Annotated in this window: 81 protein-coding genes and 3 pseudogenes (2 of these 84 cut by a window edge); 29 read left to right on the top strand and 55 right to left on the bottom strand. The window is 44.3% G+C overall.

All coding sequences use genetic code 11. The annotated features are described in order from the left end of the window. Positions 1-543, top strand: the 3' portion of a protein-coding gene (gene mfd / locus BSCG_RS23430; protein ID WP_008774907.1) for a transcription-repair coupling factor. 2,832 nt of this gene lie to the left of the window's left edge; 543 of the gene's 3,375 nt are visible here — the last part of the coding sequence; its start codon lies off the left edge, out of view; its stop codon occupies positions 541-543. A 264-nt stretch (positions 544-807) separates the two neighbouring features. Here mfd and BSCG_RS23435 read toward each other — a convergent pair whose 3' ends face one another. The 8 genes from BSCG_RS23435 to BSCG_RS23470 form a co-directional block, all read right to left on the bottom strand. Further along, positions 808-2,694 (bottom strand): YgiQ family radical SAM protein, encoded by a 1,887-nt coding sequence (locus tag BSCG_RS23435; RefSeq protein ID WP_004312022.1) that lies wholly within the window; start codon positions 2,692-2,694, stop codon positions 808-810. A gap of 106 nt (positions 2,695-2,800) precedes the next feature. Next, positions 2,801-3,025 carry a sulfurtransferase TusA family protein gene (locus tag BSCG_RS23440; protein ID WP_004306023.1) on the bottom strand — a complete coding sequence of 75 codons (225 nt, stop codon included), beginning with the start codon at positions 3,023-3,025 and terminating at the stop codon, positions 2,801-2,803. Further along, on the bottom strand, positions 3,025-3,342 hold the full coding sequence (locus BSCG_RS23445) for a hypothetical protein (RefSeq protein ID WP_004297365.1): 318 nt from the start codon (positions 3,340-3,342) through the stop codon (positions 3,025-3,027). Before BSCG_RS23445 ends, BSCG_RS23440 begins: the two co-directional genes overlap by 1 nt. Positions 3,343-3,420: 78 nt before the next feature. Next, complete coding sequence (locus BSCG_RS23450; RefSeq protein ID WP_008774906.1) at positions 3,421-6,330, bottom strand: xanthan lyase; 2,910 nt, start codon at positions 6,328-6,330, stop codon at positions 3,421-3,423. A gap of 194 nt (positions 6,331-6,524) precedes the next feature. Next, positions 6,525-8,516 (bottom strand): glucosamine-6-phosphate deaminase, encoded by a 1,992-nt coding sequence (locus BSCG_RS23455; RefSeq protein WP_008774904.1) that lies wholly within the window; start codon positions 8,514-8,516, stop codon positions 6,525-6,527. 148 nt (positions 8,517-8,664) lie between these two features. Further along, the gene (locus BSCG_RS23460; protein ID WP_004297370.1) at positions 8,665-9,441 is read right to left on the bottom strand and encodes an amidohydrolase; all 777 of its coding nucleotides are present in this window, start codon (positions 9,439-9,441) and stop codon (positions 8,665-8,667) included. 94 nt (positions 9,442-9,535) lie between these two features. Beyond that, positions 9,536-10,090 (bottom strand): 1-acyl-sn-glycerol-3-phosphate acyltransferase, encoded by a 555-nt coding sequence (locus BSCG_RS23465; protein WP_004312020.1) that lies wholly within the window; start codon positions 10,088-10,090, stop codon positions 9,536-9,538. Between the two features lie 7 nt (positions 10,091-10,097). Next, positions 10,098-10,367, bottom strand: a complete 270-nt coding sequence (locus tag BSCG_RS23470; protein ID WP_004306027.1) for a hypothetical protein — start codon at positions 10,365-10,367, stop codon at positions 10,098-10,100. Positions 10,368-11,227: 860 nt separating this feature from the next. On the opposite strand from BSCG_RS23470, the gene BSCG_RS23475 reads away from it, so the two are divergent. The 4 genes from BSCG_RS23475 to BSCG_RS23490 all read left to right on the top strand — a co-directional run bounded on the left by BSCG_RS23475 (position 11,228) and on the right by BSCG_RS23490 (position 16,079). Then, on the top strand, positions 11,228-12,181 hold the full coding sequence (locus BSCG_RS23475; RefSeq protein ID WP_004312018.1) for a tyrosine-type DNA invertase cluster 3b: 954 nt from the start codon (positions 11,228-11,230) through the stop codon (positions 12,179-12,181). A gap of 414 nt (positions 12,182-12,595) precedes the next feature. Continuing rightward, positions 12,596-13,345: a YjbH domain-containing protein gene (locus BSCG_RS23480; protein WP_004297375.1), complete on the top strand. Its 750-nt coding sequence runs from the start codon at positions 12,596-12,598 to the stop codon at positions 13,343-13,345. Between the two features lie 6 nt (positions 13,346-13,351). Beyond that, complete coding sequence (locus tag BSCG_RS23485) at positions 13,352-14,569, top strand: hypothetical protein (RefSeq protein ID WP_004312016.1); 1,218 nt, start codon at positions 13,352-13,354, stop codon at positions 14,567-14,569. Between the two features lie 46 nt (positions 14,570-14,615). Beyond that, positions 14,616-16,079 carry a carboxypeptidase-like regulatory domain-containing protein gene (locus BSCG_RS23490; protein WP_004297377.1) on the top strand — a complete coding sequence of 488 codons (1,464 nt, stop codon included), beginning with the start codon at positions 14,616-14,618 and terminating at the stop codon, positions 16,077-16,079. A 354-nt stretch (positions 16,080-16,433) separates the two neighbouring features. On the opposite strand, the gene BSCG_RS23495 is transcribed toward BSCG_RS23490, so the two are convergent. Further along, positions 16,434-18,650, bottom strand: a complete 2,217-nt coding sequence (locus BSCG_RS23495) for a patatin-like phospholipase family protein (RefSeq protein ID WP_004297378.1) — start codon at positions 18,648-18,650, stop codon at positions 16,434-16,436. 272 nt (positions 18,651-18,922) lie between these two features. Here BSCG_RS23495 and BSCG_RS23500 point away from each other — a divergent pair, with 272 nt between their 5' ends. The 10 genes and pseudogenes from BSCG_RS23500 (at position 18,923) to BSCG_RS23545 (ending at position 33,865) form a co-directional block, all read left to right on the top strand. Then, positions 18,923-20,179: an efflux RND transporter periplasmic adaptor subunit gene (locus BSCG_RS23500; protein ID WP_004297379.1), complete on the top strand. Its 1,257-nt coding sequence runs from the start codon at positions 18,923-18,925 to the stop codon at positions 20,177-20,179. 3 nt (positions 20,180-20,182) lie between these two features. Then, on the top strand, positions 20,183-23,287 hold the full coding sequence (locus BSCG_RS23505) for an efflux RND transporter permease subunit (protein WP_008774903.1): 3,105 nt from the start codon (positions 20,183-20,185) through the stop codon (positions 23,285-23,287). Further along, on the top strand, positions 23,287-24,666 hold the full coding sequence (locus BSCG_RS23510; RefSeq protein WP_008774902.1) for an efflux transporter outer membrane subunit: 1,380 nt from the start codon (positions 23,287-23,289) through the stop codon (positions 24,664-24,666). Before BSCG_RS23505 ends, BSCG_RS23510 begins: the two co-directional genes overlap by 1 nt. A 206-nt stretch (positions 24,667-24,872) precedes the next feature. Continuing rightward, positions 24,873-26,519, top strand: a complete 1,647-nt coding sequence (locus tag BSCG_RS23515; RefSeq protein ID WP_004307609.1) for a diphosphate--fructose-6-phosphate 1-phosphotransferase — start codon at positions 24,873-24,875, stop codon at positions 26,517-26,519. A gap of 154 nt (positions 26,520-26,673) precedes the next feature. Then, a pseudogene (locus tag BSCG_RS23520) lies at positions 26,674-27,566 on the top strand (glycoside hydrolase family 25 protein). A 75-nt stretch (positions 27,567-27,641) separates the two neighbouring features. Continuing rightward, entirely contained in the window at positions 27,642-28,985 is a 1,344-nt protein-coding gene (lpdA, locus tag BSCG_RS23525; protein WP_008774900.1) for a dihydrolipoyl dehydrogenase, read from the top strand. Positions 28,986-29,004: 19 nt separating this feature from the next. Continuing rightward, positions 29,005-29,727, top strand: a complete 723-nt coding sequence (locus BSCG_RS23530) for a biotin/lipoate A/B protein ligase family protein (protein WP_008774899.1) — start codon at positions 29,005-29,007, stop codon at positions 29,725-29,727. A gap of 108 nt (positions 29,728-29,835) precedes the next feature. Continuing rightward, positions 29,836-31,272 carry a dihydrolipoamide acetyltransferase family protein gene (locus BSCG_RS23535; protein ID WP_008774898.1) on the top strand — a complete coding sequence of 479 codons (1,437 nt, stop codon included), beginning with the start codon at positions 29,836-29,838 and terminating at the stop codon, positions 31,270-31,272. Positions 31,273-31,309: 37 nt separating this feature from the next. Then, positions 31,310-33,346, top strand: coding sequence for a thiamine pyrophosphate-dependent enzyme (locus BSCG_RS23540; RefSeq protein WP_008774897.1), 2,037 nt, complete (start codon positions 31,310-31,312; stop codon positions 33,344-33,346). A gap of 12 nt (positions 33,347-33,358) precedes the next feature. Further along, the gene (locus BSCG_RS23545) at positions 33,359-33,865 is read left to right on the top strand and encodes a flavodoxin (RefSeq protein WP_004314967.1); all 507 of its coding nucleotides are present in this window, start codon (positions 33,359-33,361) and stop codon (positions 33,863-33,865) included. Between the two features lie 226 nt (positions 33,866-34,091). Here BSCG_RS23545 and prmA read toward each other — a convergent pair whose 3' ends face one another. After that, on the bottom strand, positions 34,092-34,940 hold the full coding sequence (gene prmA, locus BSCG_RS23550; RefSeq protein ID WP_004314966.1) for a 50S ribosomal protein L11 methyltransferase: 849 nt from the start codon (positions 34,938-34,940) through the stop codon (positions 34,092-34,094). A gap of 225 nt (positions 34,941-35,165) precedes the next feature. On the opposite strand from prmA, the gene BSCG_RS23560 reads away from it, so the two are divergent. Both BSCG_RS23560 and BSCG_RS23565 read left to right on the top strand, forming a co-directional pair. Next, the gene (locus BSCG_RS23560) at positions 35,166-36,500 is read left to right on the top strand and encodes a hypothetical protein (protein ID WP_004314964.1); all 1,335 of its coding nucleotides are present in this window, start codon (positions 35,166-35,168) and stop codon (positions 36,498-36,500) included. A 25-nt stretch (positions 36,501-36,525) separates the two neighbouring features. Then, positions 36,526-38,121 (top strand): hypothetical protein, encoded by a 1,596-nt coding sequence (locus BSCG_RS23565; protein ID WP_004314963.1) that lies wholly within the window; start codon positions 36,526-36,528, stop codon positions 38,119-38,121. A 119-nt stretch (positions 38,122-38,240) separates the two neighbouring features. Here BSCG_RS23565 and BSCG_RS23570 read toward each other — a convergent pair whose 3' ends face one another. From BSCG_RS23570 to BSCG_RS23615, 11 genes are all read right to left on the bottom strand, one after another. Further along, on the bottom strand, positions 38,241-39,050 hold the full coding sequence (locus BSCG_RS23570; protein WP_008770902.1) for a fimbrillin family protein: 810 nt from the start codon (positions 39,048-39,050) through the stop codon (positions 38,241-38,243). A gap of 39 nt (positions 39,051-39,089) precedes the next feature. Further along, a complete protein-coding gene (locus BSCG_RS23575; protein ID WP_004314961.1) occupies positions 39,090-39,560 on the bottom strand; it encodes a nucleoside deaminase in 471 nt (156 codons plus the stop codon). Positions 39,561-39,715: 155 nt separating this feature from the next. Continuing rightward, on the bottom strand, positions 39,716-40,702 hold the full coding sequence (locus BSCG_RS23580) for a Gfo/Idh/MocA family protein (RefSeq protein WP_004314960.1): 987 nt from the start codon (positions 40,700-40,702) through the stop codon (positions 39,716-39,718). Between the two features lie 512 nt (positions 40,703-41,214). Further along, a complete protein-coding gene (locus tag BSCG_RS23585; RefSeq protein WP_008774894.1) occupies positions 41,215-42,054 on the bottom strand; it encodes a transporter substrate-binding domain-containing protein in 840 nt (279 codons plus the stop codon). Between the two features lie 17 nt (positions 42,055-42,071). Next, the gene (locus tag BSCG_RS23590) at positions 42,072-44,123 is read right to left on the bottom strand and encodes a putative porin (protein WP_008774893.1); all 2,052 of its coding nucleotides are present in this window, start codon (positions 44,121-44,123) and stop codon (positions 42,072-42,074) included. A gap of 121 nt (positions 44,124-44,244) precedes the next feature. Next, the gene (locus BSCG_RS23595) at positions 44,245-44,787 is read right to left on the bottom strand and encodes a 2-oxoacid:acceptor oxidoreductase family protein (protein WP_004297415.1); all 543 of its coding nucleotides are present in this window, start codon (positions 44,785-44,787) and stop codon (positions 44,245-44,247) included. A 20-nt stretch (positions 44,788-44,807) separates the two neighbouring features. Then, a complete protein-coding gene (locus BSCG_RS23600) occupies positions 44,808-45,572 on the bottom strand; it encodes a thiamine pyrophosphate-dependent enzyme (RefSeq protein WP_004297416.1) in 765 nt (254 codons plus the stop codon). Between the two features lie 12 nt (positions 45,573-45,584). Beyond that, positions 45,585-45,758, bottom strand: a complete 174-nt coding sequence (locus BSCG_RS29375) for a hypothetical protein (protein ID WP_004297417.1) — start codon at positions 45,756-45,758, stop codon at positions 45,585-45,587. 7 nt (positions 45,759-45,765) lie between these two features. Further along, positions 45,766-46,848 (bottom strand): 3-methyl-2-oxobutanoate dehydrogenase subunit VorB, encoded by a 1,083-nt coding sequence (locus BSCG_RS23605; protein ID WP_004297418.1) that lies wholly within the window; start codon positions 46,846-46,848, stop codon positions 45,766-45,768. An 11-nt stretch (positions 46,849-46,859) separates the two neighbouring features. Continuing rightward, positions 46,860-47,087, bottom strand: a complete 228-nt coding sequence (locus BSCG_RS23610; protein WP_004297419.1) for a ferredoxin family protein — start codon at positions 47,085-47,087, stop codon at positions 46,860-46,862. A gap of 54 nt (positions 47,088-47,141) precedes the next feature. Further along, on the bottom strand, positions 47,142-47,423 hold the full coding sequence (locus BSCG_RS23615; RefSeq protein ID WP_004307591.1) for a tetratricopeptide repeat protein: 282 nt from the start codon (positions 47,421-47,423) through the stop codon (positions 47,142-47,144). A gap of 384 nt (positions 47,424-47,807) precedes the next feature. Here BSCG_RS23615 and BSCG_RS23620 point away from each other — a divergent pair, with 384 nt between their 5' ends. From BSCG_RS23620 to BSCG_RS23630, 3 genes and pseudogenes are all read left to right on the top strand, one after another. Beyond that, complete coding sequence (locus BSCG_RS23620) at positions 47,808-48,653, top strand: helix-turn-helix domain-containing protein (protein WP_004314956.1); 846 nt, start codon at positions 47,808-47,810, stop codon at positions 48,651-48,653. Positions 48,654-48,805: 152 nt separating this feature from the next. Then, positions 48,806-49,869, top strand: a pseudogene (locus BSCG_RS23625) (alpha/beta hydrolase). Between the two features lie 53 nt (positions 49,870-49,922). After that, entirely contained in the window at positions 49,923-50,492 is a 570-nt protein-coding gene (locus BSCG_RS23630; RefSeq protein ID WP_008018064.1) for a DapH/DapD/GlmU-related protein, read from the top strand. A gap of 248 nt (positions 50,493-50,740) precedes the next feature. On the opposite strand, the gene BSCG_RS23635 is transcribed toward BSCG_RS23630, so the two are convergent. From BSCG_RS23635 to BSCG_RS23700, 14 genes and pseudogenes are all read right to left on the bottom strand, one after another. Beyond that, complete coding sequence (locus BSCG_RS23635; RefSeq protein WP_008774892.1) at positions 50,741-52,300, bottom strand: fimbrillin family protein; 1,560 nt, start codon at positions 52,298-52,300, stop codon at positions 50,741-50,743. A gap of 42 nt (positions 52,301-52,342) precedes the next feature. Further along, a complete protein-coding gene (locus BSCG_RS23640) occupies positions 52,343-53,908 on the bottom strand; it encodes a fimbrillin family protein (RefSeq protein WP_008774891.1) in 1,566 nt (521 codons plus the stop codon). Positions 53,909-54,101: 193 nt separating this feature from the next. Next, positions 54,102-54,398, bottom strand: a complete 297-nt coding sequence (locus BSCG_RS23645; protein ID WP_004314950.1) for a DUF86 domain-containing protein — start codon at positions 54,396-54,398, stop codon at positions 54,102-54,104. Between the two features lie 24 nt (positions 54,399-54,422). Continuing rightward, a pseudogene (locus tag BSCG_RS30340) lies at positions 54,423-54,716 on the bottom strand (nucleotidyltransferase family protein). A gap of 150 nt (positions 54,717-54,866) precedes the next feature. Further along, positions 54,867-56,450, bottom strand: a complete 1,584-nt coding sequence (locus tag BSCG_RS23655; protein ID WP_229097262.1) for a fimbrillin family protein — start codon at positions 56,448-56,450, stop codon at positions 54,867-54,869. 242 nt (positions 56,451-56,692) lie between these two features. Then, entirely contained in the window at positions 56,693-58,459 is a 1,767-nt protein-coding gene (locus BSCG_RS23660) for a fimbrillin family protein (RefSeq protein ID WP_004314947.1), read from the bottom strand. Between the two features lie 35 nt (positions 58,460-58,494). Next, positions 58,495-59,700 (bottom strand): fimbrillin family protein, encoded by a 1,206-nt coding sequence (locus BSCG_RS23665; RefSeq protein WP_004314946.1) that lies wholly within the window; start codon positions 59,698-59,700, stop codon positions 58,495-58,497. Between the two features lie 96 nt (positions 59,701-59,796). Continuing rightward, positions 59,797-61,080 (bottom strand): fimbrillin family protein, encoded by a 1,284-nt coding sequence (locus BSCG_RS23670; RefSeq protein WP_032849313.1) that lies wholly within the window; start codon positions 61,078-61,080, stop codon positions 59,797-59,799. 68 nt (positions 61,081-61,148) lie between these two features. Then, positions 61,149-62,201: a DUF5119 domain-containing protein gene (locus BSCG_RS23675; protein ID WP_004314684.1), complete on the bottom strand. Its 1,053-nt coding sequence runs from the start codon at positions 62,199-62,201 to the stop codon at positions 61,149-61,151. After that, on the bottom strand, positions 62,198-63,496 hold the full coding sequence (locus BSCG_RS23680; RefSeq protein WP_004314686.1) for a DUF3575 domain-containing protein: 1,299 nt from the start codon (positions 63,494-63,496) through the stop codon (positions 62,198-62,200). The genes BSCG_RS23675 and BSCG_RS23680 overlap by 4 nt, the downstream gene beginning before the upstream one ends. A gap of 36 nt (positions 63,497-63,532) precedes the next feature. Further along, positions 63,533-63,904 carry a hypothetical protein gene (locus BSCG_RS23685; RefSeq protein WP_004314687.1) on the bottom strand — a complete coding sequence of 124 codons (372 nt, stop codon included), beginning with the start codon at positions 63,902-63,904 and terminating at the stop codon, positions 63,533-63,535. A gap of 407 nt (positions 63,905-64,311) precedes the next feature. Then, positions 64,312-65,313, bottom strand: a complete 1,002-nt coding sequence (locus tag BSCG_RS23690) for a tyrosine-type recombinase/integrase (protein ID WP_004314689.1) — start codon at positions 65,311-65,313, stop codon at positions 64,312-64,314. A gap of 254 nt (positions 65,314-65,567) precedes the next feature. After that, positions 65,568-66,005 (bottom strand): DUF6078 family protein, encoded by a 438-nt coding sequence (locus BSCG_RS23695; RefSeq protein ID WP_004319314.1) that lies wholly within the window; start codon positions 66,003-66,005, stop codon positions 65,568-65,570. A gap of 171 nt (positions 66,006-66,176) precedes the next feature. Then, positions 66,177-67,934 carry an AAA family ATPase gene (locus tag BSCG_RS23700; protein ID WP_008774885.1) on the bottom strand — a complete coding sequence of 586 codons (1,758 nt, stop codon included), beginning with the start codon at positions 67,932-67,934 and terminating at the stop codon, positions 66,177-66,179. Positions 67,935-68,188: 254 nt separating this feature from the next. Between BSCG_RS23700 and BSCG_RS23705 the strand changes: the two genes are divergently transcribed. The 5 genes from BSCG_RS23705 to BSCG_RS23725 all read left to right on the top strand — a co-directional run bounded on the left by BSCG_RS23705 (position 68,189) and on the right by BSCG_RS23725 (position 76,693). Next, positions 68,189-68,668: a DUF456 domain-containing protein gene (locus BSCG_RS23705; RefSeq protein ID WP_008021882.1), complete on the top strand. Its 480-nt coding sequence runs from the start codon at positions 68,189-68,191 to the stop codon at positions 68,666-68,668. 111 nt (positions 68,669-68,779) lie between these two features. Further along, entirely contained in the window at positions 68,780-70,639 is a 1,860-nt protein-coding gene (locus BSCG_RS23710) for a right-handed parallel beta-helix repeat-containing protein (RefSeq protein WP_008774884.1), read from the top strand. A 152-nt stretch (positions 70,640-70,791) separates the two neighbouring features. Then, on the top strand, positions 70,792-73,038 hold the full coding sequence (locus BSCG_RS23715; RefSeq protein WP_008018084.1) for an alpha-xylosidase: 2,247 nt from the start codon (positions 70,792-70,794) through the stop codon (positions 73,036-73,038). 144 nt (positions 73,039-73,182) lie between these two features. After that, positions 73,183-74,994, top strand: a complete 1,812-nt coding sequence (locus BSCG_RS23720; RefSeq protein ID WP_008644033.1) for a corrinoid protein — start codon at positions 73,183-73,185, stop codon at positions 74,992-74,994. 127 nt (positions 74,995-75,121) lie between these two features. Then, positions 75,122-76,693, top strand: a complete 1,572-nt coding sequence (locus tag BSCG_RS23725) for a sodium:solute symporter (protein WP_004307311.1) — start codon at positions 75,122-75,124, stop codon at positions 76,691-76,693. A gap of 80 nt (positions 76,694-76,773) precedes the next feature. Here the strand turns inward: BSCG_RS23725 and BSCG_RS23730 are convergent, their stop codons facing one another. The 17 genes from BSCG_RS23730 to BSCG_RS23810 all read right to left on the bottom strand — a co-directional run bounded on the left by BSCG_RS23730 (position 76,774) and on the right by BSCG_RS23810 (position 106,556). Then, positions 76,774-77,451 carry a vitamin B12 dependent-methionine synthase activation domain-containing protein gene (locus tag BSCG_RS23730; protein WP_032842165.1) on the bottom strand — a complete coding sequence of 226 codons (678 nt, stop codon included), beginning with the start codon at positions 77,449-77,451 and terminating at the stop codon, positions 76,774-76,776. Positions 77,452-77,501: 50 nt separating this feature from the next. Beyond that, positions 77,502-78,518 carry a methylcobamide--CoM methyltransferase gene (locus BSCG_RS23735; RefSeq protein ID WP_008644036.1) on the bottom strand — a complete coding sequence of 339 codons (1,017 nt, stop codon included), beginning with the start codon at positions 78,516-78,518 and terminating at the stop codon, positions 77,502-77,504. 150 nt (positions 78,519-78,668) lie between these two features. Then, on the bottom strand, positions 78,669-79,103 hold the full coding sequence (gene rpiB / locus BSCG_RS23740) for a ribose 5-phosphate isomerase B (RefSeq protein WP_004297448.1): 435 nt from the start codon (positions 79,101-79,103) through the stop codon (positions 78,669-78,671). Next, positions 79,103-81,112 (bottom strand): transketolase family protein, encoded by a 2,010-nt coding sequence (locus BSCG_RS23745; RefSeq protein ID WP_008774882.1) that lies wholly within the window; start codon positions 81,110-81,112, stop codon positions 79,103-79,105. Before BSCG_RS23745 ends, rpiB begins: the two co-directional genes overlap by 1 nt. Before the next feature lie 142 nt (positions 81,113-81,254). After that, positions 81,255-82,799 (bottom strand): alpha-N-arabinofuranosidase, encoded by a 1,545-nt coding sequence (locus BSCG_RS23750; RefSeq protein WP_008644038.1) that lies wholly within the window; start codon positions 82,797-82,799, stop codon positions 81,255-81,257. Between the two features lie 120 nt (positions 82,800-82,919). Next, the gene (locus BSCG_RS23755) at positions 82,920-85,322 is read right to left on the bottom strand and encodes a glycoside hydrolase family 127 protein (protein ID WP_008774881.1); all 2,403 of its coding nucleotides are present in this window, start codon (positions 85,320-85,322) and stop codon (positions 82,920-82,922) included. 141 nt (positions 85,323-85,463) lie between these two features. Continuing rightward, positions 85,464-87,059: a xylulokinase gene (locus BSCG_RS23760; RefSeq protein WP_008774880.1), complete on the bottom strand. Its 1,596-nt coding sequence runs from the start codon at positions 87,057-87,059 to the stop codon at positions 85,464-85,466. 106 nt (positions 87,060-87,165) lie between these two features. Beyond that, positions 87,166-88,695, bottom strand: a complete 1,530-nt coding sequence (gene araA, locus BSCG_RS23765; protein ID WP_008774879.1) for an L-arabinose isomerase — start codon at positions 88,693-88,695, stop codon at positions 87,166-87,168. 41 nt (positions 88,696-88,736) lie between these two features. Beyond that, positions 88,737-89,420: an L-ribulose-5-phosphate 4-epimerase gene (locus tag BSCG_RS23770; RefSeq protein WP_008774878.1), complete on the bottom strand. Its 684-nt coding sequence runs from the start codon at positions 89,418-89,420 to the stop codon at positions 88,737-88,739. A gap of 5 nt (positions 89,421-89,425) precedes the next feature. Beyond that, positions 89,426-90,142, bottom strand: a complete 717-nt coding sequence (locus BSCG_RS23775; RefSeq protein WP_008770909.1) for an NUDIX hydrolase — start codon at positions 90,140-90,142, stop codon at positions 89,426-89,428. A gap of 133 nt (positions 90,143-90,275) precedes the next feature. Next, entirely contained in the window at positions 90,276-91,970 is a 1,695-nt protein-coding gene (locus BSCG_RS23780) for a sodium:solute symporter (protein ID WP_004314122.1), read from the bottom strand. A gap of 25 nt (positions 91,971-91,995) precedes the next feature. Continuing rightward, a complete protein-coding gene (locus BSCG_RS23785; RefSeq protein ID WP_008774877.1) occupies positions 91,996-93,135 on the bottom strand; it encodes an aldose epimerase family protein in 1,140 nt (379 codons plus the stop codon). A 170-nt stretch (positions 93,136-93,305) separates the two neighbouring features. Next, positions 93,306-95,234 carry an arabinan endo-1,5-alpha-L-arabinosidase gene (locus BSCG_RS23790; RefSeq protein WP_032849312.1) on the bottom strand — a complete coding sequence of 643 codons (1,929 nt, stop codon included), beginning with the start codon at positions 95,232-95,234 and terminating at the stop codon, positions 93,306-93,308. 45 nt (positions 95,235-95,279) lie between these two features. Further along, entirely contained in the window at positions 95,280-97,052 is a 1,773-nt protein-coding gene (locus BSCG_RS23795; RefSeq protein ID WP_008774875.1) for a bacterial Ig-like domain-containing protein, read from the bottom strand. A 32-nt stretch (positions 97,053-97,084) separates the two neighbouring features. Then, on the bottom strand, positions 97,085-98,836 hold the full coding sequence (locus BSCG_RS23800) for a RagB/SusD family nutrient uptake outer membrane protein (RefSeq protein WP_032849311.1): 1,752 nt from the start codon (positions 98,834-98,836) through the stop codon (positions 97,085-97,087). 39 nt (positions 98,837-98,875) lie between these two features. Continuing rightward, complete coding sequence (locus tag BSCG_RS23805) at positions 98,876-102,082, bottom strand: SusC/RagA family TonB-linked outer membrane protein (RefSeq protein WP_032849341.1); 3,207 nt, start codon at positions 102,080-102,082, stop codon at positions 98,876-98,878. A gap of 202 nt (positions 102,083-102,284) precedes the next feature. Beyond that, positions 102,285-106,556: a two-component regulator propeller domain-containing protein gene (locus BSCG_RS23810; RefSeq protein ID WP_032849310.1), complete on the bottom strand. Its 4,272-nt coding sequence runs from the start codon at positions 106,554-106,556 to the stop codon at positions 102,285-102,287. A gap of 149 nt (positions 106,557-106,705) precedes the next feature. On the opposite strand from BSCG_RS23810, the gene BSCG_RS23815 reads away from it, so the two are divergent. The 3 genes from BSCG_RS23815 to BSCG_RS23825 are packed head-to-tail and all read left to right on the top strand — an operon-like array spanning position 106,706 to position 111,228. Next, on the top strand, positions 106,706-108,253 hold the full coding sequence (locus tag BSCG_RS23815) for an arabinan endo-1,5-alpha-L-arabinosidase (RefSeq protein WP_008774871.1): 1,548 nt from the start codon (positions 106,706-106,708) through the stop codon (positions 108,251-108,253). Positions 108,254-108,280: 27 nt separating this feature from the next. Then, positions 108,281-110,263: an alpha-L-arabinofuranosidase C-terminal domain-containing protein gene (locus BSCG_RS23820; protein ID WP_008774870.1), complete on the top strand. Its 1,983-nt coding sequence runs from the start codon at positions 108,281-108,283 to the stop codon at positions 110,261-110,263. Then, positions 110,260-111,228: a glycoside hydrolase family 43 protein gene (locus tag BSCG_RS23825; protein WP_008774869.1), complete on the top strand. Its 969-nt coding sequence runs from the start codon at positions 110,260-110,262 to the stop codon at positions 111,226-111,228. Before BSCG_RS23820 ends, BSCG_RS23825 begins: the two co-directional genes overlap by 4 nt. A 127-nt stretch (positions 111,229-111,355) precedes the next feature. Here BSCG_RS23825 and galK read toward each other — a convergent pair whose 3' ends face one another. Genes galK through BSCG_RS23840 form a run of 3 tightly spaced genes read right to left on the bottom strand, consistent with a single transcriptional unit; the run spans position 111,356 to position 115,047 of the window. Next, complete coding sequence (gene galK, locus BSCG_RS23830) at positions 111,356-112,510, bottom strand: galactokinase (RefSeq protein ID WP_008774868.1); 1,155 nt, start codon at positions 112,508-112,510, stop codon at positions 111,356-111,358. Between the two features lie 47 nt (positions 112,511-112,557). Then, the gene (locus tag BSCG_RS23835; RefSeq protein ID WP_008644046.1) at positions 112,558-113,898 is read right to left on the bottom strand and encodes an MFS transporter; all 1,341 of its coding nucleotides are present in this window, start codon (positions 113,896-113,898) and stop codon (positions 112,558-112,560) included. Positions 113,899-113,949: 51 nt separating this feature from the next. Next, the gene (locus tag BSCG_RS23840) at positions 113,950-115,047 is read right to left on the bottom strand and encodes an aldose epimerase family protein (protein ID WP_004307294.1); all 1,098 of its coding nucleotides are present in this window, start codon (positions 115,045-115,047) and stop codon (positions 113,950-113,952) included. Positions 115,048-115,306: 259 nt separating this feature from the next. Between BSCG_RS23840 and BSCG_RS23845 the strand changes: the two genes are divergently transcribed. Beyond that, positions 115,307-115,343: the start of a type I phosphomannose isomerase catalytic subunit gene (locus BSCG_RS23845; RefSeq protein ID WP_004313588.1), read on the top strand. The gene runs 935 nt beyond the window's last position; 37 of the gene's 972 nt are visible here — the first part of the coding sequence; the start codon lies at positions 115,307-115,309; the stop codon falls past the right edge of the window.

The raw sequence follows: 115,343 nt of genomic DNA, 5'->3' as shown, positions 1-115,343 counted from the left end.
AAGACAGACGAGTTTGCAGAACTGTATGCGGATGAAATCAAGGGCGAAGGACAAATTAGTGGAGAAGAGTTTGTAGACGAGTGTCAGGTAGAAAGCGACCTCGAACTATTGTTGCCTGCCAACTACGTAACAGGCAGCAGCGAACGTATGTTGCTCTATCGCGAACTGGATGGACTGACATTGGACAAAGATGTGGAAGCTTTCCGTGCTCGTCTGGAAGACCGCTTCGGACCGGTTCCCCGGGAAACGGAAGAACTACTCCGTATTGTGCCTCTACGCCGTCTTGCAGCCCGTTTGGGTGCAGAGAAAATCTTCCTGAAAGGTGGGCGGATGACCTTGTTTTTTGTTTCCAATCCGGATAGTCCGTTCTATCAAAGTAAGGCTTTTGGTAAAGTGATAGACTATATGATGAAATATACTCGTCGTTGTGATTTGCGTGAACAGAACGGCAGACGGAGTATGCTGATTAAGGATGTTACTAATGTGGAAACGGCGGTCAGTGTGTTGCAGGAGATTGTGGCTTTGCCGGTAAAGGAAGCATAAATGAGTTGAAGATGCTATCATTGGCAACAACTCATTACTATGTAGCTTTTATTTCTTTCTCTTACCTATATTATTTTTTCGATTGACTAATGAGTTTTCGTTTGACAGTTGTTGAACTATCGTTTGACTATTGTCAAACGAAAACTTACTAGGTAATCAAATACATATCAATTGGAGAGCGCTAACTTAAAAGTAGCCAATAAGATCACAAGTTATAATTGATTCATAATCATGCCTTATGCTTGATTTATAATTTATTTCATTCTATCTTTTTCCTTTCCCTCTTTCCATGTCCTTTCTTTTTCCGTATAACTTGTCTATCAAATCTGAACGTCCGATACGTCTCAACTCATTGATGATGTTTTTTCGTTCTTCCGGTTTGTACCAGAAAAAGAATTGGCGTTGTGCAAGTTTCTCCCGTTGGGTTTTGGCACTGAATATCGGTTCTAGCGTGTATGGATGGAATCCGCTATACCAGGCTTCGGTAGCCACTGTCATCGGAGTAGGAGTGAAGTCCTGCACTTGTTCCAGGTGGAAGTCCAGACGTTTGGTGATAACGGCAAGTTCCGCCATGTCTTCTTCATTGCATCCGGGATGCGAAGAGATAAAATACGGAATCAGTTGTTGACGCAGATTTTCTTCCCGGTTAATGCGGTCGAATATCTTTTTGAATGTTTCAAATTGCTCAAAAGAAGGTTTGCGCATTATAGATAATACCCGGTCACTGGTATGCTCCGGAGCCACTTTTAACCGGCCACTCACATGATTGACTATCAATTCACGGGTATATTCGGCAGTGCTACGGTTGGTAGTTTCATCTTTGCTTTGATGAAGTAACAGGTCATAGCGTACACCGCTACCGATAAACGATTTTTTGATTCCGGACAAGGCATCTACTGCACGGTAAATATCCAGTAGGGGACGATGATCTGTATTTAGATTCGGGCAAACTTTCGGGTGAATACATGACGGTCGTTTGCACTTCTTGCAAATAGCTTCATCTTTCCCTTTCATCTGATACATATTAGCGGAAGGACCGCCCAAATCACTTAAATATCCTTTGAAATCGGGTAATTGAATAACCTCTTTTACCTCTTTCAGTATAGACTCTTTGCTTCGACTGACAATAAACTTTCCCTGATGGGCGGAAATGGTACAGAATGCACAACCACCAAAACATCCCCGATGAATGTTGATGGAAAATTTAATCATATCGTATGCCGGAATCCGTTTTCCTTTATATTTGGGGTGAGGCAGACGGGTATATGGTAAATCAAACGAATGATCGAGGTCTTTCTGGCTCATCGGAGGATAGGGAGGATTGACTACGACTATCTTATTCCCTACTGCTTGTGTGATTCGTGAAGCCGAATATTTGTTGGATTCTTCTTCGATATGTCGGAAGTTACTAGCCTGTTTCTTTTTATCTGCCAAACATTCTTCGTGTGAATAAAGTTGAAGGTCATCTTCGGCAGATGTCCATTCTGTTGCACGACAAAGATAGGCTGTCTGGGGCACAGATCCGATAATTGTTCTAAATTTGCTACTTGTCAGTACAGGTTCTTCAGTGGTGAGCAGGCTTTTCATATTTTTCACCAGGTCTGCAAGAGGCTTTTCTCCCATTCCGTAGATGAGCAGATCTGCTCCGCTGTCGCACAAAATACTCTTTTGTACTTTGTCCTGCCAATAATCGTAATGACTCAATCGCCTTAAACTAGCTTCGATTCCTCCAATGACTACCGGAACATCCGGAAAAAGTTTCTTTAGTATCTGGCTGTAAACTGTAGAAGGATAGTCCGGGCGCATATCCGGTCGGCCGTCCGGAGTATAAGCATCTTCACTGCGTAGGCGTTTGTTGGCGGTATATTTATTAACCATTGAGTCCATGCATCCGCCGGAGATACCGAAGAATAGCCGTGGACGTCCCAACTTCTTGAAGTCGCGCAGGTCGTCACGCCAGTTAGGTTGGGGAACGATGGCTATTTTCAAACCTTCCGCTTCGAGAATGCGTCCGATAACGGCAGCACCAAAAGAAGGATGATCCACATAAGCATCAGCACTGAATAGAACGACATCCAATTCATTCCATCCGCGAAGTTCAACTTCTTTTTTGGTAGTGGGTAACCAGTCGGTCAATCGATATTCTTTCATGCTGCAAAGATACGGATAATAAAAAACATCCCAATGATTTTTTTATTCATTGAGATGTTTAACTTCAATCATCAGGATGTTTTCTTCCAATCATTGGAGTGTTTTCTTAAAACTTCCCGTTGATTGTGAACTGTAATGTCATTTGTTCTCCGTCATAGATTTCACGGAAGCCGATACCTTGCTCGGACAGATATTCCTTTAGATCCTGAAACGCATCAGCATGGTTCATGATAATCTCTATTGTTTCACCCGGAGAGGCAGTGCACATCGCTTTTATTGCAGGAATCAGCGGACTGTATGCTGTTATTCCGCAGGTATCTACCGTAATCATTATTCCTCCTCTTCTTCCGCTTCCGGACTGGAGAGCCAGGTAAGATAAAGCTTGATGAGCTGTTGCAAGCCGAATGCCTTCATATTATTGTGATAAATCACGTCAATACAAAGGTCCAGCAAGTCTTTACTGTCTTCCTCCTGACTGGCGATAAGGGAGCGGATATTAAGTTTCAACTTATCCAGAACTGCTTCATCTACAATACCGGTACTGTCGATAAGATGACGGAACAGAGCATATTTCTCAATTGTTCTCAAGTTTTCATTAGATACTTCTATGCTGCGTGTACCGCTGGGATTTGCTTGTATAGTATACATTGTTTTTTAGTTTTAAAGGTTATTATAGTAGCAAAGATAGAATTTAAAATGAGAAACGGATTAAAAAAAGGATATTTTTTATTTTTGAGTAAAGAATCCCAGAATGCCTGCCATAATGGTTGCCCGGTCTGCTTCGGACTGGATACTTTCAAAAGGAAAGCCCAATACAAAAGTACGGTAGTTTCCTTTGTAGGCAATACCTGCACTCTGATTGCCGGGTGCATACGTAAATACGGGGAAAGCAGTATCTACGGGAACAATACAATCGGCAGTAGGTACAGCATAACTGCTTTCATTAGGCAGACGTGGGATTGTAATAGTACGGCCCAATCCTTTAATCTGATTCGAACTCTTATCCGTCAGGCTACCTTGATAACCATATTTCAGTATTTTCTCCGTAAACTCCCGGTTTCCTTGTGTTCCACTCATATCACTTCCTACATAAGCACCACTGACAAACAGGTTACCTCCCGCTTGGCAATAACTGGTCATAATCCGTTGCATAGCCGAAGAGAATGTCTTGTAATATGCTTTACTTGCAGGATCTTCTTTTTCCAGTCCCAAAATATAATCTACCACCGGATAATCTTCTAATGTAACCAATCCGTTCTCTACTGCTTCGTCGCTGCATGATACGAAACTATATTTTCCGGCTGCCTGAATTGCTTTTCCGTGAATAAAAGGATAGTCGAACGTGTTTCCTGCAATTTTCATTCCTTCTAATTCGTTTCCGCTATGTCCCAGACTTCCTTTTCCTTCTTTACCGGCTTGTGTACGGTCGAAGCCGGTTTGTGCTCCGCAAAATGAAATATTCGATATATACGGAACGCCGGGATCTTGCATTAGATCGAATCCAGCTTTATCAGAAGTGTTAACGACCGCCGGACCGCTGATTCTGTCAAAGCCATTGATGATGATTACTTTTCCCTGTTCACGTTTGGCTTTATAGGCAGAAAGGATTTCAGAAGGAAAACTTTCCCCACCCCGGTTTACAGCAGTTACTTTGAATGAATAAACAAGTCCCGGTTCTATTTTAACGGTGTGGGACGTTTTGCTGACTAAAGTGCCATTGTCAAAACCTCCATAACCGATGCGGGTATATACAATGTATTCCCGTGGTCGTGCAGTCGGTTCTTGCGGATCGTCTTCGCCTTTCCATGAAAGTTCTAATGTATTCTTTTTCTTTCCAAATTGAATGGCGAAATTGCTCACAGGCAGAGGCTGAACAATGTATTCTTTATCGTGCTGGTTGGTAATGAACTGCAAAATTCCTTTGTAGATGGCACGTCCCACTGTAAATTTAAAGTTCGGATCATGTCCTAACTGCATATCTGCGAAGTTCTGGTGGGAGAGTAGTTCAATAATCGTAGAAGGCGTAGCCGGAAGACGTGTTTCGCTATAATTCCGGTTCCACATGCTGCGGCGTGTCCACGGCAAGCTGTAGCTTGAATAAATATCTTTCTGAATCTGTGTCAGCAGAATGTCTGCCAGATCACGTGAGGCATACCGGTCTGTTCCTGCATTCAGTTTGCCATTATTGAAATCGGTGGTGTAAATGCCGAGTGATCCGATCAGTTCGTCTGTTTTGCTGCATCCGGCGTCACTGTGCAATGCCATCGTCATTTCCAAAGGTACGCCCAGACCCGACTGTTGTGGGTTATAGACGGAACTGCCCGATAAATAATTGATAACGTTAGAGCGTGTGTTGATATCGTCTGTATAGTCGTTTTCACCTTTTCGTCCGGCATATACTTCGTATGGCATTCCCGCCCATTGAGCAGAGTAGCGTGCTCCTTCCAAGTAACGCGGTAGCCCGCTGATTTTTCCTCCACGGGCAATGTTTCCCATTCCCCCTCCAAAACGTACTGCATCGGCGCATACAACCCCATGTTCGCTGCTCTCGTTACTAAGTACCACCATGCCGTAGTCGTTGCTCCCTTTATCGAATTCAAAAGTTCCGAGGTAAACCCATGTGCCTCCACCTATTTTCTGATTAACTTTAAATTCGGTTACTCCTCCGTTATGGAATACCAGATATTTGGCGTCGCTTACACTGTTGGGCAATGTTTGGTAGGAAACATAAACTGCATACTTGCCTGTTGCCGGTAGAGTAGGCACCCATTCGGCAAATACCTGGTCTTTATTCTTCTTTTTCTTTCTCTCTGTCGGAATAAAACGACAGGTTCCGTCAGTGAAAGGATTTTCTCCATCTTTATAGATTGTTTTCTTCTGAGCAAATCCTCTTACCGGAGCATTTGCCCAATTAATCTTTTTACCCCCCATTTCCAAATAAAGGGAAGCATTGGGGGTATCATTATCTACAATGATTTCATTCTTTTGTGTATCTCGTTCGCGGGGAGTATAGACAATCGCTCCTGCATTTTCCAGCATTGGAATTACATAAGGAAGGACAAAAGATTGAGTGAACATGTCTTCTGTGGTGCAGAATAATCGGGGACGTTGCCATCCCCATTCGTTTTTATCATTTTTGAAATAGTTGCCGTGGCTTTGCCAGATTGCAATGTGGCGGTCTTGTAGTCCGCGTGAGATTTCATTAGGACGTGAAGTGTTTTTCACCCAGGGAGCTCCTTTATAATCTACATTTAAGGATAACCGCTCCTTATCCTTTTTCTTATTCCGGTAGAAATTAGGTACCAAATCTTCAATGGGTTTCCCATCCGCATAAATGGTGAGTTGGTAATAATGAACGGGACCCGGAAGCAATTCTTTAACTTGATTATAAATGTTTTCTACAGTTTCCGGACGGAAAGGCTGGTAGGCGAAACTCTCCGATGCATAGATTGCAATCGTCTTACGGTCGTAATTAATATCGAAGCTATTCAGTTTAGGAGTGCTGATTTTGGCTGTTGCGGTATATTGGTTGAAGTAATCCGTCAGCCGCTCTTTTACATTTCTTTCAATATCCTGCGCAAAAAGAAAAGTTGCACAGAATGTAAGGCCTAGAAAAAATACTATTATTTTCTTCATACTTGTTGCTTTTTTGCTAAACGCAGATTATCACGGATTATCGCAGATTATTTTATTCTATTTTTCTTTGCGAAAATCTACGTTAATCCGCGTTTAATTCTCCCCGCAAAAATAAACAAAAAAGAGCGAGAAGTATCGAAACTTCCCACTCTTCTTTCATTGTTTTATATTCTCTTAATTAAGAATGATTACTCTTATAATGGAACATATTCTACAAATGCTTCCATTGCTTCGTAAGAAGCCAATCCCAATTGATCGTACAAAGTAGCTGTACCACGGTTACGATCCTCGCTACGTTGCCAGAACAAACGTTCGTCGTTACCCAGGAACGGAGCACTTTCCATTTGCGACTGATGTTTCAGGATAGAGTTACGTTTTGCACGAAGTTCTTCCGGACTGATCGGCACTGCCATTTCAATATTTTCGATTTCCCATTCAGCCCACGCACCACGGTACATCCAGATACGGCAGTCTTTCAGCCATTTGGCACCTTCTTCTTTTTCAAGATCGACAGCAGCAAATACAGCGTCTGTACATACACGGTGAGTTCCGTGCGGGTCGGCCAAGTCACCTGCAACGAAAATCTGATGAGGTTTCACTTCACGAAGCAAGTTACGTACGATTTCCACGTCTGCTTCACTGATCGGGTTTTTCTGAATCTTACCTGTTTCATAGAACGGCAAGTCTAGGAAGTGGCATCGTTCCAATGGTATATTGTTATAAGTACAGGCCGTACGGGCTTCACCACGACGAATCAGACCTTTGATAGTCAGAATATCACGACTGTCCATATCACCGTCTTTCTTCTCCTTCAGGAAATTGCGTATTTCTATATATTTTTCATTGATAACCAAATCTTCGCTATTATTGAAGAGCTGATTGAATCCATTGATAAAATGCATGAAACGAACTACTTCTTCGTCACCTACGGCGATATTACCGGAAGTTTCGTAAGCTACGTGTACTTCGTGCTTTTGTTCTACCAAACGGCGAAGCGTACCACCCATTGAAATAACATCATCATCCGGATGCGGAGAGAAGATGACCACACGTTTCGGATACGGTTTTGCGCGTTCCGGACGATAGGTATCATCAGCATTAGGCTTACCGCCCGGCCATCCGGTAATGGTGTGCTGCAAATCATTGAAGATTTTGATATTTACATTGTACGCAGAACCGTAAAGTGCTAGAAGTTCACTCAAACCGTTTTCGTTATAGTCTTTATTTGTCAACTTCAAAATCGGTTTGCCGGTCAACTGACACAACCAAACGATTGCACTGCGGATTAATTTATCATTCCATTCGCAAGAAGTGACTAACCATGGACGTTGGATACGTGTCAGGTTCATAGCGGCTGAAAGATCAAGAGCTACATGTGCATTATTGTGAGTTTGCAGATAAGAAGCAGGAATTGTGTCAGTGATCGGACCTTCCACACACTCTTTAATCATAGCTGCTTTGTTTTCACCCCATGCAAGCAGATAAACTTTCTTTGCGCCAAGAATAGTAGCTACTCCCATTGTAATGGAGCTGATCGGCGTATTATCCAGCGTTCCGAAAATCTTGGATGCCTCGTTTCGTGATGCATTATCTAACAAAATCAGACGAGTGGTAGAATTCAGTCGGGAACCCGGTTCGTTGAACGCAATGTTACCTACACGACCAATCCCTAACAAAGCAATATCAATACCTCCGAAGCTTTCAATGCGTTGTTCATACAGACGGCAATATTCGAAGATGGTATCTTTGGCAATGCTTCCATCGGGAGTGAATATATTCTGCTTGTCAATGTCGATGTGATCCAGCAGCATACTCTTCAAAGCATTGAAGTTACTGTTGATTGCATCGGGAGACAACGGATAATACTCATACATATTAAATACGATCACATTGCGGAAGCTAAGTCCCTCTTCCTTATGCATACGGATAAGCTCGGTATATACGTGGCTGGGTGAATCTCCTCCGGGAAGAGCCAATACACAGAAACGTCCTGCCTTTTGTTTCTCGCGGATGGTTTGTGCTATTTCGCGCGCAATATAGTTAGCACCTTCTTCTACGGATTCGTAGATGTCCGTAGGGATTTTTTCGAGTCTTGTCAAGACTGATTTTTCAAATGCATTCTCCGGTCTGTAGTATCTGGGGGAGACCCGGTGGAGACTGATTTGAGAACTAAGATTTGTTTTCATAAAGTTGTTAATTAAGTTATGTAAGATTAGCGTCCTTACGACTGTATTTTCACGACAAAGATACAAAAGAAGTCTATATAATTAACTACCGAGTTCTAGGTATTGTTGCTGCAAGAATCTGTTTTTAACATTTGTTATTTTGCCAATGTTACAGATGGAATTCGTCTGCATCTTTCCATACCGGGAACTTCTCTCTGAATTGGTTGAGAGTGTTCAGATTAAGACTCACAGTAGCTATTCCTTCCTTTTCATCTGGAAATGAGCCGATTTCTTCTCCGAAAGCAGAATAAACTCTACTTCCTCCATTATATGTAAGCTGATATCCGTCTATACCCACCCTGTTGACACCGCATACATAGCATTGATTTTCCAAAGCACGCGCCCGGAGCAGAGTGTCCCAAACCAGACGGCGGGGGATAGGCCAGTTGGCTACATATATTAAAAGGTCGTACTCGTTGTTTACGTTCCGGCTCCATACAGGAAAACGGAGATCATAGCAAACCAACAGGCAGATATTCCATCCACGATAGGGGATGATAAGTCGTTTGTCACCGACCGAAAAATGTTCGGCTTCCCTTCCCATACGAAACAGGTGACGTTTGTCATAATAGAATTCTTCTCCTTCCGGTGTCAGGAAGAAGGCCCGATTATAGAACTGGTCGTTTTCAGTTGCTATATAACTTCCACAAATGGCTAGCTGAAATTGGGCAGCCCATTGTTTGAGTATTGTAATGGTTGCTCCGGAGTTCGGCTCTGCCAGCATTTTACTCTGCATGCTGAATCCGGTGGAAAACATCTCCGGTAAAACAACAATCTCCGTTATTCCACGAAGACTTTGCAGCTTTTCGTGGAGCAAACGGAGATTTTCTTGTTTATTTTCCCAAACAATATCGGTTTGTATGATAGAAATACGGATAGACTCCATGATAACTAAGTATTAAGTAATAAGTATTAAGTATTAAGCCGTGCGGATAAGTATATCAAAAGCTACGATTAATACTTAATACCTAATACTTAAATCATATTTCTCCAAGAGCAAAATTCTCCGGATGTTTTCCTTTGAAATCCTTGAAATAAAGTTTGATTTCTCTCATGTCCTTATTAATATCTCCTGACGGCATGATAGCTTTCGTTGCCGAAATCGTTTTCTTGCTGTAATCAATACCAATCAGGACGATAGGAACCTGTGCTTTCAAAGCTATAAAATAAAAACCTTTTTTCCAGTTTGGATTCGCTTTGCGGGTTCCTTCGGGAGTGATAGCCAAATTAAACTTTTTATATTTAGCAAAATTATGAACCATCTGATCTACTAGCGAAGTTTTTCGGCTACGGTCGACGGGAATTCCGCCAACTGCTTTGAAAAAAACTCCAAGTGGAAAGAAAAACCATTCTTTTTTCATCATGAAACTTGTCTTACGGCCTATAGCACCATAAAATAGTTTTCCAATAAATAAATCAAGGTTTGTTGTGTGTGGAGCGGCACATATCACGCATTTATCATAATTAGGCACCGTAACGTTTGTCTTCCATCCTAACAGGCGGTAATAGATAAAGCTATAAATTGCTTTTTTCATTCTGTTGTTAGTTCAATTTCCCTATAGCTTCAATAATCTCGTTTACCTTTGCATTAAAATCAGCACGGAATTTCTTATAAAAACCTTTCACGTTGCCCGGTTCTGTGTGGCTGATGCGAGTGACAAACTCATCCTGCATCTTCAGTACCTCTGCCATCAGTTCATCTGCTTTTACCTTGTCTGTGCCAGGGATAAACATACTGTTGATTAAACACTCGGTGAATAATTCTCCTGCGATATAGTTTACGTTCTTTTTGAGTTCTCTTCTACTTGCCATAATCTTTACATTTAATGGTGAATAATAAAAATACTTGCGGTAAAGATAGGCACTTTCTTTGATTCTAGCGAATAATATAGGGAAAAACATTATTCAGGCCTTCATCTTCTTAACTCTATCTCTTCATTTAAATAATTTCACAGGCTATTATTGATGGAATAACGGTTTGATTGTGATCCTGAATAGTATTTATATGATTTACTTGTTAATCTGCGTTTCAATAAATTCCTATTTAGTTCATTTCGGATCACTAATGAGTAATTTATTTAGTTCAACAGTTGATAGGGTAAGTCACTTACTTAACCAATGTTGGTTATGTATGAGCCAAATGTTATTTTTAGTGAAGCGGTAGCCCGAGAAATAATATAGAATTTACCTAACGGACAAACGTACGTTATCTACCGTGTGAATATCCGTTACTCACCGGACGAGCATCAACAACCTGCCGGACGAGAGTCGGTCATCTGCCGGACGAACAACTCATGAGGGACACGGGAATAGAAACGGCACCGACAAAGTGATCCGGACCGACAGCGGTAGCAACCAAAGCCATTTTCTCTGCCCTATATTATTGCTATTATTTATAACAGAAATAATACTTTTCTCTTCTCTACTTTACTCTACTGGTTTTCGTTGGCTTTTCCCCCTTTACTGGCAGGCGTTTCAGCGCTTTGTACAGCCCTCTTTGGATACCCTCGTTTTTGTATCGGTTTCACTTGTTTTCTCACCGAAGTACAAGAATAACTTTCACGTGAATGACGGTGTTTCTCTTATTTTTCTTTTTTATAATAGCTGCAATCATAAAGTAGGTTATTTTTGTTCTTTCTCTTAATTTATTGTATAATCTAAAATAACTAATGATGCAAAAAATTAATAAAAATGGATTTAGCCAATGTGCCGGAGCGTACATTGAGCGTTTGCGGAAAGAAGGGCGATATTCTACCGCTCATGTTTATAAGAATGCTCTTTTTTCTTTTAGTAAGTTTTGTGGAACATTGAACATATCGTTCAGGCAAGTCACGCGAGAATGTTTACGTTGCTATGGACAGCATCTTTACGAGTCCGGATTAAAGCTCAATACGATTTCTACTTATATGCGTATGCTTCGTAGTATCTACAATCGGGGAGTAGAAGCGGGAAGTGCCCCTTATGTTCCCCGGTTGTTTCATGATGTTTATACAGGCGTGGATATCCGGCAAAAGAAAGCATTGTCTGTGACCGAGTTACACAAACTTCTATATGAGGATCCGAAATCCGAACGTTTGCGTCGTACGCAGACGATTGCCGCTTTAATGTTTCAGTTTTGTGGAATGTCATTCGCAGATTTGGCGCATTTAGAGAAGTCGGCTTTAGACCGGAATGTGCTTCAATATAATCGTATCAAGACTAAAACACCAATGAGCCTGGAAATTCTCGAAAGTGCAAAGGAGATGATGAATCAGCTTCGAAGCAATAAACCTGCTCTTCCTGATTGTCCCGACTATTTATTCGATATTTTACATAGTGATAAGAAGCGAAAAGATGAAAAAGCATATAAGGAATATCAGTCTGCTCTTCGTAGATTTAATAATTGTTTGAAGGATTTGGCGAGAGCGTTGCGCTTAAATTCGCCTGTCACTTCATATACTTTCCGACATTCTTGGGCCACTACTGCCAAATACCGCGGAGTTTCTATTGAAATGATAAGTGAATCGTTGGGGCACAAATCTATTAAAACCACACAAATATATCTGAAAGGCTTTGGATTAAGAGAACGTACAGAAGTAAATAGAAAGAATTTATCTTACGTTAGAGATTGCAATGCAGGCAGGTGATATATAGACAAAACTTTAATAATCAGCATTTAAATGTATCTGTTACTTCTTAGGTAACGGAATCAAATATGACGCAAAGATAGACAAAAATATAAATAGCAAACAAATATTCTCCCATTTTTTTTCGTTTTATCTGATGCATACGGCAAAAAAAAATCCGAACATGAAATAATTATATCTTCATGCCCAATGATTTATATGTCCTGTTTTAAAAAGAATTTTCCCCTTCGCTAAAGGCAAAAGCTCTTCTCTCACTGTAATTGTCGATGTTTTTCTCTGTTCTCATTCCGGTTGGTCTCGATTGTGTGTTTACTGTTACCTAAGAAGTAACAGAATTATATAAGGTAAAAATAGTGGATTAATCAAAAAAGTTTTGAGAATATCTCTATTTAAAAGTATAACATACAAATAAAGATGAAACAAACTAAAGCGGCTTTTAGGAATAAGCCATTTATTTCGTTAAAAGGTAGTATTCTATTTCTGATACTCATTCCGATGAGCGGTCTGATTCATGCGCAATATTCCATGGGAACAACGGGGCAGTTGATGATACCTACCGCTGAAATGCAAGAGACCGGTACATTTACGGGAGGAGTCAATTTCTTACCAGAACAGGTTACTCCATCGGTTTTCAGTTTCCCTACCATGAACTATTTTGTAGATATGACTCTTTTCTCTTTTATCGAATTCACTTATCGGATGACATTACTCAAAATGACAACCGGCACAGGCAGAACGGGTTATCATAATCAGGACCGTTCTAATACGATTCGCATTCGTCCAATAAAAGAAAGCCGCTATTTTCCGGCTGTTGTGATTGGTGGAGATGATCTTTTGACTGAGAAGAAGACTCCATATTGGGGAGCTTATTATGGTGTGTTGACAAAGACTATCGGATTTCGTTCAGGAGATCAATTGGCTGTCACAGCCGGATGGTATATTCATCAAGGCGATTGCCGGGTATTTAATAAAGGACCTTTCGGAGGTGTCCGTTACACGCCTTCTTTTTGCAAAGAATTGAAATTGATGGTGGAATATGATACGCATGGATGGAATATGGGGGCTGCCATGCGCTTTTGGAAGCATTTGTCCGTCAATGTGTTTACTCGTGAATTTACGTGTGTTTCCGCTGGTCTGCGGTATGAATGTACATTAATACATTAAAAGAAGATGAAAAGGATTGTTAGTGTGACTGCTGTTTTTCTCTGTGGTATTTCTTTGTTACAGGCACAGCCAGTTCGTGTGAGTGAGACACTGAAAGAATTGGAAATGGAGAATATTTCAGTTGTGGAGAAAAGGGACACGATAACTGCGGCTTTTGAGACCTCTGCCTATAGAGGTATTTATAATGGAATCGGTATTGCTATACGCCATTTGGTTGCTATACCGGAAATACCGACTTTGCAGCTACTTATATTAGATAATGCCCTACCACAATTATGTATAACTATCCCTGCAGATTTGATTCAAAAATGTCAGTCCGGTGAATGTACGTTGGATGAAGTGTATCGTAAGATGGGGATGACTACTTCTACCGGAACTGCTGTGCGTCAGCTGAAAGGTGTAAAACGAAAAGAAAGTTCTTTCGGTAAGGTAGATTTTGTGATATATCCCAACGTGATGTTAGTCAATAATGTAACTTATAAGTTGTATAAGGCGGCACTCGAGTTGCAACCTGCCCTGGAAATGCAATTATGGAAAGGAGCTTCGCTACGGATGCAGGTTTCTTTGCCTATTGTAAGTAATGAAGATGGTAAGTGGAACTGCGTTCGCTTGGGATTCATGGCTTTGCGTCAGGATTTTCGCTTGGCTAACCATTGGAAAGGATACCTCACTGGCGGTAGTTTCTCTAATGACCGTCAGGGACTTGCTGCAGGAATCGGCTATTTTTCAGCAAACGGCAGGTGGACGGTAGAAGGTGGAGGAGGAATTACCGGTTCTTCCCATTTCTATGGCAGTGACTGGAAAATGAGTAAGTGGAAAAGAGTCAATGGACAGATTAGCGTAGGATATTATGTGCCGGAAGTGAATACCTTGGTGAAAGTAGAAGGGGCCCGCTTTATTTATGGAGATTATGGAGTACGCGGAACTCTTTCACGCTATTTCGGCGAATATATTGTAGGTATATATGGTATGTACACAGATGGAGCAACGAATGCAGGGTTTAATTTCTCTATTCCATTACCGGGAAAGAAACGCAGGCGACATCTGCTACGGGTGATGCTTCCCGAATATTTTGCTTTTCAGTATGATATGCGTAGCGGGAATGAATACGCTCATCGTTCATTGGGCGAAAGTTATAGTGTTGAACCTAAGTCGGCAGAGAATTCACACTTCTGGCAGCCGGATTATATTCGATATTATTTGATTAGAACGAGTGAGAAGTGAAACATGATTGATATTTAAACTAGTATTTTTAACAAATTTGAACATTATGAAAAGTGTAAAATGGTTTTATGTGGGTGCCATGGCGATAGCCTTGGGTATGTTAACTTTTGCGACAGTAGCCTGTCACGATGATGATGACGATCCGAAACCGGCAGAAGGGGAAGTTGTTGAAACTCCGAAACCGGTTGTAGAGTATTACATTATGGGGACGGTGACTTCCGGAGGAGCAGCAATGGATGGGGCAAAGGTAAAAGTGGGTAGTAAAAATTACACAACCGACTCGAATGGTAAGTTCTCTGTTACAGAAAGTGCTACAGGTACTTATAGTATTGAAGCGTCTTCTAATGGATATCTTTCACAGAAAACGTCAGTTGTCATTGCAAATAATGCAGAGAATCGTAGTGTGGTAACGGTAGCTCTGGCTTTGACAAAGGAGAGTCCGAAAACTGCTGTGTCAATAGAGGCTACAGGAGAAACTAAAGTAGAGGATAATAGTGAATCGAATCAGGCAATTGAAAAGCCGGGAGAAGTTGCTCCGGAAGAAGTGGTAGAGGATAAACCGCTCGTGAAAGTCGAACTGACAATACCGGAAGATGCAATTGAGGCATCTCAACAACAAGCAGGAATTGTTGAAGATGGTAAAGTCAACATTAGTGTGACAACCTTTGTTCCTGCTCCTGAAGAAGTAACTACTGAAGTAAAGGCAGAGGACGTGAATAGAGATGTACCTAAAAGCATACCTTTAGCTGCTGCTAAATTTGAACCGTCTGGTTTGAAATTTAAGAAGTCTGTTACGATTTCTATTCCTAATCCTATCCCTGGAATAACATTCGCTGATGCTGATATGATACTTACTTATCAGAATCCAAATACAGGAGAATGGGGGGATGCAAAAGATAATAATGGAAATGTAATTAAAAATATATCTTCTACTACAGAAAGTGGAGCTGTCACTGCATATACAGCCGAAGTCGATCACTTCTCTGCTTATGCTATAGAGAATAAAGTATATAGCAAGATTAGTAATGAAACTGTGACAACTAATATTCTAGGACAAGCTAGTCGTGATAATAGCGAGAATGCTAAAGCGGTGGCTGGCATTGAACTGAAATATAAGGAAAAGTCTGGTTGGGACTATGATAAGAATGATGCTGGTCTTGTTGCTGAAGTTAAATCGCAATTAGGAGCTGGTGCTAGTGCTGAAGATACAAAAACGGTGAATGCAATGGTTGCTTTTATGAAAACTCGTATGTTCTCATTAATGGGATCGGTATCTGGCATTACGGAAACTGAACGTGTTTATAACACTGTAAATGTAAACGGATATACTACCATGAGTTATACTTGCTATGCAAAAGTCCGTACTACCACGTTGACGGCTAATGTAAAGTTTAAGGGTACTGCAAAGTCTGTTTCGATTACAGCAACTCGTTATACCGGTACGGACCATCAATATAAAACGGTTACTTATAATCCGACACATAGCGGTGGTAAGGGTGGTAGTATCTAAGATGTTTTATAGTAAGGGGCTTAGATTCATTTGTAGCATTGAATCCCTGCCTTAGTCGATTAGAAAAAAGTACAGAGGTACTTCTTTACCTAATTGGCCCCATGCATCAGATTTTATTTTGATGCACATTTCCCCAAATATCAACTGTCTGTGAAGATCGTTGATATGACTTTGATACCGTTTGTCAAGTTGATGGCAGTATAATAAGTTTTTAATTATTCATTTTAAGATAAAACCCTTTTGAATATGCTCCTTTTCCAATAAACCCTTTGGGGCATGTTCATATAGAGTATAGAAGGAGGAGGTCACTGTGAAGCGGTCTCCTCTTTTGCTTTTCGAAAATACTGTATTACATTAGAAGTAATACCCTAAATTCACAAAGCAACTTCCTTTGTCCGTCTGATTGGAATATCCCAATGATATTTCCAATGGCCCGAAGATACTGTCCATTCCATAGCCTGCACTGATACCGAATAATTGCTTGCCTTTCAATATATCGAAGAAATTACTATCTGTTAGTCCGTAGTTACCCGTCAGTGTAAGATAATGAATGGCTCCCATGCGTTGTCTGAACTTAATAGATGCAATCATAATGGTGTTATCCATCAATTCCAGATTGGTAACCCCGGCAAATGGTAATTGCTGTGGAATATAGAAACCAGGTACGTCACCGCCAATGGCATTTTGCAGCGGGTAGGGAAAATCTCTTCCGATCAGGATACGTCCATAAATGGAAGGAATGATAGAGAAACGGCGGGTTACAGGAATGACGCTTGCCCACGAAGCATTCAGTGCTGAAAATGGAGCGTGTTCGTTGTATTGTGCCATATTATCCGTATAGAGTGAATAGGCGGCTCTGAAGTCACTTCCTTTAGAAGGGAAACGTCCTTTATCATAGGTATTATATTGCACTTGGGCAAAATAACTTAGAAAGTGTTCGGATTCTACTTTCAGGTCGGAAATTTCAGGTTTCTTGAACAAGAAATCTTTGTATTTGTAATATTCAAAACGAAGACCGAGTCCGAAACGGAAATTCTTGTACCATACATCAGAGAAGCCGAATTCGGCCAGATGATATTTGTAAGTTGTATTATAGGCACGGTCGCCTTCCTCGTAAATATTGATATCATTGTATTGGAACATATACGAGAAGTTGAAATTACGCTGTTGCATTGGTTCCAGCGTATAGTCTATGCGGGCAGCATATCGTTTACCCAACCGACCGGTAAGAGCCAGGCGGGAAGGAATACGAGTTTTGAGGTCTGCTGTTGCATTGACCAACAAAGATGCGATCTCTTCCGAATCGAAACGGATGCCCAGGTTGATTCTTCTTTCATATTTTTCCTGTAACAGGAAGTTGAGGTGATAACCTTCAGGTGTCTCTTTCAACGTATAACTGGCACTGGAGTAGGACTGACTGCCACGTAACTGATACAGGGCCTGTTCTATTTGTTGAGTGGAAATATCGCTGTTTTCTTTCAGATTACATTTCTTCATCAACCATTTTTTATCATCCACCTCTACACCGGAAAATGAGATGTCCGTCACATAAACCGTACGCGCATTAGAAAGAGAAGAATAAGGACCATGTTGTTTCGGGGTATAATCTTCGGCTATTCCTATTTTCTTTTTCAAAGCAAGCAATGAACCCCATTGGGCTTTTGCTGCTTCTTCGCCTCTACGCATCAGGGTATCAATGGCGGCTGGAGTAAAACTGGCGGATGAATATCCATCTACATTGACACGGATATAGGTATCTGTGAGATCTACATTTTTTTCATGGTTAGACTGACAGGTGATATCTACAATTTGTCCCAGAATGTCGGGGACGCTATTGAGCTTGTCAGCCTTCTTCAGAGCATTCTGTACGTCTACTCCGATAATAATATCGGCCCCCATGGCTTTCACAACATCTGCCGGATAGTTGTTTACAATGCCACCGTCCACTAATACCATACTGTCTTGCCGTACCGGAGTAAATACACCGGGGATAGCCATACTGGCACGCATGGCAGTAGAGAGTATTCCGTCATGGAATACAATTTGTTCTCCATTAACAACATTGGCTGCTACACAGGCAAAAGGAATGGGAAGTTTATTAAAGTCGATAGAGTCATGATACCCTACGGTAAGGTCTGAAAATAGATTAGCCAGATTCTGTCCTTTCATGATTCCTCCGGTAGCGGCATCTTTGGGAGTTTTGGTGAAAGGAATAGAGACTGTATATTTTTCAGATCGCTCACGATCTGTTAATGACATGGCACTTCTTTTGATACGGTCACTCAATAGGAATGTCCAATCTTGTTTTCGTACCATGCTATCCAATTGTTCCGGAGTATAACCGATGGCATAAAGACCGCCTACGATAGCTCCCATGCTGGTGCCGGCTATATAATCAATAGGAATTCCGGCTTCTTCGATCACTTGCAGTGCTTTGATGTGTGCCATTCCTTTAGCACCGCCGCCGCTTAGAACGACACCTACCTTTTTTCTTTGTTCCTGAGAATGCAAAGAAAAAGGCAATAAGATGCCAATTGATAAAACTAATGTTGAAAAGATTTGTTTTTTCATTAGGACATGGTCTAGTATTGATGTTTAATATAATACAAATGTAGAGCATAATTTGTTTAGTTGTTGAAATGGGAATTAAAAAAAATGTTCCAAAAGTCGGAAATGTGGATAATTCCTACATTTTATCTGGTGGATTCTACATTTCTACATTTCTTAAGGCAAAATATAATAGACTGAATACCAGTAAATAATAGGTGTAATGAATTTTGGCATACTAATTGCAAGAAAGAGTATAGAACAAACATAAGTTAAATTAAATAATAAGATTCGATATGAGATTATTCTTTTCGAAACATGAGTTGAAACTGAGGAGAAAGAGAACCATTGCTGCTATTATATGTGTGGTACTTGTGTTGGGTGTGTATTGGATACTGACCCGACCTCAGAAGGCTGCGCCGGAAATGCCGACAGTCATTGTAGAACCGGTAGTGAAAGATGATGTAGAGATATACGGGGAGTATGTAGGGCGTATTCGTGCCCAACAGTTCGTCGAAGTCCGTGCCCGGGTGGAAGGCTATCTGGAAAATATGCTTTTTGCCGAAGGTACATATGTCAATAAGAATCAGGTTTTGTTTGTCATTAATCAGGACCAGTATCGTGCCAAAGCTGATAAGGCCAGAGCGCAGTTGAAAAAAGACGAAGCGCAGGCTTTGAAGGCGGAGCGTGATTTAAAACGTATCCGTCCGTTGTTTGAGCAGAATGCTGCAAGCCAGTTGGATTTGGATAATGCGGAAGCTGCTTATGAAAGTGCTGAGGCAACGGTAGCCATGAGTGAGGCGGATTTGGCACAGGCTGAATTGGAGCTGGGCTACACCATTGTCCGTTCGCCTTTGTCGGGACACATTAGTGAAAGAAATGTGGATTTGGGTACGTTAGTGGGACCCGGGGGAAAATCATTGCTTGCTACTATTGTGAAGAGTGATACGGTGTTGGTTGATTTTAGTATGACGGCACTCGATTATCTGAAGAGTAAAGAAAGAAATATTAATTTGGGACAGCAGGATTCTACCCGTTCCTGGCAGCCCAATATTACCATAACATTGGCAGATAACACAGTCTATCCATTCAAAGGATACGTGGATTTTGCCGAACCCCAGGTGGATCCTCAAACCGGCACTTTCTCTGTACGTGCAGAAATGCCTAATCCGAAACAAGTATTGTTGCCGGGACAGTTTACAAAGGTGAAATTGTTGCTGGATGTTCGTGAAGGAGCACTCGTTGTTCCAATGAAAGCCGTTACCATCGAAAAGGGTGGAGCATATATTTATACCATGCGCAGGGATAATGCAGTAGAGAAACGTTTTATCGAATTAGGACCGGAAGTCGGGAATAATGTGGTGGTAGAAAGAGGATTGGCAGAAGGAGAAATGGTAGTTGTAGAAGGGTTCCATAAGTTGACTCCGGGTATGAAAGTACGGGTGAGCCAACCGGATGCAGAAGCCCAGGATAGTATAACTGCGACAAAAAATGAAGTGGCCGGGGCGAAAGAAAATGTTACCGGAACGAAGGATAACGCGAAAGGAGAATAAACGATGAAAGTTACTTTTTTTATAGATAGGCCGGTCTTTTCGGCTGTAATCTCCATCGTGATTGTGATTGTCGGTATTATTGGTCTGACGATGCTTCCGGTGGATCAATACCCGCAGATTACTCCTCCGGTGGTGAAGATTAGTGCTTCTTATCCGGGTGCGAGTGCACTTACTGTATCACAGGCAGTAGCTACCCCGATTGAGCAGGAAATCAATGGTACTCCGGGGATGCTTTATATGGAATCAAATAGTTCTAACTCCGGAGGTTTTTCGGCAACAGTTACTTTTGATGTATCTGCTGATCCGGATTTGGCAGCTGTTGAGATTCAGAATCGTGTGAAACTGGCAGAATCCCGTTTGCCGGCGGAAGTGATTCAGAATGGTATTTCGGTAGAAAAACAGGCTCCCAGTCAGTTGATGACGCTTTGTTTGACTTCTACCGACCCAAAGTTCGATGAGATTTACTTGAGTAACTTTGCTACCATCAATGTGCTCGATGTGATTCGCCGTATTCCCGGAGTGGGACGTGTATCCAATATCGGTAGCCGTTATTATGCCATGCAGATATGGGCGCAGCCGGATAAGCTGGCAAACTTCGGACTGACCGTACAGGATTTGCAGAATGCATTGAAAGATCAGAATCGTGAATCAGCAGCGGGTGTGCTGGGACAACAGCCTGTACAAGGATTGGATATCACGATTCCTATCACGACACAGGGACGTCTTTCCACTGTAGGACAATTTGAAGATATCGTAGTACGTGCCAATGCGAATGGTTCTATCATTCGATTGAAAGATGTGGCACGTGTATCGCTGGAAGCTTCTTCGTATAATACAGAGAGTGGTATCAACGGTGAAAATGCTGCCGTGCTTGGTATTTATATGTTACCGGGTGCCAATGCGATGGAAGTGGCCGAGAGGGTAAAAGAGGCAATGGATGAGATTAGTAAGAACTTTCCGGAGGGATTGAGCTATGAGATTCCGTTCGATATGACGACTTATATTTCCGAATCTATCCATGAAGTATATAAGACGTTGTTTGAAGCGTTGGTATTGGTGGTTCTGGTAGTTTATTTATCCTTGCAGAGCTGGCGTGCAACGTTGATTCCGGTAGTGGCGGTGCCTATTTCATTGATCGGTACTTTCGGATTCATGTTGATTTTCGGTTTCTCATTGAATATCCTGACATTGCTCGGATTGATCCTTGCGATCGGTATTGTGGTGGATGATGCGATTGTGGTGGTGGAAGGTGTGGAACATATCATGGAAACGGAGCACCTAAGTCCTTATGAAGCTACGAAAAAAGCGATGAACGGACTTGCCAGTGCTTTGATTGCCACTTCGCTGGTATTGGCGGCTGTGTTCGTCCCGGTTAGCTTTTTAAGTGGGATTACAGGACAGTTGTATCGCCAGTTTACGGTGACAATTGTAGTATCCGTGCTTATTTCTACGGTCGTGGCTCTGACATTGAGTCCGGTGATGTGTTCGCTGATTCTGAAACCGGATAGCGGGAAGAAAAAGAATATCGTTTTCCGGAAGATTAATGAATGGCTGGGTATCGGTAGTAATAAGTATGTAGCTGCCGTAACTCGTACAATTAAGCATCCTCGTCGAGTTTTGAGTGCTTTTGGTATGGTGTTGATTGCTATCATGTTGATTCATCGCATTATTCCGACCAGTTTCTTACCTGTGGAAGATCAGGGATATTTCAAGATTGAATTGGAACTGCCGGAAGGGGCTACTCTGGAACGTACCCGTATCGTGACAGAGCGTGCCATTGCTTATCTGGAAAAGAACCCGTACATTGAGTATATACAGAATGTAACGGGAAGTAGTCCGCGTGTCGGAAGTAACCAGGGACGTGCAGAACTGACAGTGATCCTGAAACCTTGGGAGGAACGGAAGAGTACCACTATTGAAAAGATCATGCATACGGTAGAGAAACATCTTGAAGAATATCCGGAATGTAAAGTCTATCTGTCCACTCCTCCGGTTATTCCGGGGCTCGGTAGTTCGGGAGGTTTTGAGATGCAGCTGGAAGCTCGTGGAGAAGCCACTTTTGATAATTTGGTAGACGCGACAGATACATTAATGTACTACGCATCCAAACGCAAAGAGTTGGCGGGCTTGTCATCTTCTTTGCAGTCGGAAATCCCACAACTCTATTTTGATGTGGATCGAGACAAAGTGAAGATGCTGGGTGTACCTTTGGCTGATGTGTTTTCTACCATGAAGGCTTATACCGGTTCGGTTTATGTGAACGACTTTAATATGTTCAACCGTATATATAAGGTTTATATTCAGGCAGAAGCTCCTTATCGCGAACACAAAGACAATATTAATTTGTTTTTTGTGAAAGCCTCCAATGGAGCGATGGTACCATTGACTTCTCTGGGAAATGCATCATATACCACAGGACCGGGAAGTATCAAACGTTTCAATATGTTTACTACGGCCGTTATTCGTGGAGCAGCTGCGCAAGGATATAGTTCCGGACAGGCGATGGAGATCATGGAACAGATTGCCCGCGATCATCTTCCCGATAATATCGGACTGGAATGGAGCGGCCTTTCCTATCAGGAGAAGCAGGCGGGAGGTCAGACAGGTATGGTGATGGCACTGGTATTCTTGTTCGTTTTTCTTTTCCTTGCCGCACAATATGAAAGTTGGACAGTGCCTATTGCCGTGTTGCTTTCTTTACCTGTGGCAGCTTTGGGAGCCTATTTGGGAGTCTGGGGTTGCGGATTGGAAAACGATGTCTATTTCCAGATTGGCTTAGTTATGTTGGTCGGACTTGCCGCTAAGAATGCAATTTTGATTGTAGAGTTCGCAAAGGTGCAGGTAGATAAAGGTGAAGACTTGGTGCAATCGGCCATATACGCAGCCAAATTGCGTTTCCGTCCGATTCTGATGACCTCTCTTGCCTTTGTGCTCGGTATGCTTCCGATGGTACTGGCAAGTGGTCCGGGTTCGGCAAGCCGGCAGGCAATCGGTACAGGTGTATTTTTCGGAATGATATTTGCCATCGTATTTGGTATCATTCTTGTGCCGTTCTTCTTTGTGATGGTGTATAAAACAAAGTCGAAAATCTTAAAACATAAGAAATAATGAAACGAAAGAAACTATATATTGCTATCCTGTTACTTGCCGGAGTACTGACTTCCTGCAAGGTAGGGAAAAGCTATGTCCGTCCTGATCTTCATTTACCCGACAGCTTGGAAAGATCACAGGATTCGGTCAGCTTCGGTGACCAGGACTGGAGGGATATTTATGCGGATGCTACATTGAGAAGTCTGATAGAGCGTGCGCTGGATCATAATAAAGATATGCTGATTGCTGCTGCCCGTGTGAAAGAAATGGCTGCACAGAAACGAATTTCTACGGCTGCATTGCTTCCGGATATTAAAGGAAAAGTGACAGGGGAACGCGAACTCGAGAATCATGGAGGAGATGCTTTCAAGAGATCGGATACCTTTGAAGCACAATTCCTCGTTTCGTGGGAAGTCGATCTTTGGGGAAATCTGCGTTGGGCGCGTTCGGCCAGCATTGCCGAGTATCTGCAATCTATTGAAGCACAACGTGCATTGCAGATGACGATTGTGGCTGAAGTGGCACAGGCTTACTATGAACTGGTAGCTTTGGATACAGAACTTGATATTGTCAAACAGACATTGAAAGCCCGTGAAGAAGGAGTGCGCCTGGCACGTATCCGGTTTGCCGGCGGATTGACTTCCGAGACTTCCTATCGACAGGCACAAGTGGAGTTGGCACGTACGGCCACTCTGGTTCCTGACTTGGAACGTAAAATCTCCCTGAAAGAGAACGATATTGCTTATCTTGCGGGTGAATATCCTAATAAGATAGCCCGTTCCCGTTTGCTTCAGGAGTTTAACTCTCCGGAAACACTTCCTGTAGGGTTGCCGTCTACTTTGTTGGAACGCCGTCCCGACATTCGTCAGGCAGAGCAGAAATTGATTGCTGCCAATGCAAAAGTAGGAGTGGCCTATACAAATATGTTCCCACGTCTTGCCCTGACAGGCGGTTTCGGTAGTGAAAGTACTTCTTTGTCGGAACTTCTAAAATCTCCCTATGCAGTGATGGAAGGAGCTTTATTAACTCCTATCTTTGGTTGGGGAAAGAACCGTGCGGCATTGAAAGCGAAAAAGGCTGCTTATGAGGCTGAAGTACATAGTTATGAGAAATCCGTACTGGAAGCTTTCAAGGAAACACGTAATGCGATTGTCAACTTCAACAAGATTAAGGAAGTGTACGAACTTCGTGCCAATCTGGAACGTTCAGCCAAGAGCTACATGGACCTGGCACAATTACAGTACATCAATGGAGTCATCAACTATCTGGATGTGTTGGATGCCCAACGTGGATACTTTGATGCCCAAATCGGATTGAGTAATGCCATTCGTGACGAGTTGATTGCGGTGGTTCAACTTTATAAGGCTCTTGGCGGAGGCTGGGAGCAGAATCCCTAGAATTATATTATAAATTAGCTCGCTGAAGAAAACGTAAAGGCTATCTCCTACGTCGGGAGATAGCCTTAATTTTTCTTTCTTCTTTCTTTTGTCTTAAAAACAACAGAAGAAGAATTTTTATAATTCGGAAAAAAATGCGAAATTTGCAACGCTTTTCAAGTTTGACAAGAAACTTACTAACACCTTTAAATAAAAAATTAAAGAAAATGACTAAAAGTGCATTGCAAATCGCAAGGGCTGCTTACCAGCCCAAACTTCCGAAAGCATTGGCATCAGGAGCTGTTAAGGCTGTAGCAGGTGCTGCTACTCAATCTGTAGCCGATCAGGAAGCTATCAAAGCATTATTCCCGAACACGTATGGAATGCCGTTGATTACATTCGAAGCTGGTGAAGCTGTTGCTCTTCCCGCTATGAATGTAGGTGTAATTCTTTCCGGTGGTCAGGCTCCGGGCGGACACAATGTAATCTCCGGTTTGTTCGATGGTATCAAGAAATTGAACCCGGAAAACAAATTATATGGTTTTATTCTGGGTCCTGGTGGTCTGGTAGATCACAACTATATGGAACTGACTGCTGATATCATCGACGAATACCGTAATACAGGTGGTTTCGATATCATCGGTTCCGGACGTACGAAGCTGGAAGCTGAAAGCCAGTTTGAAAAAGGACTTGAAATCATCAAACAACTTGGCATCAAGGCACTGGTTATCATTGGTGGTGACGACTCTAACACAAATGCTTGTGTATTGGCTGAGTACTATGCTGCTAAGAAGTATGGTGTACAGGTAATCGGTTGCCCGAAAACAATTGACGGTGACTTGAAGAACGATATGATTGAAACTTCTTTCGGTTTCGATACAGCTTGTAAGACTTATGCTGAAGTAATCGGTAACATCCAACGTGACTGTAACTCTGCACGTAAATACTGGCACTTCATCAAATTGATGGGTCGTTCGGCTTCTCACATCGCACTGGAATGTGCTTTGCAAGTACAGCCTAACGTATGTATCATTTCAGAAGAAGTGGAAGCAAAAGATATGTCTTTGGACGATGTAGTAACATCTATCGCTAAAGTGGTAGCAGACCGTGCAGCACAAGGACACAACTTCGGTACAGTTTTGATTCCGGAAGGATTGGTAGAGTTCATTCCTGCCATGAAACGTCTGATTGCTGAATTGAATGACTTCCTGGCTGCTAATGCTGAAGAATTCGGTCAGATTAAGAAATCTCACCAACGTGATTATATTATCCGCAAACTTTCTCCGGAAAACTCTGCTATTTATGCTAGTCTGCCGGAAGGTGTTGCCCGTCAGTTGACTTTGGATCGTGACCCGCACGGAAACGTTCAGGTTTCATTGATCGAAACTGAAAAACTGTTGTCTGAAATGGTAGCTACTAAGTTGGCTGCATGGAAAGAAGAAGGCAAGTATGTTGGTAAATTTGCTGCTCAACACCACTTCTTCGGTTATGAAGGACGTTGTGCTGCTCCGTCAAACTTTGACGCTGACTATTGCTACTCTTTGGGTTACACAGCTTCTATGTTGATTGCTAACGGTAAGACTGGTTATATGTCTTCTGTACGTAACACAACAGCTCCTGCTGCTGAATGGATTGCTGGTGGTGTGCCTATTACTATGATGATGAACATGGAACGTCGTCACGGTGAAATGAAGCCGGTTATCCAGAAAGCATTGGTAAAACTGGATGGTGCTCCTTTCAAAGCATTTGCTTCACAACGCGAACGTTGGGCTATCGAAACGGATTATGTATATCCGGGTCCGATCCAATACTTCGGTCCTACAGAAGTTTGCGACCAGGCAACTAAGACTTTGCAACTGGAACAAGCTAAATAAATACACTTCAAAGTAGTTGTTAATACAACAGCTGCAATGAAGGGTTCTTTCAGGCACGGATTACGCGGATTAATACGGTTTTTAGTTATTTCTTATAACCCTGTATTCCGTGTAATCCGTGCCTATCTCTAAAAACATTGATCGTTTAAAGTAAATGCCGCAACGCAACAACCCGATGTCTGCCGTACAGAAGAAAAGAACTGTTTCCACTACCAAAAGAAAGGGAACGACTTCTTCTTCCAAGACTTCCCGTACCTCAAAAAAGGAACAGGTGAAGCATCGAACTGTGATGCCTACCTGGCTTCGTAATATTCTGGCAGTGATAATTGTCGGTTGTTTCTCCGTCGCTTTCTATTATTTTTTTATCCGCCCTTATGCTTATCGATGGAAACCTTGCCATGGCTTAAGGGAATATGGTGTCTGCATCCCTGACGGATATGATATTCATGGTATTGACATTTCTCACTATCAGGGAAAGATTGACTGGAAGAAGCTGTTGCAGAATAAAGAGACGGCTACTCCTTTGCATTTTGTCTTTATGAAGGCAACAGAAGGAGGAGATCATAACGATACCACATTTGAGGCAAATTTTGCCAATGCCCGTAATCATGGATTTATCCGTGGCGCTTATCATTTTTATATTCCAAGCACGGATGCTTTGAAACAGGCGGACTTCTTTATTCGCACGGTAAAACTTGTTTCCGGTGATTTGCCTCCCGTACTTGATGTAGAAGTGACCGGGCGGAAGGAAAAAAGGAATTACAGCAAGGCATCAAACGCTGGCTCGACCGGGTGGAATCTCATTATGGAGTGAAGCCTATTCTTTATACCTCTTATAAATTTAAAACCCGTTATCTGGACGACTCTATCTTCAATGCATACCCTTACTGGATTGCCCATTATTATGTGGACTCTGTGCGGTATCAGGGAAAATGGCACTTTTGGCAACATACGGATGTAGGAAGTGTCCCCGGCATTAAAGAAGACGTAGATTTGAATGTGTTCAATGGCTCGTTAGAGGAACTTAAAAAGCTGACAATTAAGTAACGGGTATTTCTTTTCCCTACAACTTATCTCTTCTCATATTTGTTATAATCGTATTATTACTAAAAAAATACGATTATGAACTTTGATATAGCTATTATTGGTGGTGGTCCGGCCGGGTACACAGCTGCCGAACGGGCAGGGGCCAACGGATTAAAGGCCGTTCTTTTTGAGAAAAAGGCAATGGGTGGAGTATGTCTCAATGAGGGGTGTATTCCTACTAAAACTTTGTTATATTCTGCTAAAATACTGGATAGCATCAAGAGTGCTTCCAAATACGGCGTTTCTGCCGAATCTCCTTCGTTCGATTTATCCAAGATTATGAGCCGTAAAGATAAAACAGTAAAAATGTTGACGGGCGGTGTGAAGATGACTGTGAGTTCTTACGGAGTGACTATTATAGAAAAGGAAGCTCTGATAGAAGGAGAAAAAGATGGGAAAATACAAATCACTTGTGACGGAGAAACCTATTCCATGAAATATTTGCTGGTATGTACCGGCTCTGATACAGTGATTCCTCCTATACCGGGACTGTCAGAAATCAGTTATTGGACTTCCAAGGAGGCCTTGGAGATAAAGGAACTCCCTAAGACACTGGTCATTATTGGTGGCGGGGTGATCGGGATGGAGTTTGCTTCTTTCTTCAACAGTATGGGCGTGAAAGTACATGTGGTAGAAATGATGCCGGAGATTCTGGGAGCGATGGATAAGGAAACCAGTGGTATGCTTCGTGCCGAATATGCCAAACGGGGAGTCACTTTCTATTTGAATACGAAAGTGGTGGAAGTAAATCCTCATGGAGTTGTGATAGAAAAAGAAGGCAAGACGTCTACTATTGAAGCGGAGAAGATCTTGCTTAGTGTAGGACGTAAGGCAAATCTATCCAAGGTAGGACTGGACAAGCTGAATATAGAACTGCATCGGAATGGAGTGAAAGTAGACGAACATCTGTTGACTTCACATCCTCGTGTATATGCGTGTGGTGATATTACAGGCTACTCTTTATTGGCGCATACTGCTATCCGTGAAGCGGAAGTCGCCATCAATCATATTTTAGGAGTGGAAGACCGGATGAATTACGATTGTGTTCCGGGAGTCGTTTATACCAACCCTGAAGTGGCGGGAGTGGGAAAGACGGAAGAAGAACTGGTAAAATCAGGAGTTCCTTACCGTGTTTCAAAATTACCGATGGCTTATTCCGGACGGTTCGTTGCGGAGAATGAACAGGGAAACGGACTCTGTAAGCTGATTCAGGATGAAGATGGGAAGATTATCGGTTGTCACATGTTGGGAAATCCGGCATCAGAACTTATTGTGATAGCAGGTATTGCTATTCAGAGAGGGTACACGGTGGAGGAATTCCAGAAGACTGTGTTTCCACATCCTACGGTTGGAGAGATTTATCACGAAATTATGTTTTAACTCTTATTCCGCTTGATCTATGATTCGATGTATCTATAGTCCGTTTACTGATATTTACTTTCACTTGGCAGCAGAAGAGTATCTGTTGAAGCAGGGAAATGAAAATATTTTCATGCTTTGGCAGGATACTCCTTCTGTGGTAATAGGTAAGCATCAGCGGTTGCGGTCGGAAGTCGATAAGAAATGGGCGGAACAGGAACGAGTACATATTGCCCGTCGTTTTTCGGGTGGGGGAGCGGTGTACCATGATTTGGGCAATATCAATCTGACTTTTATAGAAACGGCTCCCCGATTGCCGGAATTTGTTACGTACTTGCAACGGACATTGGATTTCCTGAACTCTATAGGCCTGATGGCAAAAGGAGGCGAACGACTGGGGATTTATCTGAATGGATTGAAAATATCAGGGAGTGCGCAATGCGTACATAAGAATCGGGTGTTGTATCATTGCACTTTATTGTATGATACGGATCTGACAGCATTGCATAAAGCTTTGAATCCGGAACCGATGGTTGATGATGAAACTTTATCGTCAGTATATGCCGTTCCTTCCGTTCGGAGTGAGGTAACCAATATTCGGAGTTATTTACCGGAGGGAACTGTAACTGATTTTAAAGAGAAGGCTTTTCAGTATTTCAGTAAGTCCCAATCTGTCAGTGCTTTTACCGGGAAGGAAATAGAGGCTGTTAATCAGCTCCGGGAAGGGAAATATATTCAGAAAGAGTGGATATATAGTCGTTGATGTCCGGGCTGGCTTTGTCAGCATCCGGTTAAAATTTACTTAACTTAAAACTTTCTATTTCAGCCCGTTGTTGTAATATATCAAGGTTGAATAATAAATTTACTGTCTATGTCAAAATTCGAAATAAAAATGCCTAAGTTAGGCGAGAGTATAACCGAAGGGACCATTGTCTCTTGGTCTGTAAAGGTGGGTGACATGATTCAGGAAGACGATGTGCTTTTTGAAGTGAATACTGCTAAAGTAAGTGCAGAAATCCCTTCTCCCGTAGCGGGAAAAGTGGTAGAGATTTTATATAAGGAAGGTGACACGGTTGCTGTAGGAATAGTAGTTGCTATTATTGATTTGGATGGCGAAGAATCATCCGGTACGGAGCCGGCAAGCGAAGGTGCCACAAACGAAGGAGCTGATGCCAGTCAGGTTGCCGCTGATGTTTCCGGAATATCACAATCAGCAGCAGACATTGCTAAGAGTCAATCAGTGAATACTGCATCAACCCCCGTTGATACATCCAAACCCGTTGCTGTTGAGGAAGAACGTTGGTATTCTCCTGTTGTGATTCAGTTGGCGCGGGAGGCTAAGATTCCGAAAGAAGAGTTGGATACTATACAAGGTACGGGTTATGAAGGGCGATTGAGTAAGAAAGATATAAAAGACTATATTGAAAAGAAGAAAAGAGGCGATATGGCTGAACCGAAGCCGACCTCTGCTGTTGCTGCTCCGGCTGCAAACAAACCGTCGGTGGTTGTTGCTCCCGAACCGATAACTCCGAAAACGTCTCCGGCTGCATCTGCCCCTGCTGCACAGTCGGCTGCTACTTCATCCAAATCGTCTGCTCCTGTTGCCATGCCTGGAGTTGAAGTGAAAGAGATGGATCGTGTCCGCCGGATTATTGCCGATCACATGGTTATGTCTAAGAAAGTATCTCCTCATGTAACTAATGTGGTAGAAGTAGACGTCACTAAGCTGGTGCGTTGGCGCGAAAAGAACAAAGATGCTTTCTTCCGTCGCGAAGGAGTGAAGTTGACTTATATGCCTGTGATAACCGAGACCGTAGCGAAAGCATTGGCAGCCTATCCTCAAGTGAATGTGTCAGTAGACGGATATAATATCCTCTTTAAGAAACATATCAATGTAGGTATTGCCGTCTCTCTGAATGATGGAAATCTGATTGTGCCTGTGGTGCATGACGCCGACCATTTGAATCTGAATGGCCTGGCAGTTGCCATTGACTCTTTAGCCCTGAAAGCAAGGGATAATAAATTAATGCCGGAAGATATTGATGGCGGTACATTTACCATTACCAATTTCGGAACGTTCAAGAGCCTATTCGGTACACCGATAATTAATCAGCCGCAGGTTGCTATTTTGGGAGTAGGATATATTGAAAAGAAACCTGCTGTGATAGAAACACCGGAAGGCGATACGATTGCCATCCGCCATAAAATGTATCTGTCTTTGTCTTACGACCATCGGGTAGTAGACGGAATGTTGGGAGGTAACTTCCTCCACTTTATAGCCGACTACCTCGAAAACTGGCAAGGCTGATAACTGATTGTTTCACTCATTAAGAACTTCATTCACTATGAAAAAGAAATATGATATAAAAACGACAGATGTAGAAACCCTGAAAAAGTGGTATCATCTGATGACATTGGGGCGTGCTTTGGATGAAAAAGCACCGTCATACCTGCTACAATCCTTGGGTTGGTCTTATCATGCTCCTTACGCGGGGCATGATGGTATTCAGCTTGCCATCGGTCAGGTATTCACTTTGGGCGAAGACTTCCTGTTTCCTTACTACCGCGATATGCTGACTGTACTTTCTGCCGGAATGACTCCGGAAGAAATCATCCTGAACGGTATCTCGAAAGCGACAGACCCGGGCAGCGGCGGACGTCACATGTCGAACCATTTCGCCAAACCGGAATGGCACATCGAAAACATTTCTTCTGCAACGGGTACACACGACCTTCATGCGGCAGGTGTGGCACGGGCAATGGTATATTATGGACATAAAGGAGTCGCCATCACTTCTCACGGAGAATCTGCCACTTCCGAAGGCTTTGTCTATGAGGCTATCAATGGCGCCAGCCTTGAACGTCTTCCTGTTATTTTTGTGATTCAGGACAACGGATATGGAATCTCTGTCCCTAAATCGGAACAGACAGCCAACCGCAAAGTTGCCGAGAACTTCTCCGGCTTCAAGAATCTGAAAATCATCTATTGCAATGGAAAAGATGTGTTCGACTCGATGAATGCCATGACCGAAGCCCACGAATATGCAAGGGAAACCCGTAACCCGGTGATTGTGCAGGCCAACTGTGTTCGTATCGGTTCCCATTCCAACTCGGATAAACATACCCTGTACCGGGATGAGAACGAACTGGAATACGTAAAAGATGCCGATCCGCTAATGAAATTCCGCCGGATGTTGTTGCGTTACAAACGCCTGACGGAGGAAGAATTGCAACAGATCGAAGCTGACGCAAAGAAAGAACTGTCGGCTGCCAACCGAAAAGCGTTGGCTGCTCCCGATCCTGATCCTAAGAGTATCTACGATTTTGTGATGCCCGAACCTTATCAACCCCAGAAGTACAAAGAAGGTACTCATGAAGCAGAGGGCGAAAAGACCTTCCTGGTAAATGCCATTAACGAGACATTGAAAGCCGAATTCCGTTACAATCCCGATACGTTTATCTGGGGACAGGACGTAGCAAACAGAGAGAAAGGCGGTGTGTTTAATGTCACCAAAGGTATGCAACAGGAATTCGGCGAAGCCCGTGTGTTCAGTGCGCCGATTGCCGAAGATTATATTGTAGGCACCGCCAACGGAATGAGCCGCTTTGATCCTAAAATCCATGTCGTGATAGAGGGAGCGGAGTTTGCCGATTACTTCTGGCCTGCCGTAGAACAATATGTAGAATGTACGCATGAGTATTGGCGCAGCAATGGTAAGTTTGCCCCGAATATAACGCTGCGGTTGGCTTCCGGAGGTTATATCGGTGGAGGGTTGTATCACTCTCAAAATATAGAAGGAGCTTTGACTACATTGCCGGGAGCACGAATTGTCTGCCCTTCTTTTGCAGATGATGCAGCCGGATTGTTACGTACTAGTATGCGCTCTAAGGGATTTACTTTGTTCCTCGAACCGAAAGCATTGTATAATTCGGTAGAAGCCGCCACTGTGGTGCCGGAAGACTTTGAAGTACCTTTCGGAAAAGCACGTATCCGCCGTGAGGGTACGGATTTGAGTATTATCACCTATGGAAATACGACCCATTTCTGTCTACATGCCGCCGAACGATTGGAGAAAGAGGGTGGTTGGAAAGTAGAAGTGATCGATATTCGTTCTCTGATTCCGCTGGATAAAGAGGCAATCTTTGAATCGGTCAAGAAGACCAGCAAAGCATTGGTTGTACATGAAGATAAAGTATTCTCCGGTTTCGGTGCGGAGCTTGCAGCAATGATTGGTGAGGAAATGTTCCGTTATCTTGACGGACCGGTGCAGCGTGTCGGTTCTACGTTTACTCCCGTCGGTTTCAATCCGATACTGGAAAAAGAAATTTTGCCGGACGAAGCTAAGATATACGAAGCTGCACGGAAATTATTGGAATATTAAAAGAGAAGAATTATGAAAAAGATAGGTTTGTTTTATGCTACCAAAGCCGAAAGAACGAGTTGGGTGGCAGAGAAAATACAGAAAGAGTTTGGTGAAGACAAGATAGAAGTAGTGCCTATCGAGCAGGCCTGGCAGAATGATTTTGCTGCTTATGACTGCTTCATTGTGGGTGCTTCCACCTGGTTTGACGGAGAACTTCCTACTTATTGGGACGAACTGTTGCCGGAACTCCGGACAATGAAATTGAAAGGTAAGAAGGTTGCTATCTTCGGTTTGGGAGATCAGATACGTTATCCGGAAAATTTTGCAGATGGAATTGGTCTGCTGGCAGAAGTCTTTGAAGGGGATGAGGCTACCTTGGTCGGTTTTACTTCTTCCGAAGGTTACACTTTCGAACGTTCCAAGGCTTTACGTGGCGAGCAGTGGTGCGGGTTGGTTGTCGATTTGGATAATCAGTCCGAACAGGCGGAAAAGAAAATCAAAGCATGGTGCCAACAGGTCAAAAAAGAGTTCGCGTAACGACTTTATTTCTCTTTATAAGATAGTGACGCTATCCGATGCAAATAGTGACGGTATATGCTATGGATAGCGTCACTATCCCACGCGTATACCGTCACTATTTTTTTTCTGCATTAATCTGGAGTCTTACGCTTGTTTATAGCGTATATCGACTGCGATTTTTGCTTGCTTTCTTATATCTTTTAATGATAAGGGAGCTTTCTCTTTTAAAGATATTTGTTGGCTCTTATCCTTTATAAATAAATTTCACTTCTGCCCAACGATTCTTCTCTTTATAATGAACGAAAGTCAGTCCGTTCTTCTCCGCTTCTTCGCGGATGGCGGCAATGTCGTCTATATAAAATCCACTCATATAGAGTTCGGAATTCGTATGCATACAGGCAACATATTGCTTCATATCATTCAGTAATATATTCCGGTTGATGTTGGCGATGATAACGTCGAAAGGTCCTTTTCCTACAAGCGACGAGGCATCTCCTTGTGATACGGCAATATCGTCTACGTGGTTCAACTCGATGTTTTCGATGGAGTTTCGTACGCACCATTCATCAATGTCGATGGCCGTACAGGGACGTGCGCCCCGCATACGTGCGAGGATGGCAAGAATCGAAGTTCCGCAGCCCATATCGAGCAGGGATTTATCTTTCAGTTCGCTGTCCAATAATTCTTCAATGATGAGGCTGGTAGTTTCGTGGTGTCCTGTTCCGAAGGCCATTTGAGGATTGATGACGATGTCATATTCCGCTTTGGGGACATCTTGGTGGAAAGTGCTGTGGATCACACATCGGTTTCCGATAATGATGGGTTGGAAGAAATTCTTTTCCCATTCCTCGTTCCAGTCCTTGTCTTCCGCTTCGGTATATGTATAAGTAATATCCGTATCGGGTAGGGGGAACTCGTTGATGGCAATCTTGATGGCGTTTTCATCACACAATGTCTGTTGGATATATGCGGTCAGTCCGCCTTCACACTCAACAAAACTTTCAAATCCGACTTCACCCAATATGGCAGCCAGTACGTCATTGACGGTTTCGGTACAAGGCTGGGTGCGGAATGTGAACTCAAAATACTTCATAGTTGTTTTTAATGCTGGTGAATAATGTGCAAAGATACAGCAATCCGGGTATAGAAAGTCAAGTTTGCCTGAACTTTATGCCGGTGAGCGTTGTATCTTCTACAAAGATAGTTAGAAATAGGGATTTCCCTATTATCCTTTGGGGAAAATCTCCCCCGGACGAAAAATCTCTTCCTTATCTTTGTAACGTGAATAAGTTTAAGTAATTACATAAACCGAGATGATATGAAAAAGATTGTTTATTTCTTGCTATTTGCCTTGTGCCTTCCGATAGGTATCTTTGCACAAAGCGTTGATGACGACCTTTACTTCGTACCTTCCAAAGACAAACAGGAGAAGAAAGAAACTCCAGTTAAGAAGGAACCGAAGAAACAGGTGACGACTAACATCTATACTTCACCGGGTACTACAGTGGTTGTTCAGGACCGTAAGGGAAGAACACGGGATGTGGATGAATATAACCGCCGTTACGATGCACGTGAAAATGAATTCGTAATGGATAATGATACCTTATATATAAAAGAAAAATCTAATCCGGATTTGGACGGAGAATGGGTGACGGGCGAATTCAATGGTACAACAGACGACTATGAATACGCTGAACGTATCATCCGTTTCCGCAATCCGCGTTTTGCTATCAGTATCAGCAGCCCGTTGTACTGGGATGTAGTTTACGGTCCGAACTCATGGGATTGGAACGTATATACCGATGGTATGTATGCTTATGCATTCCCGACGTTCAGTAACCCGCTTTGGTGGGATTGGCGTTATGGCTCTTACGGCTGGGGATGGAACTATGGCTGGGGATGGAATCGTCCTTATTACTCTTGGGGATATTACCCCGGTTATTGGGGAGGCGGCTACTGGGGTGGCTGGTATGGCGGCGGATATTGGGGACATCATCACCACTGGCACGGTGGTCCTAGCTGGGGCTGGGGCGGAGGTGGAAGACCTTATTATGCCGGACGTAGTGTGATTAATGGTAATAATCGTTCCTATTATTCTGGTTCGAGAAATTATAATTCTACTTCTTACAGAAGAGGTGTCGGTTCATCAACTACCAGACCAGCTAATTCTTCTGTTGGACAAAGTGTTCGCCGTTCAGGTAGTACAGGTACAAATAGTAGAGTTGTAGGTACTCGCGATTATACTCGTAGCGGTAGCAATAGCTCTGTTCGTTCAGGAAGTTCATACTCTCGTAGAAATACAGAAACGTATACACGTCCAAGCAGTACACGTACTTCTGGTACTAGTACACGCAATTCTGGTTCCTCTTATAATAGAAGTAATAGTTCGACACGAAGTTCCGGAACAAATAGTAGCCGTAGCAGTAGTAGCTATTCACGTGGAAGTTCCACTTCTCCATCAAGAAGTTATACGCCTGACAGATCATCATCCCGCTCTTCTAATTCAGGTAGTTATTCAAGAAGTAGTGGAAGTAGCTATTCATCAGGTAGTAGCGGTAGTTATTCTCGTAGTTCTGGCAGCAGTGGCAGTTCTTCACGTAGTAGCGGCGGTGGTGGTTCTTCACGTAGTTCTGGTGGTAGCTATAGAAGATAGTTTATAATTTCAAAAGAGATTGATTATGAAAAGTAATAGAATATTAGCGATTTGTATTCTTTTGATAAGTGTAGGATTTCTAAATGCTCAAACAACTATCTATGATGCAAATCGATGGATGGGAAGTGATTTAAATGGAACTGCCCGCTTTGTAGGTATGGGCGGTGCCATGGGAGCTTTAGGCGGAGATATAACCACTATAGGAACTAATCCTGCCGGTATCGGAATTTATCGTAGCAATGATGTTATGGTTTCATTTGGCTTTGATAATACAGGAGTGAAAGCGAATGGGGCAAGTCTTGATAAGTTTCATGGCTCATTTGATAATGCCGGATTTGTATTCTCTACAAAAATAGGAAATACAACTGCTTTGAGATTTGCCAACTTTGGTTTCAATTATCGCAAAATGAAGTCCTTCAATAGAAGTATGCTGGTGAGTGGAGTATTCAATACTTCTCAAACAGTTCAGATGGCTAATATGGTGAACTTTGATTCATACAGAGACTTTGATCCGTTCACAGAAGCTGCTTTGAGGAGCGATGATGCTTTTCAGAATCCTGAATTGCCTTGGTTGGGTATTATGGGATATAATGCACATTTAGTGAATCCTGTTTATGGGAAAGTAGATCCAGAGAATCCAGATGCAGTTCCTCCTTTTGAGGGATATGAACCCTATTTTCAGGCAGGAGATGCTGTGAGCCAGTCTTATCGTTCGAAAGAAAGTGGAGGTATCCATTCTTTTGATTTGAATGGTGCGCTGAATTTTTATGATCGTTTTTATGTTGGAGCAACATTAGGACTTTATAGTGTAAACTATGACAGGACTAGTGAATATAATGAAGACTTTACTGATAAGGACGGAAATGGTCATGGAGGATATACGTTGGGAAATGACTTTTGGGTAGATGGTAGTGGAGTTGATTTTAAACTAGGTTTTATTCTTCGTCCTTTTGAGTCATCCTCATTCCGTATTGGTGCTGCTGTACATACTCCGACTTTCTTTAGTTTGAAGGAACGGAATACTGCTTATATTAATTTTGATTTGAATGAGACTACACGTGGCATTACCAAACCTTATGATGCCCGTGGAAATGATACTGAAGGAGAATATGAATATAAGTTAATTACTCCGTGGAAGTTTAATGCAAGTATGGGATATACCATCGGTTCTTCTGTAGCATTGGGAGTTGAGTATGAATATTCAGACCGTACTTCAGCTAAAATGAAAGATCCGGACGGATATGAATTAGGTCAGACAGAAGACATTAAAGCAATGATGAAAGCAGTTCATACACTTCGTGTTGGAGCTGAATTTAAGTTAGCACCGGAATTTGCATTCCGTTTAGGATATAATCATATTACTGCTCCTTTGAAATCAGATGCTTTTAAGTATCTTCCTGTAAATTCAATGCGTACTGATACGGAATTTTCTAATCCGGGTGCTACTAATAATTATACATTGGGTTGTGGCTATCGTGGTGAAAGTTTCTATGTAGACATGGCATATATGTATAATACTTATAAAGAAACATTCTATGCTTTTGATAGTTTAGATTTACCTGGAACGAAAGTGACGAACAACAACCATAAAGTGGTTCTTACTTTAGGTATGCGTTTCTAACCTAAAAAAGACAGTTTTCAATTTCAATAATAACTTTTGTGTGTAAAAAATCCCTGGAATGCTGAGTGTCTACAGCGGTTCCGGGGATTTTTATTAGTATCACTTTTTATTCTTCAGTCTTATCTGAATAGTGGAGTTCGTTCGTCAATGATTCCGCGTCTTGCGTACATTTTTACCGCTACAGGAGTTCCGGCTTCTATGGTAATGTCCTCCTCTGCGATGATAGGTTCTTCTTTACCGTCCTCCAGAATAACCGTTCCTATTTTCTCGCCGGCTTTGATGATCTGTGGAATCAAGTTAGTCAAGATACCTTCAGATACTTTCCGGATATCAATGTATTCCGGTTTTGCATTGGGGTCAGCTTCGATTTTACCGCTGAACAGGTCCTGTACACCTTTGTTCTTCAAGAACAGTTTAACGATTGCTCTACCTTCGTAAGGCTGGTTGTTCTCGTCGAGCAGAACGACGGGTGTTGTCATTCTCTTGAATGTAAGAGCAACATTCTTAGAACCTTTGTTGGCTTGGGCTGTACCGAACAAATATTCTAAGCCACCCTTGATTTCACGATAGCGGCTGCTCAATGATCTGGTAGTAGCAGCTTCGTTGGTCAATTCAGGGTAATGAGCATAGAAAGTAACCGTTTCCGAATCGGTGCCTGCTTCGTTCCAGGTTTGGCTATCCATGCCTATGGCAAACGGATGATAATCTTGCTCGGCAACGGACATGGAGATAACATCTCCGGCAGCGAAATTGCTTTTTAACGGAAGTGTCAGACTACTGCTGTTACGAGTAAGAGCATTGTTGATACTTTGGTCAATAGAAGTAGAAAAGTCGATCACTCCTTTACTGGGATCTTGCAGTTCTTCTTGCTGTTGACAACTGAACAGGCATACTGATGCCATAACAAATAAAAGGCTTTTTCTTTTCATTTGAGGGTAATTAATAGGTTAATAATAGTGAGAGGTTTTCTAATATTCTACTCTGTCTTCTTTGGCCACCCAGGCTTTGAAGGCAGTAAGGGCTTCATTATGTAGTAGGATTTCGGAAGGCAGCTTTCTGTCTTCAGGTTTCAGTTGCAGTTCGTCATAGATAAAAGAGTCGTCGAAGCCGATGTTTTTGGCATCAGTCTTGTTGTTTCCATAGTACATCTTATCCAGGCGTGCCCAATAAATAGCACCCAGGCACATGGGGCAAGGTTCGCAGGAAGTATAGATTTCGTATCCGCTAAGATCAAATGTTCCGAGTTTGGCAGCTGCGGCACGTATGGCGCTTACCTCGGCGTGAGCCGTAGGATCACAAGATGCAGTGACACGATTAACTCCTGTTGCAACAATTTCTCCGTCTTTCGTGGCAATCACAGCACCGAAAGGACCTCCACCATTTTCAACATTTTCTTTTGAAAGCTCGATCGCTTTTCTCATTAAAGCTTCTTTAGTCATGGCACAAAAAATATATTGTTAGTTTCATTTTTTCTTTGCTTCTTCCTACAAAGATAGAAAAAACTAACAATATACAATGGAATGTCCCTATTAATTTTTTAACAATACCGGCAGAATCCGGAAAAAGAAGGAACTTTTTTTTGCTTTTTTTAGGGTTATAGCTTACCTAAGATCTTGTCCATTACCCAGTTAGTCAACGTTGCACTTTCGCCGTCGCAAGAGCAAACCGACTTACCCAATAAGTGGTCTACTACTGCTTGGATAAGAGGCTGTTGCACGTGTTCCGGGTTGCCGATACAGATTTCTTCCCGTCCTTTCTCGGTATGCAGTCCGATAGGTTCGTAAGTAAAGACAGAGAAGCAAATCATTCCTTTGTCGCCGATAATCTCTATGCGGTCTTCGCGGGCAGAATCATGGGCTACGAAGCACCAGGAACCACTACCCACCAGTCCGTTGTCAAATTGGAAACAGGCGCTTAATGTATCTTCTGCAGGATAAAGCCCGCCGCGATTACTCTTGTAACCGCTTGCTTCGAGGATACAACCGAACATATCCTGCAACAAATCAATCTGATGCGGAGCAAGGTCGTAGAAGTAGCCGCCTCCGGCAATATCAGCCTGCACACGCCAGGGAAGATTATCACGATTGTAATCCAGATCGCGTGGCGGCTGGGCAAAACGAATCTGTACATTGATAACGTTGCCGATCGTTCCGTTCTCTACTAATTCCTTTACTTTCTGGAAATAGGGAAGATAACGTCGGTAGTATGCTACGAAACAGGGAACCCCCGTTTCATTGGATATGCGGTTGATTCGGGTACATTCTTCATACGTCACCGCCATTGGCTTCTCAATATAGGCCGGTTTACCCGCTTTCATGGACATAATGGCATACGTAGCGTGTGAAGAAGGAGGAGTGGCTATATAGACAGCGTTTACTTCCGGATCATCTATCAGCTCCTGTGCATCGTCATACCATTTCTTGATTCCTCTCTCTTTGGCATACGCTTTCGCTTTCGCGCCGTCACGACTCATCACGGCTACGACTTCCGAATGTTCTACTTTCTGGAAAGCGGGACCGCTTTTCGTCTTGGTTACTTCTCCGCAACCAATGAAGCCCCATTTGATCATCTTTTCACTCATAATATAATATACCTATTGTGTCTGTTCTAACAAACCCCAAAGATAAAGCTATTTTTTGTCAAGAGCAACTTTATTGATTATTAACTTAGCGGGGACAGTTGGAAAACAGACATTGTGTTTTGTTTCAACAGAAGCTCTATTTTATCGGAACAAAGGCTCTGTTTCAGGCAAACAGAACGTCTGTTTGAGGCGGATATATACTTCATTTCGGTAAGAAGCAAGGTGAACACTGCTGATCCTCCGGCTGAAGAACCATAACCACCGGGCAAAGCGCAAGGAAAAGCCGGGGCGGGGAGAGGTTTTTCCCGGCTGGATAAAAAGAAAGGAGAGAATCGCGATTCCCTCCTTTGCATGTAGTTTAATTGAAACTACTTTATCATTAACTCTGTAAAGATACGACATTCGAAAGCGAAAGTCAAGTCTTTGGGAGTTTATTTCTCGTAATAGACATGAATATATCTATCTTACATTCTGTTTTTGATTGTTTTCTTCTGATCTGTACTATGATAAGGTTATTCTTTATCATAGTACTTTTTATAAATCTTCTGGTATTCTTTCTCCTTTTGGAATTTATCCAGCCATGCATTCAAACTATCGAGTAAAGCGGGTGATTGTTTGCTGACTGCCCATGAGTAAAATTGTGTAAAGCTGATGGCTGTATTTATATCTATCTGTGGGATGGAATCGGCAGCCGCGCGTGCGATGCTTTCGTCACAAACGGCATAGTCGATATCCCCATGAGCTACCATTGAGATTAATTGTTCGGAACCGTATTTCTCTATTTCTTTGATATAAATGGTATCGCCGATTTCATTACCTAGATTCTGAATACGCAGAATAGAAGGAGACCCTTTTACTACGTGAAGTGTCCGCCCGGCCAAGTCCAGCTGGCTACGGATATAGAGTGAGTCGTTTTCTCCGTTTTCTTTCCGTTGCACGAGCACTTGCTTGTTGAGCGTGATGGGAGAGGTGAGGAGCAGAGAGTCTTTCAGTTCGCTGGTAGCTAATATGCCGCAGGCAATTACATCGTAACGTCCCTCGCTTAATCCTTCCAGCCGTTCTTCAAAACTCATCAGGGGTGTTATTTCGGTCTTTAATCCCTTGTCATGGGCAAAAGCCTGTATCAGTTCGTAATGGAAACCGGAAACGGTATCGCCGTCCACGTAGAAACTGATCGAGTTATATTCAGTCGCTACACGCAATATACCTTCTTTGGCAATGGCTGCATAATCACGTGGGTGTCCTGACGGCTTTTCCTGATTACCGCATTGGCGGATAGAAAAGATGATTGCCAATACAATGATTACGGGCACTAAATATCTGGCCAGTCTCAATTTGGGGCGTGTTACCATAAGCCATATAGATTTTGTTAATCATAGAAATTCCATGAAAGACCGAATTTCAGTACACGCGGGTTGATAGGATAGTGAGGAGCCAGGAAGTAATTCGGGCTGCTCATACCTTGATTCACGTGATACATCATTACATAGAAACGTGTACGCTTTAGATGTAAGTTTGCGTATACATTCACGATCGGATAACCTCCTATCTCTACCTGGTCATTTTCCGGTTGCAAATAGAAGTTTTGGATAGCCGGCATATAAGCGGGTGCATTGTATTTACTGAAATAACGCACATCGGCACCCAATTGTACACTAAGCACTTTCTTTGCCAGCTTGAACTGCATATAGAAATTGTGATACAGCGAAAGATCAGGCAAAGGTAATACGGTCTGGTCGCTGGACTTTTGCCAGGTTACTTCATTGTCTAAATGGAAGATTCCCAGCTTGAAGTCCTGATTAAGACTTGCTGACAACACCTGTATACTTCCGCTTTTCTGTTCCGGCATTGCTTGTTGGTTGAAATAAGTGTAGTTCTTTATGTTTTCAACTCCTGCTTTCAAGCGTGTTCTCCAACGTGCAATGCTTAATTCTCCTTCAATACGGGTACGAAATTCTTTGTCCATATCATTGTCCCACATGAAATGTTTGGAATGATAATGACGCATATAGAAAGGCGCAAGCTTATTGCTGACTTCACCACGGGCTATAAGGCTCACAGTGTCTTTCCATAACGGAAAGTTAAGGTCGATATCTCCTTTCACATTGAATTGTCCGATTGCTTTTCCGGCGAGTCCCACTTCACCAATGGCATGGTAATGAAGTACATTTCCTTCACGTTTGGATAATTCGCCTCCAACAAATATTTCATTTTCATTGTATTTGTCGGGCAATGGATTCCCCTCCATATTCATAAGAGTATATTTGCTGATTTTATAGGAAGCAAATGCCGTGAGTCCGGCTTTGGCATATTTATTGAATCCTTCGAGTAGAGCTATACCTATGGTATTCTTGATACCCATATAAGTAGTACTGTCTCTGGCAATCGGATTATCCGGTTCCAAATAGGTGTTTTGATAATAGTTCTTTTCACGCATGTCATCATCAGAGTTGAAGCTATGACGTGCACGCTCTACCTGAATGGTATGTATAAAACTAGTGACCGGCACAAACTCTTGTTTGGCTGGAGTAGTGTCATTTTCGGCCTGCGGTATGTCGCGGCTGAATCCCAGATTGTAACGTTGGGTCAGGAATATATAAAAGTCATGATTACGGTTGGTTGTGGCGCTTAGTACAGTCGGGATATTGGTTGATTCATATTCCCTTTGGCCTTGTGCCATCTCTTCAGGAGCAGTGATGTATCGGTCGTCCTCAATACCTCCGTTTTCATTTGTTTTGAGATAATTGTTGCTGTAGATAGCTTGCATCTGGTATCGGTCGCCGATATAACTACCGAAAATTGCCGCATTGAAATAAGCCGTATTTTGGTTATTATAATATCCTCGTCCGTACAAGTAATCTATGTTAAAACCGAAAGCCAGCTTCTTGTTTACATTGACAGAGAAATAAGACTTAAAGCGTTCTTCTCCGTTTATTTTATTACCGGCTTTATGATACGTCAGATTGGTATAAGGTACGTTACTATTGGTGAAATTGAACTCCGTAGGACGAATAAAGAAACTGGAGAAAGGCTCCATAAAGATAGTCGGTTCCGGATCACGACGTTCAAAGAAGATGCGTGACATACGGGGAGAACCCATATTGGCCAGATAATTATAATGTCCGGTAAGTCCTTCGGTAAGATTTGAATTCTGGAAGTGGTGATAAACAGTATCCGCCGGGATGATAGTCCGGTCGCCCAACTGATTATTAATACGCCACATATATAATTTCGGAGGTAACCCCTGTACTTCTACATTTGCACTATCCAGTCTGTCCGGAATCATGGCAGGGTCCACCTGGTTACCGTATTGGTCGTATCCGTTCTCGTCCACTCTCTGGCGACCATTATCGAACTGTGCATGGACAGTTGTCAAACCTATAACGGAAAAGATTATATATAATAGTAAGATTCGTCTCATAATTGGAGGCAAAGATACTTACTTTAATTGATTTAATGATAATGGATAATTGAAAATTATGTTGCATACGTACTATACGTAGCTAATAATTATCAATTATCCATTGTACATTATCTGTTAATTAAACCTCACGGATTAACTCCATACCTTTCTTGATAGCTTCCTCGTTCATAGGAATCAAGTGATGGTGGCGTTCCGGCAGGGTTTTCTTAAGTCCTTTGATAACATTCTCCAACGTTACGATGGGGCGAAGCTTCAATAATCCGCCAAGTACGATCATATTGAATGCTTTGGCATTGTTCATCTCGTTAGCTGCATCCATTGCGTCGATACGATATACCTTAATATCCTTACGGGTAGGAGGGTTGATAATTCCGTAACCGTCATAAATCAGGATACCGCCGGGTTTCACTTTGCTTTCAAACTTTTCGAGTGAAGGCTGATTCAGAATGATGGCAGCGTCGTATTTACTAAGAATCGGTGAGGATATTTTGTCATCGCTTACAATAACTGTAACGTTGGCTGTTCCACCTCGTTGTTCGGGACCGTATGCCGGCATCCAGGTCACTTCTTTGCCTTCCATCAAACCGGAATATGCCAGAATCTTACCCATAGACAATACGCCTTGTCCACCGAATCCTGCTATAATTATTTCTTCTTTCATTGTTCTGTTGACTTTTAGCGTTATTCTTTATCTTTTAAATCACCCAGCGGATAGAATGGGAACATGTGTTCTTCCATCCATTTGTTCGCCTTCTCCGGAGTCATCTTCCAGCCTGAACTACAAGTGGAAACGATTTCTACCAGGTTGGAACCTTTACCGTTCATGGAGTTCTCAAAAGCCTTGCGGATTGCCTTCTTAGCCTTACGGATAGCCGGTACGGATTGTACGGACTGACGGGTTACATAAGCAGTTCCTTCCAGTTGGGCTGCGATTTCAGTAATCTTCAATGGATAGCCGTGAAGTTCAACGTCACGTCCGTAAGGACAAGTCGAGCTCTTCATGCCTACCAGTGTAGTCGGAGCCATCTGGCCGCCTGTCATACCGTAGATCGCATTATTGATAAAGATAATCGTGATATTTTCACCACGGTTCAAAGCGTGGATTGTTTCGGCTGTACCGATGCAAGCCAAGTCACCGTCGCCCTGATAAGTGAAAACAAGACGGTCCGGCCACAGGCGTTTCACAGCAGTCGCCACAGCAGGAGCACGTCCGTGTGCTGCTTCCTGCCAGTCAATATCAAGATAGTTGTAGGCAAACACTGCACATCCCACCGGAGAGATTCCCACAGTTTTATCTTCCATACCCATTTCCTCAATGACTTCGGCAATGAGTTTGTGTACCACACCGTGACTGCAACCCGGGCAGTAGTGCATGGCGTTATCGTTCATCAGAGTCGGTTTTTTGTAAACCAGATTCTCGGGTTTGATTATTTCTTCTTTAGTCATAACTTCATCTCCTTATCTGTTGGTGAACCGTATAAAAAACTCCATCAGCTTGACAAAGATTGCCGCGCCGCATACGTAGATAAACATTTTGAAATCATCTTTTGCTACAAAGTAGGTGATGATGGCTGCAACAGCCAATATCATAAATAGGATGTTCAGTACGTTTCTTATTTTATCGGGATTCATTGTTTCGTTATTTGATTATTTTTTCTTTCAAGGCAGTTACAATTTCATCCGGATCGGGAACGATGCCACCTAGACGTCCGAAATGTTCTACCTTTACTTTACCGTTAACAGCGAGACGGACATCTTCAATCATCTGTCCGGCATTTAGTTCCGTAACGAGCATACCTTTTACTTTATCAGCGTATGCAGCAATCGCTTTGGTTGGGAACGGCCACAGTGTAATCGGGCGAAGGATACCTACTTTAATTCCTTTTTCACGGGCTAGTTCCATTGCTTTCTGGCCAATACGTGCCATTGAACCGAAAGCGATAATCAAATACTCTGCATCTTCGCAGTTGATCTCTTCGAAGCGTACTTCATTTTCTTCAATTTCACGATATTTAGCTTGAAAACGGAGGTTGTTGATTTCCATGGCTTCCGGTTTCAATTCGAGGGAAGTGATAATATTCGGTTTGCGGTCTTTTGCTTTTCCGGTAGCAGCCCATGGACATTGTTCAATTACTTCTGCTTCCGTGCGGCGTGGCTTTTGTGCAGGAAGAACAACCTTTTCCATCATCTGACCGATCACACCGTCGGCAAGGATAATAGCCGGATTACGGTATTTGAAGGCCAGTTCGAATCCTAATGCTACGAAATCCGCCATTTCCTGTACGGATGCCGGAGCGAGGGCAATCAGTTTGTAGTCTCCATGACCACCACCTTTCACTGTCTGGAAGTAGTCAGCCTGGCTGGGTTGGATAGTTCCCAATCCGGGACCGCCACGCATTACATTCACAATCAGACAAGGAAGTTCGGCACCGGCCAAATAAGAGATTCCTTCTTGTTTCAAGCTCACACCCGGACTTGAAGATGAGGTCATAACCTTCTTTCCGCTACCTGCACCTCCATATACCATATTGATAGCTGCCACTTCACTTTCCGCCTGGAGTACTACCATGCCGGTTGTTTCCCACGGTTTCAGTTCGGCAAGCGTTTCCAACACTTCCGATTGGGGAGTAATAGGATAACCGAAGTAACCGTCGGCACCGCAACGGATAGCTGCGTGGGCGATGGCTTCGTTTCCTTTCATTAATACAACTTCTTCTGCCATATTCTTTTCTTTTATTCTACTTTTACTTTATACACTGAAATACATCCGTCCGGACAAACCGTTGCACACGAGCTGCATCCGTTACAGGTATCTTCCTTCACTTGCCAGGCATAGTTATAGCCTTTCATGTTTACCTCTTTATTGAGGGCGATTACATCGAGCGGACACGCCACTACACACAGGTTGCATCCTTTGCAACGCTCCGTGTCGACTACGATTGCTCCTTTGATTTTTGCCATAATCTTTATTTTATTACGTTATCTTTGAGTACGGTTATTGATTATACATCTCTTTTATTGATTGAACATATCCTTGTGGTAGAAGTTGAGGATATCTATTGCCATCTTCCTGGCCTGAACGGCAGGACTGTCCGGATTGATCTCGATGGCATACTGGTAGTTGTCCAGTGCCTGCTTCCAATCTCCTTTCTTTCGGTAGGCATTTCCCCGTAAATAGTAAAGAGTATCTTTCTCTTTTTCGACAGAACTGTCCTGGAGAAGCTGGTCCAATTGCTTAATCGCTGTGTCCACATCCCCCTGATTGATAAGCTCTTTTAGGTTGTCTATTTGCTCCATTTCTTTTCGTCTTTCGGGATTCTGAAACGCAAAGATAGTTTTTATTTATGTAAACAGGGCAAATGAGGACGGAAATTTGCAACGTTTTGAGTTTATTGCATATTCTATGAATATATAGTCAGGGGAAAGAGAACTCATTTGAATTTTGCGTTTTTTGTCACATTATGTACACTGATGCTTGGTTATCCTATGCTTTTATTTATAGCTTTCCCTGATTGTTACTTAAGGAATATTTTTCAGCGAAAACTCCTGTACATCCCACAAAAGATTCAATTCGGTTAGATAGTTCAAATACCCTCACACAAATAAAAGGATAATGAGCCGTTAAGAAACAGAATTCTTTTGTTACATTTGCGATTGGAAATTAAAAAAACACTCAATGTTATGACTAAGGGCGATGCGGAACAAGTAGAACCAATGAAGCTTATATTCAATTATAACAATGTATTTTACAGCTTCTATTATGATGACCTTGGCGGTTGTATACACCGTTCTCGTGAATATGCTATCAACTATGTGTATTCAGGTGAGATGATTCTCGATAATGGAAAAGAACAAATTCATGTCAGAAAAGGCGAATGTGTCTTTATCCCCCGCGATCATCATATAACAATGTATAAGAGAACGTACAACGGTGAGCGGTATTGTGGTATTTTCCTGATGTTTACACGTCGTTTTTTACGTGAGATGTATAGCAAATTGGGACAGCGGAGAGTACCCGTCAATACTCCAAAACTTGATTCGGGTGTGATAAAACTGCCCCAAACGGTGGAACTCGCAAGCCTTTTCGCTTCAATGACACCTTATTTCAATCCTGAAGTAAAACCGAAAGATGATTTTATGAATCTGAAGATACAGGAAGGTCTGCTCGCTTTGTTGGATATAGATGAACGGTTTGCCCCGACGCTTTTCGATTTCAACGAGCCGTGGAAAATAGATATCCTGGAATTTATGAGCGAGAACTACATGTATGAGTTCACAATGGAGGAAATGGCTCATTATACCGGGCGCAGCCTTGCCACGTTCAAGCGGGACTTCAAGAAGATAAGTGACCTGACACCTGAAAAGTGGCTTATTCGCAAGCGTCTTGAGGTGGCTTACAACAAGATGAAGGAAGGCGGTAAAAAGGTTGTGGACGTCTACGCAGAAGTAGGGTTTAAGAATCCTTCCCATTTTTCAACCGCATTCAAGAAACAATATGGTATATCACCGACCGCCATATTTGCATAGAATTCTTATTTGTGTAAATCGGGATAGTTTTATATTGAGCTTTTGAGCAATACTATTTGAGCCTCACAGCAATGCCGCTGTGTGGCTTTTGCTTTACCTTTGCGCTGTAAAATAAGAAAGAATAATTCAACAACCATTTAAGTAATAGCAGAATGAAAACAACGAATCTTACATCCGTGGCAATCGCAGTCTTGTTAGGAACCGTCATGCTTGCGGGCGCAGGCTGCACAAATAGTAAAACAAATCAAGAAACAAGTGATAATATGGAAACATTGAATCTTACTCAAGAATGGGACAAGAAGTTCCCGCAAAGCGACAAGGTAAACCACCGTAAGGTGACGTTTAAGAACCGTTACGGCATCACACTTGCTGCCGACCTCTACGAACCAAAGAATGTTGAAGGCAAACTCGCTGCCATAGCTGTGAGCGGTCCTTTCGGAGCTGTAAAGGAACAGACATCCGGTCTTTATGCACAGACAATGGCGGAACGTGGGTTCCTTACTCTTGCATTTGACCCCTCATATACCGGTGAGAGTGGCGGTGAACCTCGTAATGTAGCTTCACCGGACATCAATACCGAAGATTTCAGCGCAGCAGTCGATTTTCTCACAGCATTGTCTGATGTGGATGCAGAGCGCATCGGGATTATTGGTATCTGTGGTTTCGGTGGGATGGGACTAAATGCTGCTGCTATGGATACACGTATCAAGGCTACAGTGGCTTCGACGATGTACGATATGAGCCGTGTGAATGCCAATGGTTATTTTGACGCAGAGGATAGTGCCGACGACCGCAACAAAAAAAGGGAGATGATGAATGTTATCCGTACCCGTGACGCGCAGAGTGGTACAATCACTCCCGGTGTCCCTGGGTTGCCTGACAGCATCACCGGTGAAGAGCCACAATTCGTCAAGGATTATTTCGATTATTACAAGACTAACCGTGGTTTCCATGTTCGCTCTATCAATTCCAATGGTGCATGGAGTCCTACGATGACGCTGTCTTTTATCAATATGCCGCTATTAGCTTATATTCATGAGATTTCCCGCCCCGTACTTCTTATTCATGGTGAAAATGCCCATTCGCGTTATTTCAAAAGTTGACAGGTGATAATAAAGAACTGATGATTATCCCTGGAGCGAACCATACTGATCTCTACGACCGTACGATTCCTTTCGACAAATTGGAGGACTTCTTCAGAAAGAACCTGAAATAATAAATTATGAGTAAACAGTAGTAATAGCTATATACAATTAAAACAATTAAATGATGAACGATATTTTTGCAAAAGACTTGAGCGGTGAGATGGTCTCACCTGATGAACCGGGTTATGATGAACTGATTGCGGATATTTTCGCTACCATAAAGACTGCAACCGAGATGAACACGGGGTATCGTACGCCTGAAGAGGTGCATGAATATATGGAACGTATTCTTGACAAAGAACTGGATGCAACCACCACCGTCCTGCCGCCACTCTACATTGATTATGGTAAACCTGTCAATATTGGTAAGCGATGTTTCATCCAGCAATGCTGTACGTTTTTCGGACGAGGTGGTATTACGATTGGTAATGATGTGTTTATCGGGCCGAAAGTCAACTTGATAACTATCAATCATGATCCGGATCCGGATAACCGCAGTGCCACATACGGACGTCCGATTGTGATTGAAGATAAGGTTTGGATTGGCATAAATTCGACTATACTTCCAGGTGTAAGGATTGGCTATGGAGCGATAGTGGGAGCCGGTAGCGTGGTAACTAAAGATGTTCCGGCGATGACAATCGTAGCCGGCAATCCGGCACGAATCATCAAAAAGATAGAAACAAGCGAATAATATAATGGCTGCTCCCTTATGAAATAGGAATTATACCTGAAGAAACTGTAATTAATAAAGGTGCGTTCTAACTCTAATGAAGGTAAGGTAGTTGAAATAAATATCTTACCTTCTGCAGATTGTTTAGAACCCATATAATCAGTTACGCCTGTTTTCCTTATTGATACGTTATAAGCCGTTTCTACATTATATTCATATTAGATAAGAGTGTTTTATTTTTCAATGGCATAGTGTTATCTTATTCTATATTAAAAAGCAGCAATAGGACGTACGTAGTAAGCCGTCGATATATAGGACTGAGTAGTGTTACCATTTGTCAAACCTACACTCCACGAATCTCCACTTCCATTTTGGACGGATTGCCAATATCTGCCCGAATTATAATTAGTGAAAACAGTTTTTTTGATTAACTCTCCTCTTGTATTTCTCAACTCCAGCATCTGTCCTCCGGCTGGGAAAAACCATCCGCTGGTTTTAGCATCTGCGGCAGGCGAGTAGCTGATACATGCATTAGCAGCCGGATAATTACCTATACCATCGGCTTTGAGTAATTGTGTTATCTTAAAGCCATTAAAATATCCGTACGGACTACTTCCGTTACGATTGGAATCCAAAGCGAACTTCTTGTTCCCCCACTTGATGGCTGCTCCATTATTTGCATCTTTCAGTGCCACTGTATATCCATTAATGTTAGTCATCGGCTCTCCGTTACCATTGACATATTCACTATCATCCGCTGTAAATCGCCCCACCTTGAAGACAAGCCCGATGTAAGTTCTTTTGATAATGGATGTTTCGCCCGGAATAATCTTACCATCGCTACAAAAATAGTCGCCCACCTGTAGCGCCCGGGTTATGCTTCCGTCGGTATAGACCGCTGTTTCCACCTGCTGAGTGTAGTATTTCCCGGCAGCGAGCTTTCCGGCTGTTAGTGAGGTCCCCGTATATAGAATCGTTTTGTCACCTTTCGTTAGATAACTCCCGGCAGGCACAAAGTCGCCTGCCGGGGAAGGTACGATGGCACGAAACGTTCCGTCGTCCATACGCAGGGCTTTGATGCCGTTTATAGTAGCGTCTTTGGCAGTAACGTCCAGCCTCAGTACCCCACCGGCATACTCAAAGCTTGCTCCTGCCGGGGGAACGCAATTAACTAATCCCATCGGTTTGAGTACCAACAACGCATGCAGATGTTCAAACTTCAGCGTAAGCATCTTCTTATTCGCATTTGCCGGGTCTACCGTGGGGCTGGCAACGGCTGCCATCAGGTCGCTGCCGGTATAGGCGGCGGAGGTGGACTGGTCAGCGGCCGGTTGCAGCTTAGCGTTGTTTGCCAGGTCTTTGAGGATTTCCGCTTTATTGTCTTGTTTGATTGTAATACCGTTCCGATAAGGATAGTATGCCACATAGGCGAGATTATCGTCGTAGCTGTACAATGCGTGTGTATCACCGGTGGCAGGTGCCCAACTGCCCGTTCCGTCCGCTGCTTTTGTATAAACCAGTTTGAGGTTGTACACACCATCGATAGTGGCTACATTGGGCGTTTCAAAATTCCTGAGGGCGAAGATGCCGATGGCATCACCATCGGAAAATTCTGTGGTATAATCGTTCTCGATTGGCGTGCGGGTGACGGAGGTATTTTTTTTATCAATGGCGGTGTAACGACTCACCGTTGCACTGATGGTAAGAGGGATGCGGCGATCTGTATTTCCGATGTTCTCCATACCTGCCTCGTCCGTACAACCACCTCCAAGGATAAGGAAGGTATAGAGACAAATATTAGACAAGAATGTTTTGTTTTTTAACGGCATAGTGTTCTCTTATTTTATTATAAAATAATTTTTATAGATGGATTAAAATGCTAAGGCGGTACGTACCATAGATCCTGAGCTTTTGTTTTTTTGACTGTATGTTCCTGAGTCCCAATTAATGTTATATGAATTTGCCGCAGTCGCTTCCGTACTGCTCCAGTAGTGGTGCTGCCATCCGCGTCCCATGGCGCCGCCACACTTATCAAAACTTTTAGATATTACCTCTGCATACTTCTTCTTTATATAAATCAGTTGTCCTATTGAAGGCAGAAACCATCCGCTCGTAGTTTGGGGTGAATTGGTCTGCTTTCTTACATAAGTCATCATATCATTATAACCGGCAGAGATTGCTTGTAATTTATCTGTATTGAAATAACCATTAAAGTCGGTGGTGCTTTTATAAGTGCCAAAGTCAGTACCACCGCCATTGTGCCATTGGTCTGTCCCTTCTGACCGATTAATCACATATCCGTGTACTTCCATCGGGTTTCCATTTTTATCGACATATACACCGTTATCTTCCGGATGCCGTCCTACATAAAAAACAACTCCGATAACGGGACTGCTGAAAGAGTTTGCCTCATAAGGTGAAATCTTGCCATTGCTACAGAAGAAGTCACCCTCTTGAAGCGGGCGAATAACACTTTCATCGGGAGATTCCAGCATATTCACCTGTTGGGTGTAGTATTTACCGGCAGTGAACGTAGCTGCTGCCAGTGAAGCACCTGTATAGAGAACTGTTTTATCTCCTGTAGTCTTGTAATTTCCGGTAGGTACAATATCTGCCGAAGCAGTTTTCACAATGGCACGGAACGTACCGTCACCCATAGGTAATGCTTTGATGCCATTTATGACAGCGTCTTTGGCTGTAGCGTCTGCCCCCAGCATTGGATCGCTATATTCAAAGCCTGCCCCGGCAGGGGGCGTGCAATTGAACAACTTATTTGTTTTCAGCACCAGCAACGCATGCAGATGTTCGAACGCTAGCGTCAGCACCTTCTTGTTGGCATCCGTAGGGTCGGTCGCAGGCCGGGCAAAGGCTGCCATTAGGTCGCTGCCGGTATAGGCGGCGGGGGTGGACTGATCGGCGGCGGGTTGCAGCTTGGCGTTGGCTGCCAGGTCTTTGAAAATTTCCGTCTCGATGTCTTGTTTGATAGTGATTCCTTCCCGGTAAGGATAGTAGGCTACGTAAACCAGGTCGTCGTAACTGTACAGCACGTGCGTGTCGCCAGAGGCGGGCGCCCAGCTTCCCGAGCCGTCCGCGGCTTTGGTGTAGACCAGCTTGAGGTTGTACACCCCGTCAACGGGAGTTACATCGGGCGTTGCATACTCTTTAAGGGCGAAGATGCCGATGGCGTCGCCGTCGTTGAACTCCGTGGTGTAGCCGTTCTCAGTGGGTGTGCGTGTGGCGGGGGTGTCTTCCTGCACGCAGGAAACGAAGCCGCTTGCAGTGGCGCGGATGGTGAGGGGCGTGCCGTTGCCTGCATCGTCGATGCCCTGCGGCTCATCTGCTATTTCCGTGCAGCCTCCCAAAGCGCAACTGCTCGCGATGAGGAGGGCGGCGCCAAGGAAGCCACTGATGAAGGAATGTTTGTTTTTAAACGTCATAACTATCTTGTCTTTTTTATCATATTCCTAATCATGTTTATTTTTCCCGTCACACGAGGATAGCACCTATCTGGTACGACGGACCTTCAACCTGTTGGAAACGGAACGTCCCGCTCGCTTCTCACGAGGGAGAGGCGGGCGGGACGGAAATTATTCTACTACAAAGTTTATAAACTGCTACTAACTTCTTTTATCATGCGGTGCACAATGGGGGCATCATCGGAATGTCTTCTTTTAAGGTCTTGAATACAACTTCAGCATCCATTTCAAAATAATGATGAGCTATCTTATTACGCATTTTCATTACTCCACTCCAATATATCTCAGGATATCCGGGGAGCAATTCACCTCTTGTTATTTTATCCAAACCTTTCACAGCTTCGTCCAATGCGATTAGGTTTATACAAATAGCATCCAAACGCAACATACCATCCGGCGATAATAAAAAATCATCCGGGGTAGCAGCTACAGCTGCCCGTTGGGTAATCATCAACTGTTGAGCGCCAATTCTTTATCATACATAAATACTTTCTTTTAAGATTCTTTGTTTCAAGCGCGCGTTCATTCGCTCACGTATTCTTATTAAATCTACCGGGGAACCCAGTAGCTCTTCAAGCTCGCTCTGTATATGTTCCTAGGTGAGAAGTGATGGCGGCTCGCCTTCATAACAAACATCAACGTCGCTTTGCTCCGTTTGCTCTCCTCGCGCTACGGAACCGAATACACCGAGACGCTTGAAACCGTATTTACTCGCAAACTGTGTTTTATATATGCGGAGAAGTTCTAATATTTCAGCAGTTGATTTCATAACTCTATAATTTTTACTTTGCTATGCTTGCAAAGATAATCATAATTTCCGTTTCCAGCATGTCAAAGAGCGATATTTCAAGCAACAGGTCTGCATAAGCGAACGAAAGTTGCAAAGGATATTTTGATGTACTACGCTCCCGGTCTCCGGTTAAAAGGCGAAGAAGGGACGGGCGACGGCAACAGGCACGTCATAGTTTTCTAAATTTCCATACGTAGATTCTATCGCAAACACACCGCTTCTATCGGTACCATAGAACGCCCATATACCTTGATTAGCGAAATGGGAAGTTAGCCAAAAACCGATCTCATGTTCTTCAGGAGAAGATGGCATAAGAAATGTGGTGCCAATTTTAGCCAAGTAATTATTTGCTTTACCCAGCATTTCAATTCTTTGGCTGTTGTCCGACTGCCAGATACCCCATTCTCCAACTGAAACAAAATCATACGGTGATTTCCCGCAAAGGGTTATCATTACATCAAACCATTGACCTATACTCGGGATGAACCACGGGCTGCGATTTATGCCGGCAGGCACGGCGTTATCATTCCGGTATTGTTGTAATGCCGCAAATATAGGGTAGTCACTGAGAGGCGTTTTTCCCAACATCGTTTCTGTTTCAGCATATCCGTTCATGTAAGTTTCCGCTGTATTCATATCCGCAACCGGTGGGTAAGGGTAAGGAGTCGATAATGAGTGACCGTTTTTCATCCACAAGGTCTTCTGCCCGGAGGAAATGTTAGCCAATCCCATTACGTACGCATGATTCCAACCCTTTGCGTTGCATCCCGCATCCGTCATCCTTGTGGGATCGCACGTCATCACTATCCCTACGGCGTTGGCATAGTCCGGTATTTTTCCACCGGCATCCACCGCTCCGTCGACAGGATAAATCTCGATTTTGCCGTTATGCTGATATACAAAGTCACCCGGTTGTAGCGCGCGTTCTACAGCAGTACTTCCTGTACGACTTGTGCAGTGCACTTCCAATGTGTAGCACGTATTGGCCTGAAAGCCGCCGGAAATGGCGGAACCGGTGGCGGTGACCGGACACAGCCCTAAGTCATCATCATACGTAGTGTACTCGCATCCAATGGAAGAACCGGTGTTTGTGGCTTGCGTCAGTATGCGGTAGGTTCCGTCGCTCATTTCGCTGGCTTTCCTGTTGTTTATCTTCATCTTGAAGTCATCTCCGCCACCTTGTACTACATTCCTGTCTATTCCCCATTTCCGGGCTTCGGCATGATAGCCGTAAGCCGTTACCCCTGTGGGAGGAATACATGGGCTCATTAACATGGGCTTTATCACTAATAATGCATATTCGTGCTTGAAGTTCAGCACCAGTGCTCCGCGGTCGGCATCGGCCAGCGAAGGCAGGGCGGTGGCGGTCATCAGGTCGTTGGCTGTGAATACCTCCTTCGTAAGCATATCGGTTGCCAAGGGTTTATTGGTCTTGAGCCAGTTGCGGATGTCCTGCTCGTTGTTCACGGAGGCAGTGGTCAGTGCGTCCGTATAAGGATAGTAGGCAAAGTAGGCCACCGCATCGGTATAGAGCAGTGGGGCGGAGACCGCTGTAGGAGCTTCCCAGGTGCCGGTTCCGTCCGCTGCTGCGGTGTAGGTCATCTTGAGGTTGTAGATGTCCGTTGATATGTATTCAGTGCCAGATGCGTTTTTGCGCACGCAGAAGAGCCCGATGGCGTCGCCCGTCTGGAACTTGGTGCTCGTGGCCTCCATCACCGGGGTGCGGGTGGCGGGGCTGCTTCCGGGCTGTGCCGGGGCTTGGAAGCCGCTTGCCGTGGCGCGGACGGTGAGGGGCGTGCCGTCGGCGGGAAGATTGCTGTTTCCGGCGATATCTGGTTCCATTTCATTCGTACAGCCTGAAAAGGCAAACAGTGCCACGAAGAAGATGAGGTTGATAAAAGGATGTTTGATTATATTTCTCATTATTATCTAACTTTATTTTTGTAAATTGATAATCAGAAAGCGAAAAAACAACGGACCGTTCTCTGCCATTCCGCCAAATTCTTGTTTGCACCGTTCACAACAACATGGATATTATATTCTTCAAATCCGGCTATCCAAGATTTGCCGGCATCTTGTTCCGAACTGCACAAGTAATGAGCAGAGTTCCATGCAATGTAAGTCAATGGTTTGTTGATCTTACTTAACTGTTTGTTGATCGTTTCCCACATTTCAGTTCCGTAAGTCTCATCTCTCCAATTATAATTGGTATTATTACGAAACGTTTTTGGCGACCTGCCACACAAGTTCACCATCACATCAAACCATTGTCCTACACTGGGCATAAACCATGGGCTGCGCTTTCCCGTCAAAGCAGCAGGAACAGCATTATTGTTCCGGTAAGTGTTTACCGTATTGAAAGCCGGATAGTTGCCCAAATCACCTTTACTTGCACGTTCCGTTAGCATAGCTTCCGTTTCTGTATAGCCATCCATATTATTCTCCGCGCCTTCAATCAATGGAGAAGTATTGGCAATAACACTTTCATCAACGGAAACATTACTCCACTGCAAACTTCCACTGATATTTTCCAATCCCATTACGTAAGCATGTGTCCATCCCTTACTCCTATCAGTTGCCGACATTCTCTGCGGGTTGCATGTTGCTACAATCCCTATGGCATTGGTATAATTCGGTATTCTTCCGTTTGTGTCAACAGCCCCGTCACCGGGATAGATTTCTATATCGCTTCCGTTGTGGAAAACAAAATCACCGGGTTTTAGGGCTCGTTCCACAGGGTTGCTATCATAAGGCAACGTCGCTGTCACCGTCCATTCGTGCTTCTTGCCTGCCTCCAATCCCGGAGCAACTAACGAACCGTCATAAACGATAAGCGCACTATTCGTTGTATAACTTCCTTTTATCGGAATGTCACCCGAAGCCGGTTTGACGATAGCATAGAATTTTCCATCACCCATTTTGCGCATTTTTATACCGTTGAGCACCGCATCGGTTGCATCTACATCAGAGGAAGGTGCAGTTACTTTCGGAGGATAAACAAAAGCCCCGTCGGGAGCCACGAAGTCTTTCGGCGACAGGTCAATAGCTTTCAACACCAGCAGCGAGTAGCTGTGGGTAAAGGTAAGCGACAGCAACTTCCGGCTGGGGTCGGCGGTATCGGTGGCCGTGCCGTCGGCGGTCATCAGGTCGCTGGCGGCGTATGCTTCGGGGGTGGACTGGTCGGCAGCGGGTTGCAGTTCCGTCTTCCCGGAAAAGGAGGCAAGGATAGTGGCCGCGCTTTGTGTGGGGTCTATTGCGATGCCATCTTTGTAGGGGTAGTAGGCGATATAGGTCACGTCCGCATAATAATATAAGGTGGTGGCGGCATCTGCCGGTTGCCACGTTGGCTTATGCGAAGCGTCGGCGGCGGGGGCGTATGTCAGCTTGGAATTGTTGATGCCATCCACGATGGCGGCGGCCGGCGTACCGATGCCCCTTACGGCAAAGAGGCCGATGGCGTCGGTTTCCTCAAACCAAGTGTCATAATTATCCTGTTCCGAAGCGCGGGTGTCAGGCGAGGCGTCCGGCTGTCCGGTGAAGCCGCTTGCCGTTATCTCCAAGGCAAGGGGAATGTGACTGTCTGCCGTGGATGATCCGCCGGCACTGTCGGTTTCGTTGGTACAACCGCCCAGTGCTGCGAAACCGGCGCAGAGCAAGGCAAGGCGGGCGGGGGCTGCGCACTGGTAGAAAGAACGGACGAATAAGTGCTTGATGTATCTCATTGTTATCTTGTTTTAGTAGGATTTACGACTTGGAATCAACTCTTTTCCACGATTTCCGTTCCCCCGTCCTCCCATTGCACGTCGTTCCGCACGGTGCTGTGGGTTACCACGGGCTTGCCGTTCACCGAGCCCGAGCCGCCCGTCCCCCAATTGGGGTCGGAAGGATTGACAGCGTAGGTGATGACTACACTTCCGGTGACGGTGCCCGTCCCGGCATCATCCCATGTGGGATGGGTAGAAGTGGTGATGGTGAGTTTTTTCTTCTCAAGCTTGAAATTATAGCTGATATGCGCCCCCATAGTCCATGTTTCGGGCGAAGGAATTTTATCGTTCCATTCTATTGTTTGCACCGGAGCCTCGCCGGAGGGTACATTGCCGGGGGTCGTGTAAGCAATCTTAAAGGAAGGCTTGTAAGCTAATCCTTTACGGATGGGCATGACAAAGAAAGTGGCGAGGTTTGTTTTCGTTCCGTCTGTGGCAGGACTGTATGGGAGGCGTGTGGGAATACAGGTTACCTTAGTGAGAATCCCACTACCACCTGTCAAAAGGTTCCACTCCTCGTTATCATAAGGAAGGGGTCTTTTTCCATCCAATAAACTGCCCATTGTAAAAACTGTAATTGTCATCCCCGTCGCCTTATCCACGTTTGTCACATTAATATCCACCCGCGTCAGGGCATGGAACATCTTAAAGCTCACCTTTCCGTTGTTGCTCGCATACGTCTGGTTCGGCAGCGCGCCGGCAATGACCAAATCTGCCTGGTCGGCTTCCGCACCTTGTATTGTGTACTCCATGGTGGGAGGACCGCTTTGTGTGGTGCCGGACACATTCAGCCCTTTTGGGGCGTAAGGTCCGTAAGCATAAAAGCTCACTTTATCTGCCGGATTATTGGGCCAGTACTTCACGGGTGAGTACGTCCAGGGAGATGCACTGTTGGTTCGCTCCACCTTTTGGTTGCACATGAAGTTGGGCTTGTCCGAAGTGCTCAGATTGCTGCTGCCTGTATAATAGGCATACACCCCCATGGAGGAAAGGCTGGAAGCAGTAGTCTCTGCCGCACGGCTGACGGCCTGGTCTACGGACACACCGAAGTCCAGAGGAATGTCTCCCTGCGGCATGTCCGGCGTGTTGTCGTCCGCACCGCATGCGGCGAGCAGCGTCAGGAGAAAGACGGTGACTCCGGCGCGTATCCCGTTTTTGTGAATGAATAGCCGTCCGGCTTTTATCGTTCGATTCTTCATATTTCTTCTTTTTTCATTTTCTTTGGTGACCGGGAAGGGACATTCAACCCTGCCCGGTCTGATGTGCCGGCTTTGGTTGCCGGAATCAGCGGTTGATTATTCTACTGTTGCTTCCGTTTTGATATCTTCCCATGGAGTGACCGTAGCATCACTAATCTCAATCTTATGCAGATTGATTTTCAGAGTATACAAATAAGACTCCTTACGTTTCATGTGTCCTGCCGGTAGCTCGATGAAAGCTTCCCCATGGCTGGCAATGAATTTGCCGGCATTAGTCGCATCTTTGGACACGATATCGTAATGGAAACCTATCTTGATGTCTCCTTTGGCACAACCCTTATTTGGGGTTAGATCTGTGCCGCTCTTTTCTCCTACCGGAATCAGATAAAGGTACTCTTTATCCTTGAAAAGCGGAACGGCCTTCTCTGCTGTCCCTTGTGACGCTTTTGTGATTCGGATACCTTGTGTACGTGCGTCATGTCCTGCGGCGGGGGTGGATATATCGATACCCGGACTTTCCAGGTTCAGCATCTTGTCGAGACTGAAGTCTGCCTGGGCAATAGTGGCATCCGCCTCATAGTTCCAGTGAAGTTCAGACCATTTGGCACTGGTGTAGAATTTGGAATTCGCATTAACGGGCGATGCCGGGTCTATCAGCGAAAGATTACTGCCGTCAGCACTGTGGTCCGTACCTACAATCCACATGTGGGTGATATAAACGAAACTGTTCGTACCGTCCATACCATCGAAGTCACCGGCTCCCAACTGTGCGCGGAAGGAGATACGCGAGAGCGTATGCTCGAAGGTAAAGCTGATCTTGCCTCCATTTTCGGCCGTATACGTTTTGTCACGCTGGTCGGCAACCACAAGATCCACCATCTTGTCGAGTTTGTCCGTTGTTTTGAGCTTAAACTTGATGTAGGGGATACCCGGAGCAGTGGCTGCCGAGGTGATTACTCCTGATTTGCTGCCGTTCTGCCAGTCGCTCTCATAAGGTGCATAAGCGAAGAAAGAAATTTTGTCATTCTGTCTGTTCGGCCAGTATTTCACCGGAGAGTACGTCCAGACATTGTTGGTTCCGTCAAACTTTACCATCTGGTTGTGCATGAAGCTGGGGGTTACCGTGGTCTTTACAGTTTCAAAGTTATCTTGTCCCGTAAAGTAGGCCATGATGCCGAATCCACCATATTTATTGGCATCTGTCGGATCATCCTTCATACTTTCCGTAGTCATGTCCACACCTCTGGTTGGTACTCCTGTGTACACACCGAATCCCACCTGCGGGTGAGCGTCCGGACTGATTTCTGTCACTTCATTCTGCGAGCAGCCTGCTATCGTCAGTGCCGCAAGCGATAACATCATAGCGTTAATCGTTTTCATTGTTTCTTAGCTTTAGTTTTTCATTGTTTATATATTAATAAATTTATTGCACATTCATTTTTATAGAGTCAATTGATGGGAATATCCGTATTGATTTCGTTCCCCCATCCGTCTACGTCCACATCAAAGCCGGAACCGGCTCCTCCTTCTGGTTTTACGTCCGGCACTTTTTCAGTACTGGCTTCCAGAATAAGCGTGACGCTCCCTGTTCCGTCGTCGTTTTCCGTTATTTTTACGTTGGTACAATCCCCTTCAAATTCAGTTTTTCCATCCACCAGTAATGCATCCAGATGCAGGTTGTTGTTATCAATAACGTTGAGACCGAATATTTCAAACTCACAACTCAACGTACCGTTGAAAGGAGAACCGGGCGAGAATTCCGGATTTGACGGTGTGAACTCCTGCGTCACCGTGTTGGCGGATGTTTTTCCTGTTGCAAGGAAAATAGATTCTGCCACCCCGCCCAAGCGGCAGGTTGCTGAACGTATGTTGTTCAGTCCTTCTATATGAAGCACGGCGGACACTTCGCGGGTCAGCTTTTTCGGAACGAAATGAAGGTGGTAAAGTCCGTCCGGCGTCTCTTCCGACGAGCGTGAAGGAGCCGTCCGCCCGTAGGTGGTCTGGCTATAATTTCCCAGCATATCTTCCGTAACAGTGAAACCTTCCAGCGTGGCTGCCGCCAATTCATCGGGTGAGGAAATGATTGTGCGTGTTTCCACACGTGTCTTTTTGTCCACACGCGTCTCCACTTTGCGGGCGTATGCTTCCAGTGTCTCATAACTGTTGCCACGGAAAGCAATGTTGCTGAAATCGTTGAACGAACGGTTGAAGACAATGATGTCATACACTCCCATCGGCAGGCGTACTGCGTCGCCCGAACGGTCACCCATCATGAAGATTTTCGGTTCGCCGCCATTCCGCGGATAGAACACGGCTGTGGCACCGTATTTTTGCTCTTTGTCGTCCAATCCCGAATCATTCCAGTCGGCAGTTAGGGTAATCTCCGATACTTCATAGTAGGTCAGGTCACGACGCTCGCAGGAGACAAGCAGGATGGAAACACATAAGAGACAGAAGAACAGTAGCTGTCCGCTGCTTGTTATTAACCACTTATCACTCATTTTATACCTCCTTTCCTCACTTTACGGTTCAACAGCCAGACGAGAGAGAGCTTGGCTTTTGTAGGGCCGAACCAGGTGTATTTGCCATTCTCCTGCCAGAGCAAGGTCTGGTAGTTGTCCCGTGCATGGTAATGCCGGTAATCGGTACGTAGCATACCAATACCTATATTGAATTCCAAGTGCAGATTGCGTGCAATCCGTGTTGCCCAGCCGTAACTGATGCCTGCAGCAATAAAGAATTCTCCTTGATAACCGTTCTCTTTCCACTGAAGGTCGTATTTACCTCCTCCGGCATATAACCCGAAGAAATGCCCGGTCAGCACTTCGCTATTCTCGCGCTTCTGATGGCTTCCCAACCAGTAGCGGCCTTCCAGACCGCCCATAAGGATTTGCATGGAGTACTTGTCGCCGTCGAACAGCCACCACGGGAACATATATTCACCATTTATGGACCAACGTTTGCCGATGGGGACTTCTATTTCTATATTCGGCATCATGGCGACGTCGAACAGAAGATTCGTTTTCAAGGCAAATAGCGGGCGTTTATTTTTTGCAAGCTGTTCCTGCTGTCGGACTTGCTCCATAGTTCGCCTTGTTTCTTCTGTCAAGGGATTTGGCAGATTATGCGCATACGGTTCTTGCCGTTGGTATTCCGGCTTTACACAGACAGGCTCGGGTAGAGCCGGCAGGGTATCGGCATATAATTTGACCGTACAGATGGAAGCATTGCGCAAATAGCGTAATATCTTTTGGCGGATGTAATGGTAGGGAATACCATTATCCAGTTTTTTCAACTGCGCCTTGCGCTTTTCCGTTTCCGGTGTGCAATCAATGATTTGCAACACTTCTTTTTGTTTGGGCAGGTTCGCGTCTTCTGCTATCATACGGCGTAATTCCTGCCAGTTTTCACCTTGCGGACACGGAAGGATACGGCACTTGTCGAGGTGGGGATATTTCCATATCAGGTAATTCCTCACCGCATAAGAACGCCGCATTGCCAGGCGGTTGTTGTAGGACGGAACACCTTCGGGCGAAGCGAAAGACAGTATGTATATTGAATCTATCCGTGCGGTCGGAATACTGTCCGAGAAAAGTTCATCTAAACGGCGTAATGTGCGTCCATTGTCCATATAGCCACTGTCTACCAAAGCTTTGTCAAAGCGGAAATAAAGCAAGGCAGGCTTGACAGAAATTTCTTCGGTATGCCCCTTCTGTGCAAAGATATCAGCAGAAAGGGATAATAGTAAACCGAAAAGAAAAGCGAGGCGTTTTAAATATGTAGGTTTATTTTTCATAAGTTGATGTGTGTCATTTTTATGTGTACTATACGGTTACCAGTCGGATATTTTGATTCCTGTCAGAAGCATCCGCGTAACCTGGTTGAGCACGCCTGTCTTTTGAGCGACTTGCATATTCTGCAAATAGAGGGATTCGGGAGTAGGGCGGATACAATAAATAGGTTCGCCCAATGCTTCAAGTATATCTAATAAGGAAAGGTCGTTCAAGGAGCGGCACAATACGTAGGATGATATTATGTTTGCTTCACAGTTCGGTAACAATCGTATAATATGTCCTTCCTCTAATTTATGGAACAGATTTTCCCATTCTTCCTCTGTAAACCGGAAGTTGGCTGAACGGAAGTAGATACCTGTAGAAATATCATGCAGGATCGCTATTGCTGCTTGTGTGGCTTGTGTTAACATACTTTGCGTTTTAATTTATCTGTTACTTACCAAGTAACGGCTGTTGTTCATAATTAAGCAGCGGTGAAAAGCGTTTTTTCGTAGGCTTGATTTATAATAGAAAGACTTTTCTGGCGGGAAAAGTGCATGAAAGAATGTTTCATTTTTGGAGTACAGAAATGAACTGGGGGCGTATGCCCTTAAGAAGCATAGTCGTGATAATATGTTGTTTTGTCAGGTTTTGTGTCAGTATATAGTTCTTTAATATTGAAAATAAAAGAAGATTTTACAATATATATTTGGATATATGAAGAAATATTCACTACTTTGCATCGTAAAACGTCCGTTACTTGGTAAGTAATTCAGACTGGTATTTCCGTTACTTGGTAAGTAATAGTTTCTCTTCTAATCTGTTGTTATTTGGTCGTTTACGCTACTATCTTTTCTTTAGAACGTTTTACAACCGACATTATCAGTTCATCATTTGCGGCATCTACCTTTTCATTTTCGAAAGGTTTCAGATAAGTTTCTGTTACCTTGATGGACGAGTGTCCCAGGGCTTTGCTTATGATACCGATGGGAATGCCTGAGTAAAAGGCTAGTGTTGCCCAGGTGTGTCGTGCGGTGTACGAACTGATATTAGTGCCGGGGAGCAGCAATGCGGCCATTTTGGCTAGCTTGCGGTTGAATGTGCGTAAAGCCTGACGATAATTCTCGTATAGTTTCTTGTCGTTTTCTGTTGTTTCGTCAAGAATAGGAAAGAGATAACCGGAATCAGTTTTCTTGTTCCGGCATTTCTCAAACAGAGCAGTTGCTTCATGCGGAATGCGTACTACCATTTTCTTTCCGGTTTTGTGACGGCAGTAGGTGATACAGTGTTCCTTTAGGTCTTGTTTGCGCAGGTAGGCCATATCGATGAATGGCATTCCACGGAAAAGAAACATCAACAGAAAATAAGCGAGTACATTTTGTACGTCTTCGGGCAATTTTTCAAAATCCGTGTGCAGTAATGTATTCATTTGCTCTTCTGTAAGCGACCGTTTGGACTGTGCCTCCACCTTTGTATATACACTATCAAACAGTCTGGCATCATAAGTCAGGCGCTTTGCTTCCACGAGCCTGTTGTAAACCGCTTTAAGCACTCGCATATAGGTGGAAACCGTGTTCCAACTTGCATTTCTGCTTCGCAGCCATGCTTCGTACTCTTTCAGCTTGCCTGCCGTAAAAACGTCCGTTACCAGCATTTCTTCTGTGCCCTGTCCGCCGAAAAACTTCGTAAAAGAGTTTAGCGTGGCATTATAAGTATGTACTGCCGGGCGTTTTTTGTCTGCCGTCAACCTTTCAATGACCGACTTCATGTATGGTGACAGATGCACCATCTCAACATTCTTTTCTTCTTTATCCATAAATTTAAATTTTAATTTCCGCATCCCGCGGTCTTTTTTGAAACAGACCTACTGGGGAAATGTTTATGGATGCAAGATAAAGAATTTTATGGGCGAAGAAAACAAAAGATGTTTCAACTAGTTCCATTTTTTGTTTCATACCTTGAAACGAATGGTTTCCCGTAGTGAAACAGTTTGTTTCTCGGTGTGAAACGAATCGTTTCACCCTTTGAAACTTTTTGTTTCAAGCGCTTGAAACAAAAAGTTTCAGCAGGCTGGAAACTAGTTAGAACGCAGCTTTACCAATTATACTCATCCGTGTAACTGTCAAAGACCGGTTCTTCGGTGATACCTTTCCGGCGAAAAAGCTGGCGGATATAGTTTTGGTCTGCGGGGCTTAGGAAGCGTTCTTCGCGATAAAAGCGATAGTAAAGCGTTTTTCCGAAATGCCCGATCAGTTGTTGCTTGATGTTTGTTCCGTCCTTATAAGGTACGTTGTCCAGCAGGTGGCTGATACCCCATGCCACATGTATCTTTTCTGCGTTTTGGAAGTGGGGACAGTCAATTCCGGTGGCCGGAATACACATTGGGTTTACGATGCTGATGTAGGACGTGTCAGCGGTAGTGAGAAGTGCAGCCACCCGACGCAGGCAGTTACAAGCTTTCGGACATTGCTCGTTGTAGCAGCGGGCGTAGTTGAAAGGGACTGTTTTGTTTTTTAATTTATTGTCGTTCATTTTATATTGTATATTACATACATGATTGACAAAGGTAGTGCTTTTATTGTGGAAAGGTACAATTTGAAAAAGAAAAAACGTGAAAGGATGGGTGAAGGGAACACCCTTCACCTATAAACTGCTTATAGATAGGATAATACAAGGAAAAGTGAAGGGTGAAGAGATTGTTCATTATAACTCTTCGCATACCCGCATTTCCATACCTTTATATACCACTACAATCTTGTGTAGTTGCGTGGAGCCAATAGCTTGTTTCACCGTGTCCGTGTCGGCATAGCGGTTGGCTTGGGCGATGGCTTCTTGACGCAATTCCTCCACACGGTTTTCAGAATCGCGATATTTGGCGTACTTCAACTCAACGATGTAGCTGTGCTTCATGTCAGAATATATGTCCAACATGGGACAGAGGAAAATATCGACGTAACCCGCTTGTGTATCTTGCTCGGAGATAGGACGGTAGAAGCGGTTTTGCGCAGTCATGGCCAAGGTGAAGCCGTGAACGAAGAATTCGCCCTTTTGCTTGTCACGCTGGGATGCATAACGTTTCAGGCAGTCGGCAATGTAATCGAAATAGGCTTGCCAATTGCCATCATAGGCGAGCTGGCTTGAAAGTTCGCTCTTTTCGTAGCTGCTGAAATTCAAGTCTGCGTCGTTGTAGGTATTCAGCAAATAAGTGTAGAGCTGCTCTTGAACCACCAGGTTCGGAATGGTCAGTTTGGTCTTGCCTTTATCTATTCCGCTAATGGTCAACATTCCGAAATAGTAGAGCAGGCTTATAAAATTGTCCGGATTGGTGATGTTGACAGCAGGGAAACCTTTCTTCAGTTCGCCAGTGATATAACCTTGACTCACTAAAGTTTGAATGACGGAAGCATCGTTTGCAAACTCCTTATCCTTTCGAATGAGCATACGCAGCTTTTCATAGTCGATACGTATATTATCTTCTATCATTTCTCGTGGCGCTTTGCCGTTATCTATGTAATTCTTCACGAAGTAGAGCACCATGTTGGAGTTGTACATGGTAGTTTCACCGTAACAATCCTGCGCGAAGCAATAATTGTCGTACCATGGTTTCATTATTTCTATCAGTTCGTCAACAGTATGGCGGAAAGGACTGTTCGTTGAATAATAAGTCAGCATTTCGCGCACTTCTTCTTCGGTGAACCCCATCATTTGGTTAAATTGGGGGGTAAGTGAGTAGTTCGTGCCGATGTTGAAGCCACTCGTCAGGTCATCCATCGTTACGGGGCTTACACCGGTGATGAAACAACGCTCTATGCTGGAATAAGTTCCTGCCTTCACCTTATTGAAGAAAGCACGCAGATAACCTTCGCCATGCGTTTCATCAGTGTAGCGGTGCAAGCTTTTGGCATCAGAAAGGATGGCGTTGGTGAAGTGGTCGTATTCGTCGATGAAGAGATACATTTTCTGTCCGGCACGTTCGCAGGCTTGATAGAGGTAGTCCAACTGCTCTACGGCCCCATTCACTTGGCGTAGTTCTTCTAGTGTCTCCGGTGGCAGAAGGTCGGCATATATCTTGCAAAAATTCATGAAAGTAATGCTGCAATGTGCATCCAGTCCTTTTCGATAATCGTTCAGTTCGCCGGTGATACCTGAAAAGTTGAGGTAAAGCACCAGATAGCTGTTGCGGTTTGCTGTGGGATGCTTCCCGATGTAGAGATTGCCGAATAAGTCGTTGAACTTATCGCGGGTACGCACATCGTAGTAGTGTTGCAGTACGTTCAGCGTGAGGCTTTTGCCGAAGCGGCGGGGACGGATGAAGAAAAAGAACCGGTCTGCCTGCTCTATCATAGGAATGAAGCGGGTTTTGTCTACATAATAATAGTCTTCGCGGCGGATGACTGCGAAGTTCATCATGCCGTAAGGCAAACGCTTTCTGTTGGGTACTATATATTCCATTGGATCCATCTTCTGTCCTCCTGCTGATTTCTTATTTTATAACTTGCTTATTAATAGCGTTAACGACACAAAGATAGTAAAAGTTCTTGTTGGGTACGAGGCATCCTCAAAAAAGTATTGGAAAAACTCATTCACACTAAGAACTGCAGACCTGACAAAGCTATTCTGAAACAGCAGTGAAGTGGCGGAAATAATTCTCGAGGTTAGCTTGTATATATTGAAAGATACTGTATTTTTGTGCAGAACTAAAAAAAGAAGAGACTATGTTGGACATTATTTTGATCGTAATTAGTGCCCTTTGTATGATAGCCGGGTTAGCAGGTTGTATTCTGCCGTTTCTTCCCGGTCCGCCTATTGCTTATGTGGGGTTGGTCATTCTGCACTTCACGGATAAGGTACAATATTCTACGACACAATTAATCGTATGGTTATTGATTGTAGCTGTTTTGCAGGTATTAGATTATTTCACTCCGATGCTGGGAAGTAAATATAGTGGCGGTAGTAAATGGGGTAATTGGGGATGTATCATAGGAACTCTTGTCGGTCTTCTTTTCTTGCCTTGGGGCATTATTCTCGGTCCGTTTCTAGGGGCGGTGATTGGTGAACTATTAGGAAATAAAGAGTTCTCGCAGGCACTCAAATCAGGTGTGGGCTCTTTACTCGGATTTATATTCGGAACTTTACTGAAGTTCGTTGTCTGCGGTTATTTTTGCTATCAATTTATCATAGGTCTTATTCGGTAACCTATTTGATGTTGTAAAACATTCGTAAGAATAACTTATCTATTGCCTTTACATAGAGTACTAAATCGATGTGTGTTCGTCTTTATTGAAGTAGCACATTGAGGTAGTACCATGAAAAAGACTTTTATTTATCTTTCTTTTATCATTTTCTTGGGGTGGTTTCCCTCGCTTTTTGCGGGAGAAATTTATGTATCCCTGCAGGGGAATGATAAGAATCCCGGGACAAAGGAAGCTCCGTTTTATACATTAAACCGGGCAATCAAGCAGGCTCGTGAATGGCGTAGACTGAATCGGCCGGAAGTAGCCGGAGGAATTTATATTCGTTTGGAAGAGGGTGTTTATGCCCAGCGCAATTCTCTGTTTCTTCGTCCGGAAGATAGTGGGACACCCGATTCTCCAACGGTGATTTGTGCAGTAGATGGTGCTCACCCTGTAATTAGTGGTGGAGTTGCTGTTACGGGGTGGAAGCGTGGATGTAATCATCCGGCAATTCCTGAAAAGCTAAAGCAGAAGATATGGTCGGCAGAGGCTCCCCTAATAGGAAATAGAAGAGTAGAAACTCGGCAAATGTGGGTGAACGGTCATAAAGTTCAAAGAGCTGCGCAATTTCCTGACGGAGAATTGGAACGAATGATTGACTTCAATCCGGAAGAGCAGACAATAACGATCCCCGTTTCTCAAAGTGTAAATCCGAATAGACTACAAAATGCCGGTCAACTGGAAATGATTGTCCATCAACGCTGGGCGATTGCTATTTTGCGCGTGAAAAGTATAGACGTGAAAGACGGACAAGCTGTAGTTCGCTTCCATGAACCCGAAAGTTACTTGGAGTTTGCGCATCCCTGGCCGCAACCCGTCATCGGAGGAGAGAAAGGAAATTCTTCCTTTTGCCTGACCAATGCACTGGAATTGCTGGACCAACCCGGTGAATGGTTCCAGGAATATCCTTCCGGCACGATTTACTATTATCCGCAGGCGGGCGAAAATATGGAAACAGCTGAAGTGATTATCCCTGCCTTGGAAACTTTAGTGACCATAGACGGTACATTGTCTCGTCCGGTAAAACATATACAATTTAACGGAATTACTTTTGCGCATACCTCCTGGATGCGTCCTTCTTTTCAGGGGCACGTCACCTTGCAAGGGGGATTTCCTTTATTGGATGCCTATAAACTACAAGAACCGGGGCTTCCGGAAAAAGCGGAACTGGAGAACCAAGCCTGGATCACCCGTCCCGAAACAGCGATACGTGTAAAAGGTGCCGAACATATTGATTTCAAGCATTGCACGTTCCGTCATTTATCATCCACCGGACTGGATTATGAATGGGCAGTCACAGCATCGAGCGTCGAAGATTGTCAATTTACGGATATTGGAGGAACGGCTTTACTGGTCGGCGCGTTTCCGGACGGAGGATTTGAGACGCACGTCCCTTTTATTCCTGTTGACGTACGGGAATTATGTTCCCATATTACTATCAGAAACAATTTCATCAGTAATGTGACTAATGAAGACTGGGGATGTGTAGGTATCGGCGCCGGATATGTCAGAAACATGGATATTTCTCATAATGAAGTCTGCCATCTGAACTATTCAGGGATTTGTGTAGGCTGGGGATGGACATCGCTGGAGAGCGGAATGTGCAATAACCGGATAGAAGCAAACTATGTACATCACTTTGCCCGTCGGCTATACGATGCAGGCGGCCTGTATACTCTTTCCAACCAGCCGGGTTCCGTCATGCGAAATAACCGGATCGAACATTTAATCGAAGCCCCCTACGCTACGAATGACCGTGCTTTTTATATCTATCTGGATGAAGCTACGGACGGATATACAATGGAAAACAACTGGTGTCCCACTGAACGTTTTGATTCGAACCGCCCCGGGAAAAAGAACGTGTGGAAGAATAACGGCCCTCAAGTGGCGGACAGTATTAAATACAAAGCCGGAAGAATAAAGCAAGATTGAAACAAATCAATGGATTAACATAGTCATCAATGTACTAGTATAGCAATCAATAAACAAGTGTAATAATCATTAGAACTAGACTACTATGGTAATCATTCAAACTAATATGATAATTATAGTAATCAATAAACGATATTTAATCAATAAAATAGATGAAACCAACGAATTACCATTTATTTGATTTCCTTGATTTCGATACCGAGTTATCAAGGAATGAGTCGCTTTGGAAAGCATACAAGCCAACGGCTGTTTATGAAAAGGAAGGAGATATTTACGTAACAGTTCCCTTTCAGAAGCAAAAGCTGGCTAACGATATGATGGCGGATACCGATGTTCCCCAGGAGGAATACACGTTAATCATCCGTCAGTATAACATCGGCATCACCCGTCTGTTTCTTGGCTTCGGTGATTATGTACTGACAGATGAGTCGGAAATGCTACAATTCAGTGACCGGATTCAGAAAGTGCCCCTGTTTATAAAAGAACAAAAAGGAAAATGGATTCTTTCGACGGAGGACGGAACGAAGCGTGCCGTTATCAATGTGGAAGAGCCTCTATTAGACCGATGGAGCGAATTGCTTCCCGACCCTCAAGAAACGCTTGACATCACTTTATACCCTGACGGAAAGCGTGAAATCCGCTTGTCAGCCTATGACCATTTTTCGCCTCCCCGCTACGATGCGCTACCTGTTGCCTTTTGCAAACGCGACGGTCGGAAAGAACGTGCAACGCTTTCTTTTGAATGTAAGCCCGATGAATGTTTTGCCGGAACCGGAGAACGTTTCTTTAAAATGGACTTGAGTGGACAGACTTTCTTCCTGAAAAACCAGGACGGGCAAGGAGTCAATAACCGGCGTACTTATAAGAATATCCCTTTCTATCTATCCAGCCGCATGTATGGAACATTCTACCATACATGTGCTCATAGCAAGCTCTCGCTGGCCGGACATTCCACCCGTTCCGTACAGTTTCTAAGCGACCAGGCATTGCTTGATGTATTCGTAATAGGCGGTGATACGATGGAAGATATTCTTCGCGGTTATCGTGACCTGACCGGCTATCCGTCTATGCCTCCTCTTTGGAGTTTTGGCGTTTGGATGAGCCGTATGACTTATTTCAGTGCCGATGAAGTAGACGAAATATGCGACCGCATGCGTGCCGAACACTATCCCTGTGATGTAATTCATCTGGATACGGGCTGGTTCCGTACCGATTGGCTCTGCGAATGGAAATTCAATGAAGAACGGTTCCCCGATCCGAAAGGATTCATCGGACGGTTGAAAAAGAATGGCTATCGTGTCTCTTTATGGCAACTTCCATACGTTGCGGAAAATGCAGAGCAGATTGATGAAGCCAGAGCCAATGATTATATAGCCCCATTGACCAAACAACAAGCGACCGATGGTTCCAACTTCTCCGCCCTGGATTATGCCGGAACAATCGACTTTACTTATCCGAAAGCAACCGAATGGTACAAAGGACTATTGAAACAACTCCTGAATATGGGAGTAACCTGTATCAAAACCGATTTCGGTGAAAACATTCACATGGACGCCCTCTATAAAGGTATGAAGCCGGAATTGTTGAACAACCTGTATGCCCTGCTTTATCAAAAGGCTGCTTACGAAATTACGAAAGAAGTGACAGGTGACGGCATTGTCTGGGCACGTTCCGCATGGGCGGGATGCCAGCGTTATCCTTTGCATTGGGGAGGCGATTCCTGTAGTTCTTGGGATGGAATGGCAGGTTCTCTGAAAGGTGGTCTGCATTTCGGTCTGTCGGGATTTGCTTTTTGGAGCCATGATGTTCCCGGCTTCCATACATTGCCCAATTTTATGAACTCGGTAGTAGCAGATGATGTGTACATGCGTTGGACTCAATTCGGCGTATTCACATCGCATATCCGTTATCACGGAACCAATAAGCGTGAACCCTGGCACTATCCGGCCATAGCTCCGTTGGTGAAAAAGTGGTGGAAATTGCGTTATTCGCTCATTCCATACATCGTAGAACAAAGTAAACTAGCCATAGAAAGCGGCTATCCGCTCTTGCAGGCACTCATTCTGCATCATCCGGAAGATAAACTTTGTTGGCATATAGATGATGAATACTATTTCGGCAATGATTTCCTGGTAGCTCCGGTGATGAACAGCGAGAACCGTCGGGATATCTATCTTCCCGAAGGAAAATGGGTGAACTTCTTTACGGGAGAACGTCTGGAAGGAGCATGCTGGCTGAAAGACGTATACGTTCCATTGGAAGAAATGCCCGTATATGTGCGTGCAAATGCCGTGATCCCCATCTATCCGGAAGACGTGGACTGTACGGATGAAATGGATTTAAGCAAGAGCATGGCTTTACGCATAGATAATGATTATAAAGGATTTTGGAATAGATAAATAGAAATAACTCAAGTTTTGTAAGTAGCCTGAAAGGCTTACATAATATTGCGTAGAGTGATACCTTACGCTATATAGCAAGAGGCTTTCAACCTAATAAATTACTTCCGAAACTTGAGTAGAATAAATAAAAAATGGCAGAGTATGAAAACATGGAAGAGTAATTTAGAAGAAACAAAACAACGTTATATAAATTGGTGGAACCATAAAGGAATCATTCTCAATATGTGGGAGCACTTCCAGGAAGGAGTGCAACCACATGCAGAGATAATGCCTCCCGCACCGGCAAAAGATTTGTCGCAAAAATGGTTCGACCCTCAATGGAGAGCTGAATATCTGGACTGGTACGTAGCGCACAGCAGTCTGAAAGCGGATATTCTTCCGGTTGCGAATACCCAACTGGGTCCCGGTTCTCTAGCTGCCATTTTAGGCGGAGTGTTTGAAGGCGGGGAAGACACCATTTGGATTCATCCCAACCCGGATTTCACCGATGAAATAGTCTTTAACCCCGAACACCCGAACTGGATTCTTCATAAAGAACTCCTGAAAGCCTGCAAAGCGAAAGCCAACGGACACTACTTTGTCGGTATGCCCGACCTGATGGAAGGACTGGATGTTCTGGCCGCACTGAAAGGAACGGATAGGGTATTACTGGACACAGTGATGCAGCCCGAAATCTTGGAACAACAGATGCAGCAAATCAACGACATCTACTTCAAAGTATTTGATGAACTATACGACATCATCCGTGAAGGCGACGAGATGGCATTCTGTTATTTCTCGTCCTGGGCTCCCGGAAAGATGAGTAAACTGCAAAGTGATATTTCGACCATGATTAGTCAGGATGATTATCGCCGGTTTGTGCAACCTTTTATTCGTGAACAATGTCAGAAGATTGATTATACCCTTTATCATCTGGATGGAGTGGGAGCTATGCATCACCTGCCTGCCTTGCTTGAAATTGAAGAATTGAATGCGATTCAATGGACTCCCGGAGTGGGCGAACCACAAGGAGGATCTCCCAAATGGTACGATCTGTATAAGAAGATTCTGGCAGGCGGAAAGAGCGTGATGGCTTGCTGGGTGACATTAGACGAACTAAAACCCCTATTGGATCATATCGGCGCGGACGGTGTACATTTGGAAATGGATTTCCATAACGAAAAGGAAGTGGAACAGGCCATGCGGATTGTTGAAGAATATACCGGTTCTTCTACCGCTGTAAATACCAATGAACATCAACAGGATGCCGACTTGGCAACTACCGGACAGGAACGTATTTGTATACGGGAAGAACAACACCAGCAAGAGGATAAACTGAAACCTCTGTATGAAGCCATTGTTGCCGGGAAACTGGAACCTGCGGTTGAAATCACCCGGCAAGCCATTGCGGAAGGAATAGCACCCCCAATGATTATCAATAATTATATGATTAAAGCAATGGGCGAAGTGGGACAACGTTTCCAGGATGGAAAGGCTTTTGTTCCCCAACTGTTGATGGCAGGACGTGCCATGAAAGGGGCTTTGGAGCTACTGAAACCTTTATTGGCAGGAAGTGCTTCCACTACAATCGGTAAGATTGTCATCGGTACAGTGAAAGGAGATCTCCATGATATTGGTAAAAACCTGGTGGCTTCCATGCTGGAGGGGTGCGGCTTTGAAGTCATAAATATTGGTATTGATGTGACTTGTGACAAGTTTGTGGAAGCTGTGAAGGAAAACCATGCTGACATCTTGTGCATGAGCGCATTGTTGACTACTACCATGACGTATATGAAAGAGGTTATTCAGGCATTGGAAGAGGCCGGTATTCGTAATCAGGTGAAAGTGATGATTGGCGGAGCACCCGTCAGTCAGGGGTTTGCTGACGAAATCGGTGCGGACGGATATAGTGATAATGCGAATACAGCCGTAGCAGTTGCCAAAGAACTGATTGGAAATAAAAAAATAGAATAAAAAGGCACGGATTACACGGATCAACACGGCTCTTAATTACATAGCCTATTAAAACTGTGAAATCCATGTAATCCTTGCCTAAAGAAAATTAGATTTAAACTTACGTTACTTATTTAATACTTGAATTATGCATGTGAAATTCTTAGAGACATTAGATTGGAGTATTCTGATTGCCTACTTCCTTATTTTGATAGCTATTGGTATATGGGCAAGTTCTAAACGAAAAAAGGGGAGTAGTCTTTTCCTTGCGGAGAATTCGCTGAAGTGGTATCATATCGGCTTCTCCATGTGGGGGACGAATGTGGGACCTTCCATGTTGATAGCTTCCGCAAGTGCCGGATTTACTACCGGTATTGTTTCGGGGAATTATGCCTGGTATGCATTTGTCTTTATATGTCTGCTTGCTTTTGTCTTTGCTCCCCGATATTTGGGTAGTCGCATCACGACATTGCCCGAATTTATGGGAAAACGTTTCGGACAATCTACCCGTAACATCCTTGCCTGGTATACCATTATTACCATTCTTATTTCATGGCTTGCATTGACTTTATTTGCCGGTGGAGTCCTGATCCGTCAGGTCTTCGATATTCCTATGTGGCAATCGGCATTGCTGTTACTTGTCATCTCCGCTTTCTTCACGATGCTCGGCGGACTGAAAGCTGTGGCCTACACGAATGTATATCAAATGATACTGTTGATTGTAGTATCAGCCACACTGGCTATCATGGGAATCTATAAAGTAGGTGGTGTAGGAGCACTGGTGGATGCCGTTCCGGCTGATTACTGGAATCTTTTCCATCCAAATGATGACCCGGCTTTTCCTTGGCTACCTATTATCCTGGGTTATCCTATTATGGGAGTTTGGTTTTGGTGTACGGATCAGTCGATGGTGCAACCGGTTCTTGCTGCCAAGAATCTCAAAGAAGGACAGATGGGAACCAACTTTACCGGATGGTTGAAAATATTAGATGTACCTCTTTACATTCTTCCCGGCATTATCTGCCTCGCTTTATTTCCACAATTGGAAAATCCCGATGAGGCTTACATGACAATGGTGACTCATTTATTTCCGGTAGGGATGGTCGGTTTAGTACTAGCTGTGCTGACAGCAGCGTTGGTAAGTACTGTAGGCTCTGCATTGAATGCATTAAGTACGGTATTCACAATGGATATCTATGTGAAGAAAATCAGACCACAGGCCAAGCAAAGAGAGATTATCAGGATGGGACAAGTGGTTACAGTAGTCGGTGCACTGATCTCTGTCATAATAACCATAGCAATCGATAGCATTAAGGGGCTGAATCTATTTAATGTTTTCCAGTCTGTATTGGGATTTATAGCTCCTCCGATGGCAGCCGTATTCCTCTTTGGCGTGTTCTGGAAACGCACCACTACGCTGGCTGCTAATATGGCTCTGACATTGGGAACTGTGTTCAGTATCGGAGTGGGAATTTTGTATTTATGGGTATTTCCGGCCGAACAATATAATGCGTGGCCTCATTTTATGCTGCTTTCTTTCTATTTATTCGTTATCATCGGAATAGGCATGATAGTAGTCAGCCTGTGGGATAAGTCTCCGCAACTGGGAACCTTGAATATGGAAAAGATAGAGGACAAACCTGCACGAATTGTTCTTATCCTATGGGGATTACTTATTGTGACTATGATCGGGCTTTACATCTTCTTCAATGGCCACTAGTTTTTATTCACCACAGAGGACGCAGAGATTATTATCTAATAATAAAAGACTCTGTGTCCTCTGCGTCCTCTGTGGTGAAACTATTTTCTGCGAAAACAATTTTCGTACGTACACAGCCCGCAAGTATATTCCAGCTTACGGACATGAGAACCCACTCCGATAATACCACTTACAGATTTGATGGGAATCATCAGGCTGGAATCTGTCAACTGAATACCACAGGGCGAAGCGACCGGAAATAAGGAGAATAGTTTTTGTTGTTCCGATACGTGCCATCCGCAATAGCCGGGGCTGTATCTGTTAGTGTGCTTCCAACCTCTCTTTTCGATAAATGCAGCCAACTTCTCTTCCATGCAATCAGCAGCCTTTTCTGCAATGATGCTCCCTAATGAGTCTGCTATATATACTTTCACCATGTCGTCCTCTTGCTGAAGCAGATGTTGAAACTTCTCAAATTCAACTCCGGCAGTTGCAGTAAAAAAGGCAAAGGCTTCCGAACCCCGTAGTTGGCGGGCAATGGTTTTACCGATTGAGAGAACCGTATCTTTTACAGTCAGTGTTGCTTTTTCAGTGTCAAGCAGTCCGTCAGTGAGGAAAAAGAAAAAACAGGGACGGAGGAGGGGAGTGATACGGTCAAGTAACGTATTTATTTCTTCTATGACCATTCCATCCGGCATAGAATCTTTATATCCCATCGCTTCGTAAATATCAGATGATGGGATTTGCAGTTTTTGATAAGTAAGCTCCTGTTCAACCATTGGTGGATGCATTGAAATATATAGGTTGTTGTAATCCTGCGGACACAGAATTAAACTTGTGTTTTATTGAATTCTTCCAATGCAGTATAAAATGCGTCTATATTAATAGAAGACGTATGTGGCGGAATATCACAACCACTTGACAATACGAAATTCGGATATGCACGGGTAGCCTCCAATAGTTGCAAAGTCGCTTCCTTCATAGTCTCCGGACCTGCCATCTTGAAAAGGCTCACCGGATCCAGATTTCCCATTGCCAGTGCATCGGTCGGAACCTCTTTCAACGCTTCCTCCATCTTAATTTTATTCCCGAAGTGGTAAACGGCTGCACCGGTATAAACCATCGCTTGCGTGCAATTCCCTGTGTTTCCGCAATTATGAAGTACTACGGCAAAGTGATCATCCTGTACCTTCTCTACTATTTCTTTCACAAATAAAGAAGAATATTGCAGGCAATCTTCGTTGGATAACAATCCCGCAGCAGGTTCAGCCATGATTACACCGTTCACACCGGTTGCTTTCAATGCCATACAATAGCGGGTGATGAAATCACTGCATTTTCTTAACAACGTATTGGCTGCTTCGGGATTGATATAAATCAGCATCATGATTTCCGACATATCATACAAACGTCCGGCCAGCGAATAAGGACCGATGCAACCGGCAAAAACCGGGCGGTCTGTAATATTTCTGGCTGTCAGCATATTCGCTTTAAGATATTCCGGGATTCTTCCTTTGTTTAATGCCGGAATCTCCAGTTTCTCAATAGCTGCCTCGTCTGCCAGTAAACGACCGGATACACTGGGCACCTCATTTTCCGGAAAGATAATCTCTGCCCCGAAAGCTTCCGCTTCTACCGTCAGATCCATGATGACGGTTGCGGCCGCCGCCGGGTACTTGCCACAAAGAGCCTTGATTGCCTCATAATGAACCTGCCCGTTTGTCACTGCATCATGCACCGTTTTCCCGATAAACTCGATACCCGGATGTGTCATGATCGGAATTGCAATCGTTTCCTTACGTTGGATCGTTTGGCTGATCCATTCTTTCATATTCAGTCTACCCATAATTTTAGTTTTTAATATCGTCTTGTAATAAAGACGAAGTTACCCCTCTTTTGTAATCTCGTATATGATAAAATCTGATACCGGTATAAAAATAAAGCTGCTCTTCTTTCTGAAGGGCAGCTTTACACCTATTTGATTTATCTTCGAGCTTTATTTTACCGGAATCTTATCAATACGATTCTGATGACGGCCACCGTCAAATTTGGTAGAGAAGAACTCTGTCAAAATCATGTCCGCTTCTTCAGTGCTGATGAAGCGTCCCGGCATAACCAGTACATTAGCGTCATTGTGCTGACGAGCTAGGTGTGCGATTTCTGCATTCCAGCAGAGAGCAGCACGAACCCCTTGGTGCTTGTTCAGCGTCATATTGATTCCGTTTCCACTGCCGCAGATAGCGATACCGGGATAACATTCTCCCGATTCCACTGCAAGAGCCAGCGGATGAGCATAATCCGGATAGTCTACGCTTGCGGTAGAGTTAGTTCCGAAATCCTTGTAAGCCCAGCCTTTTGCTTCCAGCCAGCCGCGAACATATTCTTTCAGTTCAAAACCGGCATGGTCGCATGCTAATCCGATTGTTTTCATTAGAGCATTGCTTTTACTTGGTTATATACGTTCTCGGCAGTAAATCCAAGTTTCTCATCCAATACTTTATAAGGAGCAGAGAAACCGAAAGATTCCAATCCCCAAACTTTACCGTGGCAACCTACCAGACCTTGAAGAGTGACAGGCAGGCCGGCAGTCATACCGAAAATCTTCGCATCTGCCGGAAGGATAGCTTCCTGATATTCTTTCGGTTGGTTGCGGAACAGACCTTCAGACGGAGCAGATACAATGCGTACCTTCACGCCATCTTTGCGAAGCAACTCTGTGCCGGCTACCAATGTAGACACTTCAGAACCTGAAGCTACCAGGATAACATCCGGATTTTCGTCGGAACCTGCTACGATATAAGCACCCTTAGCTGCTTGTTCGTAATCTGTTCCTGCCGGTAAGTTGGCAATATTTTGGCGAGAGAAGATCAATCCTGTCGGAGTAGACATATTTTCCATAGCAAGTTTCCAAGCAATGGTTGTCTCTTCTGCATCAGCCGGACGAAGTACCAACATAGAGTTGTGTCCCTTATGGTTTTTCAGTTTTTCCATCAGGCGGATTTGAGCTTCCTGTTCTACCGGTTCGTGAGTAGGACCGTCTTCACCTACGCGGAATGCGTCGTGTGTCCAGATGAATTTCACCGGTTGTTCCATCAAAGCAGCCATACGTACGGCAGGTTTCATGTAATCGGAGAATACGAAGAATGTACCGCAAGCAGCGATCACACCACCGTGGAGAGACATACCGATACAGATACAAGCCATTGACAATTCAGATACACCTGCTTGGAAGAATGCTCCGCTGAAATCACCTTTCTTGAAAGAATGAGTCTTTTTCAGGAAACCGTCAGTCTTGTCAGAGTTAGAAAGGTCGGCCGAAGCAACGATCATGTTTTCTACCTGTGTAGCAAGTGCGCCCAATACGGTTGCAGATGCAGCACGAGTAGCGCTACCTGCTTTCTGTTCGATAGCAGCCCAGTCCACTTTCGGAGCTTTGCCCGAGAAGAAGAGTTCCAGTTTTGCAGCCAGTTCCGGGTTTGCTTTCGCCCATGCAGCTTTCTTTGCATACTTTTCAGCAACGATCTTCTTCAGTTCTTCTGCACGTTTTGCATACAGTTCGGCTACTTCCGGGAATATAACAAACGGGTTAGTAGGATCACCACCCAGATTCTTGATTGTATTTACATAAGCGTCGCCACCGAGAGGAGCACCGTGTGTAGCGCAGTTAGCTTCATAGCTGCTGCCGTCTGCCTTGCGTGCACCTTTACCCATTACGGTTTTACCGATAATCAGTGTCGGACGTTCTTTTTCAGCTTGTGCTTCTTTGATTGCCGCACGGATTTCGTCAGGATCATTACCGTTGATACTAAGTACGTTCCATCCCCATGCTTCATATTTCATGGCAGTGTCTTCAACGGTTACGTCTTTCGTTTCTGTAGAAAGCTGAATATCGTTGGAGTCATAGAACATAATCAGGTTGTCCAGTCCCAGTGCACCGGCAATACGTCCGGAACCTTGAGAGATTTCTTCCTGAATACCACCGTCAGAGATGTAAGCGTAAATGGTCTGATTCATCACCTCGTCGAAACGGGCTTTCAAGAATTTGGCAGCGATAGCAGCACCTACTGCAAAAGTGTGTCCTTGTCCCAGCGGACCGGAAGTATTTTCGATGCCACGCATGATGTCCACTTCAGGGTGTCCCGGAGTAGGGCTTCCCCATTGGCGGAATTCTTTCAGCTCGTCCAGTGTGAATTTTCCTGTCAATGCCAACGTAGAATAAAGCATCGGAGACATGTGGCCCGGGTCGAGGAAGAAGCGGTCACGTCCTTCCCAACGGGGATTTTCAGGATCGTATACTAGAAACTCAGAGAAGAGTACATTTACAAAATCAGCACCACCCATGGCGCCACCCGGGTGACCGGAATTGGCTTTCTCAACCATTGAAGCAGCAAGAATACGGATGTTATCCGCTGCACGATTCATAAGTTTGTTATCGTTCATATCATTAAAATTTAATTGATTTCTGTCAGATTGTTCGCAAAGATAACTCTTTATGTGGATTTAACAATCCAAAAGAGCTATCTTTTTTATCGACAATTTTACGGTCTTCTTGTTTGTGATACAATAAGTAATTGCTCTAAAATTACTGTAACTCTAAAGTAACAATGGACTTAGCAGGAAGTTTTACCTTCATTGTACCTTTATTGATTTTTACCTCTTTGAAAGGTGCCGGTTTTACAATATTAGGTTTTTCAAAAGAATTGTAATCGGTCAGTTTGGAAGCGGTCAGAATCTCTCCGACAGCTTTCTTGGCTTTCGTATCACCCAGATTGATGGTGATTTCCTGCGCTTCATCAGCATCTACATTGGAAAGAGAAATATGGATCACCCCATCTTTATTTTTGGAAGCTGTGGCGCTCACCATCGGTACAGTGCGGTTATCACGTACACTTATCTTTTCGCAAGTCAGGTCGATGGGAAGATAAGTGGCATCCTGATGTACTTTATACATCTTGAAGACATAATAAGTAGGAGTGAGCACCATTTCTTTGTCTTTCGTCAGAATCATGGATTGAAGTACATTGACAATCTGTGCGATATTTGCCATCTTCAAGCGGTCTGTATATTTGTGGAATACATCAAGACTTAAAGAAGCCACGAAAGCATCACGCAACGTGTTTTGCTGATACAGATGTCCTTTGATGGTTCCGGGTTCCTCATCCCACCAGGTTCCCCATTCGTCCAGTAAGAGAGCGATTTTCTTGTCCTTGTCATATTTGTCCATGATGGTACAATGTTTCTTGAGTACATCTTCCACTTCCAGACATTTGCCCATCGTCCAGTAATAATCATCCTTGTTGAATTGAGTGGCTGATCCTTTGCTACCACTCCATCCGGTTACGGTATAATAGTGCAGAGAAAGACCGTCCATTCGGTGTCCTACACGATTCATCAATACATCTGTCCATTTGTAATCATAGTCACTTGCGCCACTGGCAATCTTGAACAGACGGTTGCCGTCATAATTGCGGCAATAAGTAGAATAACGACGATATAAGTCTGCGTAATATTCCGGACGCATGCTGCCACCGCACCCCCAGCTTTCATTTCCTACGCCGAGATATTTCAATTTCCATGCTTTGTCGCGACCATTCTTACGGCGAAGGTTAGCCATAGGCGAGTCTCCGTCAGAAGTCATATATTCCACCCATTTAGCAAGCTCTTCTACTGTACCGCTACCTACATTTCCACTCACGTATGGTTCGCAACCCAGCATTTCGCAAAGATTCAAAAACTCGTGTGTTCCGAAACTGTTATCTTCAATGGTTCCGCCCCAGTTGTTGTTCACCATCTTCGGACGGTTCTCTTTCGGACCAATGCCGTCCATCCAGTGGTATTCATCGGCAAAGCATCCGCCCGGCCAGCGAAGGACGGGAACGGACAAGTCTTTCAGTGCATTGAATACATCTGTGCGGTATCCCTTGATATTAGGAATATCCGAGTTTTCGCCTACCCAAAGACCGCCGTAGATACATGAACCCAGGTGTTCGGCAAACTGGCCGTAAATTTCCTTCGGTATGATTTCTTTGCCTTGATCGGCATGTACGGTTATGGTAGCACTCTTTTGTGCAGAAAGAGATACGGATGCTGCCAGAAAAGCCGTGCTGACTAATAGTTTTGCTTTCATAAATGGTATTTGTTTAATGATTATTTTTTACCACAGATTACGCAGATTATCACAGATTGATTTTATTCTGACTACTATCAATAAATAATCTGTGTTAATCCGTGTAATCTGTGGTGACTTCTATTTTAGTAAACGAACTTCATAAACGGCAGAGGTCCATTCCGTCCCGTCAGGGATAAAACGTATCGGACAACTACCCGTATTCAGTTTTTGAGGCAGAACGTATGAAAGAGTAATGAAACCGTCTTTATCCGCTTCACTGATAGTCGGATGAACAGCCAACTTTTCGTTATTCAAAAGAATAGCCACTTTATTGCGGTCATCTTTCCGTACCGTAATCAGGAGGCGGCTTGCTTCCTCTTTTACCTTCAATTGATAGCCGAACCAACCTTTGGCACGTCGGAAATGCCGGTCTTTATTCGTCCCTGTTTCTGCCTGTTCATACTGGATGCCATGGTCAGACTCCGGCTGCTGTTCGCCAGGGAAGATAAGGTCAATGGTTTGATTAGCCAATTCCGTTGCTTTTCGTTCAGCCGTTGCCATCTCTTCCTGAATCGCTTTAAACTGCTCTTCGCTTGCCTGCCGGAAATAAACGGCATAACGGGAATTATGCAGGCGGAAGAATGGAACGAGTTCCAATGCTTTGCCTTGTGCAGGATAAACCTTCCCGTTATAGCTGAAAGTAATCCGGCTATTCTGTTCTTTCAGAAGAGACTTGCAGATTGAATCTGGATTCCCTATCAGCATCGGAACTTCTTGCAAAGGAATTTGTTTGCCATAGGCGATATGTCCGCCACGACTGTCATCGGCATATAAACCATCAAGATGTTCAGTGCCTGTGGAAGCTGCAAGAACGATAGGACCGTATAAGAAAGCATAATAATCTTTCTTGTCGGGAATCTGTTCCATGGTGACTTTCATCGGCAAGTTGAAAGTAACGACATCTCCTTTCTTCCATTTCCGGGAAAGAGGAAGGTACTGATTTCCTTTTCCCATAACGAATATTTTTCTTTTTCCATTGATGCTGACGCTGTAACCTTTGGATTGGTTAGCCCATTCCGGGATACGTATCATTAAAGTACGTTTTTTCTTATGCGCTTCATCTATTCGCAAAGTTACCTTGCCGTCATCGGGAAAACGGGTTTCCTGCGTCAAGGTTATGCCTTGTTCTTTCCAAGTTAGTTGTGAAGGGATGAAGAGATTGACATAGAGTGTATCTTTCTGATGTGCATAGATAAATTCACCGTATTTTGTATGATTCTCCAAACCTGAACCTACACAGCACCACATCGATGTTTCCGGTTGTGAGTACACACGATAGTGTCCCGGGCGCATGGGAGTGAAGTAGACAAATCCCCCTTTATCCGGTTCCTGCGACGCTAGGATATGATTGTAAAGTGCACGCTCGTAATAGTTTACGTAGTTGGGATCAGGTTCCTGCGTATTGTTGGGATTGTGAGAATTCTGATAAAGCATTTTAGTAAGGCGGAGCATGTTGTAAGTATTACAGGTCTCCGGTCCTTGAACGTCGTTCAGCATGGACGTAAAATTGTCAGATGGGTGGAAATGTTCGCGAACGCTATTTCCTCCGATGCAGACGGAACGGTGATTGACTACCGTGTTCCAGAAAAAACGGGCGGCGTGATCCCATTCTGCAGCATGATTCCAATTCTTGTCGTCTTGTGACAGTTCGGCTATTCGCTTGTAGCCGATCACTTTCGGAATCTGTGTGTTGGCGTGCATTCCCGTCAACTTATCTTCATCTTTAATAAGCGGGTCGAGAATCAGCTTGTGAGAGAAACGGCGAGCCAGTTCCAAATACTTCTTGTCGCCTGTGATTTCGGCCACATCAGCGAAAGTCTCGTTTAATCCGCCATGCTCACTGCGAAGCATGTCCTGCATTTGTTCGTCACTCAAGCCGGAAGTAATGTCAATCATCCAGTCTGTAAAAGCGATAAGCATTTGGCGTGCAAGGTCGCTTCCTGCATAGAGATAAGCATCCCGCAATCCGGCGTAAGTCTTATGTATATTGTATAGAGGTACCCATTTGCCGTTAAGGTCGAAACCTCCGGCGCGGATCTTCCCTGCTTTTATATCTTTCCAAAGTTGAAGGCTTCCCGGAGTTCCTCCGATAAATCCTGTGCCGACAGTTTGCTGTGCCCGATTCAACTCATTCAGCATGTAGTTGAGGCGACTATAGACTGCGGTATCTCCGGTGGCGGCATACATCATGGAAAGTGCGGATAAATAATGTCCGCCGATATGTCCGTCCAATCCGGTATTTTCCCAATTGGTGTAGCTGGGGGCTTTAGGCTGTAACCCTGCTTCGCGGAGAAAAGGAGCGAGCAGACGGTCGGGGTCTAATGCAAGTATGTAATGTAGATCAGTCTGTTGAGCTTGCAGAAACGGACTATCCAATAGTTTCACATTTTGTAAAGGGAAGTAAGACACCTGTGGAGCGTTTTGAGCTTTGACCAGTGAGGTGGACAGGACAAGTGCAAGTATGAACGAGGTGGTTTTCATGATAATAGTCTCCCCATCTCCCTCTCCAAAAGAGGAGAGGGGTGGAGATAATTAATGTTAATACTTAGTTAGAATTGGCTCTTGATAAACAGCGATTTATCGGCAATTTCTGATGAACAACAATGGATTGCCGACTGTCAATTATTTAAATTTGACTGCTGCCTCTTCGATAGGCAATCCTGCCTTGTAGTTTTCGATGTATGCATTGAAGCCGGCTACATCTTCGGGTGTAGGTGATACCTCGATACCCGCGTCACCGACAAATACGCTTTCATCCAGAAAATCGGCAAGAGATTGTTTCTTTTCATTGTTCACGAGGTAAGAACCTAACAGGGCAATACCCCAGGCACCACCTTCGCCGGCTGTTTCCATCACAGAAATAGGCGAGTTGATAGCTGCAGCAAGTATTCTTTGACCTACTCCTTTGGTTCTGAATAATCCTCCGTGACCAGTAATTCTGTCCACTTTGATTTTTTCTTCGTTGAACAGGATATCGTTACCAATCTTGAGCACTCCTACTGAAGCATACAAGTGAGTCCGCATAAAGTTTGCCAGGTTGAACTTGTCATTTGCCGAACGTACAACCAAAGGTCTTCCATCAGCAAATCCAGTTACAGGTTCACCTGAAATATAATTGTATGAAAGCAAACCTCCGCAATCGGTATCACCGGTGAGCGCAATATTGTAAAGTTTGCTATAGATTTCATCCATATTTACAGGTATGCCCAGAAGCTCCTGATATTCCTTGAACAGGTTGACCCATGCGTTGAGATCAGAAGTACAGTTGTTGCAATGCACCATAGCTACCAGACTTCCGTCAGGAGTGGTCACCATGTCAATCATTTCGTATGGCTTCGACAAATCTTTCTCCAATACAATCATAGAGAATGAAGAAGTACCTGCCGATACATTTCCGGTGCGTTGTTTGACTGCATTGGTTGCCACCATTCCGGTACCTGCATCTCCTTCCGGCGGACAAACCGGTATTCCTGCCTTCAAATGACCCGATGCATCGAGCTTTTTACTTCCTTCCGGAGTGAGGACACCAGCATTTTCACCTGCCGACAATACTTTAGGCAGAATATCTTCCAGTTTCCAGCTATATTCTTTCGGAGCAATCAGTTTATCGAATTTAGCCACCATTTCAGCCGAATAGTTGTGGGTTGTCGGATCGATAGGGAGCATACCCGATGCGTCACCGATACCCAATACCTTTTCGCCAGTTATCTGCCAATGCACATAACCTGCCAGAGTAGTCAGGAAATCAATGTCATTCACATGCGCTTCATTGTCCAGGATAGCTTGGTACAAATGAGAAATGCTCCATCGCAGCGGAATGTTGTAGACAAACAGTTCTGATAAAACTGCTGCTGCCCGACCTGTATTCGTATTTCTCCAAGTGCGGAAAGGCACGAGGATTTCTTCTTTTTTGTTGAACGGCATATAACCATGCATCATGGCGCTGACACCGATAGCAGCCAGCGTCTCAATCTCTATGCCATATAAGTTCTTTACGTTAGCGCGAAGGTCAGCATAGCAATCTTGCAGTCCCGACCAGATAGCTTCAATATTATAAGTCCAAAGTCCGTCAACTAACTGGTTTTCCCAAGTGTGGCTACCTTGGGCAATCGGCTTGTTTTCCTGGTCAATCAACACAGCTTTAATTCGTGTTGACCCTAGTTCTATACCAAGAATGGCTTTGCCTGCTTCGATGGTTGATTTTGCATCTAATTTCATGTTGAAATCAATATTTTAAGGTATAACGATAATGATAGAAAAAATCAAGTTTCGCAGGTGCTTAATAATTGGATTAAGCTCTTGCGAAACTTGAGAGATCGGCTTTTTAGCAAAGCGCTTTATTCAACATGTAATATACTTCGTTCATGCGCAGTTCTTTCTTGAAGCAGCTGATCGTAGTATCCTTGTTGATATGTACCATTTCGATACCTGCGATTTCAGCATAATCTTCCCAATATTCTGCTGTCAGGTCGTAAGAGAAGCAAGAGTGGTGAGTTCCACCAGCCAGGATCCATGCACCTGCACCCACTTCGAGGTTAGGCATCGGAATCCAAAGAGCAGAAGCAACCGGCAACTTAGGCAGCGGTTTCGGTTCGATACATTCCACATCGTTCACAATCAGACGGAAGCGGTTACCCATATCTACTACTGTAGCAGTGCATCCTGCGCCTGTCTTTGAAGTAAATACCAATCTTGCTGTCTGGCTCTTGCGGATACCTATACCGAGGAAGTGTACTTCCAGGCGCGGTTTGTTGGCTGCGATAAGCGGGCAGATTTCCAACATGTGTGACTGCAGGATAGAGCTGTTGGCACCGTCGAAGTTCAGTGTGTAGTCTTCCAGGAATGAACAACCTCTGGGAAGTCCCTGATTCATTACCCATACTGTACGGTAAAGAGCAGCCGATTTCCAGTCACCTTCAGCACCGAATCCGTAACCTTCCGCCATCAGACGTTGTGAAGCAAGACCCGGGATCTGATCGAAACCATTGTATTCGATGTCGCCCAAATCGTCGAAGTTGGTCGTAAATCCTTTAGCGCCTTTAGCTTTCAGGATAGCACGCATGGCAAGTTCTGCTTTAGCGGCATTCCATACTTTCTGATAAGCTTCAGTCGATTTGTCTTCCAAAGAAGCATCGTGATCGTATTCTTTGAAATAAGTAGCTACCAATGCATCTACATCTTCATTCTTGATTTCTTTGTGGTATTCCATCAATTCGCTTACCGGACAATAATCTACGTGGTAACCCATACGTTGTTCAGCTTCCACTTTATCACCGTCGGTTACAGCTACATTGTTCATCTGGTCGCCGAAACGGATAATCAGCATATCCTGTGAATCTGCCCAACCGGCACAAACACGCATCCAGACAGCGATCTTGTGCAAAGTGTCTTCCTCTTTCCAGTAACCTACCACTACTTTACGGCGGATACGCATACGGGTACAGATATGTCCGAATTCGCGGTCACCGTGAGCTGACTGGTTCAGGTTCATGAAGTCCATGTCCATTGTATCCCAAGGAATTTCCTTGTTGAACTGTGTGTGCAGGTGCAACAATGGTTTCTTCAACTGTTGCAGACCATGAATCCACATCTTAGCAGGAGAGAAAGTATGCATCCAAGTGATTACACCGATACATTTTTCGTCGTTATTGGCTGCTTTGAAAATAGTTTCCACTTCTTTAGAAGAGTTGGCAGTACCTTTGTATACCACCTTGACAGGGAGTTTACCGGATTCATTCAGTCCGTTTACCATTTCATTAGAATGTGCGTCTACTGCGATTACTGCGTCACCTCCGTACAGAAGCTGTGCTCCTGTTACGAACCATACTTCATATTGATCAAATACGTTATTCATAATGTTATTGCTTTAATTTTTAATATCTGTTTTTTTAATTGTTATTGTCCATAATAAGCATTCGGACCATGCTTGCGGCTGAAATGTTTTTCTACCAGCAATGGGTTCATTGTTAAATTCGGGTTTACCGCATAAGCGATACTTGCCATTTTGGCTACCTGTTCCATTACCACGGCGTTGTGTACAGCATCGTGCGCATCTTTTCCCCAAGAGAAAGGACCGTGATTCTTCACCAATACTCCCGGTGTATGTACAGGATTCAATCCTTCAAAACGTTTCACTATCACATTACCGGTTTCCTGTTCGTAAGCGCCTTTCACTTCCGCTTCCGTCATATCTGCCGTGCAGGGAATAGCGTCATGGAAATAATCCGCGTGAGTCGTTCCGATGTTCGGAATGTCGCATCCCGCCTGTGCCCAGGCAGTTGCATAAGTAGAGTGGGTGTGTACCACTCCGCCAATCTCCGGAAATGCTTTGTAAAGTACTACGTGAGTAGGAGTATCCGAGGATGGCTTCAGTCGTCCTTCAACGACCTTGCCATCCAGATCCACTACTACCATATCTTCGGCTTTCATATCATCATAACTTACACCACTGGGTTTGATTACTACCAGTCCGCTTTCACGGTCGATAGCAGAGACATTGCCCCAGGTAAAGATGACTAATCCATGCTTTACCAATTCAAGATTGGCATGAAATACTTTTTCTTTTAGTTCTTCCAGCATAATGATTATATTTTAAATTTCGGGTCTTTGCGGTAAGCCTTGCCGTTGAACTTATACAAGGCAGCGCCCCGTTTGGAACCCAGTTTATCAATTTTATCAGTCTTTTCTATATAATCCATTTCAGCCACTCTTTTACGGAAGTTCCGTTTATCCATTGTTTCACCGTAAATGGCCTCATATAAACTTTGTAATTGGGATAATGTAAAGAGTTTCGGAAGCAGATTGAATCCGATAGGTTCTACGGATGCTTTCTGTTTCATCAGTTCCCGTGCTTTTTCTACCATTTCAGGATGGTCGAAGATAAGCGGGGGAAGTTCGTTCATATTCACCCAGTAGGCATTGTGCTTCTGAACCAGTTTCCGGTCATACTCATTGATGTTAATCAATGCATAGTAAGCCACGGAGATAACCCGTTCACCCGGATCGCGGTCGATTGCTCCGAAAGTTCCTACCTGTTCCATGTAAACGTTTTCCAGTCCGGTAAGCTCATGCAATACACGTTTGGCGGCATCATCCACACTTTCATTGTTTTGCACAAATCCTCCCATCAGTGACCATTCACCCATTGCCGGCTCGAAGTTTCTCTTCAACAATAGCAAGCTGATTTCCCCTTCGTTGAAACCAAAGATGATACAGTCGATGCCGACATAAAAGGTGGGATTCGAGCTATAATAAGCCTCCCCCCGGTTCTTTCCAAAAGAGAGGGAGTTTGAGCTTATCATTGACTCTTGTGAATTATCTTTATCCATTTAGATTGTGATTTTAGTTATAATAAACCAGTCTTTCCGTTGGCAAGACTATTTTTAGCTTCCTTCAACCTTTCCCAAAGAGAAGATTGAAGGAAGGGCTTATTTTTTACCAGAAATACCAGTAGAAAGCACCTGTAATAGCCAGGATAATTACAGTATGAATAATATCCCAGTGATTCCAGCTAGCACGTGTAGCAGCTTTTTGTTCTTTGGTAGCCGTACCGAATACCAGTCCCTGAATCTTTTCTGCAGTCGGAGCTTTGGTTGCCAGGCTGACTACGATTACTACAATAATGCAGAACAAGAACATCCATCCACAGAAGAATAACCAATTCATATCATAGAACAAATATTTGAATGTAGAATCTGCTACTTCACCTGCATTGCTATAATATACTTTTGCACCGAGGCGAGTTAAACCGATTACCATACCAGCAATCAATCCCCACATACCACCCTGGGCGGAAGTACGTTTCCAACAGATACCCAGTAAGAAAGCCGCAGCGATACCTGGTGCCAGTACGGATTGAACGTCCTGCAAATAAGTATAAAGTACATCGCCTACACTACGCATGATAGGAATCCAGAGAATACCTAAAATAACGATTACAACCGTTGCAACCTGACCGATACCTACCAGTTTCTTCTCCGGAGTTTCCGGTCTGAAACGTTTGTAGAAGTCGATAGTAAACAGCATGGCTGACGAGTTAAACAGAGATGCAAGAGAACTCATCAAGGCGGCAAGAATACCACATACTACCAAACCTTTCACACCGGCAGGAAGTAATTTGGCTACTAATGTCGGGAAAGCGGCATCAGCATTTGCTGTTCCGTTGGCCAGCATCGGCAAGAAACCTTCGCCACCGGCACCGATATATTTTTGATGTAATGCAAATGCGATCATACCAGGAATCAAGAAAAGGAATACAGGCAACAATTTCAGATAAGCACCGAAAATAGTACCACGACGAGCTTCCATTTCATTTTTACCTGAAAGTACACGTTGAACGATGAACTGGTCGGTACACCAGTACCAGAAACCGATAATAGCCGAACCGATCAAAGCGCCCAACCAAGGGAAGTTTGCATCATCATTGCTACGGATCAGGTTAGTCATTGTATCACCGTAATCATTTACGGTAACAGCCCCACAGACTCTCATCATTTCGTCCCATCCACCTAATTCTTTGAAGCCGAGTACCAGAATTATTAATGATCCTAGCAGTAGGATAGGGGTTTGAAGAACAGAAGTGTAAAGAACTGATTTCATACCACCGAAGATCGTATAAAGTGCAGTTAACACTACCAGACCGATAGCTGCAATCCAGAAGAAATCAATTCCCCAAAGCTCTTTGATACCGAATACTTGTTGGAATACAAGACCACCGGCATATACAGTCACAGCTACTTTGGTTAACACATAACTTACCAAAGAGATGACCGACAGGATGGTACGTGATTGAGGATTATAGCGGCGTTCCAGAAATTCCGGCATTGTATATACCATGCTTCGTGTGTAGAAGGGTACAAACACCCATCCCAGAATCAAGATCATCCATCCCTGAATTTCCCAGTGTGCCATAGCCATACCACTGGATGCACCGGCTCCTGCCAGTCCGATCAAGTGTTCCGAACCGATGTTGGATGCGAAAATAGAGGCACCGATCGCAAGCCATGTTGCGTCGCGTCCGCCCAAGAAATAATCTGCCGAGTCATTTTGTTTTTGTCTGACTACCCAAACAATAATACCGATCAGAGCCAGAAAAAAGACTCCGATTACTAGCCAATCTAATGCTTCCACAATAAATATGATTTATGAGTTAATATTATTTCTCTACAGAGAATTTGAAAATACATTCACTATTATAAGTTTGTCCCGGTTCCAGTACAACAGAAGGCCAGTCTGCCTTGTTAGGACTGTCAGGATAATGTTGTGTCTCCAGACACACAGAAGCACGTTGGTTGTAAACGATGCCTTTCTTTCCGGTTACGGTTCCGTCGAGGAAGTTTCCTGTGTAAACCTGTACACCCGGTTCGTTGGTATATACTTCCAGAGTAATACCGCTTTCAGGTGAGGTAAGTTTTGCAGCAACTTGCGAAAGATCTCCCTTTGTGTTGAGTACCCAGTTGTGGTCATATCCTTTTCCGTTCTTCAGTTGAACGAAATCGTAGTTGTCGATCTCTTTGCCTATAGCTTTCGGAGTGGTGAAGTCCATCGGAGTGTCTTTCACCGGAGCGATTTCGCCTGTGGTCATAAAGGTACTGTCTACCGGAGTATAATAGTCTGCGTTCACATACAATATATTGTCGGTTGAAGCTTTTGACGGATCGCCAGCCAGATTGAAGTAAGAGTGGTTGGTCATATTGATGATCGTCTTTTTATCGGTAGTTGCGCTATATTTGATGTCGATAGCGTTGTCTTCAGTCAGTTTGTAAGTCACTTTAGCTGTCACATTACCCGGGAAGTTTTCGTCTCCGTCCGGTGAGACAAGTGTCAGTTCCAGCGTTGTCGGATCAATCAGATTAGCTTCATAAACTTTGTATTGCCAACCTTTCGGACCTCCGTGCAGGCAGTGGCCGAAATTGTTTTGCGGCAGTTGGATCGTGTCGCCGTCCAATGCGAAACGTCCTTGGTTGATACGGTTTGCATAGCGTCCGATAGAAGCACCGAAGTCGCTAGGTACATTAATATAGTCAGCAATGCTGTCAAAACCTAAAACTACATCTTGCATCTTACCGTTCTTGTCGGGTACCATGACAGACACGATACGTCCTCCGAAGTTAGTGATGCATACTTCCATGCCTGCCTTGTTCTTTAAGGTGTAAAGAGCTGTTTTGGCATTGTTCACTTCTGTTTGAAATTTTACCGGATCAAGACCGGACAAGGTCAGCTCGGAAGCCGGCTTGTTATTGCACGCAACCAGCATCAGCGCGGCAAATCCTGCAAGTAGAAAATGTTTTTTCATGGTTTTATTTTTAATGTAAATGAGATATTTATCTTATTTTGGGTGTAAAAGTAACACTTTTGTTTGGTGTATCAAATACACTCTTGTATGTTATGCAGCATAAAAGAGAAAAAACTGCTTCTGAATATCAAGATTCAAGAAGCAGTTTTAATAAGCATATCAATGGGCGTTTATTGAACTTTCTTTCCCCAATAAGTCTTTTTATTTCCTTGTGCAGCGTAAACGATAGTATGAGTTCTGGGACTAGCTTCCCAATCCACTTCTCTTTGTAGATAAAGCACTACTCCGGCACTAGTCGTAATCGTCTGTGAAACTGCATCGAATGTCCACGATGCATCCTTCCAACTGCCGGAAGTAATCTTATGCGTACCGGCATCAAAAGTCAGAGTTTCAGATGTTCTTTGAGTACCAGTGGAGGAAGTCAGAGACAGATGTTCCCAGTTACCGGCAATTTCCTCTTCCGTGATAGGCACTTGCGGCACAGCTCCATATCTTTCCGGCATCACCAAAGGCCAGCCGTTGGCATCCCAGCGGATACTGCGAACGTGTCCCATCATCATAGCGTTGGAATATTCATTCCCTCCGACATTCTCCGGGAAGCGTCCCTGTGAAGTATAAAACCAGTTGCCCTCTCCATCCTCGAAAACACCGCAGTGGGAGATACCTACCCATCCGTAGCTGTTGTTGAATTTGTAAGGTGCTGTCAGTATCGGATAGAGTTCTCCGCTTCCCATAGCTGAGTTACCGTCCATATCAACATACGGGCCGTCGATGTTGGTAGAGCGGCAGACACGGGTGTTATATTCTACCGCTAGTGTACCATAAGCGAGGAACAGGTAATAATAACCATTGCGGTAAATCACTTCCGGACCTTCCGAAGCTTGCCAACGGCTATTGCCGCGGGTAGCGATAATTTTGCCATAACCGGAGTTGTTTTCACCTGTGATGTCCCACGGATTGCCTAGGGCGTGGAGCGGCTTACCGTCTTCGGGATTCAGTTGCAGGGCAGCAATGCTACTGTGCCATGAGCCGTAGATCATCCAATGTTCTCCGTCCTCAGTAATAATATAGGTTGGGTCGATAGCATTGATCTTAAAATAACCGTTCCAGTCACCGGTGCTTACGCGTCCATAGTCCGTTTTGCCTTTATCGCTGGCAGAGCAGACAACAAAACCCTTGTCTTCCCAGATATTGCTTGCCGGGTCGGAAGTCTCCATCAGTCCGATAAAAGCACGTTCAGTCCATGAACCGTCAAAGTTTCCATTGTTTTCTATTTCCGGTTTCCCCGTTTTGATATAGTTAGTAATCACGATGGAGTAGTACATACGATATTTGCCAGTGGCAACTTTACGGGCAACCGGTGCCCAATAACCATAAGAAGGGCTATCGATAGGTTCCAGTCCCATTTCCGCACGATAGGCGTTCAGCTTCTCTTTAATCCATGTGGGAGGGGTTTCGGTCATTGTAGCTCCCAGATATTCCCAATTTACCAGATCTTTGGAACGTCTTGCATGAAAATGTCCGTTTCCACTGTGTGCATTTCCGTAAGAAGCATCTGTCTGATACATATAATAGTATCCGTCATCAGCTTTCATCACTGTGGGATCATGAACGTTAGCCAAGTTCCATCTACTGCGTTGGTTCCAGGCGGCTATGTCCACGTAGTTGTCCTCATAGGCGGGTGCCACGTAGTTTTTGAGCTGTTCGTCAAGGCTTTGGCTTTCTGTGGTTGCAGTGAACGCATCCGAGTAGGTATAACGGCTGTTACCGTAGACATAAGCACGGATATAGTAAGAGGTATTGCCCGTCAAGCCGGAAATCGTGGCACTGAAATTCTCGTCGGCCTCCACTATGTTATCTTTGATGGTTGGATTCTGAGCATTGACGCTGTAGCAAAAGCCTTTCTTGACTATCTGGTCGATATTGCCGGTGGCCGATGCAGTGACAGTCAGCGAGGTACCTGTGGTTGCAGTGACTTGGGCAGTGGCTATGGTTATACCGCTGTTTCTATCGTATTCGATATTGTCCAACCCGTCGGAGCAAGCTGCAAAAGCAAGGACAGTCAGCAGGGACATGAAGAATAATGTTATTTTTTTCATTTGATATGGATGATAAAATGATTTAATTGTGAACCTCTCTTATTCTTATTCATTGAAGACGAGATGACAGCCGTCAACGGTCAGTGCGAAGTGCAGGTCGTCGGGGTTCACTGTATTGATACCTAAATAATATTGAGTGGAAGTTGTACCTGTAGTACCCTCCATCACTGCCTGAACGTCGGCGGTGCCATTACCGCAGTTGGTTACGTAGACCGTGACTTTGGCTCCATTCATGCCGGCAAGCCAAGTGTTCAAGTCGCCTTGTGTTCCGTTGTGAACGCAGGCGCCATATCCGTTGCCCGATCCCCAGTTGTCGGCGCGAACAAATGCGTATTCGTCCATATGATTGGCTTTACGGAGAACTACAACGAAGTTGTTCCAGTAGTTAGCCAGATTGCTGTAATTGGTGAAGGCGATGGACTTTGTTTCTCCCATAGGTATATTGAAGTAGTCTGAGAAAGCTGCCCCGAAGCCCGTTGAGTTGTTTTCGGTTCCTACCATGTTGGCTGTGTTCCTCACTTCAGAAGTTGTAGATTTGGAGACGGTAACCTCTACCGTTGCGGTGATCCCTTCTCCAGCCGTAATGGTAACAGTCTGAGAACCGGTCTTGGCAGGAACGGCGGAGAAGCTGAGTCTTGCGTTGTCGATGATTCTTGTACTTTGGTCGGTGTAAGTTGCCGTAACCACCATACCTGTCGGGTCGAAGGCCATCGTCCGGTTCGCCAGACTCTCAGTAGCTGCCGAACTGTAATAATAGTATTGCGTGTGCGAGGGTGGGGTAGTCACCTCGATGGATGCAATCTGTTCCACTACTTCAAAGGTGGTATTAGCCATAATCGGCTTATCGCAATTCTCACCCTTTAAGGTCTTGTTGTAGATAACCACAAGAGTTTTCACGCCCGGTTGCTCCATATCGGGGATGGCAGAGAAAGTGAGTTCGGCAGCCGGCACAGTTTTGGTCACTCCCTCTTCAAAGGTAACGATGGCCGAGACATTGGCCATGGCCTCTTCGAGCGGAGTACCTACGTTGACCAGTTCGGGTACGTCTTGCAGTACCATCGATACCGGATTCTTGTCTAGAGCAGATGTTAGGCCGCCTATAGGGACGATGTTGGTTTGCAAGAAGTCGATGTAAGAACCTTCGGGAACTAAGAAGCAGCGGATATTGGTATTGCTCGCATCTGCGTTCAGATTTTCTTCCTTATATGGTTGCTCGTAAGTCTTGGTCACCTCGCCGTTGGTCATCTTTATGGTGAAAGCGCTTTCGTTGGTGCGGTCTACGGTAAGTGTCACCTTGCCGCCTAATTTCTGCACATTGGCATCTATGTCGTTGTCGGGACTGAAAATCAACGTACTCGAGATGTATTGCCTATCGATATAAGTGCCCCACTCGGAATTGAGGGCTGCTGCGAAGTCAAAACGGATAGCTCCATATTCAGTGTATCCTGTACCTCCACGATCCACATCGTTGGTGACTACAATGGCATAATTCTTGTAATACGTGTTATCGGCCGGATTGATATGGAGTTTGAACACTGCATTCCACTTCTCGCCATCAGGTACCACGTAATACTTGGAGAAAGCACTCCAGAAACCGGAGGTGAAATCCGTATTACCGATGGTGTACACATCTTCCTGCATACCCTCAAGTTCTTCATCTTCCGGTTGTTTCTTCGAATCCTCAATTTCCTGTATCTTATCAGAAATCCAGTCGGGGGCGTCTACCTCATAAAGTTTGCCATCCGTGCAGCCTGTCAGTGTCAGTAATCCAAAGGTTACGGAACAGCAAGCGTATGCTATCTTTTTTAGTATTCTCATTGTCTTGAAATTTAATAGGTCTCTAAGTTTGTTTACTTGCTTAAATTAACAACCGGACGCACTTTACATCCGCTTTCCCGGAAATAAGTGGAATTATCTGAACTATAGTTGGCGGAGTTGCCTTTCAGATTCGGGTTGTTGTTCATCAACTGCTGCACAATGGGCAGGAATTCGTGTCCCGATATGTAGGTATCGAAAGTGCTCTTCAGTTCGGGATCGTTTGCTACATCGCTGTAGCTCACAGGATTCTTTACTCCCGTTGTAGAGCGACGTACCGTGCCGTGTTCCTTGAGTTGCAGCAAGCGGCCGCTGTCATAGAAGAAGCCCCAGCGGATGAGGTCGAAGCCTCGGCCGAATTCGCATCCGAATTCTTTGGGACGCTCTACGTTGGCAATCTGCTCAAAGAGTTTGTCAGCCGTGTTGAAGTCGGAAAGTTCCAAGTCGGGCAAATCAGCTCGATTGCGCACTTCGTTAATCCAGTCGATAGCCTGCTGTGTGGGACCATTGACTTCATTCTCGCACTCGGCAGCGCGGAGCAGCACATCTGAATAGCGCATCAGGCGCAGGTTGATACCATCGTGCAAGCCTGTAACGATGGTGCTGTACAGACCGGTACGGAGATTCGTGAATTTGGCGATCGGCAGACCACCGTAAGTGTTGTTGGTCACCATATTGTCGGTGGCTGTAAGTTTGTGCGTATAAGCTACATTGCCATACTCGAAATTCGCCCAGTCGTTTTCGTAGGTTCCGATGGTCCAATAGAGTCTTGGGTCGAGTTTGCCATTGATAGTACGTTCACTTTTGAAGAGTTGATAGAGCCAGGGCGAAGCCGAGATGTCGGCCCAACCGCCATAGTTACCGGGACCAAAGTTGCTCTCAATGGCCGATCCTTGTGTGGCATTAGGACTTGTATTTACCGGAGTCCACTCGTCATCGGTGCCTTGCGAACCATAGTCAAGATACTGCACTTCGAAGAGGCTTTCCGCATTGTTCTCGTATGCCGAACCTTCGCGGAAGTTATCACCATAGTTGAGCATCAGTCGATAGGTGCCGTATTTCTTGCCGATGATGTCTTTCAGCACCGTGAGTGCATCGCTGTATTTTTGGCGCATCATGAGGGCGCGGGCATAATAGCCTGCCGCAGCGCCACAGGTGGCACGTCCTCCTGCCCATTCGCCACCTTCATCACGGGAAGGAAGCAATTCCATCGCCTCGTGGAAATCTTTTTCCACCTGGTCTAGTACGGCATCGTAGGTGCTGTTGGAGGTATAAAGTCCGTCCAACGAAGAATAGGTGGCATAATCTGTGATGAGGGGCGGATTCTGATAATAACCAACCAGATTGTAGTACGACAGGCCGCGTAGGAAAAGCACTTGTCCTTTGATGCGTTTCATTTTATTAGAAAGTTGGCTGTTGTCCTCACCGCAACGGGAAATGGCGAAGTTGCACACGTTGATGGTGTAGTACCACTCCCGCCAAGGCCACCACGTGATGTCCGAGGTAACTTCTGCGTTAAGGTCATCGAAAGGCATGTACCACACTTGTGAAGAGTTCCAGGCTTCATCGCCACGGCACACGTCGATGGTGTAGCCTACACGGGCATAGGAACCCTCCATACGGATGTGGTTGTAGGCAGCAATCACGCTTTCCTCCAAATCATCGGCATTAAAGCCGAAAGTACTTGAGGTTTGCTGGTTAGGATTCAACAGATCCATTTTGTCACTGCAAGAAACCAGCGTGCTAAATCCCAAAATGAGAGCAAGTGAATATTTATATAGTTTCATAAAATATGTTTTTAGTATTTAGGTACTAGATAGTAACGATTAGAATGTAAAGTGAACACCACACATGAAAGTGCGTGCAGTAGGATAAGAACAGAAGTTGTATCCCGGGGTGAAAGTACCTCCCGCATAGTCTACATTATAACCGTGATAGCCGGTGAATGTGTGGAGATTCTGTGCTGACACATAGAAACGTACATCAGATACATATTTACCGAACCACTCGTTAGGGAAGTTGTAACCCAACTCTACATTGGCAATCTTCCAGTAGGCTGCGTTCTGAATCTTGCGTGAACTGAAGAGGTCGTTCCAACCCAAGCTGGCACTGTTGGTGACGTAGGTGCGTGGCACGTTGGAAAGGTAAGTGCTGCCGTCTTCGCTAAAGCGGTTAGCATCGAGCATACCCACCTCTTTGTTTCCCCAGCCGTAGCAAGAGTTAAGTGAGTTGTAGATGTCGTCACTGACGTGATAGTTCAGCGCACCGAAGGTAGCAATACTCAGGTCAAAGCGCTTGTACTCAAAACGGGCATTGAGACCGAAATGTATCTTAGGCATACCGCTGCCCAGCACCACTTGGTCGTTGGCGTCTATTTTACCGTCGGGTTTACCGTCCGGTCCGCTTACGTCCTTATAGAGGCAGTCGCCAATCCGGGCACCCTCTTGAGTAGCGTGATTGTCCAAGTCTTCTTGCGTGCGGACAATACCCTCATATGCCCAGCCATAGAACTGACCTATTTCCTGGCCTACATTGGTGATGTATGCTCCGGAGATGTAAGAGTCGGTACCAAAGCCTAACGAAGTCACACGGTTGCGCAATGTGCTGAGGTTGGCCGAAAGTTCATATTTGAAGTCACGATCGCGGTTGCGGTAGGTAGCCGAGAACTCAAAACCGGAGTTGTTCATTGAGGCGGCATTCATAGTAACAGTGGTATTAGATACACCGGCTTGTTCGGGAACAGGTACAGCATACAACAGGTCTTCGCTGGTATTCTTGTACCATTCGGCTGTGAACTCCAAGCGATTGTTGAATAAGGCGAGGTCGATACCCACGTTGTAGGTTTTCTTTTTCTCCCATGCCAAGTTATTGTCCACGAAAGTGGAAACAGCAGAACCGGTCACCACGTTACCGTTGAAATTGTAAGTCATGTTGTTGCGCGACATGACAGCCTGATACATATACTCACCTATATTCTCGTTGCCGAGCTCACCATAGCTGGCACGAACCTTGAACAGGTTTACGACATTTTGGTCGAAGGGGAAGAATTTTTCCTTGTCGAAGCGCCAACCCACAGAGACGGAGGGGAAAGTTCCCCAACGGATATTTCTGGTCAGGCGCGAGCTGCCGTCCCGGCGCACTGTTGCCGAGAATAAGTATCTGTCATCATAATTGTAATTGATACGACCGATGTAAGAAAGGATGGAATGTTTGTATTCGTAGCTTTCAGAATACGTGTCGGAAGCATTCTGGAGCTGTAGGAAATAAGGTTCGGTGAAGTTGATTCCCCATCCGGTCAGCAGGTCGGTGTCTTCTTCTTCATAAGTCTGGCCTGCCAATACGTTGATGTGGTGCTTGCCTATCGTGCCATCGTAAGTAATCACGTTCTCTATCAAAGCATCTGAATAGTCGCGCGACCCTTTGGTGAGTCGTTCGTTGCTTTTGGACAAGTACACACGGTTACTCTGCACCCATGCGGGAATCCAAGTAAAGTCCTTGCAATGGGTTTTGCTGTAAGAGAGGTTGACTTTATAGTTGAGCTTATGATTTTTGTTATCAACTCCAATCATCTTGAGGATATCCACATCGGCAGATCCGGTTCCCACGAAGCGATCCACGCGGGTGTTGCGTTGCAGCAGGTTATTTACCAGCAACGGGTTGGAAGCGGAGATATCACCATGCACGGTATCGTAGTATACGCCATAGCCGTAAGCGTCATAATTAAAGTTGTTGGCGATTCCCACCAGGTTATCAAGTACCCATGTAGAAGAATCATATGCCTTAATGGTGGGCTGCATCATCAAGGTGCCGCGCAGCACATTGGTTACGTCGCCATACAAACCTTGAACGTATTCGGAAGCATTTGACAAGCCCATGTTGTCCTGGTCGGAATGAGAGTAAACAAGGCTGGTCTGGAATTTTATGAACTTAGTCTCCATGGTATTGTTGACACGTGCTGTGTAACGTTCGTAGTTAGGGCCGGCACCTTCGAGAGTTCCTTTTTGGTTGAAATAGTCTAATGATATATTATAGGTGTTATGGGCACCACCTCCGGAGAGGTTCACATTGTGGTTTTGACGGATCCCCGTTTTGAATACTTCGTCAAACCAGTTGGTGTTGGTGTCATCTTGGAAATGGTATTTTCCGGTTTGGCTGTCAAGTTTGTATCCCGTTGGCAACGGAGTGTTGGAGTTTGCAGCCGCCTGACCGAGGTACTGGCTGTACTGGTCAGCATTCATTACATCATAGACATCCTTAGGAATATTATCCACACCGAAGTATCCATTGTAATCCACTTTCAGAGGTTGGTCTTTTTGTCCGCGTTTGGTGGTGATAATAATCACACCATTAGCAGCGCGCGAACCGTAGATGGCAGCAGCCGAAGCATCCTTCAGCACTTGGATGGTTTCAATATCGTTTGAAGAGAAATCTCGGATGGAAGTTCCCATGGGGACACCGTCGATAACATAAAGAGGAGAGGTGTCGCCGAAAGAACCGACACCACGGATGCGAACGGTAGGATCGGCTCCGGGTTGTCCGTCGGAGGTGATTTGCACGCCGGAAACCTTACCTTCGAGCATGGTGGAGATGTTGGAGTTTGATGTCTGTTTCAAGGCTTCCGCATCTACTACGGCAACAGAACCGGTTAGGTCGGATTTCTTTTGTGTGCCGTAACCCACGACAACCACTTGATCAAGCATCTTATTATCGGCTTGCAACTGGATGCTTTCAATAATGGCACGATTGCGAACAGCCACTTCACGTTCCTTGAAGCCCACATAGCTAATCAGAAGGATAGTGTTTCCGGGAACCTCCAGTTGAAAGTTTCCGTCCAAATCGGTAACGGTTCCGCCTGGTCCACCTTTAATCTTGACGGTAGCCCCTGGCATGGGTTCACCTTGTTCGTCGATCACTTGACCACGAACCTTGATAGTCGGAGATTGTGCCACGATAGCCATTGCAGGTGTAGGATACACCACCATGCCGCCAAAGGCACACATACTAAGCAATGCTATGCACGATACGACAGCCATTTTCTTGTCATTCTTCATAATATTAATATTAGATTAAACTTTAAATGCATGGTGCTCTCCCGAAGGATTGAGCACCGATTGCATGACAAAAGTATGGCATTGATTGTAAATGAGGGTGGACAAACGTATTTTAGAGGTGGATAAAAAGTTTTAAGTGTAAAAAATACAGCTTATTATGCAGAATTATTGTTTTTAGGTAAAACTATTCTTCCTTGTTAAGCAGTGAACTCGGTGTCGTATTAAAGTATTTGGTGAAGCACCTGGTGAAGTATTTAGGATCGTTGAACCCTACTTCATAAGCTATTTCCGCAATATTCATATTCTTTGTTTCCCGATTCTTCAGAATCAGTTCGCGTGCTATATTCAATCGGTAATTCCGGATAAACTGTCCGGCAGATTGTCCGATGAGACTTTGCAACTTTTTATTCAGTAAACTTTTGCTCACCCCTACAGCTTCACTGAAATCACTGACCTCAAAATAAGAATTCTTATAATTCTCCTTGATCACCTCCATCACCTGATTCAGAAACTTCTTATCACCCGATTCTTCCTCCATATTCAGCACATCCACATCCATGTTGAGCGTGAATTTGCGCTGATAGCGTTTCCGGTTTTCCAAGATATTCTGAATACGTGTCAATAGCAATGTTTCATCAAAAGGTTTCAATAAATATTCATCCACTCCCATACGATAGCTTTCCAAACGGGCCTCTTGTGAAGTTTTGGCAGTTAACATCAGGAAAGGAATGTGTGAAATGGCGAAAGCGTCTTTCACCCGACGGGAAAGTTCGATACCGTCCATCACCGGCATCATCAAGTCACTGATGATAAAGTCTACCGGATTGCTGTTTAGAATATGCAATGCCTCTTCTCCGTTCGCCGCTTCCAATACATTATAATGTTCATGGAGGATGGAACGGATATATCCTCGCATATCCACATTATCTTCTACCACTAGAATCGTCAAAGCCTCTTTCTCTTTAGGAGTTTCGGAAGTGGACGTAGCATGAATCGAAGAATCGTTAGAATCAATGATTATCAGCTTGTCGTCTTTTTCTTCTTCCCGTTGCAAGGGGAGGAGAAGGCGGAACGAACAACCTGAAAGGCGTTTGTTGCGCACCTTGATTTCCCCACCGTGCATCTGCACGATTCGTTTGCAGAGATAAAGGCCTATACCGGTTCCCGCCTGTCCGTACACCGGATATTTCACCTGATTTTGCGATTGGTAAAAACGATTGAATATCCGGTTCAGATCCTCTTCCGGGATGCCCTGTCCGGTATCTCCGACACATATATACAAAGATTCTTTTCCACCTTCACCAGATGATAGGGAAGATATATACAGCGAAACAGTTCCTCCATTCGGCGTAAATTTAATAGCATTACTCAATAGATTAGTCACCACTTTACGCATTGCCTCCTCATCATACAGAATCTCTGGTGTCTCCATCCTGTAATACCTTTTCAGCACGATATTCCTTTCTCCCGCAAACACCTCGAAAGGAGTGATTAACGAATCAATGAATTTTAGAAAATTCCCCCGTGTTTTGACAATCTCCAGCTTGCCCGATTCTACCTTACGGAAGTCCATTAACTGATTGACCAATGACAACAGATACTTCGAATTGCGCTCAACAAAATGAAGTTGTTCAATCACCTGCGGATTATAACTCAACTTCAATGCCCGCTCGATAGGTCCGATAATCAACGTAATTGGCGTACGGAATTCATGCGTGATATTGGTGAAAAACGAGATCTTATCAAGCGTAAGCTCCTGCACTTTACGCGACATTCGGATCAGCTGCGCTTTCTGTCTCGTAATCTTCTCATTCTGCTGGGTCAGCATCTGGTTCTGGCGTGAAAGTTCTTCCGTCTGATTCTCCAATAGATGCTTCTGCTGCTCCAGTTCATGAGTGCGTTCTTCCACCGTGCAGTGCAGATATTCCTTCTGCCGTTTCAGCGTGCGGATTCTCCATTGATAGAATTGCCATACGCTTACTAGCACGAGGATGATAATCAGCAGAATGAACCAAGCTGTTTTGTAAAAGTAAGGAACAATTGTAATATTCAGCTCCGTCACATTTTCCCCTTCATTTTCTCTGTCGGGAGTATATTTCACTTGCAGCGTGTAGTCGCCCGGAGGTAAATTGGTATAACTGGCAAAACGGCGGTTGCCGGACACTTGCACCCATTTATCATCAAATCCGAGCAGCCGGTAACTGTAAGTTGCCGTATTACTCGGCTCAAAATTGAGTGCCGAAAACTCCAGTGAAAACGATTTTTCCTTCTCGTGTAGCCGTAGCTCCGTAGTGATAGCAATGTCTTTGGGCAAATATTCGCTTTCCGGCAATATCTCCTCATTGCCGATCCGCAGGCGTGTGAAGCGGACCTTGGCGGCAGGAAGAGAAATAGCAGGACGATTGTTCTCGATAGCTACCAGTCCGCCAACACTTCCGAAATACAGTAAACCTTGTGCCGAACGGCAAGAAGCGTTCCAGTAAAACTGAGTGTCGATCAACCCATCCTGCAAAGTATAATTGATAAACCGATTCTCCTCCGGCTGATAGCAGGAAAGACCATTATTGGTGCCAATCCACAGATAGCCGTTGCCATCTTCTAATATTCCACGCACACTACTGTTAGGCAATCCTTGAGGAGTGCTGTAAGATATGAAAATTTCCTTTCCCTGTTCGTTGGTAGTCCGTCTGTAAATGCCATATCCGCTACTTCCCAGCCAGAGTGTGCCATCCTTTGTCTCATAAAAACAGGTGATTTTTTCAATCAGACGAGAGTTGGGATCGTTCAGTTTGTAGTTCAAATGCCTGTATTCGAACTCTCCTGTAGCCGAACGGGAATGAAGGTCGATGATATATACCCCTTCCAGACATCCAATCCAAAGTTTTCCTTCTTTATCAATAATAGAACCGATGCAGCCATGAATACTCTCCGCCACTCTGTCTGCCAGAGGAGCACTGATTGTCCCGGTTTCCGGTTCGTAAAAGTAAAGCCCTTGATTGGCGCCAATCCATATACCTTTATTAATAGGATCGTATGTCAGCGAACCCACAAAGTCGATTGGAAATCCATTGCTTGTTTGGGAAGAAATGACTTTCAGCACTTGTCGGGGAGCTTTCAGGTCGAGAAGGTTGATGCCTCCACCCCAGGTTCCTATCCAGAGATGATCGTCCGGATCGGCTGTTAACGCACTGACGGAATTATGGCTTAGTCCACCATGGTCACGGGTGAAATGAGTAAACTTTTCGCTGCCATGCTCTTTCCGGTTCAGCCCGCCTTCCACAGTTCCTATCCATAAAGTGCCGTACTTGTCTTCGTAAATGGCATTCACCGGATTGTAAGACAAACTCGACGGGTTTTCCTTGTTGTGTAGATAATTCCGTATCGACAATCGTCGTGGACTCAGCATGTTGATACCACCGGTTTCGGTTCCGAACCAGATATGATCTTCCTCAGACAGTATGCAATTGATAAAATTACTGTTTAGCAGATTTGAACTTCCATATTGAAGATCACCGGATGCGATACACTCAAAGTCGTCCGTCATTGGATTATAGATGTTCACACCGCGTAAGGTGGCTATAATCAATTGTTTGTCATTGGTTATAGACAGGTCGGTCAGGTAATTTTGTGAAAGCGAACGTGGGTTATTGGGGGCGTGTTCGTATCGTTTAACGATGTTCCCGTTTTTATTATATCGGAACAGTCCCCGGTCCGTGGAAATCCATACCTCGTTTTCCTTCATAAGAAAATCGGAAATATAAGTTCCAGGCTCGAATTTCAGACATTCGGCGATTGGGGTAGCTGTCAGTTTTCCCTGTGAGTCCCAATCCACTTTAAGTATTTCACCATTAATTCCTGCCCAAATTTTACCGTCTTCGTCAATATCCTGAAGTGCGATATTCGGCCCGTTCAAGACAACTGGATCGAGAGTGGAGATCATTTTTACATCTCCTTCTTCATTAAATACAATACGGTTGAGTTTATTGGCACAATGCAGCCAGATGCAACCTTTCGAATCTTTCATGACGTGCGCAGCCGGCTGATTCAAAATGTTTTTCAATACCCCTTTGGCATCCCCCGGTACGGTCGGTTTCAAGGTCGTTAGGTCAATGATATCCGTTCCTCCTTCAGATACCATCCAAAGACGTTGAGCTGAATCTTCGCATACATTAATAATAAAATTACTCTTCAATTTGCAATAGGGAGTGTTGGGATTGTAATTCACAAACTCATAACCGTCGTAGCGTGACACTCCGCCTCCGGCAGTGGAAATCCACAAGAATCCGCGACTGTCTTTATATAAATCGTCGATGAAATTATGAGGCAACCCCTCGTTCATTGTCACGTAAGTGATGTTGTATCGATCTGCAAATCGTTCCTGTGCATGCACGCTCTTCCATCCGGCAAAAAGCAAAACGCTATATATAATAAGGAGTGTGAGTAGGTGTCTTTTCATATTTGTACGTATTAATAGTAGCAAAGTTAAAAGATAATCTCAAATCGCAAAAGCGGAAGAGGGCTTCTTTTTAGCAGGTTATCGGATTATCCACCAATCATGTTCGTATGTCCACCTTCAATGGGGGAAACGGGGCGTATTTTTGTGGCATGATTGACAAACTAATCATTAATGTTATGAAAAACTTGTTTATGCCCCTTTTTTTTGTAGCCGGTAGCTTGTTGACAAGCTGCACCTCTGCTGTGTTTAGCCCGATCCCATCCGCGAATCCTTGGGATGATAATTATTTGTCAGTAGCCAAAATGGAAGATTACCTCCAATGGGGAACATACAACGTACACGACCCGTCCTGCCGAAAGCTGGGCGACTATTATTATATGTATTCTACCGACGCCATCTTCGGTGAAAACCGAAAGGAAGCCGAAGAAAAGGGGGTGCCCTTGGGATACATTCAGATGCGTCGTTCCAAAGACCTCGTACACTGGGAGTTTCTGGGATGGGCATTTCCCGAAATTCCGGAAGAAGCTGTGCAGTGGGTGCGGAAACATGCCGATGGAAAAGGAGCAACCAATATCTGGGCCCCCTATATCATTCCCTACAAAGACAAATACCGTCTCTACTATTGTGTCTCCGCTTTCGGACGCAAGACTTCGTATATCGGACTTGCTGAATCCAACTCCCCCGAAGGTCCTTGGACACAAATAGGCAGTATTGTCAAAACCAATGATTCCACTGCCATGAATGCCATCGATCCCAGTGTGATAGCCGATGAAATCACCGGAAAATGGTGGATGCACTACGGCTCTTTCTTTGGTGGACTCTACTGCGTGGAGTTGAATCCGGAAACAGGGCTGGCTCTCAATGAAGGCGACTTGGGACATCTGGTAGCCCGCCGTGCCAACTATCGTAAAGACAATCTGGAAGCACCGGAAATCATCTATAACCCTGACCTGAAGAAGTACTATCTCTTCACTTCATACGACCCGTTGATGACGACCTACAATGTACGTGTCAGCCGTTCCGATGCTGCCGAGGGACCGTTTACCGACTATTTCGGCAAAGCCGAAAAGGACACTACGAACAACTTCCCGATACTGACCGCTCCCTATCGCTTTGAGAATCATCCCGGCTGGGCGGGCACTGCACATTGCGGAGTATTCACCGACGGACAGGGAAACTATTTTATGGCACATCAGGGACGTCTTTCTCCACAAAACCAACTGATGGTATTGCACGTCCGCCAGTTATTTTTTGCACCGGATGGATGGCCGGTCGTTTCTCCCGAAAGATATGCGGGGACTCCTCCACGCGAATTCACCGAAGCCGATCTGGTAGGAGAATGGGAGATTATACGTGTGCAGGAACCTAAGTATGAACGTCAACTGGAAGCCGGTCAAATCTTGTGGGGAGAAGGCGAACTGAAAGATGGTGAGTGGAATCTTTCCACCCGGGTCAACTTGGCTAAGAATGGAACTTGTGCGGGGGAGATGACGGACGATGAATGGAAAAATGTGCAAATGAATGGAAATTGGTCTTTTCTGACCGAAAAACAGCTATTAATGATAGAATCGGACAAAGAGATAATTGAGAATCTGATTATCTTTGCAGGACACGATTGGGAGAATGAAACGGAAACCATTCTCTTTACAGGACTTGACAGCCGGGGACGTTCCGTCTGGGGAAAAAGAATCAAATAAACTATCTATAATTTTTTATTAAAAACCATGAGAAGATACACAGAAATCTTGGCTGCATTAGCCTTATCTGCCGGAATGGCACTTCATGCGCAAACCAATGAGCTGGTGATACAGACGAAAAAAACGGGTGCAGAAATCCAACCTACCATGTACGGACTCTTTTTTGAGGACATCAACTATGCTGCCGACGGCGGACTTTATGCCGAACTGGTGAAAAATCGTTCCTTTGAGTTTCCACAACATCTAATGGGATGGAATACCTATGGAAAAGTGTCATTGATGGACGATGGCCCTTTCGAACGCAATCCGCATTATGTGCGCCTTTCCGACCCCGGGCATGGACATAAACATACCGGATTGGATAACGAAGGTTTCTTTGGTATTGGCGTCAAAAAAGGAGAGGAATATCGTTTCTCCGTTTGGGCGCGTTTACCACAAGGCGGTACAAAAGAAACATTACGAATCGAACTCGTCGATACCAAATCAATGGGAGAACGTCAGGCGTTTGCCTCGGAAAATCTGACGGTTGATTCTAAAGAATGGAAAAAATATCAAGTCATCCTGAAACCGGGTGTTACCAATCCTAAATCTACGCTCCGTATTTTCCTTGCCTCCAAAGGAACTGTAGATTTGGAACATGTTTCTCTTTTTCCGGTAGATACATGGAAAGGACATGAAAATGGACTTCGCAAAGACTTGGCACAGGCTTTAGCAGATATTCATCCTGGAGTTTTCCGCTTTCCCGGTGGTTGTATCGTAGAAGGTACTGATCTCGATACCCGTTATGACTGGAAGAAATCCGTAGGTCCGGTAGAAAACCGTCCTTTGAACGAGAATCGTTGGCAATACACTTTTACTCACCGTTTCTTTCCGGATTATTACCAAAGCTACGGACTGGGATTCTATGAATATTTCCTGCTGTCCGAAGAAATGAATGCGGAACCTCTTCCGATCCTGAACTGCGGGTTATCCTGCCAATATCAGAACAATGATCCGAAAGCACATGTAGCAGTCTGTGATCTGGACAGCTATATTCAGGATGCACTCGATCTGATTGAATTTGCCAATGGTGACATCAATACGACTTGGGGAAAAGTGCGTGCAGATATGGGACATCCGGCTCCGTTTAACCTGAAATTCATTGGTATCGGTAACGAACAATGGGGTAAAGAATATCCTGAACGTCTCGAACCATTCATCAAAGCCATTCGTAAGGTTTATCCCGATATGAAGATAGTAGGTAGCTCCGGTCCGAATTCCGAAGGAAAAGAGTTTGATTATCTGTGGCCCGAAATGAAACGTCTGAAAGCCGATCTGGTTGACGAACATTTCTACCGTCCCGAAAGTTGGTTCCTGGCACAAGGTGCACGCTATGACAACTATGACCGTAAAGGTCCGAAAGTATTTGCCGGAGAATATGCCTGCCACGGAAAAGGTAAAAAATGGAATCATTACCATGCTGCTCTGCTCGAAGCTGCCTTCATGACAGGCTTGGAACGCAACGCTGACATTGTTCACATGGCTACTTATGCTCCGCTTTTCGCTCACGTGGAAGGATGGCAATGGCGCCCGGACATGATTTGGTTTGATAACTTGAATTCCGTACGTACTACAAGCTATTATGTACAGCAACTGTTTGCACACAACAAAGGAACCAACGTACTTCCACTTACCATGAACAAGAAAAATGTAACGGGAGCTGAAGGGCAAAACGGACTCTTTGCCAGTGCAGTCTATGACAAAGATAAGAATGAACTGATTGTAAAGGTGGCTAATACTTCCGCCACAGCTCAACCGATTTCATTGAACTTTGAGGGCTTGAAAAAACAGGATGTGCTTTCTGATGGTCGTTGCATCAAACTTCGTTCGCTTGATCTTGATAAAGATAATACGCTTGAACAACCTTTTGCCATCACTCCTCAGGAAACTCCGGTATCCATTGAAGGCACTGTATTTACCACCGAACTGGAACCGACCACCTTTGCGGTTTATAAATTCAAGAAGAAATGATAACTAAGATTAGATTCATTGTTTGCTCATTCGTGCTGACAGCCTTTTCCGGGCTGTCAGCGCAAAATGACACAACTTTCGTAGCTAACGGCAACCCCATCATTAAATATAAATATACAGCAGATCCGGGTGTTATGGTATATGACGGAAAGGTATATATCTACGCCGGACACGACGAATGTCCTCCGCCTAAAGAACATTACCTGCTGAATGAATGGTGTGTCTTTTCCTCTCCTGATATGAAAACATGGACGGAACATCCTGTTCCTCTGAAAGCCAAAGATTTCAGTTGGGCTAAAGGGGAAGCGTGGGCAAGCCAAGTGATTGAGCGGGACGGCAAATTCTATTGGTATGTAACAGTAGAACATGGCACGATTCCCGGTAAATCTATCGGCGTAGCTGTTTCTGATTCACCGATAGGACCTTTTGCGGACGCACGTGGGTCAGCATTGGTCACCAACGACATGACTACCGAATATACCAAAATCAGGTGGGATGACATTGATCCGACAGTTTTCATAGACGACGACGGTCAAGCGTATCTTTATTGGGGAAACACCCAGTGTTATTACGCCAAACTGAAAAAGAATATGATTGAACTGGACGGTCCCATTGTTCCGGTACATCTGCCGAGATTCACCGAAGCACCTTGGATTCATAAGCGTGGAGACTGGTATTATCTCTCTTACGCTTCTGAATTTCCGGAGAAGATCTGCTATGCAATGAGCCGTAGTATTACTGGCCCCTGGGAATATAAAGGTATCCTGAATGAGATTGCTGGAAATTCCAATACCAATCATCAGGCTATCATCGAATTCAAAGGAAACTGGTACTTCATTTACCACAATGGCGGTATCAATACCGCAGGTGGTAGTTTCCGCCGTTCTGTTTGCATCGACCGTTTGTACTATAATGAAGATGGTACAATGAAACGGATTCAGATGACGACCGAGGGCATACAATAATAAGAATCAAAATGAATAGGGTTAGTTCAATCAATAGGTAATAGATTTTAAATTTTTGTTAATTTGTAAAAGTAAGGGCGGCTCCCATCACGGAAGCCGCCCTTCTTATTTAATAACGAATAAATTCTTATTCTATTCTACGAGAACCGTCTCCGATTACTACGTCATACACTTTCGGGCTTCTGCCGAATTTAGCTTTGAAAGCAGCTTTTGTTTTTTCAACGAAGTTGTCATACAACTCATCTTTAACAAGATTGATTGTACAACCACCGAAGCCACCACCCATTACGCGTGAACCAGTCACACCGTATTCTTTAGCGCAGTCATTCAGGAAGTCGAGTTCTTCGCAGCTTACTTCGTACAGCTTGCTCATACCATGATGAGTTTCGTACATCTTCTTACCTACAGTTTCGTAATCATCCTTTTCCAATGCCTCGCAAACATCGAGTACACGTTGGATTTCTTCGATTACATATTCTGCACGCATATAGTCTTCAGCGCTGATATCAGCTTTCGCTTCTTCTAGCATAGCCATTGTACAGTCGCGCAGGAATTCTACGTGCGGATGTTTTTTCTGGATAGCGGCAACAGCAGCTTCACAGCTTTGGCGACGCTTGTTATAAGCAGAAGAAGCCAATTCGTGTTTCACAACTGAATCCATCAGAACCAGACGATAACCTTCCGGATGGAATGGGAAATACTGATACTCCAGTGAACGGCAATCCAGACGGATCAAGCTACCAGCTTTACCGAATACGGAAGCAAACTGGTCCATAATACCGCAGTTCACACCACAATAGTTATGTTCTGTAGCCTGGCCAACTTTAGCCAATTCAAATTTATCTATTTTGTTTTCACCGAACAGTTCGTTCAATGCGAAAGCATACGTACTTTCCAAAGCGGCAGAAGAAGACATACCTGCACCCAGAGGCACATCACCTGCGAAAGCAGTATTGAATCCCTTCACATCAACGCCACGTTTAATCATTTCACGGCATACACCGAAAATATATCTTGCCCAGCTGGCGCGTGGAGCATCTTCTTCATTCAAACCAAATTCTACATAATCCTTCAAGTCGATAGAGTAAGCCTTTACTTTGTCAGTACCGTTAGGTTTGATTTCAGCAATCATCCCTTTGTCTACCGCTCCCGGAAAAACGAATCCACCGTTGTAGTCAGTGTGTTCACCGATCAGGTTGATACGGCCCGGAGAAGCATATAAAAATCCAGTAGTTCCGTCAAAGTGTTTAATGAATCGACTTCTTACGTATTCTGTATCCATGATATTTATATTTTAAAGGTGAATAAATTGAATTCTATTCTATGTGATTATTCCACAGGAATATCCTTATTTACATTCTTGCAACCTACCAAGCCGTAGAACAACAGGTAAGCCAGAGCAGCGATAATCAACCAGTAGCTAGCCATATAACCTACAGAGTCAGAGATGCTTTGTTGGATCAACGGCAATACACCACCACCAACAACCATCATCATAAAGATTCCGGAAGCCTGTGCTGTATATTTTCCTAAGCCTTCTACTGCAAGGTTGAAGATACCACCCCACATTACAGAAGTACAAAGACCGCAAAGTACAAGGAACAAGGCACTTATAGGAACCTGTGCCATCATAAAGCCTTCGCCTACAGTGTAACCCGGCATTGAAACCGTTACATCTTTCGGAGTGAAGATAGCGATCAATACGAAAATGATAGCAGTAGCAGAAACAGCGATCAACTGTGCACGGCTGGAAACCTTACCACTGATAGCACTACTTGCAGTACGTCCCACAAGCATCAGCAACCAATAGATAGCAGCGATAGCACCACCGATAGCAGCACCGTTCATCATGATACCGGCACCTTTATCGCTTGAATCGGCAAGATAGAAGTTCAGTGTACCCGGGATACCAATTTCAATACCTACATAAATAAAGATACCGATTACACCCAGTAAAGTGTGACGGAAGCTCCATGGACTGTGAGAGAATTTTTCTTTCTTCACTCCACCTTTCTGAAGGTGTGGTTCAGGAATAGCAACAAATGAGATAACGATAAATGCAGCAACGAATACACCCATAGCAACGAAGAGCAGAGGAGCAACGTCAGACATAGCAGTACTTGAAGTAACAGTACCGATCAAAGCACCTACGAAAAGCGGAGTCAATGTACCAGACAAAGAATTAAGAGCTCCACCAGTCTGAATCAACTGGTTACCTTTGTTACCACCGCCACCGAGAAGGTTCAACATCGGGTTTACCACTGTGTTAAGCATACAAACGCAGAAACCGCAGATAAATGCACCAAGCAGATAGATTACAAAGTTTAATTTGATAACATACTCACCGAATGCAAATACTTCAGCACCTGCTCCGAATAAGCTGGAAAGATACTGTGTGAACAAACCGAGGAAACCGACTGCCATTGCAATCAAAGCAGTCTTCTTGTAACCGATCTTAACGAGCATGTTACCGGCAGGAATTCCCATAAACAGGTAAGCCAGGAAGTTCATCATATTTCCCATCATACCTAAAGTGTTCGAACCCGCATATTCATTTCTCCAGATTGTTCCGAATGGAGCAGCGAGGTTTGTTACGAAAGAGATCATCGCAAAGATGAAGAACATCGTGATAATTGCGACGAGATTACCGTTCTTTTTTTCTTGTGTCATGGTTCAAAAAAAATGTTAGTTTATAAAATTAGGTTAGTTATTTTTCAAATCTTATTCTTCTACCGTAAATTTGTAGACAGTGATCTGTTGGTATTCATCACCCGGCAGCAAGGTAGCCGATGGGAAATGAGGTTTGTTCGGAGTATCCGGGAAACACTGTGCTTCAAAGCAGATAGCGCTTCTGGCAGGGAATGTAGCTCCGTGTGCACCTTCAAATCCATTGAGCCAGTTGCCCGTATAGAGTTGTACACCCGCTTCGGTGGTATATACTTCCATGATACGTCCGCTTTCCGGGTCCTTGCAAGTGGCAGCCAGGTCGAGCGAACCGCTTTCCATCTTGTTCAGTACATAACAGTGGTCATATCCTGCACCGAAAATCAGTTGCTGGAATTTGTCGTCGATACGTTCGCCTACAGTGTGCGGAGCACGGAAATCCATCGGAGTACCTTCTACTTTGGCAATTTCACCGGTAGGGATAGAAACTTCGTCGATAGGAGTATAGAAATCAGCGTTGATCGTAACGATGTGGTTGTTAACGGTAGGAGTAGGGTTGGAAATACCGGCGAGGTTGAAGAAACCGTGGTTAGTCAAGTTAACGACTGTAGCTTTGTCGGTGGTAGCGCGGTATTCGATAGTCAGTGCATTTACTTCATTTTCCAGGCGGTAAGTCATTTCCACTTCCAGATTGCCGGGGAATCCCTCTTCGCCGTCAGCAGAAACATAGTTGAATTGCACTGTGCTCTCATCAATCTGGACAGCATCCCAAACACGGGCGTGGAAACCGGTAGGTCCACCATGCAGAGAGTTAGGTCCGTTGTTAATCGTGAGTTCATGTTCTTCGCCGAACAAGGTGAATTTTCCTTTCGCGATACGGTTGCCGTAGCGTCCGATAGTAGTGCTTAGGAAAGGTTCCGGGCTGTTGATGACGTGGTCGATGCTGTCGTGTCCGAGGATTACATTAGCATACTTACCGTTTTTGTCCGGTACCATGATAGAAAGAATGGCGCATCCGTAATTGGTTACAGCTACTTCCATTCCCTTTGTGTTTTTGAGGATAAATAAATCAGTTTTCTTATCATTTATATCCTTTTGGAAATCTTTCCGGCTGAGTCCTGATAGATTCCCTTCTGTTGGGAATGTGTTATTCATGTCTGGTATTATTAAAAATTTCCTGCAAATAAAGGGAAATTCTTTCTTACTCACAAATTATTCCGACTAAATATGACAGGTGCTTTAGGAAAGTTTAGCTTTATTACTTCATCTTCTTTGGATGCAAGGACAAAAGATGATTTCTTAAATGAATTTTCATCCTCCTTTTCTTAAAAACTGAACTATTTTTTGTATGTTTGTTCCCGGATTGTAACAATCCGAGCGAATTTAATCTAAGTTTATAACAAGAAAAACAAAAATGTATCCATTAAAATTCGAACCTATTCTGAAGCAGA

Origin of the sequence: Bacteroides sp. 2_2_4 (assembly GCF_000157055.1) — a bacterium.
Classification (GTDB): Bacteria; Bacteroidota; Bacteroidia; order Bacteroidales; family Bacteroidaceae; genus Bacteroides; species Bacteroides ovatus.
Note: the sequence above shows the minus strand (reverse complement) of the source record. Positions and strands in the feature narration are given on the sequence as shown.

What these genes read in the sequence shown, in the direction of transcription:
- BSCG_RS23435 (WP_004312022.1), bottom strand. Translation starts at nt 2,694, where the DNA reads ATGAAAGAATATCGATTGACCGACTGGTTACCCACTACCAAAAAAGAA.
- BSCG_RS23440 (WP_004306023.1), bottom strand. Translation starts at nt 3,025, where the DNA reads ATGATTACGGTAGATACCTGCGGAATAACAGCATACAGTCCGCTGATT.
- BSCG_RS23445 (WP_004297365.1), bottom strand. Translation starts at nt 3,342, where the DNA reads ATGTATACTATACAAGCAAATCCCAGCGGTACACGCAGCATAGAAGTA.
- BSCG_RS23450 (WP_008774906.1), bottom strand. Translation starts at nt 6,330, where the DNA reads ATGAAGAAAATAATAGTATTTTTTCTAGGCCTTACATTCTGTGCAACT.
- BSCG_RS23455 (WP_008774904.1), bottom strand. Translation starts at nt 8,516, where the DNA reads ATGAAAACAAATCTTAGTTCTCAAATCAGTCTCCACCGGGTCTCCCCC.
- BSCG_RS23460 (WP_004297370.1), bottom strand. Translation starts at nt 9,441, where the DNA reads ATGGAGTCTATCCGTATTTCTATCATACAAACCGATATTGTTTGGGAA.
- BSCG_RS23465 (WP_004312020.1), bottom strand. Translation starts at nt 10,090, where the DNA reads ATGAAAAAAGCAATTTATAGCTTTATCTATTACCGCCTGTTAGGATGG.
- BSCG_RS23470 (WP_004306027.1), bottom strand. Translation starts at nt 10,367, where the DNA reads ATGGCAAGTAGAAGAGAACTCAAAAAGAACGTAAACTATATCGCAGGA.
- BSCG_RS23475 (WP_004312018.1), top strand. Translation starts at nt 11,228, where the DNA reads ATGCAAAAAATTAATAAAAATGGATTTAGCCAATGTGCCGGAGCGTAC.
- BSCG_RS23480 (WP_004297375.1), top strand. Translation starts at nt 12,596, where the DNA reads ATGAAACAAACTAAAGCGGCTTTTAGGAATAAGCCATTTATTTCGTTA.
- BSCG_RS23485 (WP_004312016.1), top strand. Translation starts at nt 13,352, where the DNA reads ATGAAAAGGATTGTTAGTGTGACTGCTGTTTTTCTCTGTGGTATTTCT.
- BSCG_RS23490 (WP_004297377.1), top strand. Translation starts at nt 14,616, where the DNA reads ATGAAAAGTGTAAAATGGTTTTATGTGGGTGCCATGGCGATAGCCTTG.
- BSCG_RS23495 (WP_004297378.1), bottom strand. Translation starts at nt 18,650, where the DNA reads ATGAAAAAACAAATCTTTTCAACATTAGTTTTATCAATTGGCATCTTA.
- BSCG_RS23500 (WP_004297379.1), top strand. Translation starts at nt 18,923, where the DNA reads ATGAGATTATTCTTTTCGAAACATGAGTTGAAACTGAGGAGAAAGAGA.
- BSCG_RS23505 (WP_008774903.1), top strand. Translation starts at nt 20,183, where the DNA reads ATGAAAGTTACTTTTTTTATAGATAGGCCGGTCTTTTCGGCTGTAATC.
- BSCG_RS23510 (WP_008774902.1), top strand. Translation starts at nt 23,287, where the DNA reads ATGAAACGAAAGAAACTATATATTGCTATCCTGTTACTTGCCGGAGTA.
- BSCG_RS23515 (WP_004307609.1), top strand. Translation starts at nt 24,873, where the DNA reads ATGACTAAAAGTGCATTGCAAATCGCAAGGGCTGCTTACCAGCCCAAA.
- lpdA (WP_008774900.1), top strand. Translation starts at nt 27,642, where the DNA reads ATGAACTTTGATATAGCTATTATTGGTGGTGGTCCGGCCGGGTACACA.
- BSCG_RS23530 (WP_008774899.1), top strand. Translation starts at nt 29,005, where the DNA reads ATGATTCGATGTATCTATAGTCCGTTTACTGATATTTACTTTCACTTG.
- BSCG_RS23535 (WP_008774898.1), top strand. Translation starts at nt 29,836, where the DNA reads ATGTCAAAATTCGAAATAAAAATGCCTAAGTTAGGCGAGAGTATAACC.
- BSCG_RS23540 (WP_008774897.1), top strand. Translation starts at nt 31,310, where the DNA reads ATGAAAAAGAAATATGATATAAAAACGACAGATGTAGAAACCCTGAAA.
- BSCG_RS23545 (WP_004314967.1), top strand. Translation starts at nt 33,359, where the DNA reads ATGAAAAAGATAGGTTTGTTTTATGCTACCAAAGCCGAAAGAACGAGT.
- prmA (WP_004314966.1), bottom strand. Translation starts at nt 34,940, where the DNA reads ATGAAGTATTTTGAGTTCACATTCCGCACCCAGCCTTGTACCGAAACC.
- BSCG_RS23560 (WP_004314964.1), top strand. Translation starts at nt 35,166, where the DNA reads ATGAAAAAGATTGTTTATTTCTTGCTATTTGCCTTGTGCCTTCCGATA.
- BSCG_RS23565 (WP_004314963.1), top strand. Translation starts at nt 36,526, where the DNA reads ATGAAAAGTAATAGAATATTAGCGATTTGTATTCTTTTGATAAGTGTA.
- BSCG_RS23570 (WP_008770902.1), bottom strand. Translation starts at nt 39,050, where the DNA reads ATGAAAAGAAAAAGCCTTTTATTTGTTATGGCATCAGTATGCCTGTTC.
- BSCG_RS23575 (WP_004314961.1), bottom strand. Translation starts at nt 39,560, where the DNA reads ATGACTAAAGAAGCTTTAATGAGAAAAGCGATCGAGCTTTCAAAAGAA.
- BSCG_RS23580 (WP_004314960.1), bottom strand. Translation starts at nt 40,702, where the DNA reads ATGAGTGAAAAGATGATCAAATGGGGCTTCATTGGTTGCGGAGAAGTA.
- BSCG_RS23585 (WP_008774894.1), bottom strand. Translation starts at nt 42,054, where the DNA reads ATGGTAACACGCCCCAAATTGAGACTGGCCAGATATTTAGTGCCCGTA.
- BSCG_RS23590 (WP_008774893.1), bottom strand. Translation starts at nt 44,123, where the DNA reads ATGAGACGAATCTTACTATTATATATAATCTTTTCCGTTATAGGTTTG.
- BSCG_RS23595 (WP_004297415.1), bottom strand. Translation starts at nt 44,787, where the DNA reads ATGAAAGAAGAAATAATTATAGCAGGATTCGGTGGACAAGGCGTATTG.
- BSCG_RS23600 (WP_004297416.1), bottom strand. Translation starts at nt 45,572, where the DNA reads ATGACTAAAGAAGAAATAATCAAACCCGAGAATCTGGTTTACAAAAAA.
- BSCG_RS29375 (WP_004297417.1), bottom strand. Translation starts at nt 45,758, where the DNA reads ATGAATCCCGATAAAATAAGAAACGTACTGAACATCCTATTTATGATA.
- BSCG_RS23605 (WP_004297418.1), bottom strand. Translation starts at nt 46,848, where the DNA reads ATGGCAGAAGAAGTTGTATTAATGAAAGGAAACGAAGCCATCGCCCAC.
- BSCG_RS23610 (WP_004297419.1), bottom strand. Translation starts at nt 47,087, where the DNA reads ATGGCAAAAATCAAAGGAGCAATCGTAGTCGACACGGAGCGTTGCAAA.
- BSCG_RS23615 (WP_004307591.1), bottom strand. Translation starts at nt 47,423, where the DNA reads ATGGAGCAAATAGACAACCTAAAAGAGCTTATCAATCAGGGGGATGTG.
- BSCG_RS23620 (WP_004314956.1), top strand. Translation starts at nt 47,808, where the DNA reads ATGACTAAGGGCGATGCGGAACAAGTAGAACCAATGAAGCTTATATTC.
- BSCG_RS23630 (WP_008018064.1), top strand. Translation starts at nt 49,923, where the DNA reads ATGAACGATATTTTTGCAAAAGACTTGAGCGGTGAGATGGTCTCACCT.
- BSCG_RS23635 (WP_008774892.1), bottom strand. Translation starts at nt 52,300, where the DNA reads ATGCCGTTAAAAAACAAAACATTCTTGTCTAATATTTGTCTCTATACC.
- BSCG_RS23640 (WP_008774891.1), bottom strand. Translation starts at nt 53,908, where the DNA reads ATGACGTTTAAAAACAAACATTCCTTCATCAGTGGCTTCCTTGGCGCC.
- BSCG_RS23645 (WP_004314950.1), bottom strand. Translation starts at nt 54,398, where the DNA reads ATGATTACCCAACGGGCAGCTGTAGCTGCTACCCCGGATGATTTTTTA.
- BSCG_RS23655 (WP_229097262.1), bottom strand. Translation starts at nt 56,450, where the DNA reads ATGGAGGCCACGAGCACCAAGTTCCAGACGGGCGACGCCATCGGGCTC.
- BSCG_RS23660 (WP_004314947.1), bottom strand. Translation starts at nt 58,459, where the DNA reads ATGAGATACATCAAGCACTTATTCGTCCGTTCTTTCTACCAGTGCGCA.
- BSCG_RS23665 (WP_004314946.1), bottom strand. Translation starts at nt 59,700, where the DNA reads ATGAAGAATCGAACGATAAAAGCCGGACGGCTATTCATTCACAAAAAC.
- BSCG_RS23670 (WP_032849313.1), bottom strand. Translation starts at nt 61,080, where the DNA reads ATGAAAACGATTAACGCTATGATGTTATCGCTTGCGGCACTGACGATA.
- BSCG_RS23675 (WP_004314684.1), bottom strand. Translation starts at nt 62,201, where the DNA reads ATGAGTGATAAGTGGTTAATAACAAGCAGCGGACAGCTACTGTTCTTC.
- BSCG_RS23680 (WP_004314686.1), bottom strand. Translation starts at nt 63,496, where the DNA reads ATGAAAAATAAACCTACATATTTAAAACGCCTCGCTTTTCTTTTCGGT.
- BSCG_RS23685 (WP_004314687.1), bottom strand. Translation starts at nt 63,904, where the DNA reads ATGTTAACACAAGCCACACAAGCAGCAATAGCGATCCTGCATGATATT.
- BSCG_RS23690 (WP_004314689.1), bottom strand. Translation starts at nt 65,313, where the DNA reads ATGCGGAAATTAAAATTTAAATTTATGGATAAAGAAGAAAAGAATGTT.
- BSCG_RS23695 (WP_004319314.1), bottom strand. Translation starts at nt 66,005, where the DNA reads ATGAACGACAATAAATTAAAAAACAAAACAGTCCCTTTCAACTACGCC.
- BSCG_RS23700 (WP_008774885.1), bottom strand. Translation starts at nt 67,934, where the DNA reads ATGGATCCAATGGAATATATAGTACCCAACAGAAAGCGTTTGCCTTAC.
- BSCG_RS23705 (WP_008021882.1), top strand. Translation starts at nt 68,189, where the DNA reads ATGTTGGACATTATTTTGATCGTAATTAGTGCCCTTTGTATGATAGCC.
- BSCG_RS23710 (WP_008774884.1), top strand. Translation starts at nt 68,780, where the DNA reads ATGAAAAAGACTTTTATTTATCTTTCTTTTATCATTTTCTTGGGGTGG.
- BSCG_RS23715 (WP_008018084.1), top strand. Translation starts at nt 70,792, where the DNA reads ATGAAACCAACGAATTACCATTTATTTGATTTCCTTGATTTCGATACC.
- BSCG_RS23720 (WP_008644033.1), top strand. Translation starts at nt 73,183, where the DNA reads ATGAAAACATGGAAGAGTAATTTAGAAGAAACAAAACAACGTTATATA.
- BSCG_RS23725 (WP_004307311.1), top strand. Translation starts at nt 75,122, where the DNA reads ATGCATGTGAAATTCTTAGAGACATTAGATTGGAGTATTCTGATTGCC.
- BSCG_RS23730 (WP_032842165.1), bottom strand. Translation starts at nt 77,451, where the DNA reads ATGGTTGAACAGGAGCTTACTTATCAAAAACTGCAAATCCCATCATCT.
- BSCG_RS23735 (WP_008644036.1), bottom strand. Translation starts at nt 78,518, where the DNA reads ATGGGTAGACTGAATATGAAAGAATGGATCAGCCAAACGATCCAACGT.
- rpiB (WP_004297448.1), bottom strand. Translation starts at nt 79,103, where the DNA reads ATGAAAACAATCGGATTAGCATGCGACCATGCCGGTTTTGAACTGAAA.
- BSCG_RS23745 (WP_008774882.1), bottom strand. Translation starts at nt 81,112, where the DNA reads ATGAACGATAACAAACTTATGAATCGTGCAGCGGATAACATCCGTATT.
- BSCG_RS23750 (WP_008644038.1), bottom strand. Translation starts at nt 82,799, where the DNA reads ATGAAAGCAAAACTATTAGTCAGCACGGCTTTTCTGGCAGCATCCGTA.
- BSCG_RS23755 (WP_008774881.1), bottom strand. Translation starts at nt 85,322, where the DNA reads ATGAAAACCACCTCGTTCATACTTGCACTTGTCCTGTCCACCTCACTG.
- BSCG_RS23760 (WP_008774880.1), bottom strand. Translation starts at nt 87,059, where the DNA reads ATGAAATTAGATGCAAAATCAACCATCGAAGCAGGCAAAGCCATTCTT.
- araA (WP_008774879.1), bottom strand. Translation starts at nt 88,695, where the DNA reads ATGAATAACGTATTTGATCAATATGAAGTATGGTTCGTAACAGGAGCA.
- BSCG_RS23770 (WP_008774878.1), bottom strand. Translation starts at nt 89,420, where the DNA reads ATGCTGGAAGAACTAAAAGAAAAAGTATTTCATGCCAATCTTGAATTG.
- BSCG_RS23775 (WP_008770909.1), bottom strand. Translation starts at nt 90,142, where the DNA reads ATGATAAGCTCAAACTCCCTCTCTTTTGGAAAGAACCGGGGGGAGGCT.
- BSCG_RS23785 (WP_008774877.1), bottom strand. Translation starts at nt 93,135, where the DNA reads ATGAAAAAACATTTTCTACTTGCAGGATTTGCCGCGCTGATGCTGGTT.
- BSCG_RS23790 (WP_032849312.1), bottom strand. Translation starts at nt 95,234, where the DNA reads ATGAAAAAAATAACATTATTCTTCATGTCCCTGCTGACTGTCCTTGCT.
- BSCG_RS23795 (WP_008774875.1), bottom strand. Translation starts at nt 97,052, where the DNA reads ATGAGAATACTAAAAAAGATAGCATACGCTTGCTGTTCCGTAACCTTT.
- BSCG_RS23800 (WP_032849311.1), bottom strand. Translation starts at nt 98,836, where the DNA reads ATGAAACTATATAAATATTCACTTGCTCTCATTTTGGGATTTAGCACG.
- BSCG_RS23805 (WP_032849341.1), bottom strand. Translation starts at nt 102,082, where the DNA reads ATGGCTGTCGTATCGTGCATAGCATTGCTTAGTATGTGTGCCTTTGGC.
- BSCG_RS23810 (WP_032849310.1), bottom strand. Translation starts at nt 106,556, where the DNA reads ATGAAAAGACACCTACTCACACTCCTTATTATATATAGCGTTTTGCTT.
- BSCG_RS23815 (WP_008774871.1), top strand. Translation starts at nt 106,706, where the DNA reads ATGATTGACAAACTAATCATTAATGTTATGAAAAACTTGTTTATGCCC.
- BSCG_RS23820 (WP_008774870.1), top strand. Translation starts at nt 108,281, where the DNA reads ATGAGAAGATACACAGAAATCTTGGCTGCATTAGCCTTATCTGCCGGA.
- BSCG_RS23825 (WP_008774869.1), top strand. Translation starts at nt 110,260, where the DNA reads ATGATAACTAAGATTAGATTCATTGTTTGCTCATTCGTGCTGACAGCC.
- galK (WP_008774868.1), bottom strand. Translation starts at nt 112,510, where the DNA reads ATGGATACAGAATACGTAAGAAGTCGATTCATTAAACACTTTGACGGA.
- BSCG_RS23835 (WP_008644046.1), bottom strand. Translation starts at nt 113,898, where the DNA reads ATGACACAAGAAAAAAAGAACGGTAATCTCGTCGCAATTATCACGATG.
- BSCG_RS23840 (WP_004307294.1), bottom strand. Translation starts at nt 115,047, where the DNA reads ATGAATAACACATTCCCAACAGAAGGGAATCTATCAGGACTCAGCCGG.